Below are 111146 nucleotides of genomic sequence, written 5' to 3' on the forward strand. Positions count from 1 at the left end.
GCCCCACCGCGGCCATGCAGCGGTAGACGTCCTCGAAGAACGGGCGCAGGCCGTTGTTGGACGACACGCTGAACGCCGAGTGGCCCATCTCGCGGCGGCCGTCCAGGCCCAGCGGCGGCTGGAACGGCTGCTGCGGGTCCGGGTTGGGGGCGAAGACGAAGAATTCCAGCTCGGTGGCCACCACCGGTTGCCAGCCATATTCGGCATAGCGCGCCACCACCTGCTTGAGCAGGCCGCGGCTGGACAGGCCGGAGGGCTGGCCGTCCAACTCCACCGCGTCGCAGATGGCCAGGGCGCGCGGAGTGTCGCTCCAGGGCAGGCGGTGGACCTGGGTGGGCTCGGCGATCAGGGCCAGGTCGCCGTCGTCGCTGCCGTAGAAGCGCGCCGGCGGGTAGCCGCCCATGATGCACTGCAGCAGCACGCCGCGGGCCAGCTGCAGGCGCCGCCCGGAGAGGAAGCCCTCGCCGGTCATCACCTTGCCGCGCGGCACCCCGTTGAGGTCGGGGGTGACGCATTCGATCTCTTCGACTCCAGCCAGGCGCTCGGCGAGCGGGCTGCGTCCTTCGCTAGTCATGACTTCTTATCCTTGTAATACGGCCGCACACAGGCTGTGCGACCTGTACAAAATACGCACCGGTCGTTCGATATTTCAAGCAGGTGGATGAAGGGAATTTCCGTACGCCACCGTAGTGTGCCGACTGCGCCGAGGCGCTCTTCGTAGGATGGGTTGAGCTTGCGAAACCCATCGGGCCATGGTGATGGGTATCGCTTCGCTCAACCCATCCTACGGGGCTGCCCCGCCCGCTCCTGCGGGGTACGCCACACACCGCGCCCATGAACGAAAACGCCGCCCCGAGGGGCGGCGCTTCGAACCTGGCTATCCGTCAGAACAGCTTGGTGAACAGCCAGTACAGCGAGCCGGACAGCATGATGGCCGCCGGCAGCGTCAGCACCCAGGCCATCAGCAGGTTGCGGATGGTGCGCATCTGCAGGCCCGAGCCGTTGGCCGCCATGGTCCCGGCCACGCCGGAGGACAGCACGTGGGTGGTGGACACCGGCAGGCCGTACATGTCCGCCGCGCCTATGGTGAGCATCGCCACCACCTCGGCCGAGGCGCCCTGGGCGTAGGTCAGGTGGCTCTTGCCGATCTTCTCGCCGACGGTCACCACGATGCGCTTCCAGCCGACCATGGTGCCCAGGCCGAGGGCGATGGCCACGGCGATCTTCACCCACAGCGGGATGAAGCGGGTAGCGTCGTCGATCTTGCCCTTGAAGGCCATCAGCCGCGCCTGGGTATCGGCGTCGAAGTCGCCGGCCTTGTCCTTGTCCATCACGCGGATGGTCTCGGAAGCCAGGTACATGTCGTTGCGCACGTTGGCCATGGCCTCGGCGGGCACCTTGGCCAGGCTGCCGTAGCTCTTCACCTCGGCGCCGATGCTGCCGGTCAGCGCGGCCAGCGAGGGCACCACGGCCGGCTTCACTTCATGGGTGCGGATGTATTCCGAGAGCACCGGGCGCGGGTCGGCCGGCGCCGAGCCCTGGGCGCTGCGTTGCAGGCCCTGCTGGGTGGCCTCGGCGAGGACCACGAAGGCGGTGGTCTGGTCGGCCGGGATGGCGCGGTTCAGCGCGTAGGCCATGGGCACGGTGCCGATCAGGATCAGCATGATCAGGCCCATGCCCTTCTGCCCGTCGTTGGAGCCGTGGGCGAAGGACACCCCGGTGCAGGTCAGCACCAGCAGCCCGCGAATCCACCACGGCGGCGGCGCCTTGGCCTTGGGCGCCTTGTACAGCGCGCGGTTCTTCACCAGCAGGCGCAGGGCCAGCAGCAACAGCGCCGAGCAGGCGAAGCCGATCAGCGGCGAGAGCAGCAGCGAGTAGCCGACCTTGGTCGCCTGCGCCCAGTCCACGCCGTTGGTGCCGTCGCGGCCGTGCATCAGCGCATTGGCCACGCCGACGCCGATGATCGAGCCGATCAGAGTGTGCGAGGACGACGCCGGCAGGCCCAGCCACCAGGTGCCGAGGTTCCACAGGATGGCGGCGATCAGCAGGGCGAAGACCATGGCGAAGCCGGCCGAGGAGCCGACCTGCAGGATCAGCTCCACCGGCAGCAGGGCGATGATGCCGAAGGCCACCGCGCCGCTGGAGAGCAGCACGCCGAGGAAGTTGAAGCAGCCGGACCAGACCACCGCGAAGTGCGGCGGCAGCGAATGGGTATAGATGACGGTGGCCACGGCGTTGGCGGTGTCGTGGAAGCCGTTGACGAACTCGAACCCCAGGGCGATCAGCAGGGCCACACCGAGCAGCAGGAAAGGCGTCCAGGTGGTGACCGCGCTGGCCACCTCGTCGACGTCGTGGACCAGGCTCCAGGCAGAGAACAGCAGGCCGACGGCCAGCAATGCATAGAACGCCAGGGCGGTGAGACGGCCGGGCTTGCTGTCCAGGTGCGGGCGGCCTTCGAGAACGGCGGCGCCGTCCCTGGCCAGGGTTTCGCTAGTCATGCGGGAATCCGGTTGCGGGAGATGACCGCGCCAGCATGACGGGCAAGTGTGACAATTTATGTCTGGGAGGCCGAGAACATCCCTGGCGTAGGGCGGATAACCGTTCGCGGTTATACGCCGCCTCGCCTTCCTCATCGACCACGCCCTGGCCGCGCCGGTGTCAGCCGCGTGACAGTTCAGGCGTCGTTGCGCTTGCGGAAGGCCCAGCGCCAGGCCAGCAGGGTGAAGCTGGCCACCAGCATCACCAGCAGCCAGAAACCATGGGGGTTCTCCGCCAGGGGAATGCCGCCGACGTTCATGCCGAAGAAGCCGGCGACTATGTTGATCGGCAGCGCCAGCACCGTGACCACCGTCAGGGTGAACAGGGTGCGGTTGCTCTGTTCGTTGAGCTGCGCGGCGATCTCTTCCTGCAGCAGCTTGATGCGCTCGCCCAGGGAGGTGAGGTCGCTGATCACCAGGGAGAATTCCTCGGTGGCCTCGCGCAGGTCGCGCACGTCGGCCTCCTGCAGCCAGTCCGGCGGGCGGTTGAGCAGCCGCAGCAGCGAGCCCGGCTCCAGCGCCAGCAGGCGCTGCAGGCGCACCAGCACGCGGCGCATGGCGCCCAGGTCGGCGCGATTGTCGGAGAGGTTCTGCGACAGCAGGCGGTCCTCGATGCGGTCCACGCCCACGGTGGTCTCGCGGACGATCTGGGTGAGGATGTCGCCCTGGTCGCGCAGCAAATGCACCAGCAGCTCCAGCGGCGAGCGGAAGCACTCGCCGTGCTTGACCGAGGAGCGCAGGCGGTCCACCGAGCGCAGCGGCTGCATGCGCGCGGTCACCAGCAGGCGGCGGCGCGCGCAGACCCACAGGGTGGCCACGTCCGAGGAGACGCTGCCGAAGTTGAACACCACGTCGTTGACCACCGCCAGCAGCGCCGCGTCGACGTGCTCGATGCGCGTGGAGCGCGAGCCCTCGCGCAGGGTCTCGAAGAAGGTTTCGGGCAGCTCCAGGTGGCTCTTCATCCAGCGCTCGCAGGCGGCGTGGGCGAGGTTCAGGTGCAGCCAGACGAAGTCCTCGCCCTCCCCCGGCGCCTCCAGCCAGCGCAGCGCGGCGCTGGAATCCAGTTCCTGGCCGCGCTGCCCGGGATGGAAGCGGAAGCCGTAGAGCAACCCGAACAGGTCGGAATCCCAGGGGTCCTGGGTGAAACGTTGGTTCATGCGCGCTCGCTGAATGTGGCATCGCCCTGGGCCGGGCCGGCGACCTTCCTGCTTAGCAGGCCGGCATGACGATCCGGTGCCAGAACGATGACAGCGCGATGACGAATGCTTCAGCCGAACAGCCCGGCGATGGTCCGCTCGCCCAGCGCCGGCCCCACGCTCATGCCGACGCCGGTGTGCATCAGCACCGCGCTGATGCCCGCCTCCACCTGCAACACCGAGAACGGCGCCGGGCCGCGCGCGCCGTACACGCCCTGCCAGCGCTCGACCACCTCGACGCGCATGCCCAGGGTGTCCTCGGCCAGGTCGAGCATCAGGCGGTCCACCGCTTCGGCGTTGAAGGGCGCGGCATCGCTGCCGTAGTCGTGGGAATCGCCGATGATCAGTTCGCCGTAGGGCGTGGGGCTGATCAGCAGGTGAATGCCGTGGCGCTCCAGCGCCGGCGTCTCGCGGCGGATCTGCTCATGGATCGCCTGGGCCTGCGGCAGGTCGGCGAAGGCGCCGTAGTGCACGCAGCTCAGGCCGGTCAGCAGCGCGTGGCCCAGGTCCAGGTCGCGCTCGGGACGGGCGCGGAGCATCTGCAGGCGACATACCTGCGGCTTCAGCGCGGCCAGTTGCTCGGCCAGCAGGGTCTGGTAGTCGTGGCCGGAGCAGACCAGGATCTGCCCAGCCTGGAAGGTGCCGGCAGTGGTGCGCAGCAGGCCCGGCTCGATGTTGCGCACCAAGGTGGAGAAGTGGAATTCCACCTTCAGCTCCCGGCGCAGCCAGTCGATCAGCGCCGGCAGCGCTTCGCGAGAGTAGAGCTGCTGGTCGTCGAGGCTGTGCAGGGCCGCGCGGTGCTTGCTGAACGCGCCATCGTAGAGCGCGTCCAGGGCCTTGCCGCGAAGCAGTTCGGCGCGGTAGCCGTGCTCCCTGGCGCGGCCGGCGCAGAAGGCTTCCAGCAGGTTTTCCTCGGCCTCGCTGCGGGCGAACAGCAGCGAGCCGTTGCGGCGGATGGCGAAGCCGGCGCGCTCGGCCCATTCGGCCCACAGCGGGCGGCTGGCGCGGGCCAGGTCGAGCATGACGCCCGGCGGCTGGCCGCCGACCAGGGCCTGGCCGAAGTTGCGGATGGAGGCGCCGAGCGGCATGGCGCTGCGTTCGAAGACGCGCACGCGCAGGCCGCGGCGGGCGGCGGCGTAGGCGTGGGACAGGCCGAGGATGCCGGCGCCGATGATGGCGATGTCGGTGTTTTGTTGGGACATGGGGGTAGTCCTTGGGTGCGTGAAGAGCCCCTCTCCCCAACCCTCTCCCTGAAGGGAGAGGGAGCTGTTCGGCGCGTGGATCGATATCTGAGCCCGCCTGAAACCTCAGGAGGAACGCCATGACGATGACGCTGCAGAGGGAGTCCCCTCTCCCTTCAGGGCGGGGCGCGCAGTCGAGGGCTAGGGAGAGGGTGCTCTGCTCTGCTTCGCGCTTACTGCTGCGCCACCTTCTCCGACTTGCCGTCATAGCGCTTGCGCCATTCGGCCAGGATGGCGTCGCGGTTCTTCGAGGCCCAGGCGAAGTCGTTCTTGATCAGGCGCTGCTCGTAGTCCGCCGGCAGTTCGGTCTGCGGCTTGGCGATGCCCGGCTGGGCGAGCACGGCGAAGTTCTCCTTGTACAGCTCCATGGCCGCGGGGCTTGCGGAGAAGTCGGCAAGTTTCTTCGCCGCATCCAGGTGCTGGGTGCCTTTGACGATGCCGGTGGCTTCGATTTCCCAGCCCAGGCCTTCCTTGGGCAGCACTATGTCCAGCGGCGCACCCTGGCGCTTGAGCTGCACCGCCGGGTACTCGAAGGAGATGCCGATCGGGAACTCGCCAGCGGCGGCCAGCTTGCACGGCTTGGAGCCGGAGTGGACGTACTGGCCGATGTTCTCGTGCAGGGCGTCCATGTAGGCCCAGCCCTGTTTCTCGCCGAAGGTCTGCAGCCAGGCGGAGACGTCGAGGAAGCCGGTGCCGGAGGACGCCGGGTTGGGCATGACGATCTTGCCCTTGTACTCGGGCTTGGTCAGGTCCTGCCAGCTGATGGGCTTCGACAGGCCCTGTTTCTCGGCTTCCACGCTGTTGAAGCAGATGGTCGCGGCCCACACGTCCATGCCCACCCAGGCCGGCGGGTTGGCCGGGTCGCGGTAGTTCTTGCCAATGGCGGCCAGGTCCTGGGGCGCGTACTTCTCCAGCATGTCCTGCTGATCGAGAATGGCCAGGCTGGAGGCGGCCAGGCCCCAGACCACGTCGGCTTGCGGGCGGTCCTTCTCGGCCAGCAGCTTGGCGGTGACGATGCCGGTGGAGTCGCGCACCCACTTGATCTCGATGTCCGGGTTCTGCTTCTCGAAGGCTTCCTTGTAGGCCTTCAGCTGCTCCGGCTCCAGGGCGGTGTAGACGGTCAGTTCGGTGGCGGCGCTGGCGTGCAGGCTGAAACCGGCGAGCACAGCGGCGGCGAGGGCGAGGCGTTTGAACATGGTGCGCTCCTTCTGTTTATTGGGCCCCCGCGTTCGCGGGGGTGGCGGTCAGGTGCAACGTGGGTCGTGGGGAATCAGTGGCCGCTCCGGCGCCAGGCCTGGGACCGGCGCAGCAGGCCGCGCGAGGCCAGGGCCAGGACGAGCGAGGCGGCCGCCGAGGTGAGCAGGATCAAGGTGGACATGGCGGCGGCGCCGCCGACGTTGCCGGCGTCGTCCATGTTCAGCACGGCGACGGCGGCGAGGATGCTGTCCGGGCTGTAGAGGAAGATCGCCGCCGACACCGTGGTCATCGCCGAGACGAACAGGTAGCGGACGATGTCCAGCAGCGCCGGCAGGCAGATCGGCAGGGTTACCTTCAGGTAGTGACGCCACAGCGGCATCTTCAGCGACAGCGCGGCGGCCTCGAACTCGCCGTCGAGCTGGCGCAGCGCGGTGGTGGCGGTCATCTGCGCAGTGGTCAGGTAGTGGGCGATGGTGCACACCACCAGCAGGGTCATGCTGCCGTAGAACACGTGCAGCGGGTTGCCCGGCAGGTTGAAGAAGAACACGTAGCCCAGGCCCAGGACCAGGCCCGGCACCGCCATGGGCACGAAGCAGAACATGCGCAGCAGCTGGTTCAGCCAGGCCTGCTCGCGGGTCTTCTCGATCAGGTAGGCGCCGGTGAAGATCAGCGCACTGCCGAACAGCGCGGTGCAGCAGGCCAGGGTCAGGCTGTTGCGGTAGGCCAGCCAGCCGCCGCCGGCGGTTTCCTCGAAGGCGTAGTGGCGCAGCGACAACGACAGGTTGTACGGCCAGAACTTCACCAGCGAGGAATACACGGCCATGCCCAGCACGCCGAGGATCACCGCGCTGACCAGCAGCACCAGCGCCAGGTAGGCGCCATCGCGGCGGTGCGAGGGCTTGGGCTGGTAGACCTGGGCGCGGCCGCTCATGGAGTCGCCCTGGCGCCGGCGCAGCCAGGCGTCCACCGCGAAGCTCAACAGCGCCGGCAGCAGCAGGAGCATGCCGATCTGCGCGCCGCGGCCGAACTGCTGCTGGCCGACCACTGCCTTGTAGGCTTCCAGCGCCAGCACCTGGTAGTCGCCGCCGACCACCACGGGCACGCCGAAGTCGGTGATGGTCAGGGTGAACACCAGGCAGAAGGCGGCGAACACGCCCTGCCGCGAGGCCGGCCAGGTGATGCTGCGGAACGCCTTCCAGGGGCTGGCGCCCATGCTGGAGGCGGCGTCGAACAGCCGCGCGTCGGCCAGCGACAGCGCCGAAAGGAGGATCATCAGCGCATGGGGGAAGGTGTAGATGGCCTCGCCCAGGACGATGCCCCAGAAACCGTAGATGTTGTCCGGCACCCAGCTGCGCAGCAGGCCCTGGTTGCCGAACAGGTAGATCAGCGCGATGCCCGGCAGCATCGACGGCGCCAGCAGCGGCAGCAGGGAAATGCCGCGCCACAGGCCCTTGGCCGGGATCAGCGTGCGCTGCAGGGCGTAGGCGAAGCCATAGGCCAGCGGCACGACTATGGCCGCCACGCTCAGCGAGACCTTCAGGCTATTGCCCAGCAGCCAGTGGAAGTTGGCGCTGGCCAGCAGCTCGGCCATGGCTGCCAGGCCGCCGCCCTGCCCTTCGGCGCCGCTGAAGCCGCGCCAGAAGATGGCCAGCAGCGGCAGCAGCACGGCCAGGGCCAGCAGGGCGAGCAGCAACAGCTTGCCGCCGAGGATGAACAGGCGGTCGCCGAGGTCGCCGCGCAACTTGCCAGCGGCCAGGGCCGGGTCGAGTTTCACTGCGGCATCCATCTCAGGCGAACACCTGCAGGCTCTGCGGCGGCAGCGAGACCCAGATGTCCGCGCTGCCCAGGCGCGGCATCTGCTCCGGGGCCAGCTCGGCCAGCAGCGCGTGGCCGGGCAGCTCGTGCAGTTCGAAGCTCATGCGGCAGCGGTTGCCGAGGAAGGTGATCTCGCGGACCTGGGCGCGGAACAGGTTCTCCTGGTGCACCACCGGGTTGATGCCGATCGCCTCCGGGCGGCAGAACAGCCGCCCGCGCGTGGCGTTGGCGCGCTCGCCATGCAGGCGCAGGCTCAGGCCACCGACCCGCGCCAGGCCGTCGACGCCGCGCTCGAAGGGCAGCCAGTTGCCCTGGCCGACGAACTCGGCGACGAAGGGCGTGGCCGGGGCGCTGTAAATGTCCTGGGCGCTGCCGTACTGCTCGACCTTGCCGTGGTTCATCACGGCGATGCGGTCGGCCATCAGCATGGCCTCGTCCTGGTTGTGGGTGACCATCAGGGTGGTGATGCCCAGGCTCTTCTGCAACTGGCGCAGCTCGCCGCACAGGTGCTCGCGCACCCGGGCGTCCAGCGCCGACATGGGCTCGTCGAGCAGCAGCAGCGACGGCGCCGGGGCCAGCGCGCGGGCCATGGCCACGCGCTGCTGCTGGCCGCCGGAGAGCTGGCCGGGGTACTTCTTCTCGCTGCCGGCCAGGCCGACCAGTTCGAGCATCTCGCCCACGCGCTGGCGCGCTTCCTCGCGGCTGGCGCCGGTCAGGCCGTAGGCGACGTTCTGCTCGACGCTGAGATTGGGGAACAGCGCGTAGGACTGGAACAGGATGCCGTAGTCGCGGGCCTGGGGCGGCAGGCGCGAGACGTCGCGCTCGCCGATATGGATGATGCCGCCGTCCTGGCGCTCCAGCCCGGCGATGCAGCGCAGCAGCGTGGTCTTGCCGCAGCCGGAGGGGCCGAGCAGGCAGACCAGCTCGCCGCCCTCGATATCCAGCGAAACGCCGTCGAGGGCGGCGAAGTGGCCGAAGCGCTTGTGCATGTCGCGCACCCGCAGCGGGGTGCCGGTGGAGAGGGAATCGTGCATGGCGGAACCTCTTGCAGCTGGCCCGCGGCGACAGACCGCGGGGCTCGATGGAAGGCCATGCTAGGGAAGGAATGCGAAGGCTCTGTTGCGATGGGTGCAACTGCGCCGATAGAGGTATAGGCAGATTTGCGATGGCGAAAGGCTTTTTGCAGGAGCTGCCGGCTGCGCCGAGATGCTTTTCGTAGGATGGGTTGAGCTTGCGAAACCCATGCGGCCGCGCTGATGGGTATCGCTTCGCTCAACCCATCCTACGTCAGTGTTTCTCCTGCAGGAGGAACATCCGGCTATCGCGGACGGCTACGCGGCGGGCGCGGTTTCCCGTGCCAGGGCCAGGAAGGCGCTGGTCAGGCGCGCCTGGCGGCGTTCCTTCAGGCAGAACAGGTATTCGTCGATCAGCGGCGCGCCCTGCAGCTCCAGTACCCGCAGTTCGGGGTTATCCGGCACTTCCTGGCGCGAGATGATGCTCACCCCGAGGTTGCGGATCACCGCCTCGCGGATCGACTCGCGGCTGCCGATCTCCAGCATCGAGGCCGGCGTCACCGCGGACTCGCGCAGCAGCTTCTCGGTCAGTTCGCGGGTGGTCGAGCCGGCCTCGCGCATCAGCAGGCAATGGTTGCGCAGCTCGCCCAGGGCCACCGAGCGCTGCGCCGCCAGCGGGTGGCTGCGGTGCACCGCCAGCACCAGCGGGTCGCGGCCGAGCACCAGGTGGATCAGCCGCGCGTCCTCCACCGGCTGCGACGAGGCCGCCAGGTCGACCCGGCATTCGTAGAGGGCCTCCAGCACCTGCTGCGAGTTGCCGATCTCCACCGATACCTCGATCTGCGGGTAACGCTCGCGGAAGGCCTTGATCAGCCCCAGCACGTAGTAGGGCGAGGTGGCGCCGATGCGCAGGCTGCCCTGCATCTGCCCGCAGTTGCGCAGGAAGAACTCGATGTCCGACTCCTGCTGCAGCAGCGCCTGGACCATGGGCAGCAGGCGCGCGCCTTCGTCGGTGAGGGTCAGGCGGCGGCCGCCGCGGTAGAACAGCTCCACGGCGTACTGGCCTTCCAGGCTGCGGATCTGCGTGGTCACCGTCGGCTGGCTGAGGCCGAGCTTCTTCGCCGCCTGGGTGATGCTGCCCAGGCGGGCCACCATATAGAAGGCCTTGAGTTCGGCGCTCAGCATCGCTCGGACCGCTCCGGGAAATGGCTCATCGCTTCTCCGTCATCGCCAGACGTCTGGATTCGACTATCGGGTATCGGCGCCAGGCGCAGTGGCAAGAAACCGGGGGCAATGAGGAAACGGCGGGAAGAATGGCGTCCCCAACTGGATTCGAACCAGTATCTAGCCCTTAGGAGGGGCTTATTCTATCCCTTGAACTATGGGGACACGCCTGGGCCCGCGGCGGCTGCCGGGACCGGGTGGGCATGTTAACCAGCGTCGACGCATTTGTCATGCCGCGGCGCGGATTTCACACCTGCCGAGAAGGCCCGCCTGAACGAACAGCGGCCTCAGCCTGGCGTTGCCGCTGCGCTGAGCCCGGCATCCTCCAGCAGGGCCAGCAGGCCGCGCACGCTGGTCTCCAGGCTGGCGGAGTTGTCCAGCACCCGCAGCGGCGGCGCCAGACCCTCGGCGAAGGCGGCATTGCGCGCCAGGCGCGCCTCGATCTCCGCCAGGGTTTCCCGGCCGCGAGCGACCAGGCGCTGGCGCAGCACCTCGGGGGCGACCTGCAACAGCACCGCGAGCAGGCCGGGATAGCGCCGCCGCGCTTCCTCCAGGTAGCCGCGCGAACCGTTGACCAGCACGACGCGTCCCTGGGCCAGCCAGTGGTCGATCTGCCGCGGAATGCCGTAGCACAGGCCATTGGCCCGCCAGCTCATGGCGAAGGCGCCCTCGCGCTCCAGGCGCTCGAAGACCTCGGGGGTCACCGCTTCGGCGTCCTCGCCGCGAGCCTCGGCGGAGCGGGTGATGACCCGCCGCACGACCTGCCCGCCCCGCTCGGCCAGCGGCGCCGCCGCAGCCTGGAGCAGGCTGTCCTTGCCCGAGCCCGAAGGCCCCATCAGATAGATCAACTTGCCGCTCATGCTCATCTCTGCACCGCGCCTCCCGGGGCGCGGACGCCGCGTATGATACCCGCCCGCCGGCGCCGCGGAAGCGGGAAAATGGCCGGCCCGGCGCTGCATGGCGAGCCAGGTTGCGACATCATCCGCGCCCCTCGTGAACCATTGCCCGTGCGGGTGGTCGGATGATGGCGCAATGGCGGCCGGGACCTGGGACTTGAGCTAATCTGAGCGAATGGAGCCCATGGGCCGCGCCACCCATCGAAAGAAAGATATGCAGATAGCCTCGCATTTCGGACGATTGGTGCTGGCATTTAGCCTTCATACGACGCAAAATACGTCGCAGAATTGACGTCAAGTAATTGGCCGGCCACCTGATTACTGCCCTTGCGCTGAACGGCCAACGGATTTCGCTGTCATAGGGACTCGAACACAGACCCCCTGGCACCGTTTCCCTGACTTACAGGTTTAATGTATGCGCCCATTGAAACAGGCAACCCCAAGCTACTCCAGTCGCACCGCCGACAAGTTCGTCGTCCGTCTGCCCGAAGGCATGCGCGAGCGTATCGCCGAGGTCGCCCGCAATCACCATCGCAGCATGAACTCGGAAATCATCGCCCGCCTGGAGCAGAGCCTGCTGCAAGAGGGCGCCCTGCAGGACAATCTCGGCATCCGCCTGGACAGCCCCGAGCTGAGCCTGCACGAGCGTGAGCTGCTGCAGCGCTTCCGCCAGCTGACCCACCGCCAGCAGAATGCCCTGATCGCCCTGATCGCCCACGATGCGGAAATGGCCAGCAACGCCTGAGCCCAACTGCACCGAAGCGCTGTTCGCTTAAACGGAAATGCCGTTTCTCCCATGGGGGAAACGGCATTTTTCATTCCCGCGCCCCATGCCCCGTCCGGCGTGGCCGGTGAATCCGATCGCGGACAAGGTCCGCTCCTACGCCCGCGCCTCCCTGAACCTTAGGCTTGCGCCGAGGTCCTCTTCGTAGGATGGGTTGAGCTTGCGAAACCCATCGAACCCTGATGATGGGTATCGCTTCGCTCAACGCCATCCTACGAAAAGTCGTGCTTCCTGGACATGCGACACGGATGTCGCGAGAGCCCCGATTCCTGCCTGCAAAAAAACCTCCCCCGAAAACGCAAAAACCGCCCGAAGGCGGTTTTTCGCGGCCACTGCGGGCCTACATCAGGAACAGCGTGGCCAGACCCAGGAAGATGAAGAACCCACCGCTGTCGGTCATGGCGGTGATCATCACGCTGGAGCCCATCGCCGGATCGCGCCCCAGGCGCAGCAGCGTCATCGGGATCAGCACCCCCGCCAGCGCCGCCAGCAGCAGGTTGAGGGTCATGGCCGCGGTCATCACCACGCCCAGCTCCCAGTTGCCGTACAGGTAGAAGGCCACCACGCCTATCACCCCGCCCCACACCAGGCCGTTGACCAGCGCCACGCCCAGCTCCTTGCGCAGCAGGCGCGTGGCGTTGCTGGTCTGGATCTGGTCCAGGGCGATGGCGCGGACGATCATGGTGATGGTCTGGTTGCCCGAGTTGCCGCCGATGCCGGCGACGATGGGCATCAGCGCGGCCAGCGCCACCAGCTTCTCGATGGAGCCTTCGAACAGGCCGATCACCCGCGAGGCGACGAAGGCGGTGATCAGGTTGGTGGCCAGCCAGGTCCAGCGGTTGCGCACCGACTTCCACACCGAGGCGAAGATGTCTTCCTCCTCGCGCAGACCGGCCATGTTCAGCACTTCGGTCTCGCTCTCCTCGCGGATGAGGTCGACCATCTCGTCGATGGTCAGGCGGCCGATCAGCTTGCCGTTCTTGTCCACCACCGGGGCGGAGATCAGGTCGTAGCGCTCGAACGCCTGGGCGGCGTCGTAGCCGTCCTCGTCGGGCTGGAAGGTCACCGGGTCGGTGGCCATGACCTCGGCCACCTGCTTGTCCGGGTCGTTGACCAGCAGGCGCTTGATCGGCAGCACGCCCTTGAGCAGGCCGTCGTAGTCGACCACGAACAGCTTGTCGGTATGCCCCGGCAGCTCCTTCAGGCGGCGCAGGTAGCGCAGCACCACTTCCAGGCTGACGTCGTCGCGGATGGTGACCATCTCGAAGTCCATCAGCGCGCCGACTTCGTCTTCCTCGTAGGACAACGCCGAGCGCACGCGCTCGCGCTGCTGCGCATCGAGGGTTTCCATCAGCTCGTGGACGACGTCGCGCGGCAGTTCCGGCGCCAGGTCGGCGAGTTCGTCGGCGTCCATCTCCTTGGCCGCGGCGAGGATCTCGTGATCGTCCATGTCGGCGATCAGCGTCTCGCGGACGGCGTCGGATACTTCCAGGAGAATGTCGCCGTCGCGCTCGGCCTTGACCAGCTGCCAGACCGTCAGGCGGTCGCCCAGCGGCAGCGATTCGAGGATGTGGGCGATGTCGGCGGGGTGCAGGTCATCGAGCTTGCGCTGCAGCTCGGCGAGGTTCTGCCGGTGTACCAGGTTCTCGACGAGGTCCTGGTGCTGGCCCTCCTGGCGGTGCGCCAGGTCTTCGACCAGCTTGTGCTTGTTCAGCAGCTCGACCACCTGGTTCAGGCGGTCCTGCAGGCTTTCCTGCGGCTTCTTGGCTTCTACTTCGGTCATAGCACGCTCCACCCCCAGCGGCGGAGCGCGCACGGGGGCTTAAAACATCAGGTCGTGTTGAGGCAATCGGGGTTCTGGGTAACTACTGGGTAAGTCCATGGTGGTGTGCCCACGCGCCCATATCGGGCAGATAGGAGAAATGATAACACTCCGGAGCCTGTTCAGCGTTACAAAATAGCGGCTAGAACAATCGCTTGCGGCACAAAGTTGAGGGTTACTTCACTGGCTATCACAGACGCCGGAAAAACCTGTCGAGACACCCGGAAATTTCGCGGAGGCCAGGCGGGATAGGCTGCATGCAACCCTGTCACGGAGGATCGGAGATGCGCCTGTCGCCCCTGCACTGCCTGCTGCTCCCGCTGCTCGCCCTCATGCCAATGGACAATCCCGCCGCCACGCCGTTCCGCTGCGAGGCCGCAGATGGCCGTGTCAGCTTCCACCAGCATGGCTGCCCGCCGGGCCAGGCGCAAAGCCGGCAGCGCGCGCACAACCCGACGCCGGGCAGCGGCAGGCCGGTGCCCCTCGCCCGCCCCTCCCAGGAGAGCCGGCGCACGCCATCCGACACGCCGCTGGTGGTGGTCGGCGAACGCGAGGACGGCTGCGGCAACCGCCTCGACGAGCGGGAAAGACGCACCGCCATCCTGCAGAAGCGCATCCGCGCCGGCATGACCCGCGCGGACGTGGAAAGCGCCTTCGGCCGCCCGGACCGCATCAGCCAGTTGGATGACCGGCAGCGCTACCACTACGACGCCAGGCCCGGCCAGGGCCGGCGCACGGTGACCTTCGACGAGTTCGGCTGCGTGCAGGGCAAGGCCACACGCAAGCGGCGCTGAGCCTGGCCGACTTGGAAAAATGCGGACAAAGAAAAAGGGCCTGCATTGCTGCAGGCCCTTTCGGTAGATGGCGCACTCAGGAGGATTCGAACCTCCGACCGCTCGGTTCGTAGCCGAGTACTCTATCCAGCTGAGCTATGAGTGCGCTGGTTGGTGCAGTTTAGCCAGGTTCACCAACTGGTGCAGCTTCTCGGGCCGAGGCCTTTCGTCGCTGCTGGCGTCCGCTTTCGCGTACCGCCTGTGTAGTGGCGCACTCAGGAGGATTCGAACCTCCGACCGCTCGGTTCGTAGCCGAGTACTCTATCCAGCTGAGCTATGAGTGCGCTGATGGGGCGCAAATTCTAGTCCGAACATTCAGACGTGTCAAACAGATTTTTCAATCTTTTCAGTAGCTTAGCTACCTGACTCGTCATTCGCAGCAGAACGTGCAAATGGCGGAGAGGGGGGGATTCGAACCCCCGACACCCTTTTGAGGTGTACTCCCTTAGCAGGGGAGCGCCTTCGGCCACTCGGCCACCTCTCCGCAACACGGGGCGCATGATATCCATGTTTTCCCCGTTTGCAAAGAATTTTTTATAGAAAAATTAATGGTTTGGTTCTTGGTCTTTCTCTTTCTGGATGCGCTGGTAGATCTCTTCGCGGTGAACAGCGACTTCCTTCGGCGCGTTCACGCCAATGCGCACCTGATTTCCCTTGACGCCCAGCACAGTCACAGTGACGTCATCACCAACCATCAGGGTCTCTCCGACCCGGCGAGTCAGAATCAGCATTCCTTTCTCCTTTCGTGTTTCGGATAAGCAGTCTGCAAAAAAAGAAATGGCGGCAGAGCCACTGAATATCAAGTGTGTGCTCCTTCACCCAAGTATTGACCAGTCCGCGCGGAATGAAAGTTCCGGCGGCCCGGTCAAAAACGACAAAAGGCGCGGGATGAGCCGCGCCTTTTGCATGATGCCCTCTTACTCGCCCTGGCGGGCCGGGGCATCCAGCTCGAAGGCAGTGTGCAAGGCGCGCACCGCGAGCTCCAGGTATTTTTCCTCGATGACCACGGACACCTTGATTTCCGAGGTGGAGATCATCTGGATGTTGATGCTTTCCTTGGCCAGCGCCTCGAACATGCGGCTGGCGACGCCGGCGTGGGAACGCATGCCGACACCGACGATGGAGACCTTGGCGATGTTGGTGTCGCCGGTGGCTTCGCGCGCGCCGATGTTGGCGGCGGTCTGCTTGAGGATTTCCAGGGCGGCCAGGTAGTCGTTGCGGTGCACGGTGAAGGTGAAGTCGGTGGTGTTATCGTGCGAGACGTTCTGCACGATCATGTCGACTTCGATGTTCGCGGCACTGATCGGCCCGAGGATCTTGAAGGCCACCCCGGGGGTATCCGGTACGCCACGGATGGTCAGCTTGGCTTCGTCGCGGTTGAAGGCGATGCCGGAGATGATCGGCTGTTCCATGGATTCCTCTTCATCAAGGGTAATGAGGGTGCCCGGACCCTCCTGGAAGCTGTGCAGCACGCGCAGCGGAACATTGTACTTGCCGGCGAACTCCACCGAGCGGATCTGCAGCACCTTGGAGCCGAGGCTGGCCATTTCCAGCATTTCCTCGAAGGTGATCTTGTCCAGTCGGCGGGCCTGCGGCACTACGCGCGGGTCGGTGGTGTAGACGCCATCGACGTCGGTATAGATCTGGCACTCGTCGGCCTTCAGCGCCGCGGCCAGCGCCACGCCGGTGGTGTCGGAGCCGCCGCGGCCGAGGGTGGTGATGCTGCCGTGCTCGTCCACACCCTGGAAGCCGGCGACCACGACCACGCGGCCGGCCTTGAGGTCGGCGCGGATGTTGGCGTCGTCGATGCTCAGGATACGCGCCTTGGTGTGCGCGCTGTCGGTCAGGATGCGCACCTGGTTGCCGGTGTAGGAAACCGCCGGCACGCCGCGCTTGATCAGGGCCATGCTCAGCAGGGCGATGGTCACCTGCTCGCCGGTGGAGACCATGACGTCCAGTTCGCGCGGAACCGGTTGGTCCATGATCTGCTTGGCCAGGCCGATCAGGCGGTTGGTCTCGCCGCTCATGGCGGAAACCACCACCACGATATCGTCACCCGCCTCGCGGAATTTCTTCACCTTCTCGGCTACCTGCTCGATACGCTCGACGGTGCCGACGGAGGTCCCTCCAAACTTCTGTACGATCAAAGCCATTTCAAAAGCCGCCTGATTCCTGAAGGGCGCCCATTAGACAGACATCGCTGCCCCTTGCCAAGGCCCGCCGGGCGCGCCGCGGGCCTGGCCTTGCCGGTGCTTACCGGCCCTGTTCGACGAAGGCCTTGGCCAGGGCCAGGGCCTCGTCCAGCTTGCCGGCGTCGGTGCCGCCGCCCTGGGCCATGTCCGGGCGACCGCCGCCCTTGCCGCCCACGGCTGCCGCGGCCTGCTTCATCAGGTCGCCGGCCTTGAGTTTGGCGGCCAGGTCCTGGGTCACCCCGGCGACCAGCACCACTTTCTCCTCGAACACGCCGCCGAGCAGGATCACGCCGCTGCCCAGCTTGTTCTTCAACTGGTCGACCAGCGCCAGCAGCGCCTTGCCGTCCAGGCCGTCGAGACGCGCGGCCAGCACTTTCACGCCCGCCACGTCCACGGCCGAGCCGGCCAGGTCGTCGCCGGCGGCGCTGGCGGCCTTGGCCTTGAGCTGCTCCAGCTCCTTCTCCAGCTGGCGGTTGCGCTCCAGCAGGCCGGCGAGCTTGTCCAGCAGGTTGTCGCGGCTGCCCTTGACCAGGCCGGCCGCTTCCTTGAGCTGCTCTTCGGCGCCGTTGAGGTAGGCCAGCGCAGCCGCGCCGGTCACCGCCTCGATGCGGCGCACGCCGGCGGCCACGCCGCCTTCGCTGGTGATCTTGAACAGGCCGATGTCGCCGGTGCGGCCGACGTGGGTGCCGCCGCACAGTTCGACGGAGAAACCGCCGCCCATGGTCAGCACGCGCACCTGGTCGCCATACTTCTCGCCGAACAGCGCCATGGCGCCCTTGGCCTTGGCGGTGTCGATGTCGGTCTCTTCGGTTTCCACGACGCTGTTGGCGCGGATCTCGCGGTTGACGATGTCCTCCAGCTGCTTCAGTTGCTCGGGCTTGATGGCCTCGAAGTGGCTGAAGTCGAAGCGCAGGCGCTGGCTGTCCACCAGCGAGCCCTTCTGCTGCACGTGGTCGCCCAGCACCTGGCGCAGCGCGGCGTGCAGCAGGTGGGTGGCGGAGTGGTTCAGCGCGGTGGCCTGGCGCACGCTGGCATCGACCTCGGCCTTGACCGCGGCGCCGACGCTCAGGCTGCCCTGGGCGACGATGCCGTGGTGCAGGTGGGCGCCGCCGGCCTTGGTGGTGTCGCGCACGTCGAAGCGCACGCCAGCGCCGGAGAGGGTGCCGCAGTCGCCGACCTGGCCGCCGGATTCGGCGTAGAACGGCGTCTGGTCGAGGACGACCACGCCCTCCTCGCCTTCAGTGAGCTTCTCGACGGCCTTGCCGTCCTTGAACAGCGCGATGATCTGGCCGGCGCCGGACACGCCCTGGTAGCCCAGGAAGCGGGTGTCGCCGTCGACCTTGACCAGGGCGTTGTAGTCCATGCCGAAGGCGCTGGCGGAGCGGGCGCGCTCGCGCTGGGCCTCCATCTCGCGCTCGAAGCCTTCCTCGTCGAGGGTCAGGCTGCGCTCGCGGGCGATGTCGTTGGTCAGGTCCACCGGGAAGCCGTAGGTGTCGTACAGCTTGAACACCACGTTGCCGGGGATGACGCTGCCCTTCAGCTCGCTCAGGTCCTGCTCGAGGATCTTCAGGCCCTGCTCCAGGGTCTTGGCGAACTGCTCTTCCTCGGTCTTGAGCACGCGCTCGATGTGCGCCTGCTGCTGCTTCAGCTCGGGGAAAGCCTCGCCCATCTCGGCCACCAGGGCGGCGACGATCTTGTGGAAGAAGCTGCCCTTGGCGCCCAGCTTGTTGCCGTGGCGGCAGGCGCGGCGGATGATGCGGCGCAGCACGTAGCCGCGGCCCTCGTTGGACGGTAGCACGCCGTCGGCGATGAGGAAGCTGCAGGAACGGATGTGGTCGGCCACCACCTTCAGCGACGGCGCGTCGTCGTTGGCGCAGCCGATGGCTTCGGCGGAGGCTTTGAGCAGGCTCTGGAACAGGTCGATCTCGTAGTTCGAGTGGACGTGCTGCAGCACGGCGCTGATGCGCTCCAGGCCCATGCCGGTGTCCACGCTCGGCGCCGGCAGCGGGTGCATGACGCCGTCCGCGGTGCGGTTGAACTGCATGAACACGTTGTTCCAGATCTCGATGTAGCGGTCGCCGTCCTCTTCCGGGGAGCCGGGCGGGCCGCCCCAGATGTCGGCGCCGTGGTCGTAGAAGATCTCGGTGCAGGGGCCGCAGGGGCCGGTGTCGCCCATCGCCCAGAAGTTGTCGGAGGCGTAGGGGGCGCCCTTGTTGTCGCCGATGCGCACCATGCGCTCGGCGGGCACGCCGACTTCCTGGGTCCAGATGTCGTAGGCCTCGTCATCGCTGGCGTAGACGGTGACCCAGAGCTTGTCCTTGGGCAGGTTCAGCCACTTGTCCGAGGTGAGGAATTCCCAGGCGTAGTGGATGGCGTCGCGCTTGAAGTAGTCGCCGAAGCTGAAGTTGCCCAGCATTTCGAAGAAGGTGTGGTGGCGCGCGGTGTAGCCGACGTTTTCCAGGTCGTTGTGCTTGCCGCCGGCGCGGACGCACTTCTGGCTGGTGGTGGCGCGGGTGTAGGCGCGCTTTTCCAGGCCGAGGAAGCAGTCCTTGAACTGGTTCATGCCGGCGTTGGTGAACAGCAGGGTCGGGTCGTTCGCCGGAATCAGCGAACTGGACGCTACGCGGGTGTGCCCCTTCTCTTCGAAGAAGCGGAGGAAGGCTTCACGGATTTCAGCGCTTTTCATAGGTTCTTCCACGGAAAAATGCGGCCACGAATCGCCGGCAAAGGGCCGCATTATATCGGCCCTGCGCACCGGGTACAGTGTGTTTCTACGATAGATGGCAGCTATTGCGCCTCTATCCTAGTCAGTCGCGACGAAAGGCGGCGAAAGCCTCGACGATACGGGGAATGTCCGCGGTTTTCACGTCCAGGTGGGTAACCAGGCGCAGGCGCGGGGCGGCGCTGACGCGGATGCCGCGCCCGCCGAGGAAGTCGCGCAGGGCCGCGGCGCGCTCGCCGAGGTCGACGTAGACCATGTTGGTCTGCACCGGCTCGACGGCGTAGCCCAGGTCCGCCAGGCCGCGGCCGAGGGTTTCGGCGTTGGCGTGGTCCTCGGCCAGGCGCTGCACCTGGTGGTCCAGGGCATACAGCCCGGCCGCCGCGAGCCCGCCGGCCTGGCGCATGCCGCCGCCGACCATCTTGCGCAGGCGCCGGGCCTTGCCGATCAGCCCGGCGCTGCCGCACAGCACCGAGCCCACCGGCGCGCCCAGGCCCTTGGACAGGCACACCGAGACGGAATCGAAGTGGCGGGTGATCTCACTGGCATCCACGCCCAGCTTGACCGCGGCGTTGTACAGGCGCGCGCCGTCCAGGTGCAGGGCCAGGCCGCGGCGCAGCGTCAGCTCGCGGGCGGCGGCCAGGTAGGCCAGCGGCAGGACCTTGCCCTGCATGGTGTTTTCCAGCGCCAGCAGGCGGGTGCGGGCGAAGTGGAAGTCGTCCTGCTTGATGGCCGCCTCGACCTTGGCCAGGTCCAGCGAGCCGTCGGCCTCGCCCTCGATGGGCTGCGGCTGGATGGAGCCGAGCACCGCGGCGCCGCCGCCTTCGTATTTATAGGTGTGGGCCTGCTGGCCGACGATGTACTCGTCGCCGCGTTCGCAGTGGGCCATCAGCCCGAGCAGGTTGCTCATGGTGCCGCTGGGCACGAAGAGCCCGGCCTCGAAACCCAGGCGTTCGGCCAGGACGGCCTCCAGGCGGTTGACGGTGGGGTCCTCGCCATACACGTCGTCGCCCAGCTCGGCCCGGGCCATGGCCTCGCGCATCCCGGCGCTGGGCAGGGTGACGGTGTCGCTGCGAAGGTCGATGACGGACATGACGGGGCTCCTGGGACGCGGGGAAAGAGCCCGATGCTATGTGCTTGGCTGCCTGGGGACAAGGCTTGGAAGGCGGCTATTCGCGGCAGGGGAATGGCGTGGGTGGAACAGAGTAGGAGCGGATCTCATCCGCGATTCGCGCCGGAACGTTCGGCTATCGCGGACAAGGTCCGCTCCTACGATGGGAGGAATGCCGTGCCTCCCGCCAACCTGTAGGAGCGGGCCCTGCCCGCGATTTCGCGCGCAGGGCGCGCTCCTACAGGGGAATTGCACGGGTGGCGCAGCGTAGGGATCTCATCCGCGAATCGCGCCGGTGATTTCGGCTATCGCGGACAAGGTCCGCTACGATGGGAGGAATACCGTGCCTCCCGGCAACCTGTAGGAGCGGGCCCTGCCCGCGAAATCGCGCGCAGGGCGCGCTCCTACAGGGGAATGACCTGGGTGGGGCAGCCCCCGAGCGCCAGGCGCTCAGAGCTTGGTGGGCACCACGAGAATGCCGGCGCGCAGGCCGTTCCGCACCCGCGGGTTGGGGAAGATGATGCGCGCGCCTTTCTCTTCGACGATCCAGCGGGTACCGCCGATGTCCTCGGCTAGCAGGTAGCCGTGGTCCAGCTCGGTGAAGTTGTCCACGGCGTCGTCCAGGTGCAGGCGGAAGTGGTCGCTGTGCTTGATCACCTCGCGGGACACGGCGAACAGCTGCAGGCCGTCCAGCCCGCCCTCCTCCACCGGCGCCTCGCTGCCGTCGACCAGCACCTGCAGCAGCGCCTCCAGGCGGCCCAGGTTGACCACCTGGTTCTGCCCGAACGGCCGCGCCTTGCCCAGTTCCAGGGTGAAGGCCTCGGCGCCCAGGCGGCTGTAGGTGTAGGAGCTGAAGGTGATGCCGGTCTTGTTCTGCAGCAGCACCGCGTCTATCCCGGCGCTGCGCAGGCGCGCCAGCTCCGCGCGGGAATGCTCGCGGCCCTCGCTCCAGGGGTAGAGGGCGAACTGCTCGATCTTCGAGCCGCGGATCGCCGTGTGCAGGTCGTAGTGCAGGCGCTGGCGGCCGTCGCGGGCGAAGAAGGCCGCGGCCAGGCGTTCCAGCTCGGCGGCGCGCAGGGCCTCGCTGCCGCTGCCGTCCTCGTGGCGGCCGCAGAACAGGCGGTTGATGTCCTGTTCCAGGTAGCGCTCGCCACGGCGCATGGCCTCCGGGTTGCCGAGCAGGAACAGCAGGCGCGCCGCCGGCTTCAGCTCGCCGCGGGCGATGCGCTGGACCAGGCGGTCGAGCAGTTCGATGGGCGCCGTCTCGTTGCCGTGGATGCCGGCCGAGAGCAGCAGGTCCAGGCCGTTGTCGCGGCCGCTGGCGGGGGTCACCTCGAGGGCGCCTTCGGCCAGCCAGTGCAGGCGCGTGCCGTCGGCGGTGAGCTGGATCTTCTCGGTCGGCTCGCGACCGACGAGGGTCAGGTCGAGCAGCTTGCCCAGTGCTAGCATGCGCGGGTCTCCCGGTTGGCCGCCGGCACCTGCGGGCGGCGGCCCCTGCGATCAGTGATGGTCACATCCACAGTCTGGACCATGTTCGTGGACTTCGGCGGCCTCCAGCTCCAGGCTCAGGCTGAGCTGGTTGACCGCCTGCGGGCGGACCACCAGCAGCGGCACCTCGGTGTCCTCCTCGAAGGACTCGGCGTAGATCAGCAGGCCGCCCTTGCCGTCGGCCTCCAGCCACAGGTCGCGGCCCTCCAGGCGGATGGCCAGGCGGGCGCTGTGGGTCTCGCGACGGGCGCCGGTGGCGTCTTCGAGGATCAGCGGGAGGCTTTCGGTGGTCATGATGTTCAACTCATCTGGAAGGGATAGACGGAGCCCAGTTTAAGGATCCGGCTCAGTTCATCCAATGCCGTCCGGCACTCCACCAGCAACTGCGGGTCGGCCAGGTCGGCTTCGGACAGGCGGTCGCGGTAGTGCTTGTCGACCCAGGCCACCAGGGTGTCGTACAGCGCCGGGGTCATGACCACGCCCGGGTTCACCGCGGCCAGCTCGGCCTCGTTGAGCGCCACGCGCAGGCGCAGGCAGGCCGGGCCGCCGCCGTTCTGCATGCTCTGCTTGAGGTCGAAGACCTTCACTTCGCGGATCGGCCCGCCCTCGGCAGTCAGGCGCGACAGGTAGTTCCACACGCGCTCGTTCTGCCGGCACTCTTCCGGGACGATCAGCAGCATGCTGCCGTCGGCGCGGCTGAGCAGTTGGCTGTTGAACAGGTAGGACCTGACCGCGTCTTCCACGCTCACCTGGTCGCCCGGCACGCAGACCGGCTGGAAGCGTCCGCCGCGGCGGCCCAGCTTGGCGTCCAGCTCGGCCAGTACCTTGTCGGTGTCGAGGAAGGCGTCCTGGTGGTAGAACAGCACCTCGCCGTTGCCCACGGAAATCACGTCGTTGTGGAACACACCCTGGTCGATCACCGCCGGGTTCTGCTGGGCGTAGACCACGCCCTCCTCGCCCAGGCCGTGCAGGCGGGCCACCGCCTGGCAGGCTTCGAGGGTCTGCCGCGCCGGGTAGCGCTGCGGCGCCGGGAAGCGGCTGTCGAAGGCGCTGCGGCCGAACACGAAGAACTCCACGCCGGCCTCGCCGTAGCCCTTGCAGAAGCGCGTGTGGTTGGCCGCGCCCTCGTCGCCGAACTGCGCCACCGCCGGCAGCGCCGCGTGGTGGGCGAAGTGTTTCTCGTCGCGGAACATGGCGCCGAGGATGCGGCTGGTGACCGGGTGCTCGATGGAGCGGTGGAACTTGCAGTTCAGGTTCGCCGCGGTGAAGTGCACGCGGCCATCGGCGGTGTCCGCGCTGGGGCTGACGGTGGCGGCGTTGGCCGTCCACATGCAGGAGGCCGAGCTGACCGCGGCGAGCAGCGGCATGGCTTCCTTCGCCGCCTTGGCGATCACCTCGGCATCGCTGCCGCTGAAGCCGAGGGCTCGCAGCGAGGCCACGGCCGGGCGTTCCTGCGGGGCGAGCACACCCTGCTTGAAGCCCATTTCCATCAGCGCCTTCATCTTCGCCAGGCCCTGCTTGGCGGCTTCCTTCGGGTTGGACGCCACCTGGCTGTTGCTCTGCGAGGCGACGTTGCCGTAGGACAGGCCACCATAGTTGTGCGTCGGGCCGACAAGACCGTCGAAGTTCATTTCATGGGCGGTCATCACAGGCTCACTCCCGGAGTCAGGGTTGCAGGCAGGGCAAGGCTTTCGCTTTCCAGCGAGGCCACCGGATAGGCGCAGTAGTCGGCGGCGTAGTAAGCGCTCGGGCGGTGGTTGCCGGAGGCGCCGATACCGCCGAAGGGCGCGCTGCTGGCGGCGCCGGTCAGTTGCTTGTTCCAGTTGACGATGCCGGCGCGGCTGTCGAGCAGGAAGCCCTCGAAGCGCTCGCGGGAATCGGACAGCAGGCCGGCGGCCAGGCCGTACTGGGTGGCGTTGGCTTCGCGCACGGCTTCGTCGAAATCGCCGTAGCGGATGACCTGCAGCAGCGGGCCGAAGAATTCTTCGTCCGGGCGCTGCGCCACGCCGCTCACGTCGAGGATGCCGGGGGTCAGCAGGGCCGCGCCTTCCAGCGGCTGGGACATGGCCAGCAGGGCCACGGCGCCGTTGGCCAGCAGCTGTTCCTGGGCCTTGAGCAGGTGCTCGGCGGCGGCCAGGGAGATCACCGAGCCCATGAAGGGCGCCGGCTGTTCGTCGAAGCGGCCGACCTTGATGCTCGCGGTCACCGCCACCAGGCGCGCCAGCAGGGCGTCGCCCCACTCGCCCGCCGGCACCAGCAGGCGCCGCGCGCAGGTGCAGCGCTGGCCGGCGGAGATGAAGGCGGACTGGATGATGGTGTAGACGGCGGCGTCGATGTCCTTCACTTCATCGACGATCAGCGGGTTGTTGCCGCCCATCTCCAGCGCCAGGATCTTCTGCGGCTGGCCGCCGAACTGGCTGTGCAGCAGGTTGCCGGTGCGGCTGGAGCCGGTGAAGAACAGGCCGTCGATGTCCGCGTGCGCAGCCAGGGCCACGCCGGTGTCGCGGGCGCCCTGCACCAGGTTGAGCACGCCCGCCGGCAGGCCGGCGTCGATCCAGGCGCGGACGGTCAGCTCGGCGACCTTGGGCGTCAGTTCGCTGGGCTTGAAGATCACGCAGTTGCCGGCCAGCAGCGCCGGCACTATATGGCCGTTGGGCAGGTGGCCGGGGAAGTTGTAGGGGCCGAACACCGCGACCACTCCGTGCGGCTTGTGGCGCAGCACGGCAGTGGCGTCGGCCAGCGGGCCGCTCTTGATGCCGGTGCGCTCGCGGTAGGCCTGGACCGAGATGGCCACCTTGTTGACCATGCTGGTGACTTCGGTGCCGGCTTCCCACAGCGGCTTGCCGGTTTCCTCGCCGATCGCCCGGGCCAGCTCGTCGCTGCGCGCCTTGAGGGTGGCGGCGAAGGTTTCCAGCACGACGATGCGCTCTTCCAGCGGACGCCGCGCCCAGGCCGGGAAGGCGGCGCGGGCGGCGGCCACGGCGGCGTCGACCTGTGCAGCGCTGGCGGCGCGGCCGCTCCAGACCACGGCCTGGCTGACCGGGTCGAGGGATTCCAGGGTAGCGCCCTCGCCCGCCTGCCACTGGCCGGCGATGTAGTGGGTAGTCATCTCTTGTTCTCCTCCGATCCGCGCGGGATCAGCGTTTTCCGGCGGACAGCGGCACCGCGCGCACCGAGGCGCCGGCGGACAGGCGCAGGCGCTTGGCGGTCTGCGCGTCGACCACCAGGGAGCCGGCGGCGACCCGCGCCGGGGCCGCGGCGATGCGGCATTCCTCGCGCTTGCGGTTGTGGATCAGGTAAGGCTCGGCGTCGTCGCCGGGCGTGCCGATGGCCAGCACCAGTGCCTGGCTGTCGGCGATGGCGCGGATCTTCTCGGTCGGCGCCTCGATAGCCGGGCCTGCGTCGAAGATGTCGACGTAGCCCTGGTAGCTGAAGCCCTCGGCCTTGAGCATGGCCAGCGCCGGCTCGGTGTCCGGGTGCACGCGGCCGATCACGTTGCGCGCCTCTTCCGAGAGGAAGCAGGTGTACAGCGGGAATTTCGGCATCAGTTCGGCGATGAAGGCCTTGTTGCCGACGCCGGTCAGGTAGTCCGCCTGGCTGAATTCCATCTTGAAGAAGTGCCGGCCCAGGCTTTCCCAGAACGGCGAGCGGCCGTCGGCGTCGGACATGCCGCGCATCTCGGCGATCACCTTGTCGCCGAACAGCTCGCGGAACTCGGCGATGAACAGGAAGCGCGCCTTGGACAGCAAGCGGCCGTTGAGGCCCGTGCGGTGGTCGGCATGCAGGAACAGCGAGCACAGCTCGGACTGCCCGGTGAGGTCGTTGGCCAGGAACAGCGTGGGGATCTCGCGGTGGATGCCCAGTTCCTGGGAGGCGCTGACGGTGAGGCCGACGCGATAGTTGTACCAGGGCTCGCGCAGGCCGACGGCGCCGGCCACGGCGGAGATGCCGACGACCTTGCCGGCATCGTCCTCGAGGACGAACAGGTAGTCGGCGTCGGCGCGCTCGGCTTCGCCGCGGAAGGCCTTCTCGGCCCAGCCGACGCGGTGCGCCAGGCGCTGTTCGTTGGCCGGCAGCGTGGTCAGCCCGGTGCCGGTGCTGCGCGCCAGTTCGATGAGGGCCGGCAGGTCGGCGCTGGTGACAGGACGAACGATCATATTCACTCCGTTCAAGCTATGAGCCGGAAGCCGGAAGCTGGAAGTTGAAAGCGCTGAGCCTCCAGCTTCCGGCTTCTGGCTTCCAGCTCGTTAAACCGCTACCAGACGCACGCTGGCGCCTTCGCCGATGCCCAGGGCCTCGGCGGTTTCGGCGCTGAGGGTCACCGGCTTGCCGGGCACCCAGTCCAGCTCGGCGACCAGGGCGCGGTAGTCCTGCAGCAGGCCGTTGGTGACCAGGTAGCTGCGGGTGGCCTTGGGCACCTCGCCGATGCGCACCGGCACCAGGCGGCTCTGGGCGATGGAGCGGATGCCCGAGGTGCGCGCATGCAGGGTCGGGCCGCCATCGAAGATGTCGATGTAGTTGTCGGTCTCGAAGCCTTCGCGCATCAGGATGTCGAAGGTGATCTGCGCCCGCGGGTGCACCTGGCCCATGGCTTCCTGGGCCTCGTCCGGCAGCAGCGGCACGTAGATCGGGTAGTGCGGCATCAGCTCGGCGAGGAAGGTGCGGCTCTTCAGGCCCGAGAGCTTCTCGGCCTCGCTGTAGTTGAGGTCGAAGAAGTTGCGCCCCACGGCGTTCCAGAACGGCGATTCGCCCTGCTCGTCGCTGTAGCCGACGATCTCGGTGACCACGGCGTCGGCGAAGCGCTCCGGGTGGCTGGCCATGAACAGCAGGCGGCCGCGGGAGTTGAGCTCGGCGATGGGCGTGTTCACCAGCTCGCGCTGCACGTAGAAGCTGGTCAGCAGGCTGTTGCCGGTGAGGTCGTGGCACAGCGAGAGGACGTGGATCTTGTTGTGGATCTTCAGCTCGCGGGAGGCGTGCACGAAGGTCTCGTTGCGGAAGCTGTAGAAGGGCTCGGAGAAGCCGGCCGAGGCGACTATGGCCGAGCAGCCGACCAGTTGCCCGGTCTGCGTGTCCTCGAGGACGAAGAAGTAGCTTTCCTCGCCGTTGTAGCTGACTTCGGCGGCGAACGAGGCCTCCGAGGCCAGGATCTTTTCCTTCAGCCGTTCCGCGTCGTCCGGCAGCGACGTGACGCCGACCGGGCTGTCCGCGGCGAGACGCTGCACCTGCTGCAGGTCGGCCGCTTGGGCGGGGCGCATCACCAGCATGGCGTCACTCCTCTAACCAGACAAAACCATATGAACTTCCCCTTCGCGTCGCGGGCACGGCACAGCCTGCGCCAACGCATTCGGGGCCTGCGAAAAACGGCCGGGCAAGCCGGCCGCATCGAACCGGCGCCGGCGGGGTGCCCGGCGCCGTACTGCGGATCAGCCGCGGGTGAGCTTGGCCACCGCGCGCGCTAGGCGATCCAGGCCTTCGTCGATGTCGGCGTCGTCGATCACCAGGCTGGGCGCGAAGCGCACCACGTCCGGGCCGGCCTGGAGGATCATCAGGCCTTCCTTCTCGGCGGCGTTGAACACATCCTTGGCCTTGCCCTTCCAGGCATCGGCCAGCACCGCGCCGATCAGCAGGCCGAGGCCGCGGACCTGGGTGAAGATGCCGTATTCCCGGCCAAGCTTCTCCAGGCGCGCCTTGAAGCGCTCGTGCTTGGCGCGCACGCCTTCGAGCACCTCGGGCGTATTGATCACGTCGAAGGCCGCGCCGGCCACCGCGCAGGCCAGCGGGTTGCCGCCGTAGGTGGTGCCGTGGGTGCCGACGACCAGGTGTTCGGCGATCTTCGCGGTGGTCAGCATGGCGCCGATGGGGAAGCCGCCGCCCAGGCTCTTGGCGCTGGAAAGGATGTCCGGGACCACGCCGTAGTGCTGGTAGGCGTAAAGGTAGCCGGTACGGCCGAAACCGCTCTGCACTTCGTCGAAGATCAGCAGCGCGCCGTTGTCGTCGCACAGCTTGCGCACGCCTTCCAGGTAGGCCTTGTCGGCCGGCAGCACGCCGCTCTCGCCCTGCACCGGCTCGATGATGACCGCGCAGGTCTTGTCCGAGATGGCGGCCTTGAGCGCATCCAGGTCGTTGAACGGGATGTGGGTGATGCCTTCGACCTTCGGCCCGAAGCCGTCGGAATACTTGGCCTGGCCGCCGACGTTGACGGTGAACAGGGTGCGGCCGTGGAAGCTGTTGACCATCGAGATGATCTCGTACTTCTGCGGGCCGTAGACGTCGTGGGCGTAACGGCGCGCCAGCTTGAGCGCGGCCTCGTTGGCCTCGGCGCCGGAGTTGGCGAAGAACACCCGCTCGGCGAAGGTGGCGCCGATCAGCTTCTGCGCCAGGCGCAGGGCCGGCTCGTTGGTGAACACGTTGGATACGTGCCAGATCCTGTTGGCCTGCTCGGCCAGCGCGCCCACCAGCGCCGGGTGGCAGTGGCCCAGGGAGTTCACGGCGATGCCACCGGCGAAGTCCACCAGCTCGCGGCCGCTCTGGTCCCAGACTCGCGAACCCTGCCCACGCACCGGAATGAAAGCGGCCGGGGAGTAGTTGGGGACCATCAGCTGGTCGAAGTCGGAGCGTTGTACCTGAGCGTGCGGAGCGGACATCGGTGTTCTCCTGCCTGGTGAGGCGGCTATCGATGGAAGGATTGTAGGGACGAAAAACCGGTTGGCATTGCCGCCAAGCGACAACTTCTTATAGCGCCAACCCGTGGATTTCCGAGGCTTTCGGAAATGCGACAGAAAGCGTCGGTAAGGCGCAGTGTAAAGCCAGGGCGGGCCTGCGGGTACAAGGCGCGGGGGAATTTGTTCGATGGTCGGACGGGGGAAGGTTGGGTGGGGTTTTCGTGGGAGCGAGAGGACGCCTGGCCCTTCCCCTTCGGGGCGTTCGGCGGTGCCGGGAAATCCCGATTGTTCGCGAGCAAGCTCGCTCCTACGAAAAGCCCACGCAGCACCGCGCTTGCTCTTGTAGGTGCGAGCTTGCTCGCGAAGGGGATTCCCCGGTGGCTACGGTGCCTTGGCTCGGCTCCGCCCCTCTCCCTAACCCTCTCCCTGAAGGGAGAGGGGACCGTTGGGCAGGGCTGGATGTTCTGGCGTCAGCCGGCAACGCCAAATATCGCCGACTGAAACCTGGCCTCCTCTCGGCACGGACGGCTCCCTCTCCCTTCAGGGCGGGGCGCGCAGCCGAGGGCTAGGGAGAGGGAACGCGGCCACGCCCAACACCAGCGTAACCGGGAGCCTCCCCCACTCAGCTCACCCCCGCTCCCCAGGCCCCGGCGCACCATCGGCAGCCCCCTGCCCACGACGCTGGTTCCGGTCCTCACGAGGGGTAACGCCAAAGAAATTACGGTAAGCACTGGAGAAGTGCGGCCCACTGGAGAACCCGCAGGACAGGCCAATCTGGATGATCGACTTGCTGGTCTGCATGAGCATCTGCCGCGCGCGGTTCAGGCGCAGTTCCAGGTAGTACTGGCTGGGCACGCGGGTCAGGTACTGCTTGAAGATGCGCTCCAGCTGGCGACGCGACACGCAGACGTGCTGGGCGATCTCGTCGGTGGTCAGCGGCTCTTCGATGTTCGCTTCCATCAGCAGCACCGCCTGGGTGAGCTTCGGGTGGCTGGAGCCGAGGCGGTTCTTCAGCGGGATGCGCTGGCGCTCGCTGCCCTCGCGGATGCGCTCGACCACCAGCTCCTCGGACACCGCGCCGGCCAGTTCCGCGCCGTGGTCGCGGGACAGCACCGCCAGCAGCAGGTCGAGCACGGCCATGCCGCCGCAGGCGCTGAGGCGGTCGCGGTCCCACTCGAACAGGTGGTTGGTGGCGATGACCTTGGGGTAGCGCTCGGTGAAGTCGTCGTGCCAGCGCCAGTGCACCGCGGCGCGGTAGCCGTCGAGCAGGCCGAGCTGGGCCAGCGGGTAGATGCCGGCGGACAGCGCGCCGACGCTGGCGCCACCGCGGGCCAGTTGCTTGAGCGCGGCGGCCAGCGGCGCGGAAACCTGCTGCGGCGCCTCGTCGGCGACCAGGAAGACGCGCTGGCACTGCTCCAGCACGCCCTGCCAGGCCTGCCCCGGCAGGCGCCAGCCTTCGCCCTCGGCGGGTTGCTCGGCGTTCATGAACACCGGGTCGTAGAGCGCTTCGGGGTGCAGGCGCCGGGCGACCCGCAGGGCCTCCTCGGCGAGCGCCAGGGTCAGCGCGCGGGTCTGGGGCCAGAGCAGGAAACCGATGCGTTGGGCAGTCATGCGGAGGCTTCTGTCGACTTCGTCGGGGGACAGCTTACTTCAAGCTGCCGGAAAGGAACTGCTTGAGGCGGTCCGATTGAGGATTTGCCAGGACTTCCTTCGGGCAACCGCGCTCTTCCACCAGGCCCTTGTGCAGGAACACCAGCTGGTTGGAGACCTCGCGGGCGAAGCCCATCTCGTGGGTCACCACCACCATGGTGCGGCCTTCCTGGGCCAGGTCCTGCATGACCTTGAGCACTTCGCCGACCAGCTCCGGGTCCAGCGCCGAGGTCGGCTCGTCGAACAGCATCACCTCCGGTTCCATGGCCAGGGCGCGGGCGATGGCCACGCGCTGCTGCTCGCCGCCGCTCATGTGCGCCGGGTAGGCGTCCTTGCGGTGCGCCACGCCGACCTTGGCCAGGTAGTGCTCGGCCTTCTCCAGGGCTTCCTTCTTCGACACGCCGAGCACGTGCACGGGCGCCTCGATGACGTTGTCCAGGGCGCTCATGTGCGACCACAGGTTGAAGTGCTGGAACACCATCGACAGGCGCGAGCGCATGCGCTGCAGCTGACGGGTGTCGGCGGCCTTGAGCGCGCCGTCCTTGTTCGGCACCAGCTTCAGCTCCTCGCCGTTGAGCAGGATCTTGCCGGCGTGGGGCTGCTCCAGCAGGTTGATGCAGCGCAGGAAGGTGCTCTTGCCCGAGCCGGAGGAGCCGATGATGCTGATCACGTCGCCCGCTTTCGCCGCCAGGGAAACGCCCTTGAGCACTTCGTGGGTGCCGTAGCGCTTGTGCAGGTCTTGGATTTCCAGTTTGTACATGTCGGTTACTCGAATTCAGTCGTTGATCAGCCGGCCCGTACGGAACGGCTCGCGCCCGGCCACCTTGGCCATCCAGTGTCCCGCCAGCGCGTAGCGCCCCCGCTCCAGGGCGAAGAGCACGCCGGCGGTTCCGGCGCACACGGTGCTGACCTTGTCGTTCAACGGGTCCACCACCTCGAACAGCGCCTCGCCCTTCTCCACCCAGTCGCCGGCGCGGCGCAGGAAGCTGACCACCCCGGCATGGGGCGCGGCGAGGTATTCGGTGCCCTCGAAGGGCATGCCTTCGCAGCATTCGGCCGGCGCTTGCGGCCATTCGCCGGCGATCAGCCCCTGTTCGGCGAGGAAGGCCAGGATCGCCTCGGCGTTGTCGCGCGCCTGCTCGACGCGGGTATCGCCCATGCTGCCCAGCTCGACTGTGGTGGCCATGCATGCCGCAGGCACGGCGGCCTGTGGATAAGCACGGGCCAGGCGCAGCCAGGGCAGCGAGCAGGATTCGTCGAAGGAGTTGCCACCGGAGTCCTCGGCCAGCAGCGCCACGCCCGCCTTCAGCCGTGCAGCGAGGGAGCGCCATTGCGGCCAGTGCTGGGGAATGGCGTAGAGGTGGATGCAGGCCTCGAAGTCGCAGTGCAGGTCGAGCACCACGTCGGCGTCGCAGGCATGGCGCAGCAGCAGGCGCTGCATGGCTTGCAGCTCGGAGGTGGCCGGCGCCAGCGCGTCGAGGACTTCGCGCATGTGCTGGCGGATCAGTTGCACGTTGGCCTCGGCATCGGCGCCCAGTTGGCCGGCGATGCGTGGCTCGACCAGGGATGCCAGGTCGACGAAGCCGCGGTTGAAGTTCTGCCCGCTGTTCGCCTCGAAACGCCCGAGATGGCTGGCTTGCAGCCACTGGTCGAGGCCGATGGGGTTGGCCACCGGCACCAGCTCGACCGTGCCCAGCAGGCGGCCTTCGGCCTCCAGCGCGGCCAGGCGCAGCTTCAGCTCCCAGGCGGTGCGCATGCCCGGCAGCTCGTCGGCGTGCAGGCTGGCCTGGATGTAGGCCTTGCGCGGGCCGGCGCCGTAGCGGAACAGGCTCAGGCGGCGTTCGCTGCCGAGGCTGGCGCAGGGCAACAGGTGATCGATGCGTTGCATGTTCCCCTCCTCCGCCTCAGTGCTTGCGCGGCGCCAGGTAGGCCAGCCAGCGGCGTTCGGCGGCCTTGAACAGGCGCACCAGGATCAGCGTCAGGATCAGGTAGAAGACCCCGGCGGTGATGAAGGCCTCGAACGGCAGGTAGTACTGCGAGTTCACGGTACGCGCGGCGCCGGTGATGTCCACCAGGGTGACGATGGAAGCCAGGCTGGTGGTCTGCAGCATCATGATCACCTCGTTGCTGTACTGCGGCAGCGCGCGGCGCAGCGCCGAGGGCAGGAGGATGCGGCGGTACATTTTCAGGCGCGACATGCCCATGGCCTTGGCCGCCTCGATCTCGCCATGGGGCGTGGCCTTGAGGCTGCCGGCGAGGATTTCCGCGGTGTAGGCGCTGGTGTTGATGGCGAAGGCCAGGCAGGCGCAGAAGCTGGCATTGGACAGCCAGGGCCAGAACACGCTGTTGCGCACCGTCTCGAACTGGGCCAGGCCGTAGTAGATCAGGAACAGCTGCACCAGCATGGGCGTGCCGCGGATCACGTAGGTGTAGAGCCAGGCCGGCAGGTTCACCGCCGGGCGCTTGGACACCCGCATCAGCGCCAGCGGCACGGCCAGCAGCAGGCCCACGGCCAGGGAGATCAGCAGCAGCTTGAGGGTCACCAGCAGGCCGCTGAAGTACAGCGGCAGGTTTTCCCAGATGACGGTGTAGTCGAAGATCATCGCGTGGCTCCCCTTACAAATCCGCGACCTTGACGCCCACCGAGTAGCGGCGCTCGAGCAAGCGCAGCAACAGCAGCGAGACGCTGGTCACCACCAGGTAGAGGGCGGCGACGAACAGGTACCAGGTGAACGGCTCGCGGGTGGCGTCCGCGGCCTGCTTGGCCTTGAACATCATGTCCTGCAGGCTGACCACCGAGATCAGCGCTGTGGCCTTGACCAGCACCAGCCAGTTGTTGGTGAAGCCGGGGATGGCCAGGCGGATCATCTGCGGCACCTGCACGCGGAAGAACACCTGCAGGTGGCTCATGCCGTAGGCGAAACCGGCCTCGGCCTGACCCTTGGGGATGGCCATGAAGGCGCCGCGGAAGGTTTCCGAGAGGTAGGCGCCGAAGATGAAGCCGAGGGTGCCGACGCCGACGACGAAGGGGTTGAGGTCGATGTAGTCGTCGTGGCCCAGCAGCGGCGCGACGCGGTTCACTAGGTCCTGGCCGCCGTAGAAGATCAGCAGGATCAGCACCAGGTCGGGTACGCCGCGGATCACCGTGGAGTAGGCGTCGCCGCACCAGGCCAGCCACCTGACCGGCGACAGGCGGAAGGCCGCGCCGACCAGGCCGAGCACCGCCGCCAGGGCCATCGACAACAGGGCGAGCTGGAGGGTCAGCCAGGCACCATCGACGATGGTGGCCGCGTAACCGTTGAACATGGTCAGCACCTCATGCAACCGCTCGCCGCAGCGGCGAACGCAGAACGACGGGCCACGGAGCCCGGGAAAACCGGCCGCGGTCGCCCAGCGTCCGCCGCCCAATAAAAAAGTGGCACAAACAGCAGGGACCGTTACCGTTTCGTCACGGCCGCGACGGAACAATTTTTTGCGCGGGGCAAGGTGCACGCGTCACGGCTCGGTCATCCCAGATGAACAGCGAGCGAGGCCCCCGCACAAAAAATAGCCCGTCCCTTCGGGTTGCGCGGCAAATGACGCCATGCGTCGTTGCGGGATTTGGCAAGGGAACACCATTGCCTGCATCCCGCGCCTAGCCTGGCGTCATTTGTCGCAGCAACGCAACTCGCGCCGAAACGGCAACGGTCCCCGGGCCTCGGCCCGGGTTTGCGCCACTTTCCAGTCAGGGATCAGTTCGAGCCGTAGACGTCGAACTTGAAGTACTTGTCCTGGACCTGCTTGTACTTGCCGTTGGCGCGCAGCGCGGCGATGGCCGCGTTGAACTTGCCGGCCAGGGCGCTATCGCCCTTGCGCACGGCGATGCCCACGCCTTCGCCGAAGTACTTCTCGTCGGTCAGTTGCGGGCCGACGAAGGCGAAGCCCTTGCCGGCGTCGGTCTTGAGGAAGCCGTCGTCGAGGTTGACCGAGTCGGCGACCACCGCGTTCACGCGGCCGGCCACCAAGTCCATGTTGGCTTCCTGCTGGGAGTTGTAGCGCACCACTTCCACGCCGGCCGGGGTCAGCTCGCCGGAAGCGTAGCGATCCGCGGTGCTGCCGCGCAGCACGCCGACCTTCTTGCCCTTGAGGTCGGTCAGCGGGTCGTTCAGCGCCGAGCCTTCCTTCATCACGTAGCGGGCCGGGGTGTTGTAGTACTTGTTGGTGAAGTCCACGGACTTCTTGCGCTCGTCGGTGATGGTCATCGACGAGAGGATGGCGTCGATCTTGCGCACTTTCAGCGCCGGGATCAGGCCGTCGAATTCCTGCTCGACCCAGGTGCACTTGACCTTCATCTCTTCGCACAGGGCGTTACCGATGTCGACGTCGAAGCCGGCCAGCTGGCCATCGGGGGTCTTGAAGGAGAACGGCGGGTAGGCCGCTTCGATGCCGATACGCACGGGCTTGTCGTCGGCGTGGGCCATAGCGGTGATAGCGGAGAGCGCCAGCGCGCCGAGAAGTGCGAACTTCTTCATCAGTAACTCCTTCGAGGGTAGGACTTCGATTGGCAGGAGAAAGGGGTTGGCCCAGGCTGCCCGTGCAGAAGTGAAGGTTATTGTCGTCTGCGCGCATTGCCGTGGCGGGTTTCTCGTGGAAAACCACGCCATCCAGGGTGAGCGGCATTCTAGCGACAGCCCCTGGGCGGTTATTTCTTCAATGCGACAACTAATTATAGAAGCACCGGAGAGCGGGCTCCGACATCTTGACGGGGCGGATTTTAGGTGATCAAGGCGGGAAGAGTAAAACCAATTTTCATTGCAGGTATCGAGCCAATTAATGGACACCTCAATGAATACGCGGCCTCCAGCCTGGGGTAGTTTTCTGGAGTTCAGAAAAGGCGCATAGAAAGCGTGCGAAATGTTTCCAGGCGCCTCATTTTGTCGCAGCGTGGCGGGAGGTGTTACCGCATGCCATTCGGCGTCGGGCATCAACCTGTAGGAGCGGGCCCTGCCCGCGATTCGCGCGCAGGGCGCGCTCCTACATGGGAATGGCGTGGGTGGGGTGGCGTAGCGGATCTCATCCGCGAATCGCGCCGGGACGGTCGGCTATCGCGGACAAGGTCCGCTCCTACAGTTCCAGGGAAGCCCCGTAGGATGGGTTGAGCGAAGCGATACCCATCACCGCCACCGCATGGGTTTCGCAAGCTCAACCCATCCTACGAAGAGCACCTCGGCGCAGCCGGCAAGACAGTTGCTCCTACGTTACAGGCGAGCATGGCTCCTACGAAGAGCATTCTGGCTCGGTCTGTCCTACAGTGGAAGAAAGAAAAACGCCCCGGCAAGCCGGGGCGTTTTTCGTTGCGGAGGCGGATCAGGCGGCTTTCATCGCCCGGTGGGTGTCCACCAGGTGCTGCACCACGCCCGGGTCGGCCAGGGTGGAGATGTCGCCCAGGGCGTCGTACTCGGCGGTGGCGATCTTGCGCAGGATGCGGCGCATGATCTTGCCCGAGCGGGTCTTCGGCAGGCCCGGGGCCCACTGGATGACGTCCGGGGTGGCGATCGGGCCGATCTCCTTGCGCACCCAGGCCTTGAGTTCCTGGCGCAGTTGCTCGCTGGCTTCCTCGCCGGCGTTCAGCGTGACGTAGACGTAGATGCCCTGCCCCTTGATGTCGTGCGGCACGCCGACCACCGCGGCCTCGGCCACTTTCGGGTGGGCGACCATGGCGCTCTCGATCTCGGCGGTGCCCATGCGGTGCCCGGAGACGTTGAGTACGTCGTCGACGCGGCCGGTGATCCAGTAGTAGCCATCCTCGTCGCGGCGGGCGCCGTCGCCGGTGAAGTACATGCCCTTGAAGGTCTTGAAGTAGGTGTCGACGAAGCGGTCGTGATCGCCGTACAGGGTGCGCGCCTGGCCCGGCCAGGAGTCGAGGATCACCAGGTTGCCCTCGGCCGCGCCCTCGATGATGTTGCCCAGGTTGTCCACCAGCGCCGGCACCACGCCGAAGAACGGCTTGGCGGCGGAGCCCGGCTTCAGCGCGTGGGCGCCCGGCAGCGGGGTCATCAGGCAGGCGCCGGTCTCGGTCTGCCACCAGGTGTCGACGATCGGGCAGCGCGACTGGCCGACGGTCTCGTAGTACCACTGCCAGGCTTCCGGGTTGATCGGTTCGCCCACCGAGCCCAGCAGGCGCAGGCTGGAACCGTCGGCGCCTTCGACCGCGGCCTTGCCCTCGGCCATCATGGCGCGGATGGCGGTGGGCGCGGTGTAGAGGATATTGACCTTGTGCTTGTCGACGATTTTGGCGACGCGGGTGATGTCCGGGTAGTTCGGCACGCCTTCGAACAGCACGGTGGTGGCGCCGTTGGCCAGCGGGCCGTAGACCACGTAGCTGTGGCCGGTGACCCAGCCGATGTCGGCGGTGCACCAGAAGACCTCGCCAGGGCGGTAGTCGAATACCCGCTCATGGGTCAGCGAGGCGTACACCAGGTAGCCGCCGGTGGTGTGCAGCACACCCTTGGGCTTGCCGGTGGAGCCGGAGGTGTAGAGGATGAACAGCGGGTCCTCGGCGCCCATTTCCTTGGGTGCGCAGGTGGTGCCGGCGACCTTCATCAGGTCTTCGTACCAGACGTCGCGGTGCGCGTTCCACTTGATGTCCGAACCGGTGCGCTTGCAGACGATGATCTTCTGCACGCTGTTGGTTTCCGGGTTGGTCAGGGCGTCGTCGACGTTGGCCTTGAGCGGGGTCTTCTTGCCGCCGCGCACGCCTTCGTCGGCGGTGATCACGATCTTCGAGCGGCAGTCGATGATGCGCCCGGCCAGGGCTTCGGGGGAGAAGCCGCCGAACACCACGGAGTGGATGGCGCCGATGCGGGTGCAGGCGAGCATGGCCACCACGGCTTCCGGGATCATCGGCATGTAGATGGTCACCACGTCGCCGCGGTGCACGTCCTGGCCGCGCAGGGCGTTGGCGAACTTGCAGACCTGCTCGTGCAACTGGCGGTAGGTGATTTCCTGGTGCTCGGACGGGTCGTCGCCTTCCCAGATGATCGCCAACTGGTCGCCGCGCTCGGCGAGGTGCCGGTCCAGGCAGTTGTAGGAAACGTTGAGCGTGCCGTCGGCAAACCACTTGATGTCGACGTGGTGGTCGTCGAAGGAGGTCTGCTTGACCTTGGTGAAGGGCTTGATCCACTCCACCCGCTGGGCCTGCTCGCGCCAGAAGCCGTCGGGGTTGACCACCGACTGCTGGTACAGCTTCTTGTAGCTGGCTTCGTCGGTCAGGGTATTGGCGGCCACTTCGGGACGCACGGGATACACGGATGCCGCACTCATGACGCATTACCTCGGTTCGGAGTGTTGTTCTTGTTGGGACCAAGTTGTAACGGCCGGGGTGCGCAGGGACCATACGACCATGGTCTTACCAATCCTTAGTCGTAGTGATAGGCCCCATCAGCCCGGCCGACGGGGCCTGCGGCAATGCGTCACATGCCCAGCGCCTGCGGCAGCGCGAGGGAGATGAAGGGCACGTAGGTGACCAGGATCAGGAACAGCAGCAGGATCATCAGCCAGGGCGTCGCCGCGCGGACCACCCCGGTCAGCGGCATGCCGGTCACCGCCGAGGTGACGAACAGGTTGAGGCCGACCGGCGGGGTGATCAGGCCGATCTCCATGTTCACCACCATGATGATGCCCAGGTGGATCGGGTCGATGCCCAGCTGCATGGCGATCGGGAACAGGATCGGCGCCAGGATCAGGATGATCGCCGAGGGTTCCATGAAGGCCCCGGCCACCAGCAGCACCAGGTTCACCACCAGCAGGAACTGCCAGGGCCTGAAGCCCTGGTCCAGGACCCAGGCGGTGATCTGCTGGGGAATCTGCTCGGTGGTCAGCACGTGGGCGAAGAGCATGGCGTTGGCGATGATGAACATCAGCATGATCGACAGCTTGCCCGACTCCAGCAGCACCCGCGGCACTTCGCGGATGCGCAGGTCCCGGTACACGAAGATCGCCACCAGGCCGGCATAGACCGCCGCCACCGCGGCCGCCTCGGTCGGGGTGAACATCCCGGTGTAGATGCCGCCGAGGATGATCACGATCAGCAGCAGGCCCCAGAGCGCCTCGCGGGCCGAGCGCAGCCATTCGCCCAGGCTGGCCCGCGGCAGCGCCGGCAGCTTGCGGTAGCGCGCCACCAGGTAGATCGCCACCATCAGCACCACGCCCAGCAGTATCCCGGGGATCACGCCGGCCATGAACAGTTTGCCCACCGACTGCTCCGTGGCGGCGGCGTACACCACCATGACGATCGACGGCGGGATGAGGATGCCCAGGGTGCCGGCGTTGCAGATGATGCCGGCGCCGAACGCCTGCGGGTAGCCGGAGCGGACCATGCCGGCGATGGCGATGGAACCGACCGCGGCCACGGTGGCGGGGCTCGAGCCGGACAAGGCGGCGAACAGCATGCACGCCAGCACTGCGCCTATGGCCAGCCCGCCGCGGATGTGGCCGACGCAGGCATTGGCGAAGTCGATCAGCCGGCGGGCCACGCCGCCGGTGGTCATGAAGGCGCCGGACAGCAGGAAGAACGGGATCGCCAGCAGCGTGTAGTGCTCGCTGGTCTCGAACAGCTTGATCGCCAGCGAGCGCACCGAGTCGGGGCTGAACAGCATGATGGTGATCGAGCCGGCCAGGCCGAGCGAAGCGGCGATCGGCACGCCGATGAACATCAGTACGAAGAGCAGGAGGAACAGGAACAGAACGGTCATTGGCTGCGGCCCTCGTCTTCCTTGACCTTCAGTGCGTCGGCGGCTTCGTCGGCGAGCCCCAGGCCGGTCTGCTGGCCGCGCAGGATGCGCACGAGGATCTCGAGGAAGCGGATGAACACCAGGGCGTAGCCCAGCGGCACGATCAACGCGATGTGCCATTGGCGCACGCCATAGTGGCCCAGGTCCTCGGCGCCGATGCCGGCGATGAACAGGGTGCGCACCCAGTCGAAGCTGCCGACGGCGATCAGCCCGGCATACCCCAGGCAGCACAGGCAGGCGACCAGGCCGATGAGGCGTTGCAGCGGGCGCGGCGCGAGCCGGACCAGGGCGTCGACACCGATGTGGCCGGCGGTGCGCACGCCATAGGCCAGGCCGAAGAAGATCAGCCAGGCGAACAGCGCCTTGGTCAGGGCGACGCTCCAGGTCATGGACTGGGCCAGGCCGATGATGAAGTCGCCGATGGCGAACAGCGTTTCGCTGCCGGCCTCCCAGCGGTCGGCCAGGCTGTAGAACGGGGTGTAGAGGTTGTTGAGGATCACGTAGACGAAGGTGACCAGGGTCATGGCCGCCAGCAGGAAGGCGATGAAGCCCTCCTCGAAGTGATCCCAGGCGCGCCGAAGGGCCGTCATGGAAGTCTCCGTAGGCTGTGGTGGTGGGCTCGTGCGGGTGCTGCGGGCGCGGGCGGCGAACGCTGCCCCGCCCGCGCGTGGCTCAACCCTGGTTGGCGTCCTGGGCGGCCTTGATCAGGTCGGCGCCGATGTCGCCCTCGAACTTCTTCCACACCGGCTGCATCGCCTCGCGCCAGTCGGCGCGCTGCTGCGGGGTCAGTTCGATGATCTCGGAGGTGCCGGAGGCGGCGATCGCCTTCTTGGCGTCCTGGTTGAGCTTCTCGGCGTGCTGGTTCACCGACACCGTGACCTCGTCGAGGATCGCCTGCAACTGGGTGCGGATGTCCGCCGGCAAGCCGTTCCAGAACCTGGTGTTGGTGATGACCATGTAGTCGATCAGGCCGTGATCGGACTCGGTCATGTATTTCTGTACCTCGTTGACCTTCTGGCTCTCGTAGTTCGACCAGGTGTTCTCGGTGCCGTTGACCACGCCGGTCTGCAGGCCCTGGTAGACCTCGGCGAAGGACATCTTGCGCGGATTGGCGCGCACCGCCTTGAACTGCTCCTCCAGCACCGCGGAGGCCTGCACGCGGAACTTCAGGCCGCGGGCATCGCGGGGCTCGCGCAGCGGCTTGTTGGCCGACATGACCTTCAGGCCGTTGTGCCAGTAGGCCAGGCCGGTGATGCCCTTGTCCTCCATCGAGGTCAGCAGCTTGCGTCCGGCCGGGCCGGCCTGGAAGCGGTCGACGGCGGCCATGTCGTCGAATAGGAACGGCAGGTCGAAGATCTGCAACGGCTTGGCGTACTGCTCGAACTTGGCCAGCGACGGCGCCAGCATCTGCACGTCGCCCAGCAGCAGCGCCTCCATCTCCTTGCCGTCGCCGAACAGCGAGGAGTTCGGGTACACCTCCACCCGCACCTTGCCGGGCAGGCGCTCCTCGGCCAGCTTCTTGAACAGCAGCGCGCCCTGGCCCTTGGGCGTGTTGTCCGCGACCACGTGGGCGAACTTGATCACCACAGGGGCATCGGCAGCGTGCGCCATAGCGGCGCCAAGCACCATCAGGGCGCCCAGCAGCGCCCGCAGCTTCGAACCAAACATTGCTTCACCCTCGGTTTGTTCTTGTATCGGTGAGACCGGCCGCCGGGCGGCCTGGGCAACCCAGACTGACGCAGCGGCAGCGTTCGGTGAATTCACCTTTTCCCAAGGCAGCGTTCGGCAGATCGGAATGCGGCTACGAAAAGTCCCACAACCGGCCGTGGTGAGGCATTTGTGAAAAAGTACGCCGCCCGGGCGGGCGGCGCGATTCAGGCGGCCTGGCGCCTCAGTTGGGCAGGCGCGCGCTGTGTTCGAGCATCAGTTGCTCGTCCTCGGCGAGCATGCCGGGGATGCAGTCGCGGAGGAATTCGACCCAGGTGCGGATCTTCGCATCGAGGAACTGCCGCGACGGGTAGAGCGCGTAGATGTTCAGGTGGAACAGGCTGTAGCCGGGCATCACCCGCACCAGGCTGCCGTTGCGCAGGCCCTCCACCGCCGAGTACACCGGCAGCGCGCCTATGCCCATGCCGGCCACCACCGCCTCGGTCAGGGCATCGGCGGTGTTGACCTGGAAGTGGGTGTGGTCGATGTGCGCCAGCTCCTCGCCGTCCGGGCCGTGGAACAGCCACTTATCCAGCGACATCACGCTGTTCACCAGGCGCAGGCAGCGGTGCGCGGCCAGTTCCGCCGGCACCTTGGGCGAGCCATGTCGCGTCACGTAGGCGGGCGCCGCGCAGAGCACGCTGTGGGTCTGCCCCAGGCGCTTGGAGACGAAGCCGGAGTCGGGCAGCTCGGGGGCGATCACCACCGAGATGTCGTAGCCCTCGTCGAGGATGTCGGTGGTGCGGTTGGCCAAGGTCAGGTCGAAGCTGACTTCCGAGTACATCTCGCAGTACTGGGAGATCGCCTTGATCAGGTAGTGCTGGCCGATGCCGGTCATGGCATGCACCTTGAGCTTGCCGGCCGGGCGCGAGTGGGCGTCGCTGGCCTCGGCCTCGGCTTCCTCGATGTAGCCGAGGATCTGCTGGCAGCGCAGCAGGTAGCGCTGGCCGGCCTCGGTGAGGGCGATGCGGCGGGTGGTACGGTGCAGCAGGCGGGTACGCAGGTGGGCTTCGAGCTTGGCCACGGTACGCGAGACGTAGGCCGTGGTGAGGTCCATGCGCTGGGCGGCGGCGGTGAAGCTGCCGGTCTCGGCGACACAGACGAAGGCACGCATGTTGTGCAGCAGGTCCATCATTTCTCCTGAGAGCCTGTCCGCGCGCCGTGCCGGGCGATGCCGGCTACAGCAAAGTCTTGTTACAGATTCGCGACAGGCGGCGAATTGTCGCATAACTGCCCACGGCGAATTGTTGTTTTTCAGGCAACAATAATTCGCCCAACTGTCAGCTTATCCTGCCTCCGGCGGTTTTCTAGAATCGCCTCCCCACCGCGGCCCCTCCGCAGTTCCCAGGATTCACAGCTGTGTTCCGCCATACGCGCCAGGCTCGTTTCGCCCCTGCTCCGTCGCCCTTCCCGCAGCCCTGTGGTTGCACAGTTCCCGACTCGCCGCTGCCCCGATGAACAGCCTCACCCGCATCAGCGCGCGCCTGCCCGGCGCCGACGCGCTGCGCCAGGCGGCGTCCGCCTGGGCCCATAGCGACGGGGTGACCTGGGTGTTCATCGGCAAGACCCTGCTCACCGCCTTCCTCGCCCTGTGGCTGGCCTACCGCCTGGAGCTGCCGCAGCCGAACACCGTGCTGGTCAGCGCCTTCATCGTGCTGCAGCCGCAGAGCGGGCAGGTCCTGGCCAAGAGTTTCTACCGCATCCTCGGCACCCTGGCCGGGCTCACGGTGATGGTCACCTTCATCGCCCTGTTCGCCCAGGAACGCGTGCTGTTCCTGCTCTGCGTGTCGATCTGGGTCGGCCTGTGCACCGCCGGCGCCGCGCGCTACCGCGACTTCCGCGCCTACGCCTGCCTGCTGGCCGGCTACACCGCGGTGATGATCGGCATCCCCGCCACCCTGCACCCGGAAGGCGCCTTCATGTCGGCGCTGTGGCGGGTGCTGGAGATCACCCTGGGCATCTTTTGCACCGGCCTGGTCAGCGCCCTGGTGCTGCCGCAGACCAGCAGCGCCGTGCTGCGCAATGCCCTGGACACACGTTTCGGCGACTTCGCCGGGCTGGCCGCCGCCGGCCTGGAAGGCACCCTCGACCACGCCCGCTTCGAGCAGGCCGCCGCGCGCATCGCCGCCGAGGCCGTGGGCCTGGAGAACCTGCGCAACGTCACCGCCTTCGAAGACCCGCACATGCGCCTGCGCAGCGGCCGCCTGGCGCGTCTGAACAGCGAGTTCATGCAGCTGACCACGCGCTTCCACGCCCTGCAGCGCCTGCTCGACCGCCTGCGCGAACGCCAGGCCGGCGCCGTGCTGGAAGTGCTGATGCCGTGCCTGGTGGAGGTCGGCGGGCTGCTCGCCGGCTGGCATGGCCGGCCGCTGCGCGACGCCGACGCGGCCTTTCTCGCCGCCCAGCTGGAACACTGCCGCCAGCAGCTGATGCCGCAGATCCGCGAGGCCCGCGCCAGGCTCGCCCACGCCTGCCCGCGGGAAGCCGACCAGTTGGACTTCGAGACCGCCGCCGAGCTGCTGTTCCGCTTCGCCGGCGACCTCCACGACTACGCCCAGACCCACGCCTCCCTGGCCGCCCACCGGCACGCCCGCGAGCAGTGGAAGGAACGCTTCACGCCCAAGGCCAACGCCGTGGCCGCGGCCGTCGCCGGGCTGCGCTGCGCGCTGCTGGTGCTGGTCGGCGGGGTGTTCTGGATCGAGACTTCGTGGCTCAGCGGCGCCACCTTCGCCCTCACCTCGGTGCTGATCGCCGCGCTGTCCTCGGCCTCGCCCAACCCCAAGCGCCTGTCGCTGCAGCTGACCTTCGGCACCCTGCTGGGCGCCACGCTGGGCTTCATCCTCACCTTCCGCGTGCTGCCGCACCTGGATGGCTTCCCGCTGCTGTGCATGGCGCTGGCGCCGGTGTTCGCCCTCGGCGCCTTCCTCATCACCCGCCCGCAGTGGAGCGGCTACGGCGTGGGCCTGCTGGTGTGGTTCTGCATCGCCTCGCTGCCGGCCAACCTGGCGCGCTACGACGCCTACACCTTCATCAACGAATATCTGGCCATGCTGCTGTCCATGGGCATGGCTGTGGTGGCGGCGATGGTGATACTGCCGCCCAACCGCCCCTGGCTGTGGGAGCGCCTGGAGGCCGAACTGCGCATGCGCGTGGTGCACACCATCAGCGACCCGCTGAAGGGCCTGTCGGCCGGTTTCGAAAGCGGCACCCGCGACCTGCTCAACCAGGCCTACGGCCTGGCCAGCGGCCGCCCCGACGTGCAGCGCCGGCTGCTGCGCTGGATGTTCCAGGTGCAGGAGGTGGGCCTGGCGATCATCGAGCTGCGCCGCGAACAGGCGGTGCTGCCCGACGAGCCCTGGTACGCCGAGCACATGCCCTGGCGCCGCGCCATCCGCGCCATGGGCCGGGCGCTGATCCGCCTGTTCATCCAGCCCAGCGAGCACAACCGCCTGCGCGCCCTGGCGGCGGTGGAGCACGCCATCCACAGCACCCGCAGCACCCAGGAACCGCGCCCGCCGCACTTCGACACCTCGCCGCTGCGGCGCATGTGCAGCTACCTGCACTTCATCCGCACCTCGCTGCTCGACCCCAGCTCGCCGCTGCGGGAGAGCTCGCGGGGTTGAGAAAGCCGCGCGCCGTGCCCCACCTGTAGGAGCGCGCCCTGCGCGCGAATCGCGGACAGAGTCCGCTCCTACCGCATGAGCGAGCGTGGCTTTTCGTAGGATGGTGTTGAGCGAAGCGATACCCATCACCGCAACCGCATGGGTTTCGCAAGCTCAACCCATCCTACGAAGAGCGTCTCGGTGCGGCCCGCAAGACAGTTGCTCCCACGGTTCCAGGAAGCACGGTCGTAGCGGACCTTGTCCGCGATAGCCGGACCCACCGGCGCGACTCCATGTAGGAGCGCGCCCTGCGCGCGAAATCGCGGGCAGGGCCCGCTACACCAGCCCCTATCGCGCAACGGCTGCGACACGACCGCGCAGCGTCATTATGCCCGCGCGCTCCCCGCAAACCCGCGCCGCTGCTGGATTGTTGCCTATTAGTACGAGGTATTTCTGGCTTCCAGGCATATGAATATGCCCGCCGCGGACCTACCATTTGCTTGCTGTTGAAGCGCGCCGCAACACCCAAGAACCCGATCGCAACATCCCTAAAGACATCTTCCCGATGAAGCCGATGAACTTCGTCCTGGCCGCGTGCGCCCGGATGCGGCTCCCGCTCGGGAAAAAGGCAGGAAAATTCATGAAAGCCCTAGTCGTTCTGGCCCTGGCCGGCTTCTCCTCGCTCGCCCTCGCTGCGCAAGCGGACGAGGCTGCCCAACCTCAGAGTCCGGCAGTGGAGCAATACACCTACGGAATGAACCTGGACGTCGCCCACGTGGTTTCCACCACCGACGTCTCCAACCAGTGCGGGGTCGTGCCCGCGCAGATGACCTACGAAGACTCGAAGGGCGAGCGTCACACCATCGAGTACCAGGTCTGGGGCAACGGCTGCACTGGCGGCTAGGCCCATCCGGAACGCAACCGCGAAGGGTCCACGCCCCCTTCGCGGCGCGTTGCAGGTTCTCTCCCTTCCCCCTTCCCTAACGCTGCAGCACCGACCTCGCCAGGTTGCGGCTGTGCGCCCCGAACGCCCGGATCAACGCCAGTAACTGCTCGTCCAGCTGCGCATCGTGCTGCAGCGGCGCCAGTTCGTTGCCGGCGCTGAAACCGACGCCGGCATCTGCCGGGACCCTTGCCAGCCAATGACCGATCGCCGCATCGAAGGCCGCCGCATGGGCATGGGATTCGGCCGCCACCACCTCCCGCGGGTAATCGGCCGAATACGCCGGATAGCCGTCGTCGCCGGAGGTATCGGCATAGGCGGCGAGCAACGCCGACGCCTGCGGCTTGCGCAGCGACTCCAGCAGCCAGTCCAGCTGGTAGCGCTCCACGCCCAGGTGGCGGCTGGCCACGCGGCGGATGGCGGCCTTCTTGTCGGCGTCGAAGCCGGCCATGGCCTTGAGCGCGGTCCACAACATGCTGGCAGTGGTTTCGCCGGGCAATGGCGTGCTGTGGTAGGGCTGCGTCAGGTCCTGGATGTAGTGCATCGACCAGCCGAGGAAGCGGTAGCCCCAGTACGGGTGGCCATGCTCGAAGGCGTAGCGCGCCAGGCCGTGGAACTGGTAGGCGCGCCATTCCGGCCAGCTGCGCTGCAGGTAGGGCGCGCCGGCGAAGATGATCGGCGACTCGTGGTAGAAGCCCATGTGGAATGGCGCCTGGGAGCTGAACTCGTAGCCCGGGTCGCCGAACGGCTGCGGGCCGAAGCCATAGCGCTGGCCGGCCGCGCCGGGGCTGTCGCTGAACAGGTGGATGTCGTGGCCGAAGTCCGGCTCGTCCGTGGCGCTGGCCAGCACCGCCAGGGCCGAAACGGGCTCGCCCGGCTGCAGGGCGATGAAGCGCCAGCGCGCCCAGCCGGCGAGGTCGCGGAACACCAGCACGTCGGACGCCTTCAGGTGCGGCCGCCCGGGCTGGTCGTGCCCCGGCTCGGGCTGGATGGCGTTGGCCAGCTTGATCTCCGGGTTCAGCCGCAGGGCCGTGAGGAAGGCCAGGCGCAGGTCCTGCTCCGAGCCGGTGAAGCGCAGCGCGTCGGGCCGCGCCGGGTACTGGCGGAAGTGCTCGCGGGCGAAGCGCTCCTGCTCGTCGAGCAATGGCACCAGGCCCTCGCGCTCGGCGGCGAGGAAGGCTTCCAGCGACTCCATGGGCACCGCCGGCGCAGTGGCCACGGCAGGCAATTGCGCCAGGGCTAGGTAGCTGCCCAGGGCATGGTTGGACCAGGCCCAGAGGCAACGCGGCAGGATCAGCAGGGACAGCAGCAGACAAATGCGCAACCGGTGGCTCATGGGGTCTCCACTCTTCTCGGACGATGCCCCGCAGCCTAGCAACCCCGGCGCCGCGGGGCACTGTCGCAGAGGGCCAGGGCGATTCACCGATAAGGCCAGGCTGACCATCATCAATGGCGAGCGCGGGGCCAGCCACTACACTTGCCGGGCATGACCTGCCGGCAGGGCGCCGTCGTCGCCGGCCATCGCAAGAAGGCATTTCCCCCATGCTGCAATCCGTTTCACCGAAGAACGACCTGCCGCTGAAGAACGAGGCCGATCCCCAGCGCAGCGGTGTGCTCGCCCCGTTCGGCATCGCGGCCTTCCGCATCATCTGGATCTGCAACCTGTTCGCCAACCTGGGCACCTGGGCGCAGTCGGTGGCCGCCGCCTGGGTGGTCACCGAGGCCCACGCCAGCCCGCTGATGGTGGCGATGATCCAGGTCGCCTCGGCGCTGCCGCTGGTGCTGCTGTCGATCCTCTCCGGGGTGCTGGCGGACAACCACGACAGGCGCAAGATCATGCTCGTCGGCCTGTCCATCGAACTGTCCGGCGCCGCCCTGGTGACGTTGCTGGCATTCCTCGGCTACCTCGACCCGCTGCTGCTGATCGCTTCCATCCTCTGGCTGTCCCTGGGCAGCTCCATCACCATCCCGGCCTGGCAGGCGGCGGTGAACGAGCAGGTGCCGGCGCGCCTGGTGGGCGACGCGGTGCTGCTCAACAGCGTCAACTACAACGTCGCCCGCGCGGTCGGCCCGGCCATCGGCGGCCTGCTGCTGTCGGCCACCGGCGCGCCCTGGGTGTTCCTGTTCAACTGCCTGTGCTACGCCTCGCTGATCTGGGCCATCTGGCAATGGCGCCGCGAGGTACCCAAGCGCACCCTGCCGCCGGAACACATCGTCGAAGGGGTGGTGGCGGCGCTGCGCTTCACCCAGTACTCCAGCGTCACCCGCCTGGTGATGCTGCGCTCGGCGGTGTTCGGCCTGTCGGCCAGCGCGGTCTGGGCGCTGCTGCCGCTGCTGGCGCACCGCAACCCCGACGGCAACGCCTCGGTGTACGGCTACATGCTCGGCGCCCTGGGCCTGGGCGCCATCCTCGGCAGCACCCTGGTCGGCCGCCTGCGCAAGGTGATCGGCACCAGCCGGCTGATCAGCCTGGGCGGCGGCACCCTCGGCCTGGTGCTGCTCATCCTCGGCACGGTGGACAGCCTCTGGGTGCTGTTCCCCGCTCTCATCCTTGGCGGCAGCTGCTGGATAGCCGCGGTGGCCAGCTACAACTCGGCGGTGCAGATACTGGTGCCGGACTGGGTCAAGGCGCGCGCCCTGGCGCTGTACCAGACGGCCATCTACGGCGGCCTGGCGCTGGGCTCGTTCCTCTGGGGCCACTTCGCCGGCACCCTGGGCGTGCAGGGCGCGCTGCTGGCCGCCGGCTGCCTGCTGCTGGTGTCGGTGGCGCTGCTGTACAACTCGCGCCTGCCGGAACTCAACCCCGGCAGCATCGCCCGCGCGCCCAGCACCCTGCCGGGGGAGCCGACCTTCGTCTTCGACACCCAGCGCGGCTCGGTGCTGGTGACCATCGAATACCGCATCCCGGCCGAGCGCACCCGCGACTTCGTCCGCGCGGCCAAGGCGCTGCGCCGCCTGCGCCTGCGCAACGGCGCCGAACGCTGGGCGCTGTACCGCGACATCAGCGACAAGGAGGCCTGGCAGGAGGTGTTCCTGGTGGACAACTGGATCGCCCACCTGAGGATGCTCGACCGCATGACGCTGGAAGACAAGACCATCATCGACACGGTCACCAGCCTGCATGCGGGGGATGCGCCGCCGAAGATGAGGCATGGGGTGAGCTATGAGTCGGGGAGCTACGAGGCGCCGCCGGAGACGTTGGGGTGAGGGTGTTCGCCTTGGGGTGAGGTGCCCGGCGGGAAGTCCGCTCCCTCTCCCCAGCCCTCTCCCTGAAGGGAGAGGGGGCTTGTCCGTGCCGAGAGAAGGAATGGTTTCAACCGGAAACCCTCGGCATTGCCGGCTGACTCAGAAATATCCAAGCGCTCCGAACGGCCCCCTCTCCCTGAAGGGTGAGGGGGCTTGTCCGTGCCGAGAGAAGGAATGGTTTCAGCCGGAAACCCTCGGTGTTGCCGGCTGACTCAGGAATATCCAAGCGCTCCGAACGGTCCCCTCTCCCTTCAGGGAGAGGGTTAGGGAGAGGGGCGGCGCCAACCCAACACACCGGCCTGACCGACTGATTACCCTCGACCCTAAATCGCCAACCCCACCAACACCGCACACTCCACCAACTCCACCAAAGCCCCCGCCGTATCCCCGGTGGTGCCATCCAGCCGCGCCATCAGCCGGTTGCGCCACCAGAGGAACACCGCCAGCGCCACCACCAGCGCCACCAGGCCGCTCAGGCCGGTGAGCGGCATCAGCGCGGCGTTGAACGCCAGCATCCAGGGCAGCGCGCGGCGCGGCAGGTGGTCGGCCAGGGCCTGGCCGAGGCCGCCGGGGCGGGCGTAGGGGGTGGTGAGGAACAGCAGCGGCAGGGCCACCCGCGCGAGCCAGGGCGCCAGCAGCAGGGCCCAGAAGTGGTGGGCGTCGAGCAGCGCCGCGATGGCGCAGAACTTCACCAGCAACAGCACTACCAGCACCACCACCGCCACCGGGCCGCTGCGCGGGTCCTTCATGATCGCCAGGGTGCGCTCGCGGTCGCCCAGCCCGCCCACCCAGGCGTCGGCGGTGTCGGCCAGGCCGTCCAGGTGCAGGGCGCCGCTGAAGGCCACCCACACGGCCAGCAGCAACGCGGCGTGCAGCAGCAGGTAGGTCTCGCCGAAGAAGTAGCCCAGGGCGTAGAGCCCGCCGCCCATCAGCGCGCCTACCAGCGGGTAGAACAAGGTGGCGCGGCCGAACTGCTCGGGCGTGGGCACCTCGCCCAGGCGGATCGGGATGCGGCTGAGGAACTGCAGGGCGATCAACGGCAGGAACAGGTTGCTCATCGGGGCGCGCTCACGGCGGACTCGACCGGTTGGATGCTCCAGCCGCCGGCCTGCGGCTCGATGCGCAGCGCCAGTCGTTCGCCGTGGGCGACGCTCACCTGCAGCAACTGCTCGCGCGGCAGGCCCTGGGCGCGCGCGCCGAGCAGGCGCATCACGCCGCCATGGGTCACCAGCAGCAGGTGCTTTCCGGCATGCGTCGCGTACAGCCGCTGCAGGGCGGCGAACACCCGCGCCTCGAAGGCCGCGAGCGGTTCGCCGCCCGGCGGGGTGAAGGCGTAGGGGTCGTTCCAGAAGCGGGCTAGCGCATCGCTATCAGTCTCCATCAGCTTAGCTGCGGAAAGCCCTTCCCACTCGCCGAAATCCATCTCGCGCAGGTCCGGTTCCAGCTGCAGCGGCAGGCCGCTTGCGGCCGACAGGCGCTCGGCGAAGGCGGCGCAACGGCGCAACGGCGAGCTGACCAGGGCCTCCCAGGGCTGCTCCAGGCCCAGGCCGGCCTGCATCTGCGCCCAGCCGGCGGCGGTCAGGGCGTCGTCCAGGCGGCCGCGGAAGCCGCCGCCCAGTTCGGTTTCGCCGTGGCGCAGCAGGTCCAGGCGCAGGCTCATGCCGGGCGGTCCGACACCGCCGCCTCGGCGAAGGTGGCCATCCCGGCGTGCAGCCGGCAGGCCTGGCGCAGCAGCGGCACGGCCAGGGCGGCGCCGCTGCCCTCGCCCAGGCGCAGGCCCAGGTCCAGCAGCGGCTGCGCCTCCAGGGCCTGGAGCACGCGCTGGTGGCCGGGCTCGGCGCCGCTGTGGGCGAACAGCAGCCAGTCGCGGCACTGCGGGTTGAAGCGCACCGCGCAGAGCGCCGCGACGCTGCAGATGAAGCCGTCCACCAGGGCGACGATGCCCTTCTGCGCGCAGGCCAGGTAGGCGCCGGCCAGGGCCGCCACCTCGAAGCCGCCGAGGCGGCACAGGGCCTCGAAGGGCTCGGCGCAGTGCCCGCCATGCAAGGCCAGGGCGCGCTCGATGACCTCGGCCTTGTGTGCCACGCCTTGCGCATCCAGCCCGGTGCCGGGGCCGACCAGGGCAGCCGCGCGCTCGCCCAGCAGGCCGCAGGCCAGGGCTGCGGCGCAGGTGGTGTTGCCGATGCCCATCTCGCCGCCGATGAACAGCTCGCTGCCGGCCTGCTGCGCGCGGCGCACGGATTCGCGCCCGGCTTCCAGGGCGATCAGGCACTGCGCGGCGGTCATCGCCGGCTCGCGGGCGAAGTTCAGGGTGCCGGCGCCGACCATCAGGTGCAGCACGCCGGGCAGCGGTTCCAGGGGCACGGCGGTGCCCAGGTCGATCACTTCCAGGCGCGCGCCCAGGTCGCGGGCCAGCACACTGATGGCCGCGCCGCCGCGCACGAAGTTGCGTAGCATCTCGCCGGTCACCGCCTGCGGGTAGGCCGAGACGCCCTCCTCCACCACGCCGTGGTCGCCGGCGAACAGGGCGATCCACAGGTGCTCCAGGCTCGGCCGCTCGCGGCCCTGCAGGCTGGCCAGGTGCACGGCTACCTCTTCCAGGCGGCCCAGGGCGCCGCGCGGCTTGGTCAACTGGTCCTGGCGCGCGGCGGCCTTGTCGCGCGCCACGCGGTCCGTGGGTTGGCAGGCTTCGCGCCACCATTGCAGGCTCATACGGGGTCTCCCTTGAGGGTCATGGGCAGGCCGGCGACGGTGAACAGCACCCGCTCGCTGGCCTCGGCCAGGGCCTGGTGCAACCAGCCGGCCTCGTCGACGTAGCGCCGCGTCAGCTCGCCCAGGGGCACCACGCCCAGCCCGGTTTCGTTGCTGACCAGGAGGATGCGGCCCGGCAGGGCCGGCAGCGTGGCCAGCAGTTCGTTCACTTCGTGTTGCAGGTGCGCGCCGTCGTCGGCGAGCAGCAGGTTGGTCAGCCACAGCGTCAGGCAGTCCACCAGCAGGCAGCGGTCCGGCGCGGCGTGCTCGGCGAGGGCCCGAGCCAGGTGCAGCGGCTCCTCCACCAGGCCCCATTCGGCGGGACGGCGGTCGCGGTGCTGGCGGATGCGCTCGCCCATCTCGCCGTCGCCGGCCTGCGCGGTGGCGAAATAGGTGACCGGCAGGCCGCTGTCCCGGGCCAGGCGCTCGGCCAGACGGCTCTTGCCGGAGCGGGCGCCGCCGAGGATGAGTTCAAGCATGGGGTTTTCTCCGCACGGAACGCTTTTCGTCGGATGGGTGGAGCGAAGCGATACCCATCGATTGCCCCCGGCTCAAAGGCCACATAGGGATTTCAGCTTCTGCGTGTCCAGATACGCCTCCACCTGGTCCGCCAGGCGCTCGATGTCGCGCTCGCGCAGGGCGTGGTAGTCCAGCTGTTGCACTTCGCCCAGGCCGGCCCAGCGCAGCAGCGCGGCGCAGGCGGCGGGGGACTCGAACAGGCCGTGCAGGTAGGTGCCCATGACCTGGCCATCGGCGCTGAGCGCACCGTCGCAGCGGCCATCGTCCAGGCGCACCGCAGGGCTCTCCAATGCCGGCCCGCTGGTGACGCCGGCGTGGATTTCGTAGCCACCGACCTCGGCGTCTTCCAGGGCCAGTCGGCCACGGACGTTGCGCAGTTGCTTCTCCGGTTCCAGCACGGTGTCCAGCTCCAGCCAGCCGAGGCCGGCGCTGCCGCCGGCGGCGCCTTCCAGGCCGTGGGGGTCGGACAGCGTGCGGCCGAGCATCTGCAAGCCGCCGCAGATGCCCAGCAGCTTGCCGCCGTAGCGCAGGTGGCGCTCGATGGCGGCGTCCCAGCCCTGGGCGCGGAGGAAGGCCAGGTCGGCCCGCACGCTCTTGGAGCCGGGCAGGATGACCAGGTCCGCCGCCGGCAGCGGCTGGCCGGGGCCGACGAAGGTCAGTTGCACCTGCGGGTGCAGGCGCAGCGGGTCGAAGTCGGTGTGGTTGCTGATGCGCGGCAGCACCGGCACCGCCACCTTGAGGCTTTCCCCGGCCTTGGCGGCCTGGCGGGTGTCGATGGCGTCCTCGGCTTCCAGGTGGAAGTCCATCAGGTAGGGCAGCACGCCGAGCACCGGGATGCCGGTGCGTTCCTCCAGCCAGTCCAGGCCCGGCTGCAGCAGGGCGATGTCGCCGCGGAAGCGGTTGATGACGAAGCCCTTCACCCGCGCCCGCTCGCTTTCGGAAAGCAGCTCCAGGGTGCCGACCAGATGGGCGAAGACGCCGCCGCGGTCGATGTCGGCGATGAGGATCACCGGGCAATCCACCGCCTCGGCGAAGCCCATGTTGGCGATGTCGTTGGCGCGCAGGTTGATCTCCGCCGGGGAGCCGGCGCCTTCCACCATCACCACCTGGTAGGCATCGAGCAGGCGCTGGTGGGACTCCAGCACGGCCTGTTTGGCGACCCTCTTGTAGTCGTGGTAGGCGGCGGCGTTCATGCTGGTCACCGCGCGGCCGTGGATGATCACCTGGGCGCCCACGTCGCTGTTGGGCTTGAGCAGCACCGGGTTCATGTCGGTGTGCGGCGCCAGGTGGCAGGCCTGGGCCTGCACCGCCTGGGCGCGGCCGATCTCGCCGCCGTCGGCCGTCACCGCGCTGTTCAGCGCCATGTTCTGCGGCTTGAACGGCGCCACCGCCACGCCCTGGCGACGCAGCCAGCGGCACAGCGCGGTCACCAGGGTGCTTTTGCCGGCGTCGGAGGTGGTGCCCTGCACCATTAAAGTAGTGCCGGTGGTCATGTCGGGCTCCATTCGCCGAGGGCCTGGCCCAGGCGCTGCCAGCCGGCTTCGTCGGCGGGCAGGCCGAAGCGCAGGCTCGGCGGGGTGTCGAAGAGGCGCACGAGGATGCCGCGGCGGGCCAGGTGCTCGTGCAGTTCGCCGGCCCGAGGGTAGGCAAGCCACTGGAACAGCGCGGTGCCCTGGGTCAGCAACCGGTGCGTTTTCAGAAGCGCGGCCAGGCGTGCGCCGGCCTGTTCCAGCGCTGCGCGGCGTTCACCTTGCCGCGCATGGTCGGCCAGGGCGTGCCGGGCCACCCAGCGCGTCGGCCCGCTCACCGCCCAGGGCCCGAGCAGCTCGGCCAGGCCCCGCAGCAGCGATGGCTCGGCGAAGGCGAAGCCCAGGCGCGCGCCGGCCAGGCCGAAGAACTTGCCCAGAGAACGCAGCACCACCAGGCCCGGCTGGCCGCCGGCCAGAGGCAGCAGGCTGTGCCCGGGGGTGCAGTCCATGAAGGCCTCGTCCACCACCAGCCAGCCACCGCGGGCCCGCAGGCGCTCATGCCAGGCCAGCAGGCGTTGGCAGTCGAAGCGTCGGCCGGTGGGGTTGTTGGGGTTGACCAGCAGCAGCACGTCGAGCTGGTCGACCAGGCCGTCCACCTCATCGTCGGCCAGTTCCAGCAGTTCATGGCCATGCTGTTTCCAGGCTGCCGCATGTTCGGCGTAGCAAGGCGCGAGCACGCCGACCCGGCCCGGTGCGCGCAGGCGCGGCAAGGCCTGGATCGCCGCCTGGCTGCCGGGCAGCGGCAGCAATGAGCCACAGCCGTAGTAGTCGCGCGCGGCCTGCTCCAGGCCGTCGTCGTCTTCCGGCAGGCGCTGCCAGGCGCTGGCGGGGATGTCCGCCAGCGGCCAGGGCCAGGGCGCGATGCCGGTGGACAGGTCGAGCCAGTCCTCCAGCGCTATGCCGTAGCGCTGCGCGGCCGCGCGCAGCTTCCCGCCGTGCTCAAGCATGCAGCAGCGCCCCCAGGCCGAGGATCGCCAGCAGCCACAGCAGCACGCCCTGGCGCACCAGGGCCAGGGCCCGCCAGATGTCGCGGGCGCCTGGCGCCGGGCCTTCGCCCAGTTGCGGGCGTTCGTGCAGTTCGCCGTGGTAGACGGCGTTGCCGCCCAGGGCCACGCCGAGCGCACCGGCGCCGGCGGCCATCACCGGGCCGGCGTTGGGGCTGTCCCATTGCGGCGCCTGGCGGCGCCAGCTGCGCAGGGCCAGGCGGGTGTTGCCGAGCAGCGCGTAGGTCAGCGCGACCAGGCGCGCGGGGATGTAGTTGAGGGCGTCGTCGATCTTCGCCGCGGCCCAGCCGAAGCGTTCGAAGCGCGGGTTGCGGTAGCCCCACATGGCGTCCAGGGTGTTGCTCAGGCGGTACAGCACCACGCCCGGCGCGCCGGCCACGGCGAACCAGAAGAGCGCGGCGAACACCGCGTCGCTGCCGTTCTCCAGCACCGATTCGGTGGCGGCCTTGGCCACCGCGCTGTCGTCCAGTTCGGCGGTCTCGCGGCTGACCATATAGCCCACACGCTTGCGCGCCTCGGGCAGGTCGCCGTCGCGCAGGGCCAGGGCCACGGGTTCGGCGTGCTCGCCCAGGCTGCGCAGGCCGATGGCGGCGTAGAGGGCGATGGCGGAGACCAGCCAGCCGAGGTGCGGGACCAGGGTCAGCAGCCAGGTGAGGAAGGTCAGCGGCAGCACGGCCAGGGCCCAGGCGGTGACGCCGTGGCTGCGCCAGCCTAGGCCGGGGGTGTGGTTATCGGAGATTGGGGAAGTTGGAAGAAGAGCGCCCTCTCCCCGGCCCTCTCCGGAAGGCGGCCCCCCCTGAAGGGCGAGGGAGTCGACGCTGCCAACCGGCAGGTCCGGCGTACGCGAACGGTTGAAGCGGCGCTCCAGCCGGTCGGCCAGGCGACCGAAGGCTACCAGCGGGTGCCAGCGCTTCGGCTCGCCCAGCAGGCCGTCCAGGGCCACGCTGGCGACACTCAGCAGGGCCAGGCTCATGGGCGTTCTCCCCAGTGATTTTCATAAAGCAGTTCGTTCAGCGGACGTGGCTGGCGCCAGCCTTCCAGGGCCAGCATGGGCGCCGGGTAGAACTCCGCCACCGGGCCCAGGCAGAGCACCGCCACCGCCTCGCTGCCCGCCGGCAGGCCGAGCAGTTCGCCCAGGGCGGCGGGATCGAACAGCGACACCCAGCCCAACCCCAGGCCTTCGGCGCGGGCCGCCAGCCAGAGGTTCTGGATGGCGCAGGCCAGCGAGGCCAGGTCCATCTGCGGCAGGGTGCGGCGGCCGAAGACGTGGGCCTCGCGACCGTCCGCCAGGGCCGCCACCAGCAGCTCGGCGCAGTCGCGGATGCCTTCGACCTTCAGCCGCATGAATTCCTCGGCACGCTCGCCCAGAGCCTCGGCGGTCTTCACCCGCTCCGCCTCCACCAGGCCGTGGATGGCCTCGCGCAGTGCCGGGCGGGTGATGCGGATGAAGCGCCAGGGCTGCATCAGGCCGACGCTGGGGGCCTGGTGCGCCGCCTCCAGCAGCCGCGCCAGCAGCGCCGGGGCCACCTCGCCGCCGCTGAAGTGGCGCATGTCGCGGCGCTCGGCGATGGCGCGGTAGATGGCCGCGCGTTCCTCGGGGCTGTAGGCGTGCTCGTTCATGGGCGGAAGATCGCGGCGGCGGCCGCCGGGTTCGACGGCAGGTAGAAGTGGATATAGGACGCGGTCAGGCGGCCCAGGCGGAACACCGCCTCGGCCACCGGCTTGGCGTTCGGGCAGGTGCCGCGCAGGACCGGCTCCAGTTGGCTGTCCAGCAGTGAATGGTGGAAGGTGTGGCCGCGCAGCGGGCCTTCCGGCAGTTCCACTTCCTGCAGGGCCAGGGCGGCCAGGCGCTTCTGCAGGGTGGCGCGGCCGGGCAGCAGACCGAGCAGCCGACCGCTGCGGCCCTCGGCATCGGTCAGGCCATCGAGCAGGTAGAGCATGCCGCCGCACTCGGCCAGCAGCGGCTTGCCGGCGGCGTGGTGGGCGCGGATGGCCTCGGCCATGGCTCGGTTGTTCTCCAGCTGCACCAGGTGCAGTTCCGGATAGCCGCCGGGTAGATAGAGGCTATCCACCTCCGGCAAGTATTCGTCGGTGAGCGGCGAGAAGAACTTCAGCTCGGCGCCCAACTCGCGCAGTAGGTCGAGGTTGGCCTGGTAGAGGAAGGCGAAGGCGGCATCCCGCGCCACGCCGATGCGCACGCCGGCCAGGGACGCTTGCAGTTCGTGCTCGGTGGGCGCCGCGAAGCTCACCGGCGGCGGCAGGTCCACCGCGCTGCTGGCGGCCAGGGCGTCGGCGGCGGCGTCCAGGCGCGCGTCCAGGTCGGCCAGTTCCTCGGCCTGCACCAGGCCCAGGTGGCGGCTGGGCAGCTCCAGGTCGGCGCTGCGCGGCAGCGCGCCGTACCAGCGGATCCACTCCGGCAGGCTGTCGCGCAGCAGGTCGCTGTGGCGCTGGCTGCCGACGCGGTTGCCGAGCACGCCGGAGAACGGCAGGCCCGGCTGGTAGGTGGCCAGGCCCACGGCCAGGGCGCCGAAGGTCTGCGCCATGGCCTGGCCGTTGATCACGCCGAGCACCGGCACATCGAAGGTGCGCGCCAGGTCGGCCGCCGAGGGCGTGCCGTCGAACAGGCCCATCACCCCTTCGATGAGAATCAGCTCGGCCTCCCCCGCCGCTTCCCAGAGCAGCCGGCGGCTCTGCGCCTCGCCGACCATCCACAGGTCGAGCTGGTGCACGGGCGCGCCGCTGGCGCGGGCGAGGATCATCGGGTCGAGGAAGTCCGGGCCGACCTTGAACACCCGCACCCGGCGCCCCTGGCGCGCGTGCAGGCGGGCCAGGGCGGCGGTGACGGTAGTCTTGCCCTGCCCCGAGGCGGGAGCGGCGATCAGCAGCGCCGGGCACTGGCGCGCCCGGGTCATCAGAACTCCACCCCTTTCTGCGCCTTGATGCCGGCCTTGAAGGCGTGCTTGACCAGGCCCATCTCGGTGACGGTGTCGGCGGCGTCGATCATGCCCTGCTGGGCGGCGCGGCCGGTGACCACCACGTGCTGGTGCGCCGGGCGCGCGGCGATGTCGGCCAGCACGGCGTCCAGTTCCAGGTAGCCGTGCTTGAGGGCGATGTTCAGCTCGTCCAGCAGCACCAGGCCGACGGCCGGGTCGGCCAGCAGCTCGCGGGCCACGTCCCAGGCCTGCCGGGCTTTCTCGATGTCGCGCCGGCGGTCCTGGGTCTCCCAGGTGAAGCCCTCGCCCATCACGTGGTAGCGCACCTGCTCGGGGAAGCGGCGGAAGAAGGCTTCCTCGCCGGTGCTCGCGGCGCCCTTGATGAACTGCACCACGCCGGCCTGCATGCCGTGGCCGAGGGCGCGGGCGAGCATGCCGAAGGCCGAGCTGCTCTTGCCCTTGCCGTTGCCGGTGAGCACCAGCAGCACGCCGCGCTCGTCCCGGGCCTGGGCGATCTTCTCGTCGATCACGTCCTTCTTGCGCTGCATGCGCGCGCGGTGGCGCTCGTCCTTTTCCGGGGATTCGCTCATCGTTGGGTCTCCTGGCCGAAGGCGGCCGTGCTCGCGATGCCTGGGCACCGGGGCTGAAGGGGCGTGCGGGGGGGACGACGGAAAGCAGCCGCGCGGCGCGGGGCCGTGGCTGGAAGGAGAATGCTCATCTGCCTGATCGCTCCACCGCTCTCACCCGCGCGGCTAGTAAACCGGGATGACGCGGGGCGATCGGAGCGCGGCCTGGGCAGCGCCCGACGGCTTCCTGCGCGTCGTCGTCGCTACGGGCCGGTCTCCGGGCTCGCGAGTGAAGGTCACCGGACCTCTGCGGCTGCGCCTTCCCATGCCGTTGGCACAGTGGCTGTTGCGTCCGCGTGACTCGCCTACCGTTGCGGGGGCAGCGCCGGAATGACCGAATTGGCTCGGTTGCACCGGCTTCCCTGTTTCACCTTCGGCCATGGCCGAGGGCACCTGTAGCAGGCGCGCAGCTTAGAGGCAGGCGGGGTGGCCGGTCAATCGGAGGCGGCGATGGGTCGCGCCTGCTGCGCGGGCGCGGCGGCCGGGTCCTGGCGGCACCAGCGCAGCCAGATGAACTGCAGCTGGACCAGGGTGGCGCGAGCCAGTTCGCGGTCCTCGGCCGGCAGCCGGTGGTCGTTTTCCAGGGCCTTGAACAGCGCCACGCTGGCCGCCTCCAGGGCCTGCTCGCGGCCGGCGCGCGGGCCGCCGGCGAGCAACAGGTCGTGCAAACACAGCAGGTAGGCGTCGCGGGCCCGGCGCACGGGGCCGCGGGCAGCGGTCAGGCGCGCGCGCAGGAACAGCAGCTCGTCGCCCAGGTCCAGCGCCAGCAGGCCGCCGCGCCAGCGCGCGCGGCGCTCGGCCGGCAGGTTCTTGTAGAACTGCGCCAGGCGCAGCAGGCGGTCGGCGCTGCGGCCGTCGAACCAGACCTCCAGCGGCGGCAACGGACCGCGGGTGAGCCGCGCGAGGTCGGCGAGGATGGCCGCCAGCACGCGGCGGTAATGGCGCTGCCCGGGCGCCAGGCGCACCAGGTTGAACACCAGCACGGCGAAGGCCACGCCGATCACGGTGGCCAGCGCCGAATTGAGGAAGTGGCCGAGGTCGTAGCTCATCTCGTTGCTCGGCCCGATGTTCTTCACATAGAAGATGCAGAAGGACGAGGCGATGGCGGCGATCGGCGGCCGCGTCATGCACAGCGCGGCGATGAACAGCGGCACGCCCAGCACCAGCGCCAACGCCGGGAAGCCATCGCACAACGGCAGTATCACCAGGCCTGCGACGCCGGCAAAAGGTACCGACAGGACGATGCCGCGCAGGAAGTTCAGCCCGGCGCCGGCCGGGTTGTCGCGGCTGGCGAACAGGCTCAGCACCACGCCGGTGATGGACACCGCGCCCAGGCCGCTGGGCCAGGCCGTGGCCAGCCAGAAGGCCGACACGCAGAGGAACGCCAGGGCGCTGCGCAGACCGTAGAGCAGGCCACGCTCGATGTCGCGGTGCCAGACGATCACCCCCGGCGCGTTGCGCGGCGCCTCGCCGTAGACCAGCGCCTGCATGCTGCGCTGGGCCTCGCCGGCCATCTCCAGGGTGCGCGCCAGGCATTCCAGGCACAGGCGTTGCTGGGCGTTGTCGCGTTCCCGCGCGGCGGCACCGAGGCGTTCGCGGCAGTCGTCGAAGGCGCGGTACTCAGCCTTCTCCAGCAGCACCATGACCTCGCGCCGCCAGGGCTCCAACGCGGCCGCCGCGGCCTGGTCCAGCAGCCGCCATTCCCGCGCCACCTTGCGCGCCGCACGCAGCAGGCCCAGCAGGTCGGCGTTCAGCACCCGCAGCGCCTGGGCCCGGCGCCGGCCGCTCTCGCCCTCGAACCAGGCGTGTTCGCGCTGCGCGTCCACCGCCACGATGCGGCCCATGGCGCGGATCAACGGGCCGCGCTCGTCGGCGCCGGTCAGTTCGGCAGCGGCCGCTTGCAGGCCGGTCTCCCAGGCGCCCTTGCCCTGCTCCGCCAATTGCTGCTGCACGCGCCGCGGCCAGAGCACGATGCTCACCAGCGATGCGCAGAGGATGCCCAGGCCGATCTCCGAGCAGCGCGCCACGGCCTGGTCGAACACCGTCATGGGCGCGGCGCTGGAAGGCAGCGCGATGATCGCCGTGGTATAGCCGGCGAGCACGAAACCGTAGGAAGAGAAGTTCTGCAGCAGCGAGGCGCCGGCGGTGCAGAACGCCAGCCAGGCGGCCATGGCCAGCAGGAATGGCAGCGGCGCCTGGCCGAACTGGGCGATCAGCGCCACCGAAACCACGGCGCCAATGCAGGTGCCGAGCAGGCGGAACACGCTCTTGGCCAACACCATGCCGCTCAGCGGCTGGCTGACCACGAATACCGTGACCAGCGCCCATTGCGGTTGCTGCAACTCAAAGCGGAACGCCAGGTAGAGCGCGAGAATGCCGGCCAGCAGCGACTTGCTGGCGAACTGCAGGTCCGTGCGACGCGGGCGCAGCACGGCGCGAAAGAACTCGGTGAACAGCGAGAGGAAGGCAGGCATGCAGACATACCGGCAAAATCGTTGACCGAACTATTAAATAGCTTGCTAACAATGTCAAGAAACATCCTGTAACCGCCCTGAGTGGAAGGCGACGGATGGTCTCGTCACACAACTCCGCTAGACTCCGTGGGATGACCGAAACCGCTCAAGCCGGCCAGCTGCGCCTGGACACCTCCGCCTCCCCGCCCCTGCTGCAAGTCAGCGGCGACTGGACGCTCGCCCATTTCGCCGACCTGCAGCGCCAGGTCGGCGCCCTCGACGGCCAGCGGACCCACGCCGGGGGCTTCGACTTCAGCCGGCTCGGCGCCCTCGACACCGCCGGCGCCAGCCTGCTCGCCGACCTGATCGGCGCCAGCGGCCTGCAGCGCCTGGACGAGATCGCCGCCGAGGTGCCCAGGGAGCGCCGCGACCTGCTGCGCGCGGTGGGCAGCTCCATCACCCAGTGCCGCCTGCACGAGAAGAAGCCGCCGCCAGGCAACGCCCTGGTCGACCTGCTGGAACGCATCGGCCGCGCCATGGAGGTCTTCTGGAAGGACCTGGTGGGCGTGCTCGGCTTCATCGGCCTGACCCTCGAAAGCCTGGCGCGCTGCGCCCTGAACCCACGGCGCTGGCGGCCCACCTCGCTGGCCGCGCACATGGAGCAGACCGGCCTGGACGCCGTGCCCATCGTGGCCTTGCTGACCTTCATGGTCGGCGCCGTGGTGGCCTTCCTCGGCGCCACCGTGCTGAACAAGTTCGGCGCGGCCATCTACACCGTCGACCTGGTGGGCTTCTCGTTCCTGCGCGAGTTCGGCGTGCTGCTCACCGCCATCCTCCTCGCCGGGCGCACCGCCAGCGCCTTCACCGCGCAGATCGGCTCGATGAAGTCGAACCAGGAGATCGACGCCATCCGAGCCCTGGGCCTGGACCCGATGGAACTGCTGGTGCTGCCGCGGGTGCTGGCGTTGCTGCTGGTACTGCCGCTGCTGACCTTCCTGGCGATGCTCTCGGGCATCGTCGGCGGCGGCGTGGTCTGCGCGCTGTCGCTGGACATCTCGCCGCGCATGTTCATGGTCATGCTGCAGAACGACATCGCCGTGCAGCACTTCCTGGTGGGCCTGGTGAAGGCGCCGGTGTTCGCCTTCGTGATCGCCGTGATCGGCTGCCTGGAAGGCTTCCGCGTCAGCGGCAGCGCGCAGTCGGTGGGCGAGCACACCACCTCGGCGGTGGTCCAGTCGATCTTCGCGGTGATCCTCATCGACGCCATCGCCGCGCTGTTCTTCATGGAGATGGGCTGGTGAGCGAAGAAGCCATCATCCAGGTCCGCGACCTGTGCAACCGCTTCGGCGACCACGCGGTGCACGAGCACCTGGACCTGGACGTGCGCCGCGGCGAAATCCTCGGCGTGGTCGGCGGCTCCGGCACCGGCAAGTCGGTGCTGCTGCGCGCCATCATCGGCCTGCGCCGGCCCCAGGAGGGGCAGATCCACGTGTTCGGGCAGAACCTGCTGGAACTGCCGCCGGAGCAGCGCTCGAAGATCGAACGGCGCTTCGGCGTGCTGTTCCAGAACGGCGCGCTGTTCTCCTCGCTGACCGTCAGCGAGAACGTCTGCCTGCCGTTGATCGAGCACGCCGGGCTCACCCGCGACGACGCCGAGTACCTGGCCAAGGTGAAGATCTCCCTGGCCGGGCTGCCGCCGGAGGCCGGCGACAAGTATCCCGCGGAGCTGTCCGGCGGCATGGTCAAGCGCGCAGCCCTGGCCCGCGCCCTGGCCCTGGACCCGGACATCCTGTTCCTCGACGAGCCCACCGCCGGCCTCGACCCGATCGGCGCGGCGGCCTTCGACCAGTTGATCCTGACCCTGCGCGAGGCCTTCGGCCTCACCGTGTTCCTGGTCACCCACGACCTGGACACCCTCTACACCATCTGCGACCGCGTCGCCGTGCTGTCGCAGAAGCGCGTGCTGGTGGTCGGCAGCCTCGACGAGGTGGCGGCCAACCCCGACGCCTGGGTCCAGGACTATTTCCACGGCCCGCGCGGCCGTGCCGCGCAGCAGGCGGCGGACCGCCTGCGGGAGGAGAACTGAATGGAAACCCGCGCCCACCACGTGGTCATCGGCCTGTTCACCGTGCTGGTGGCGGCCGGCGGCCTGCTCTTCGGCCTGTGGCTGGCCAAGAACAGCAGCGACCAGCAGTACAACTACTACGACGTGATCTTCACCGAGGCGGTGACCGGCCTGTCCCAGGGCGGCACCGTGCAGTACAGCGGGATCAAGGTCGGCGACGTGGTCAGCCTGCGGCTGGACCCGCGCGACCCGCGCAAGGTGCTGGCGCGCATCCGCGTGTTCGACCAGACGCCGATCCGCCAGGACACCCGCGCCAAGCTGGCCATCACCGGGGTCACCGGCACCGCCATCATCCAGCTCAGCAACGGCTCGCCGGAAAGCCCGCCGCTGGTGGGCAAGGACGGCCAGGTGCCGGTGATCAAGACCATCCCCTCGCCGCTGAGCAAGCTGCTGGCCAACGGCGAGGACATCGCCACCAACGTCAGCAACCTGATCAACAACGTCAACCGCATGTTCTCCCAGGAAAACGTCGACCGCATCAGCCGCACCCTCGACCACATCGACCAGGCCACCGCGGTGATCGCCGAGCAGCGCGGCGACATCCGCCGCACCGTGCAGGAACTGGCCGCGGCCAGCGAACAGGCCAAGCTGACCCTGGCCAACGCCAGCCAGCTGCTGGGCAACGCCAACCAGTTGCTCGGCAGCCAGGGCAAGGATTCGCTGGTCAGTGCCCAGCAGACCCTCGCCGCGCTGCAACGCAGCAGCGAGAAGGTCGAGCGCCTGCTCGACAGCAACTACGACTCGGTCAACGGCGGGCTGAACGGCCTGGGCGAGATAGGCCCGGCGGTGCGCGAACTGCGCGCCACCCTGGAAAACCTGCAGCGGGTCACCCGGCGCCTGGAAGAGAACCCGACCAACTACCTGTTCGGCGGCAACCGCACCAAGGAGTTCCAACCATGAAGGCCCCCCTGCGCCTGCTCGGCTACAGCGCCCTCGCCGCCCTGCTCGGGGCCTGCTCGATCCTGCCCAAGGCGGAGACCCCGGACATCTACCTGCTGCCGGCGCAGCAGCAACCGCCGCGCGCCACGCCGGCGGTGGACTGGTCGCTGCGGGTGCTGGCGCCCAGGGCCAGCCAGGTGCTGGACAGCAACCGCATCGCCGTGCAGCCCAGGGGCGACCTGCTCAGCGTCTACAAGGGCGCGCGCTGGGCCGACGGCGCCCCGCCGCTGCTGCGCGACCGCCTGCTCGACGCCTTCCGCGCCGACGGCCGCATCCAGGCCCTGAGCAGCGACGAAGTCAGCCTGCAAGCCGACCTGGAACTGGGCGGCGACCTGCGCGCCTTCCAGGCCGAATACCGCGACAAGGGCGTGGAAGCGGTGGTCATCCTCGAAGCCCGCCTGGTGCGCAGCGCCACCCAGCGCATCGTCGCGACGCGACGCTTCGAGGTCCGCCAGCCGTCCGCAGGGGAAAAGGTGCCGGAAGTGGTCAGCGCCTTCGGCCAGGCCACCGACCGCCTGGCCGCCGAGGTGGTGGGCTGGACGTTGCAGCAGGGGCAGGCGCAGAAGTTCGAGCGGTGAAAGACCGCACCCCATGGCGCGTAGGGCGCATAACGCCTACGGCGTTATCCGCCGTTTGGCCTCGGTCCCCGGCGGCGCCAAGGCCAACCGTGGCGTTGGCTGTGGCCCCGGCGTATCGGCGTATAACCGCGAACGGTTATACGCCCTACGGAGCGCCTTTCGTAGGATGGGTTGAGCGAAGCGATACCCATCGCCACGGCTAGTCGGAAACTCGCCTGCGCCAACCCGGATCGGTCAAGCGATAACACTGCAGGGGACTGCGCGGAGAATCCGGTTGGGTCATTTCCAGCAATCCGGACGCTATCGCCGGCCCCAGGTAGTTCTTCCGGAAGGTTGGCCGGTGCGACAACCCCAACCTGCGCATGATTTCCGAGGACTTGAGGGCTTCTCCCTTGTTGAAAGCCTGCAACAGCTGTTGCACGCTCTCGTTTACTTGGTCGGTAACTTGATCGCTTACTTGTTCGGTCTGCGCGACTTCGTCCATGGCTGCCAGTAATGCCCGCAACATGTAGTCAACGAAGGGCGTCGCCTGTGCAACATGATCGGCCTCGGCCAAGGCCGCGTAGTAGGCCTCCTGCTGGGCATGGATGACCGTCTCCACGGGCAAGTAAGCCAACAGCGGATTCCAGCGACTGAGTATCAAGGTCTGCCAGAGTCGTCCCATGCGCCCGTTGCCATCGGCGAACGGGTGAATGAATTCGAACTCGTAATGAAAAACACAACTCGCCAGTAGCGGGTGCCAGTCCGTATGGCCCAGCCACTCCAGCAACTGCCCCACCAGCGTCGGGACACGGTTGGCCGGCGGCGCCATGTGTAGCAGTTGGTCACCCCGGTAGATGCCGACACCACCCTGTCGAAAATGCCCTGCGTCGTCGATGAGCCCTTCCATCAGGCTGGCGTGGGCTGCCAATAGATCGAGTTGAGAGGTCGGGTGCCAGGAAGGCAGGTATTCATAGGCGCGAAAGGCATTGCGCACTTCCTGGATTTCACGGGGCAATCCCAGCACCCGCTTCCCCTCCAGCACGGCAGTGACCTGCTCGACGCTGAGGGTGTTGTTTTCGATGGCCAGAGAGGCCTGGATGGTACGGATACGGTTGCCGCGCCGTAGTTGAGGCGTCAATGCCGAGTCGCCACCCACCGAAAGCCGGCCGACCCGCTCGCAGATTTCACCGACCAATCGCAGCAGTGAAGCGGAAAGGGCAAGCGGTGGTTCATAGGCCTTCATGGCGATATCGGGTCCGAGTCTGCGCAGGCATCCGAAGCGATAGTGCGTACATTGGCGGCACTGCCACCCGTGGCAAACACCGAGCGCACGTTATTGGTTCTCCACCCGCCGCAACAGATAGGTATCCATGATCCAGCCATTGGCCTCGCGGGCCTTCAGGCGCGTGTCGCGGATGCGTTCGGCGACTTCGTCCAGGCGGCCGGCGATCAGCAGTTCGTCCGGGGTGCCGACGTAGGCGCCCCAGAAGATTTCCAGGTCCTGGCCGCGCAGGCCGGTGTAGCTGTCCTGGGCGTCGAGCATCACCACCACGTCCTGCACGCCGGCGGGCAGGCCTTCGCGGGCCAGGCGGCGGCCGGTGGTGATCTGCAGCGCGCCGCCTATGTGGTTGAGCGGGATGCGGTGGCGCGCGGCCAGGGCCTGCACGCTGGTGATGCCGGGGATGACTTCGTAATCGAAGCGCAGCCGGCCGCTGGCGAGGATGGCGTCGAGGATGCGGATGCTGCTGTCATACAGCGCCGGGTCGCCCCAGACCAGGAAGGCGCCGCACCCGTCTTCGGCCACGTGCTCGTCGATCAGCCGCTCGAACAGCGCCTGCTTGGCCGCGTTGAGGTCCACCACGCTGCCGGCGTAGTCGGCCACGCCGCGCTCGCGCTCCGGCAGTTCGGCCTCCACCACGCGGTAATCGCTGCGCTCGACGTAGCGCTCGCAGATGTCGCGGCGCAGGTCGAGCAGCTTGCTCTTGCTGGCGCCCTTGTCGAGCAGGAAGAACACGTCGGCGCGGTTCAATGCCTTGACCGCCTGAATGGTCAGTTGCTCGGGGTCGCCGGCGCCCACGCCGATCAGCAGCAGTCGTTTCATGGTCATTTGCAGTGGTAGGGGCTTTCGCCTTCCAGTTCCTGGTCGGCGTCGATGTCACGGATGATCACCGTGGCCTTGGGATAGCTGGAGCAGAGCGCGTTGCGCACCGTGTAGATGCCGCTGCCCTGGGCCAGGAAGGATTTCTTGTTGAGCTTCTGCCCATTGGCGTCGACGGCGTCTATCTCGTAGTGGCCGCCGAAGGTCTTGCAGCCGCCCAGCACCAGCAGGCTGGCGCCGAGCAACAGGGGAATCGCTTTCATTGCCTCTCCTTGTCTGCGACCGGCAAAGGTGCGAGCCGGTCATTCTGAGGATGTCGGGCCTGTTTCGACAAGCCCGGCGGCCATTTGCTCCCCGCCGGAGCCGTCAGCGCTTGCCCATGGAGCGGCGCGAACCGCGGGGCGCCGGTGGACGGCGTACATCCTTGTCGTGGGCCTTGCGCGGCTGGTAGCCGGCGGCGGCGTCCTTCTGCGCGGCGAGGGCGGCGCGGGTCAGTTCGGCCAGGGACAGCGGGGCCTGGGCCGGGGTGTCCGCGCTGTCGTCGCGCGGCGGCTGTTGCGAGGAAGTCATGATAGAGACCGGGTGAAAGATGCGGAAACGGCGCCCATCATACCCGATAGGCACCGTGCCCGCTGCTCCTCAGGCGCCGACCGGCTCCCCGGTGGGCCCCGCCGGGCGCGCCTGGCCGAGGCTTTCGTCGAAGCGCAGCAGGCGCCCGGCGTTGCCCAGCACCAGCAGGGTGCTGAGGTTGTGCAGCACGGCGGCGATCATCGCCCCGGCGGCGCCGAGCAGGCCGAAGGCAGCCGCCGCGACTATCGCCAGGGTCCAGCCCAGGCCGATCGCCACGTTCACCTGCAGGGTGCGCCGGCACTGGCGGCTCAGCCGCACGCAGGTGCCCAGGCGGCGCAGGTCGCTGCCGATCAGCACCACGTCGGCCGAGGCCAGGGCGATGTCGGCGCCGCCGGCGCCCATGGCCACACCCACCACGCCGGCCTTGAGCGCCAGCGAGTCGTTGATGCCGTCGCCCACCACCAGCGGGCGGAAGCCCTTGTCGATTTCCTCGCCGACGCGGTGCAGCTTGTCTTCCGGCAGCGCCTGGGCGCTGACTTCGGCGATGCCCACCTCGCGCGCCACGCCTTCGGCGACGCTCTGGCGGTCGCCGGTGAGCAGCAGCTGGCGGCCCAGGCCCAGTTCGCGCAGCTCGGCCATGGCCTGCGGCGCTTCCGGGCGCAGGCTGTCGGCCAGCAGCAGCCAGGCGCGGAAGCGCCCGCCCAGGGCCAGGCCGGCGATGGGGCCGTCGTGCTCGGGCACCGGCGCGGTGGCGATGCCCAGTTGGGCGAACAGCTCGGGCCGGCCGAGGGCTGCCTCGCCCTGCGGGGTGTGGGCGATGACGCCCAGGCCCTGGCGTTCGCGGATGTCTTCCAGCGGGTGGTAGGCATCGTGGGGCACCAGCGCGGCCAGGGCGCGGCTGACCGGGTGGCTGCTGGCCGCGCCCAGGCTGGCGGCCAGTTGGCGCAGCTCCGCCGGGTCTTCCCCGGGCTCGCCGCGCAGGGCCTGCAGGCGCAGGCTGCCATGGGTCAGGGTGCCGGTCTTGTCGACCACCAGCGAGGTCAGGTCGGCCAGCTCTTCGAGGAAGGCCGAACTGCGGATCAGGATGCCATGGCGCGCCGCCACGGCGATGCCAGCGATGGCCGTGGCCGGCGCAGACAGCACCAGGGCGCAGGGGCAGGCGGCGACCAGCACGGCGAGCATGGCCTGGGGATCGTTGGTGACGAACCAGGTGACCGCGGCGATCAGCAGCACCAGCACCATGTAGCGCCCGGCATAACGCTCCAGCAGGCGGGTGATCGGCGGCTTGGCGCGCTCGGCGCGCTGCATCAGGGCGATCACCTTGCCCAGGGTGGACTCCTCGCCGGTGCGCGTCACCTCGATGCGCAGCAGGCCGTCGAGGTTGATGGCGCCGCCGTAGACTTCCATTCCGGCCTGCGCCTCCAGCGGCACCGATTCGCCGGTGATGGGCGCGGTGTCCAGGCTGGCCTGGCCGTCCAGCACCCGGCCGTCGGCCGGCACGCGGTCGCCGGCGCGCACTTCCACCTGGTCGCCGGCGCGCAGTTGGGCGTTGTCCACTTCCTCCACGGCGCCGTCGGCGCGGATGCGCCGGGCCTGGCTGCGGGTCAGGCGGCCGAGGGCCTCGATGGCTTCCTGGGAGCCGATCACGCTGCGCTCTTCCAGCACGTGGCCGAAGATCATGATGATCGGCAGCAGCGCGGCGGTCAGCAGGTCGCCGGTGGCCCAGGCGCCGAGCATGGCCAGGGCGATCAACTGGTCGGTGATGCCGTGCAGGCTGGGGTGGCGCAGGCTGGCGGCGGCCGAGCGCAGCACCGGCACCGCCACCAGCAGCGAGGCGACGCCCAGCAGCATCTGCGCCACGCCCTCCTGCTGCGGCGCCAGCCAGCGCCAGAGCAGGCCGAGCAGCAGCAGGCCGAGGGCGAGCATGGCCAGGCTCAGTTGGCGGGCGGCGGCGCGCTGCTCGTCGCGGCTGAGCATGGCCCCGGTGAGGTGGCCGTGGCTGTGGCCATGGTGATGGCCGTGGTGGTGGTGTGCGCTCATCTATCGCTCAGGTCATTGGCTCGACGCGGTCTCGTCGTCCTTGAGGAGGGTGGCCCGGGGCGGGAAGCGGGTGTCCGGGCGCTGTACGTATTCCTCGGCCTCGGCCTCGGTCAGCACCCAGATCTGGTTGACCTGGCCGCTGAGGCCGCTCTTCAGGGCGACGAACTTGTCCTTCAGCTGCGGCATCAGGCCGTTGACGATGAACAGGTTGTTCTCGTTGCGGATGCGCACCGAGACCGCCACCGGGTAGCTCACGGTCTTCTGGTACAGGCCCAGGCTGACCACCTGCTTGAGCAGGTTGGGCTTGGGCCGCTTGAGGGTGATGACCGGGAAGCTGGCGCTGTCCACCACGCCCACCAGCATGCCCGAGGGCAGTTCGCGGCCGGCCTCGGCGCTGCCGGCGCCGAGCAGCAGGCCCAGGGCCAGCAGCAGCGCGCCCAGGGGGCGCCAGCGGTTGCCCCGCGACGAAGTGGAAGAGTGCCGGTAAGCGACAGCGTTCATGGAGTGTCCCGCCCTAGGTGTTTTCTCGGAATGTGGGTGTCGGGCCTGCGGCCCTCGGCGAGCCTAGCGCGTCCGTGTGACATCTGTCCGCCCATTGCTTCACGGCTGCGGCCCCTGGAGGATCAGGCGGCCGGCATCGCGGGGGTCGACGGTGGTGACCGCGCCGGCCTTGCCGAGGATGCCCGGCACCCGCTCGCGGTACAGGCGCAGCAGCAGGCCGGGGTCCTGGCTGGCGGCCAGGCTGGTGATGGTCGCGGTGTCGGCATGGGCCTTGGCCAGGCGCTCGCCGGCCTGGGCGCGGGCCACCTGCAGGGTGCGGTCGGCGGCCTGGGTGGCCGCCTGGGTCTGCCGCGCGGCGTCGTTCTGCGCGCTGGCGACGTTCTGCTCGGCCAGCTGGCTGGCGGTGAGCACGGCGTTGAAGGCGCTCACCGCCTCGCGCGGCAGCGAGGACTGCACGTCCACCCGCTCGATCTCGATGCCCAGCCCGCTGCCGGCGGCGGCCAATGCCGCCAGGCTCTGGTTGATGCCCTGCTGCAGGTCGCCGCGCAGGCGCTCGCGGCGCTCGGCCACGGCGCTGTCGCTGCCGACCAGTTCGGGGCGGGCGACCAGGATGGTGTCCAGGTCGCGGGCCGCGCACACGCTCACGGAGTTGCGCGCCACCAGGCGGTCGAGCGCCGGCAGCACGTGCTCGCCCTGGAGCACGTAGGCGTAGGGGTCGACCACCTTGTAGAACACCCGCACGTCCAGTTGTACGACGCCGGCATCACCGGTCAGCAGGTAGCCGGAGCCGGCCGTGGCATCGTTGACCAGGCTGACGTCGAGGTCGGTCTTCTGCGCCTGGGCCGAGCGCAGCAGGGTTTCCACCCGGCGCTCGATGACGCGCTCGGCCGCCGGCAGCAGCACCACCTGCTCGAAGGGCCGCGGCCAGGCCAGCAGCAGGCCGGGGTTGGCGATGCGCTGCAGGGCGCCCATGCGCAGCACCACGGCGCGGCTGTCCGGGCCGATCTCGCGGACGTTGGACAACGCCCAGCCGAGCGCCGCCAGCAGCGTCACGCCATAGAGCGCGACGAACGCCAGGCGCCCGGCCTGCAGCCAGGGGCTGCCGCCCTGCTCGCGCTCACTCATGCTGCGCGCCCGCCTTGGGCGCCGGCAGTTGCGGCGGGCCGTCCACCAGCACGCGGAAGGGCGCGGCGTCGGTGCGCAGGACCAGGCGGGTGCCGGAGTTGACGATGGTGCCCAGGGTATCCAGCGAGCGCAGCAGGTTGTACAGCTCGGGCGAACCGGCGTAGGCCTTGGCGTAGATGTCCGCCGCCTCGACGCGGGACTGCGCCTCGATGTCGGCGGCCTTGACCGTGGCGTCGGCCTGCAGGATGCGCGCGTCGCGCTCGGCGGCGGAGCGGATCTCAGCGGCCTTGCGCTTGCCCTCGGCGGTGCGCTCGGTAGCGATGGTCTCGCGCTCGGCGCGCATGCGGTCGACGGTGGCGCCGAGGGTCACCGAGGGCAGCGTCAGGCGTTCGATGCCCACCTGCAGCACACGCACGCCGTAGGTGTCGCGCAGGGTCTTGTCGATCTGCCCGCGCAGGCGCTGCTCGAAGTCGGCGATGCGCACCTTGCTGCCGTCGGTGTTCACCAGGTCGGCCAGGTCGAAGCCGCTGGCGGTGGTTTCCAGGGCCGAGCCGACGAAGGTGCGGATCTGCCGCGCCGCCTCGTCGGGCTGGTTCTGCACCGCGCGCATGAAGCGCTGCACGTCGTCCGCGTCGGGCTGCACCTGCCAGGCCACGTAGGCCTGGACGATGATGCGCAGGCCATCGCGGGTGCCGACGTCCTGCAGGCCGCTGGAGGTGGTGCGCAGGCGCAGGTCCACCGGGATGGCCGCCTCGAACGGCACCGGCAGGCGCCAGGCCAGGCCCGGCTGCAGCAGCACCCGCACCGGGTTGCCGAAACGGGTGACCACGGTCGCCTCGCCGGAGCGCACCTGCACCAGGCAGGCGGTGGCTGCGGCGAACAGCACCAGCAGCGCGGCCAGGCCGATGCGCCGCCAGGGCAAGGGCCCGGCGCCGCCGTGCTCATGCTCGTGAGGGTGGTGGCCGTGCTCATGGTCGTGGTCGTGGTGCGCGTGGTCGTGGCTGTGCGACGAACTCAAGGGGCGAGCTCCTGTTTGGCCGGCTTGCGCGCCGGGTCGAAGGGCGCGGTGAAATAGCCGCGCAGGTCGAGGGTCGGCGCATCGCCGGCGCCCAGTCGATGGTCGATGACCAGGGCGTTGGCATTGCCCAGGCCCTGGCCCAGGCGGGCGAAATACTGTTCCAGCAGGAACGACTGGCCGGCGTCCTGCCAGGCCTTGCGCTCGGCGCCGAAGCGCAGGTCGGCGGCCCGCGCCGCGGCCAGCGTCTCGCGGGCGTCGGCATTGGCCTTGTCCACCGCCTGGCTGGCCGCCAGGCGGGCCTCGTTGCCCTGCTCGGCGGCCTTGCCGCGCTCACGGGCGATCAGGGCCTGGGCGGTGATCTGCGCCGCCTGCACACCATGGTAGGCGTTCGCCGCGCCGGCCGGCGGGTGGATGGCCTCGACCACGGTGGCGAGGATTTCCACGCCGCTGTGCAGCTCGTCGAGGTCGGCCTGCACGGCCTTGCCGATGTCCTGCGCCAGGGCCTCGCGCTCGCCGCCGAGGACGCCGTCCAGGGTGCGCGAGGCGAAGTCATGGACCAGCACGCGGCTGGCGGTACTGCGGATCAGCGCCGGCACGTCGGCGCTGTTGTAGGTCGCCGCCAGGGCCGCAGCGTCGTCCAGGCCGATGCGGTAGACGAAGCGAACGTCCATGTTGACCACCTGGAAGCTCTGCTTGCCTTCGGCGGCGCTGGCGATCACCTGGGATTTCTCGCTGCGGTGGGAGGCATCCCACAGGCGGTTGGCGCTGTCCGGCGCGGGGCCATCGGCCGGGCCCGGCGGGTCGGCGACGGCGGAATCGCCGGAGGTGGCCAGTTCGTGGATCACGCCGTTCTCCACCGCGAGCACCCGCCCGAACGGCCAGGGCAAGCCAACATGCAGGCCCGGCTGCAGCACCGCCTCGGGCTTGCCGAAGCGCTCGTAGACGCCACGGCCGTCCAGGGACACCTCGTGTATGCCGCTGAGCAACCAGCCGACCAGCGCCACCAGCGCGGCCACCGGCAGGAAGGCGCGGCGCATGAAGGCGAAGGCCCAGACCTGGCGCAGGTCGATACCGAAGCGCTGCTGCAGCTCGTCCTGCAGGAACTGCAGCGGCCGCGGCGGCCAGCGCAATTGCCCGGCCACCAGGCTGCGGGCGACCAGGCGCGGCTCCTCGCGCTCACGTTGCGGCAGGAAGGCGGAAAACACCGCGCGCGCCAGCAGCTCCACGGCCACCGCGGCGGGCAGCAGGCCGAGCAATACCAGCAGGCGCACCGGCCAGAGGTTGTCGGCACTGGCGAACAGCAGGCCGGGCAGCGACAGCAGCTGCACGGCGATGACCAGCCGCAGCAGCGGCGCCAGGGCGGCGGCTTCCGGCCACTGGGCCTCGGCGTTGGCGGCGAAGTGACGCTCCAGCACCAGCAGGCCGAAGGCGCCCAGCAGCAACAGCCCGGCGCCGACATAAGCCGCCTGGCCAAGGTCGGCGCCCGGCAGCGCCAGGCTCCAGCCGGCGCGGATCACCAGCAGCGCGGCGACGCAGAGCCCCGCCAGCCAGAGCGCGCCCGGGCCGATGCGCCGCAGCAGCGAACGGATGCCACGGCCGATGCTGTCGAGGAAGCGGTCATAGGCGCTCAGCGCCTCGGGGGCTAGCGGTTCGTCCGCCGTCTCACGCCCGCCGAACCAGCGCAGCGAAGGCTCCTGTCCCAGGGCGCGCGCCCGCCAGGCGTCGACGCGCCAGGCCGACTGCGCCGCCGCGGCCAGCAGCAGCAAGGCCGCGGCGTTGTTGCACAGCAGCGGCAGCCAGGGCGAACGGGCGGCGAACAGGCCGATGAGGATCGCCAGGAGGAACAACAGCGCGGCCAGCAAGCCGCTGCCCAGGGCCAGGGCGAACAGGCGCCGGGCATGCACCGCGGCCTGCTGGAAGCGCGGCAGCGCCTGCAGGTCCTCGCCCGCGGTGTCCAGGTCGACTCGCATTACAACTCCAGAGGCGGCCAGGGGGCCAGCCGGTACATCGGCGCGCAGGGAAACAAAATGTAACCTTATAACAATCGGCGTGAAATTCTCGTCGAGACGCGGCGCAAAGAAAAGCCCCGCCGGCGAATTGCCGCGCGCCCCTGCCCCGTTCTATCTTGGCGGATCGTTCAAGTACCGCCGAGGTCCCCATCCCGATGAGCTCCCTGCGCGACGCCCTCGCCCGCTTCCCCCGCCTCGACCTGATCGGCGCCCCGACCCCGCTGGACAAGCTGGAGCGCCTGTCGGCGCAGCTGGGCCGGGAACTCTTCGTCAAGCGCGACGACCTCACCCCGCTGGCCATGGGCGGCAACAAGGTGCGCAAGCTGGAGTACCTCGCCGCCGATGCCCTCGCCGCCGGCGCCGACGTGCTGGTGACCGCCGGCGCCATCCAGTCCAACCACGTGCGCCAGACCGCGGCGCTGGCCGCGCGCCTGGGCCTGGGCTGCCTGGCCCTGCTGGAAAACCCCATCGGCACCGAAGACGCCAACTACCTGGGCAACGGCAACCGCCTGCTGCTGGACCTGTTCGGCACCCAGGTGGAAACGGTCGCCAACCTCGACGACGCCGACGCCCTGCTGCAGGACGCCTGCGAGCGCCTGCGCGCCCAGGGGCGCAAGCCCTACCTGGTGCCCATCGGCGGCTCCAATGCCCTCGGCGCCCTGGGCTACGTGCGTGCCGGCCTGGAGCTGGCCGAGCAGGTGCGCGCCGGCGGCCGGCACTTCGCCGCCGTGGTGCTCGCTTCCGGCAGCGCCGGCACCCACGCCGGGCTGGCCCTGGCGCTGGCCGAAGCGCTGCCGGAAACCCCGGTGATCGGCGTTACCGTCTCGCGCCCCGACGCCACCCAGCGGCCCAAGGTGGAAGGCCTGGCGCAACGCACCGCGGACCTGCTCGGCCGGCCGCTGGCGGCGCACTTCGCCATGCACCTGTGGGACGCCTACTTCGGCCCGCGCTATGGCGAGCCCAACGCCGGCACCCTGGATGCGGTGCGCCTGCTCGCCGCGACCGAAGGCCTGCTGCTGGACCCCGTCTACACCGGCAAGGCCATGGCCGGCCTGCTCGATGGCGTGGCCCACGGCCGCTTCGCCGAAGGCCCGCTGCTGTTCCTGCACACCGGCGGCGCCCCGGCGCTGTTCGCCTACCCGTCGCGGCTGTGAATTCATTCAAGTTATATGAACAGGATATTTCATTATTTTATTGCATAACCATTGACCCCCTATAGTCGCGCAGCCTACTAACCTGCTTGAAACACCAAGAACGAGGGCAACCATGAACTTCTCCATCCTGCGACGCGGTTTCATCTTCGCCGGCCTGACCCTGGCCCTCGGCGCCAGCTTCCTCGGCCAGCAGGCCTCGGCCGACGAGGACCTGCTCAAACAGATCCAGGGCAACGGCGCGATCAAGGTCGGCCTGGAAGGCACCTACCCGCCCTTCAGCTTCGTCGACGAGAACGGCAAGCTGTCCGGCTTCGAAGTGGACTTCGCCGAGCTGCTGGCCAAGGAACTGGGGGTGAAGGCCAAGCTCCAGCCGACCAAGTGGGATGGCATCCTCGCCGCCCTGGAGTCCAAGCGCCTGGATGTGGTGATCAACCAGGTGACCATCTCCGAGGAGCGCAAGAAGAAGTACGACTTCTCCGAGCCCTACACCGTCTCCGGCATCCAGGCCCTGGTGCGCAAGGGCGACGAAAGCAAGTACGACACACCCGAGAAGCTCGCCGGGGTGAAGGTCGGCGTGGGCCTGGGCACCAACTACGAGCAGTGGCTGAAGCAGAACGTGCCGCAGGCCGACGTGCGCACCTACGAAGACGACCCGACCAAGTTCCAGGACCTGCGCAGCGGGCGCATCGACGTGATCCTGGTGGACCGCCTGGCCGCCTTCGACATGGTCAACAAGACCAAGGGCGCCATGGCCCTGACCGGCGCGCCCTTCGCCCGCCAGGAAGCCGGCATCGCCCTGCGCAAGGGCAACCCCGAGCTGCTCGGCGCGCTGAACAAGGCCATCGAGAAGTTCAAGGCCGATGGCTCGCTGAAAAAGCTCTCGGAGAAGTGGTTCCAGGCTGACGTCACCCAATGATCGACGAAAGCCTGCAGCTCGCTCTGGATTCCGCGCCCTTCCTGCTCAAGGGCGCGGTCTTTACCGTAGTCCTCAGCATCGGCGGGATGTTCTTCGGCCTGCTGCTGGGGTTCATCCTCGCCTTGGCGCGGCTGTATGGCCACGCCGTGTTCAGCTGGCTGGCGCGCATCTACGTATCGTTCTTCCGCGGCACGCCGCTGCTGGTGCAGCTGTTCATGATCTACTACGGCCTGCCGCAGCTGGGCCTGGAGCTTGACCCGCTGCCAGCGGCGCTGATCGGCTTCTCGCTGAACATGGCCGCCTACGTCTGCGAGATCCTCCGCGCCGCCATCGGCTCCATCGACCGCGGCCAGTGGGAGGCGGCCTCCAGCATCGGCATGACGCGCGCCCAGACGCTGCGCCGGGTGGTGCTGCCGCAGGCCGCGCGCACCGCCCTGCCGCCGCTGGGCAACAGCTTCATCTCGCTGGTCAAGGACACCGCCCTGGCCGCCACCATCCAGGTGCCGGAGCTGTTCCGCCAGGCGCAGTTGATCACCGCGCGGACCTTCGAGGTGTTCACCATGTACCTCACCGCCGCGCTCATCTACTGGGTGCTCGCCAGCGTCCTGGCGCACCTGCAGAACCGCCTGGAAGAGCGGGTCAACCGCCATGACCAGGAGCACGAGGCATGATCGAGGTACGCAAGCTCACCAAGCAGTTCCGCGGCCAGGAGGTGCTCAAGGGCATCGACCTCTCGGTCGCGGCCGGCGAGGTGGTGGCGATCATCGGCCCCAGCGGCTCGGGCAAGACCACCCTGCTGCGCTGCCTGAACCTGCTGGAAATCCCCAACGGCGGGACCATCCGCGTCGGCGACATCGAGATCGACGCCTCGCGCCCGCTCAAGCCGCAGCAGGGGCTGATCCGCAAGCTGCGCCAGCACGTCGGCTTCGTGTTCCAGAACTTCAACCTGTTCCCCCACCGCACCGCGCTGGAGAACGTCATCGAAGGCCCGGTGATCGTCAAGAAGGAGCCCCGCGACAGCGCCGTACAACGCGCCCGCCAATTGCTGGCGAAGGTCGGCCTGGCCGGCAAGGAAGACGCCTATCCCAAGCGCCTCTCCGGCGGCCAGCAGCAGCGCGTGGCCATCGCCCGGGCCCTGGCCATGCAGCCGGACGTGATCCTCTTCGACGAACCCACCTCGGCGCTCGACCCGGAGCTGGTCGGCGAAGTGCTGGCGACCATCCGCGGCCTGGCTCAGGAAAAGCGCACCATGGTCATCGTCACCCACGAGATGAGCTTCGCCCGCGACGTCGCCAACCGGGCGATCTTCATCGACAAGGGGGTGATCGTCGAACAGGGCGACGCCAAGACGCTGTTCGCCCAGCCCCGCGAGGAACGCACCCGGCAGTTCCTCAGCAAGTTCCTCAATCCTGATCAGGGGCGACCTGAATAAATCTGTAAATTCGATAAATTAGCCCGGATATTTGCGCTTTTATATCGACTCAAGCGGGATCAACATAGCCTCCATGAACTGCGCAGGCCGGCCAACTCGCCGGCCCAGCGCCCCAAGAGGACTGATCCCATGATCGAACGCAGACCCTTCACCCAACTCGGCGGCGCCCACCACGGCTGGCTCAACGCCAAGCACCACTTCTCCTTCGCCGAGTACTACGACCCCGAGCGCATGAGTTGGGGCAACCTGCGCGTCTGGAACGACGACGAGATCGACCCGGGCACCGGCTTCCCGCCACACCCGCACCGCGAGATGGAAATCATCACCTACGTGCGCCAGGGGGCGATCACCCACCAGGACAGCCTGGGCAACAAGGGCCGCACCGAGGCGGGCGACGTACAGGTGATGAGCGCCGGCAGCGGCATCGTCCACTCCGAATACAACCTGGAGCAGGACGTGACCAGGATCTTCCAGATCTGGATCCTGCCGACGCAACGCGGCGGCACGCCGTCCTGGGGCGCCAAGCCGTTCCCCAAAGGCGACCGCGCCGGTCGCTTCGTGATCCTCGCCAGCGGCGACGAAAACGACGAAGACACCCTGCGCATCCGCGCCGACGGCCGCCTGGCCGCCGCCACCCTGAAGGCCGGCCAGAGCGCCGAATACGCCCTGGGCAACGACCGCCGCGCCTACCTGGTGCCGGCGGCTGGCAAGGTGGAAGTCAACGGTGTGCTCCTGGAAGCCCGCGACGGCGCGGCCATCGCCGAGGAAGCGGTGGTGAAGGTGACAGCGCTGGAGGACAGCGAGGTGATTCTGGTGGATGTTGCCTGAGGGCCGCGGCGAAACGAAAAAGGGCACGCGTTTGCGTGCCCTTTTTCATTCGTCTGGTGGACCGAAGGAGGATCGAACTCCCGACCTCCGCATTGCGAACGCGGCGCTCTCCCAGCTGAGCTATCGGCCCGAGGTAGGCAGAATCTAGCCCAGCCGGCGACGCCAGGCAATGCCCCTTGCGCGGGTGCTCAGCGCTTGCGGCACAGCCCCATGCCATCGCCCAGCGGCAGCAGCGAATAGTCCACCCGCGCGTCGCTTTTCAGTGCCAGGTTCAGTTGCTGGATGGCGCGGGTGTCGGCGCTTTGCGGGTTGGCTTCGAGTACCCGGCCGCTCCACAGCACGTTGTCGAAGATCGCCAGGCCGCCTTGGCGCAGCAGGGTCAGGGCGTGTTCCAGGTAGCGTGGGTAGTTGGCCTTGTCGGCGTCGATGAAGGCGATGTCGAAGCTGCCCGCCTGCCCTTCCTTTTCCAGGCCGGCCAGGGTGTCCAGCGCGGGGCCCAGGCGTAGTTCGATGCGGCTTTCGACGCCGGCGTCGCGCCAGTAGGACTGAGCCGTGGCGTTGTAGTCGCCGGGCAGGTCGCAGCAGAGGATATGGCCGTCTTCGGGCAGCGCCTCGGCCATGCACAGGGCGCTGTAGCCGGTGAAGGTGCCCACTTCGAGGATGCGCCGGGCGCCGGTCAGCTTGACCAGCAGAGCGAGGAACTGGCCCTGTTCGGGGGCGATCTGCCAGCGCGCCGTGGGCAGGGCAGCGGTTTCCTCGCGCAGGCGCGCCTTCAACGGGGTGTCGCGCAGGGAGGTGTCGAGCAGGTATTGGTAGAGCGCGTCGTCGAGGTTGAGCGTACGGGTGGTCATGGCCCCTCCTGGAGATCAGGGGTGGAGGGCGAGGCTCTGTACCGCGAGGACGCGCTTGGCTTCCAGGAAGGCCCGCTGCCAGTAGGGGCTGTCGAGGCTGTCCAGGCGCACGGTCCCGCCCGTTCTGGGCGCATGCACGAAGCGCCCCTCGCCGACATAGATACCCGCATGGCTGACGTTGCGTCCACCGTTGGTAGCGAAGAACACCAGGTCGCCGCTCTGCAGGCCTTCGCGGCCGACCACGGGGGCGCGCATGCCGATCATCTCGCGGGTGGAGCGCGGCAGTTGCAGGCCGGTGGCGTCGCGGTAGACGTAGCCGATCAGGCCGCTGCAGTCGAAACCGCCATCCGGGGTATTGCCGCCCCAGCGATAGGGCGTACCCACCAGGCCGATGGCGCGGATCAGCACGTCGTCCGCAGCCTGGGAATCGCTGAAGTTGTTCGAGGGCGCGTAGACCACCGGCGGCGGCGCGGGCGGCGTATGGCTGGCGCAGGCGGCCAGCAGGGAAACGAGTGCGAGGGTGATGATGCGGAGGGAGGTATGCATGTGATGGCATCCCCTGTTCAGGAATGCCATCACTTTGCACCGTCAAACGCTTAAGCGCAATACTTAAAGTAAAACTTTAAGATTAGCGCGTTACCGTCTGTTGCGCCTGGTAACCCGGCTCCAGGACGCGCTTGGCTTCCATGTAGCTCAGGCGCCAGTAGCTGTCGTCCAGGTTGTCCACCCGTACACCACCGCCACGGCGGCTGGCGGAGTGGATGAACTGGCCATCGCCGATGTAGATGCCGGCGTGGCTCACACGTCCGCGACCACGGTTGTTGAAGAAGATCAGGTCGCCCGGTTGCAGGTCTTCCTTGGAGACCAGCGGGACGTCCATGGTGATCATCTCGCGCGTGGAACGCGGCAGCTTGATCCCAGCCTCTTCGCGGAACAGGTAGCCGACGAAGCCGCTGCAATCGAAACCGGTTTTTTCCGAACGGCCCCCGAAGCGATACGGCGTGCCGATCAGTTCGAATGCGCGATCCAGAATGCTGGAAACCCGCCCTGACGGGTTCCCGTTATCATTTCCTGCCCCCTCGTCTTCTACATCCGCCAGCGTTGCCTGATGGTGGTCAATCTGAGCCCAGCTGCGGGTGGCCTGCTCTACGGCGGCCTGCTGTTGACCCGGCTGGGACTCTGGCGAATGGCTGGCGCAAGCGGCCAGCAGCAAGACGAAACTCATGGGCACGAGGGGTGCGAAGCGTCTAAGCATGGGCACGACCGTGTCTCATTAGTTCCATTAGCGCGCTAATTTGCCCGCTCGATCGAGCCGATGCAAGTTTTTTATCGCGAAATGTGACCTATCAGTTGCGGCAGAATGTCTAAGGCTCGTCCTGCAATTTTTACATCGACCCTCGAACTGAGGTCGGTCGGCGCCGGATTCACCTCGGCGACGAAGCCGCCGGCGGCCCGGGTGCGCAGCACCGGCTCGACGATGTAGGGAAAGCTCGCCGTGGTCCCCACCAGCAGCACGACTTCGAAGCCTTTGCGCAATTCGCCGTAGAGGCTGTCGATCGCCGCCTCCGGCAACATCTCCTCGAACAGCACCACCGGCGGCCTCAGCACACCGCCACAGACCGCGCATCGCGGTGGCAGCGGACGCTGCAGGTGTTCCTCCAGTTCATCGCTCTCGGCCCCGCAAGACTGGCAGTACAGCGGCCGCAATTCGCCGTGGATCTCGATCAGCCGTTCCATCGGCGAACCGGCACGGCGGTGGAAGCCGTCGATGTTCTGCGTCAGCACCCAGCACTCCGGCTTGCGCCGCTGCAGTTCGGCGATGGCCTCGTGGCCGGCGTTGGGCGCTGCCGCGAGGCAGGCCCGGCCGAGTTGCGCCAGGTACTTCCAGCACAGCGCCGGGTCGCGCCGCAGCATGGGCCCGGAGATGGCCTGCTCGATGGCGATACCCTCCTCGGTCACGCCGTTGTACAGGCCGCCCAGGCCACGATAGGTGGGCATGCCGGAATCCGCCGAGAGGCCGGCGCCGGTGATCACCAGGATGCGTTCGGCGGCCTGCACGGCTTGGACGAGCGCGGCCATTGATGGGTCCATGGGCGGGTTCCTGTCAGGCCGGCGTGTCGCCAGCGGGTGGGTGCCGTATGGCCAGGCGCTGCAGGCGCCCCAGCAGCGTCGTCCGTGGGATGCGCAGGCTGGCGGCGGCCTGCGAGAGGTTGCCCCGCGCCCGGCGCAAGGCCTCTTCTATCAGCTTGCGCTCCTGTTCCGCCAGCCTCTCGCGCAGGCCCAGCGCCGGCGGCTCGTCTCCGGCCACCGCCATGCCCCGTGGCTCCTCGTCGGCGAAGACCACTTCGTCGAGCACCGGTCCGCCCTGGCCATGCAACAGCAGGCTGCGGCGGATCACGTTTTCCAGCTGGCGCACGTTGCCCGGCCAGGCGCAGGCCTGCAGGCGCGCCAGGGCCCGCGGCCCCAGGGCCGTCACCCGCGGGTTCAGGCTGCGCGCGTCGCGGCGCACGAAGGCCCGGGCCAGCAGCTCGACGTCAGCCGGGCGCTCGCGCAGCGGCGGAATGCTCAGGCAACCGACCTCCAGCCGGTAGTAGAGATCCTCGCGCAGGCGCCCCTCGGCGATCGCCTGGTGCGGCGCCTGGTTGCTCGCGGCGACCAGGCGCACGTCCGCGCGCAGCGGCCGCAGGCCGCCCAGCGGCAGATAACTGCCGTCCTGGAGCACGCGCAGCAGCTTGCTCTGCAGGGCCATGGGCATGGAGTTGATCTCGTCGAGGAACAGCGTGCCGCCTTCGGCCAGGGCGAACATGCCCTTGCGGTTCTCGGCGCCGGTGAAGGCGCCGCGGGTAGTGCCGAACAGGGTGCTCTCCAGCAGCGTCTCGGGGATGGCCGCGCAGTTCAGGCTGATCATCGGGCCGCTGCGCCGCGGGCTGAGGGCGTGGGCGCGGCGGGCGAAGAGTTCCTTGCCGGTGCCGGTCTCGCCATGGATCAGCAGCGGCAGGTCGGTCGCGGCGAAGATGTCCAGGCGCTGCAACTGCCGCTGCAGGCCGGGGGTGACGCTGAGGATCGGCGGGCAGTCCGGTTCGTCGTCCGTTGCAGCGCATTCCGCCACCACCTCGCCCACCTCCATCGCCCCGAGCAACTGGCCGCCGCGGCCGTGCAGCGGGATCGCCCGGTGCCGGTACTGCAACAGCTCGCCGCCGGCGCCGACATAGGCCTGCAACGTGTCGATGGACGGCCGCTCCTGGGCCAGGCAGCGCAGCAAGGTGCTCTGTTCCGCCTGCAGCCAGGGCGCGCTCTGCAGCACGTGCATGCCCAGCGCCTGCCGTGGGTCGAGGCCGTCGAGCAGGCCGCTGGCCTGGTTGTAGTAGACGAAGCGCCCCTGGGTGTCGACCACCGTGACCGGTTGCCGCAGCCCATCGAAGATCGGCGCCAGGCTGTCCACCAGCCAGCGTAATTCGTCCTTTTCCGTAGGAACCGTCGCATTCTCGACAACAGCCATGGCAGCCCAGCCTTTATATCCGTCCGGTTTTCGACAACTGTCCCAGTTTCGACGAAAGCGCGCGAGCCCGCCCCGCTGCGGGTCAACGCCAGGCCAGGAAAACCGTCTGCGGCGCGCCGGCCCGCCTGGCGCACGCCTTGCAACGCGGCAAGCATCCACCTGCAAGAGGAAACGCCATGTTCAAGCACATCATCGCCCGCACCCCGGCCAGCAGCCTGGTCGACGGCCTGACCTCCAACCACCTGGGCAAACCGGACTTCGCCAGGGCCCTGGAGCAGCACAACGCCTACATCCGCGCGCTGCAGACCTGCGACCTGGACATCACCCTGCTGCCGCCGGACGAGCGCTTCCCCGACTCGGTGTTCGTCGAGGACCCGGCGCTCTGCACCTCGCGCTGCGCCATCATCACCCGCCCCGGCGCCGAATCGCGGCGCGGCGAGACCGCGATCATCGAGGAGACCATCCAGCGCTTCTATCCGGGCAAGGTCGAGCGCATCGAGGCGCCCGGCACAGTGGAAGCCGGCGACATCATGATGGTCGGCGAGCACTTCTATATCGGCGAATCGGCGCGGACCAACGCCGAAGGCGCCCGGCAGATGATCGCCCTCCTCGCCAAGCACGGCTTCACCGGCTCGGTGGTGCGCCTGGAGAAGGTGCTGCACCTGAAGACCGGGCTGGCCTACCTGGAACACAGCAACCTGCTGGCTGCCGGCGAGTTCGTCGACAAGCCGGAGTTCCAGCACCTGAACATCGTCGAGATCCCCGAGGAGGAGGCCTACGCGGCCAACTGCATCTGGGTCAACGAACGGGTGATCATGCCCGCCGGCTACCCGCGCACGCGGCAGAAGATCGCCGACCTCGGCTACCGGGTGATCGAGGTCGACACCTCCGAGTACCGCAAGATCGACGGCGGCGTCAGCTGCATGTCCCTGCGCTTCTGAACGGCCGCTCCAGCGGCGGGCCTGCCGGCCCGTCGCGCCGGCGCGGGCCCCCTCCCCTTCGCCAGCGTCATGCGTGGCGGCAAGTGCCGCCACGCCACCGGTTGCCGTCTCGGAGGCGCAAGATGTCGATTTCGGATAAAGGAAAACTCGGCCTGCCGGCGCTGACCGCCCTGGTGGTGGGCGGCATCATCGGCAGCGGTATCTTCAGCCTGCCGCAGAACATGGCCGAAGGCGCCGGCGCCGGGGCCATTCTCATCGCCTGGGGCATCACCTTCGTCGGCATGCTGACGCTGACGCGGGTCTTCCAGTGGCTGTCGACCACCTGCCCGGAACTGGACGACGGCGTCTACGGCTACGCCCGCGAGGGCTTCGGCGAATACCTGGGCTTCAATGCCGCCTGGGGCTACTGGATTTCCGCCTGGGTCGGCAATGCCGGCTACCTCGTCGTGCTGTTCAGCGCCCTGGGTTCGTTCGGCGCGCTGGCCTTCTTCGGCGACGGCACCACCTGGCCGGCGCTGCTCGGCGAGCTGGCGGTGCTCTGGCTGATGCACGCCTTCGTCCTGCACGGGGTGCACAACGCGGCCATCACCAACGCCATCGTCACCCTGGCCAAGGTGGTGCCCATCGCCCTGTTCATCCTCTGCGTCGCCCTGGCCTTCCGCGTCGAGGTGTTCCGCCTGGACTTCTGGGGCAGCCCGGCGCTGGGCAGCGTCACCCGCCAGGTGGAAACCACCATGCTGTACACCGTGTGGGTCTTCCTCGGCATCGAAAGCGCCACCGTCTATGCCAGCCACGCGCGGCGCGCGGCCGACGTCAGCCGGGCCACCCTGCTCGGCTTCGTCATCACCCTGCTGTTGCTGGTCTGCGCCTCGGTGCTGTCGTTGGGGGTGGTGCCGCAGCACGAGCTGGCGCAGATGAAGAACCCGTCGATGGCCCAGGTGATGGCCGCGGCCGTGGGCCCCTGGGGCGCAACGCTGATCAACGCCGGCCTGATCGTTTCGGTGGGCGGCGCCCTGCTGGCCTGGACCATGCTGGCGGTGGAGATGCTCTACCTGGCCAGCCGCGGCGAAGGGCACACCGCGCCGGCGCTGTTCGGCAGGACCAACGACGTGGATACGCCGGCCCCGGCGCTGTGGCTGACCAACGCGCTGATCTCGGCGCTGCTGCTGGTCGCCTTCCTCAACGCCTCCGGCTACAACGCGCTGATCCAGCTGGCCACCTCGATGGCGCTGATCCCCTACCTGTTGTGCGCCGGCTTCTGCCTCAAGCGCGTGCTGCGGCAGCCGAGCCCGGCGCTGCTGGCGATGGCGACGCTGGGCACGCTCTACGGCGTCTGGCTGCTGTATGCCGCCGGCCTGAAGTACCTGCTGTTGTCGATGATTCTCTACGCCCCGGGGCTGGGCTTCTTCGTCCACGCCCGGCGCCAGCGCGGCCTGGCAGCCTTCGGCAACGCCGGGGAGCGGGCGCTGGGCGCGCTGGTGCTGGTCCTGGCGCTGGCCGCGCTGTGGATGGTCGGCAGCGGCCGCCTGGGGCTCTAGTGGTTGACGGTGTACGACAGCATCATCGAGAGCTGGCACAGCGGCCGGCCGCTCTGCTCGTGCCAGGCGTTGAAGGCGGCCTGCACGGCGGCGAGGTCCTTCTGGCTGGTGGGCGCCTTGTCGACGATTTCCTGGGCCTTGAGCGCGGCGACCACGTCGTCGCTGGGGATGAAGGTGTCCTTGCCGGCCATGCGCAGGAAGCGCGGCGCCGACAGGCCGCCGAGCTGGTTGCCGCGCTTGGCCAGCAGCTTCCACAGGCCGACGATGTCGGTCACCGGCCAGTCCGCCAGCAGCTTGCCGAAGCTGCCGTGCTCATGGGCGATGTCGAGGATCATCTGGGCGTTGCGCGGCACGCTCTTGAGCTTGCCCAGGTGGCGGATCAGGCGGGTGTCCTGCATCAGGTTCTCCAGGCGTTCGCCGCCCATGAGCACCACCTTCTGCGGGTCGAAGCCGAAGAACACTTCCTCGAAAGCCGGCCACTTGGCGTCCACCAGGCTGTGCTTGAGGCCGGCGCGGAAGATGCGCAGGCTGATCAGCGACAGGTAGCGATCATCGCTCACCGCGGCCAGTTCGGCCGGGCTCTTGGGCTGCGGCAGGCGCGCTTCCAGCGCCGCCGCCGAGCCGAAGCGGTTCAGGCAGTATTCGTGCAGCCATTGGTAGTCGCGCATCGCCCTTCCTTTATTACAGGTTCATCACGTCGACGAAGCGCGGCGTGGCGGTGTCGTCGATACGCAGGCTGGCGAAGTCGAACAGGTTGCGGTCGGCCAGTTGCGAGGGCACCACGTTCTGCAGGGCGCGGAACATGATCTCGGTGCGACCGGGGGTCTTGCGCTCCCATTCCAGCAGCATTTCCTTGACCACCTGGCGCTGCAGGTTCTCCTGAGAACCGCAGAGGTTGCAGGGGATGATCGGGAATTCCTTGAGCACCGAGTAGGCCTCGATGTCCTTCTCGTTGCAGTAGGCCAACGGGCGGATCACCACGTTGCGGCCGTCGTCGGACAGCAGCTTGGGCGGCATGGCCTTGAGGGTGCCGCCGTAGAACATGTTGAGGAAGAAGGTCTCGAGGATGTCGTCGCGGTGGTGCCCCAGCGCCATCTTGGTCGCGCCGATTTCGTCGGCGTAGGTGTAGAGGGTGCCGCGGCGCAGGCGCGAGCACAGCGAGCAGGTGGTCTTGCCCTCGGGGATCTTCTCCTTCACCACCGAGTAGGTGTCCTTCTTGATGATGTGGTACTGCACGCCGATGGACTCCAGGTAGGCCGGCAACACGTGCTCGGGGAAGCCGGGCTGCTTCTGGTCCATGTTGACCGCGACGATCTCGAACTGGATCGGCGCGACCTTCTGCAGGTACAGCAGGATGTCGAGCAGGGTGTAGCTGTCCTTGCCGCCGGACAGGCAGACCATGACCTTGTCGCCGTCCTCGATCATGTTGAAGTCGGCGATGGCCTCGCCGACCTGGCGGCGCAGGCGTTTCTGCAGTTTGTTCTGGTTGACCGAAAGGGTGCTGGCCATGGTGCTGTGGAATCCGGGGGGAAGACGAAAAGCTGGTTATTTTACGCGCACCCCGCCTTCATCGGTAGCCTGATGCTAGGCTCATGCCCATGACTCCCGACCTCGACGCCCGCCTCGACCTCGCCGGGCAGTTGCTCGAACTGCTGCGCGAGGCCCCTGAAGGCCTTTCCGAATATCAGTTGATCCAGCAGCTGAAGGCGCGGCATTCCACCCATGTCCCGCACCTGCCGCTGCTGGACAAGCTGGTGCTGTTCCGCACCCACTTCCTGGTGTTCAACGCCCTCTACCGCCTGCGCGATAAGCTTTGCGCCGACGAGGCCGGCTTCCTGCAGATCGGCCCGCTGCAGATCCGCCTGCTGCCCTGGCAACCCGGCGCGCCGGGCCTGGTGGAGAGCGACCCGCTGCGCGACTACTACCTGGACGAAAGCAACCTGCGCGACACCACCGAGCGCGACGTGGAGAAGCTGCTGGAAAGCTTCTGGACACGCATGCAGGGCGACGGCGAGAAGGCCGCCGCGCTGGCCCTGTTCGAACTGGAGGACGGCCCGGTGGACTACGCGCTGATCAAGCTGCGCTACCGCCAGCTGGTCAGCCAGCACCACCCGGACCGCGGCGGCAGCACCACGCGCCTGCAGTCGATCAACAAGGCGATGGAAATTCTCGAGCGCTATTACAGCCGCCCATGAAGCTCCGATTTGCTCTAACCCCAGGCAGGACGCGGCCTTCGGGGCTTTCCTATACTGCGACACAAGGTCGCACGAGTCTGACGGGCACCGGAAGGCGCTGGCCATGCGTCCCCGGCGCGGCGCTGGGAGGCGGCCTGCATAATAACGAGGAGGTTGCCGAGATGATCCATCATGTGTGGGGGCTCTTCACCCATCCCGATCAGGAATGGCAGGAAATCCGCGGCGAAGAAGAAAGCATCAGCCACATGTACCTGACCCATGTGCTGATATTGGCTGCCATCCCGGTCATCTGCGCCTACATTGGCACCACCCAGGTGGGTTGGGTGCTGGGCAGCGCAGGGCCGGTCAAGTTGACACCGGCGAGCGCGATCCAGCTCACCGTGCTCACCTACGTGGCGATGCTCGCCGGCGTCGCCGTCATGGGCGCCTTCATCCACTGGATGGCGCGCACCTACGACGCCACTCCGAGCATGACCCAGTGCATCGTGTTCGCCGCCTACACGGCGACCCCGCTGTTCATCGGCGGCGTGGCCGCGCTCTACCCGCACCTGTGGCTGGGCATGGTCATAGGCACCGCGGCGATCTGCTACACGGTCTACCTGCTGTACGTCGGCATCCCGACCTTCATGAACATTCCCAAGGACGAAGGCTTCCTGTTCTCCAGCTCGGTGCTGGCGGTGGGCCTGGTGGTGCTGGTGGCGATGATCGCGCTGTCGGTGATCCTCTGGGGGAGCGGGGTGGGGCCGGAATATACCTGAGGCTTGACTGGCGAATGCAGACCGGGCCCTGGGGGCCCGGTTTTCGTTTTTTGGGGTTTGGTTTCTGGCTTGGCCACAGAGCGTTGTCGAAGTCCGCAACCCTCTCCCCAGCCCTCTCCCTGAAGGGAGAGGGAGCTTGTCCGTACCGGCTGATGGGCATGGTTTCAACCTGAACCTTCGCCCCCAACTGACGCCGAAACACCCAACCTCACCGAACGGTCCCCTCTCCCTTCAGGGCGGGGCGCGCAGCCGAGGGTTAGGGAGAGGGAGCGGTGTGCCAAGCCAAACAGGAATAACAGGGAATCTCCCTTCGCGAGCAAGCTCGCTCCCACAAGATGCAGGAAGAGCACCGTCGTAGGATGGCGTTGAGCGAAGCGATACCCATCACCACCGCCGCATGGGTTTCGCAGGCTCAACCCATCCTACGAAGAGCACCTCGGCGCAGCCTGCAGCCAGCCTTGCCTGAAACTCCACCCCGCTTGCCCGAACCTGCACAGCAGACGAGCGGCCTGCACAACGCCGGCGCCTGCGGCATAATCGGCAGCCGTCGGAGAAAACACTGTATGCCCGAACAGCTCAACGCCCGTGTCGAAGCCTGCTACCAGTTGGCGGAAAGCTTCTTCCAGCGCCGCTTCCCGCGCCCGGAAGTGAGCTTCCGCCTGCGCGGGCAGAAGGCCGGGGTGGCGCACCTGGACGAGAACCTGCTGCGCTTCAACCCCCAGCTCTACCGCGAGAACCGCGAGCACTTCCTCAAGCAGACCGTGGCCCACGAGGTCGCCCACCTGATCGCGCACCAGATGTTCGGCCCGCGCATCCGCCCCCACGGCGAGGAGTGGCAACTGATCATGCGCGGCGTCTACGGCCTGCCGCCGGACCGCTGCCACACCTACGAGATCAAGCGGCGCCGCGCCACGCGCTACATCTACCGCTGCCGCTGCGACGAGAACCCCGACTTCCCCTTCTCCGCCCAGCGCCACAACCTGGTGGCCCAGGGCCGCCGCTACTACTGCCGGCGCTGCCGCACCACCCTGGTGTTCACCGGCGAAGTGCTCCGCGAGTAGCTTCAGCCCACCGCGCCCGCGGCCTTAAGCGCCGCCACCTGCTCATCGCTGTAGCCCAGTTCGGCCAGGACCTCGGCGCTGTGCGCCCCCGCCGCCACGCCTATGTGTTTCGGTGCCGGCAGGCCGGCGGAGAAGCGGATCGGACAGGCCATCTGCCGCTGGCTGCGGCCATCGCCGCGGGGCACTTCGGTGACCAGGCCGCGGGCCTGGATCTGCGGGTGCTCCACCGCTTCGGACAGCGGCAGCATGGGCTCCACGCAGGCATCCACCGCGGCGAAGCGTTCGCACCAGTCGGCGAAATCGCGCTTCTCGAACTCGATGGCGATCTCGCGCTTGAGCAGTCGCTGGTCCTCGGCCTTGGGCGACAGACCGCGGGCGGCCAGTTCCGGGCGGCCGATGGCGGCGCAGAACTGCTGCATGAACTGCGGCTCCAGGCTGCCGACCGAGAACCAGCGGCCATCGCGGGTGCGGTAATAGTCGTAGAAGCTGCCGCCGTTCAGCGCCTGGGCTTCCATGCCCGGCTCCACGCCGCAGGCCAGGTAGCCGGCGCCGGCCATGCCGTTCAGGCTGAAGGCGCAGTCGGTCATGCTGATGTCCACCTGCTGGCCTTCGCCGGTCTGCTGCCGGTGGATGACTGCCGCGAGCAAGCCCATCACTCCGTGCAGCGAGCCGCCGGCGATATCCGCCAGTTGCACGCCCAGGGGCAGCGGGCCGGTGTCGCGGCGCCCGGTGTAGCTGGCTACGCCGGCCAGGGCCAGGTAGTTGATGTCGTGCCCGGCGCGGTCGCGGTAGGGCCCGGTCTGGCCGTAGCCGGTGATGGAGACGTAGATCAGCTTCGGGTTGATCGCCTTGAGCGCCTCGTAGCCGACACCCAGCTTGTCCATGACGCCGGGGCGGAACTGTTCCAGGACGATGTCGTACTCGCGCACCAGTTGCTTCACCACCTCCACCGCCTCGGGCCGCTTCAGGTCCAGGGCGATGCTGCGCTTGTTGCGGTTGAGGTAGGCGTGGCTGGCCGAGACGCCGTCGTCATGGGGCGGCAGCACGCGCACCAGGTCCATGCGCGTGGGCGATTCCACCCGCAGCACCCGGGCGCCCATGTCGGCCAGCAGCAGCGAAGCGAAGGGCCCCGGCAGCAGGGTGGAGAAGTCGAGGACTTTCAGCGAGGCGAGCGGGCCTTTCATGGGAACTCCTGGGTCTGGTTTTCCGCGCCCCCGCGTTCGCGGGGGCCCAGTGAAGCAGCCGCGCCTCAGAGCTTCATGCCGCGGCTGATGATCTCCTTCATGATCTCCGAGGTGCCGGCGAAGATGCGCTGGATGCGCGCGTTGGCGTACATCCGGCAGATCGGGTATTCCCACATGTAACCCCAGCCGCCGTGCAGTTGCACGCCCTCGTCGACCACCTTGCCGAGCAGTTCGGTGGTGAACAGCTTGGCCTCGGCGGCCACCTCGGGGCTGAGCTTCTTCTGGTTGTGGTCCATCACGCAACGGTCGGTGAACACCTGGGCCACGTCCACCTGGGTGCGCATCTCGGCGAGCTTGAAACGGGTGTTCTGGAAGTGCGCGATGGGCCGGTCGAAGGCCTTGCGCTCCTTCACGTAGTCGAGGGTGGCCTGCAGCGCCGCCTCGGCCCCGGCCACCGCGCCGCAGGCGTTGGTCAGGCGTTCCTGGGCGAGCATGTTCATCAGGTAGTAGAAGCCGCCCTTGGCATCGCCCAGCAGGTTTTCCTTAGGCACCTTCACGTCGTTGAAGAACAGCTCGGCGGTGTCCTGGCTCTTCATGCCCAGCTTCTTCAGGTTGCGCCCGCGCTCGAAGCCGGGCATGCCGCGCTCGACCAGGAACAGGCCCATGGCGTGCTTGTTGTTCGGGTCGGTCTTGGCCGCGACTATCACCAGGTCGGCCAGCAGGCCGTTGGAGATGAACACCTTGGAGCCGTTGAGGACGTAGTGGTCGCCCTTGTCCACGGCGGTGGTGCGCATGCCGGCAAGGTCGGAACCGGCGGCAGGCTCGGTCATGGCCACGGCGAGGATGGTTTCGCCGCGGATGATCCCGGGCAGGAAGCGCGCCTTCTGCTCGGCGTTGCCGTATTCGGCGATGTAGGGCCCGCACAGCGCTGAGTGCAGCGGGATCATGAAGCCCGGCTCGTTGATGCGCGCCAGCTCCTCGCACATGATCTGCTCGTAGCGGAAGTCCTTCAGCCCGGAGCCGCCGTATTCCTCGTCGGCCCAGGGCAGCAGGAAGCCCTGCTCGCCGGCCTTCAGCCAGACGCTGCGGTCGACCACCCCGGCCTCTTCCCAGGCCTCCTGGTGCGGCACCACTTCCTTGGCGAGGAAGGCGGCGAAGGCGTCGCGGAACAGGTTGTGCTCGGTCTCGAAGTGTATGCGCTGCATGCTGGCGAATCCTGGTCGGTGGAAGTGCCGGCAGGTTAGGTGCCAGCCCCGCCACGCCTCAATGACGGCAGCGCTCAGCCTGGATTGACGCTTTCGGTCAGGCGCCATGCCTGGACGGCAGCCAGCATTGACGGTGCGCCGAGGCGCCCTTCGCAGGATGGGTTGAGCGTGCGAAACCCATCGGGCCCTGCTGATGGGTATCGCTTCGCTCAACGCCATCCTACGGGTCTTGTGTTTGCCGGAGGGCGTAGGAGCGGACCTTGTCCGCGATAGCCGGATGTATCGGCGCGGATCGCGGATGAGATCCGCTTACGCTGCCCCAGCCGCGCCGCTCCCCTGTAGGAGCGGGCCCTGCGCGCGAATCGCGGGCAGGGCCCGCAGCTGGGAAATCGCGGTGTTCCCCCTGTAGGAGGACTCCGTCCGCGATGGGCGGTTCGGCGGATAAAAAAGCCCCGCCAGGCGGCGGGGCTCAAACCATAGGAGTGACGTCTTGCTTCAGCCCGCCATTACCACAGCGGCATGGTGTAGCTGAGGATCAGGCGGTTCTCGTCGGCCTTGTTGGACGAGGCGCTGTTGCGGGCGAAGTCGCTGCGGGTGGTCGCGTTGCGCCACTTGATGCCGAAGCCCTTGAGCGCGCCTTCCTGGACGACGTAGGCGATGTCGGTGTCGCGTTCCCATTCCTTGCCGTCGTCGCCGCTGGCGTTCAGCAGGTCGATGTTGTCGCCCTTCACGTAGCGGGTCATGAAGGTCAGGCCGGGAATGCCGATGCCGGCGAAGTTGTAGTCGTAGCGGGCCTGCCAGGACTTCTCGTCCTTGTTGGCGAAGTCCAGGATCTGGATGTAGTTCACCAGGTAGGGGTCGGTACCGTTGATGTAGGCAAAGCCGGTGTCGCCGCTCATCTTCTGGTAGCCGACGCCGAAGGCGTGGTAGCCCAGGTTGTAGGTGACCATGGCGTTGAACGCCTTGTTGTCGACGTTGCTGCCGCCATCGTCGGTGGACTTGGCCCAGCGGACGTCGGATTTCAGCGACTGGCCTTCGGCGATCGGCAGGGTCCAGCCGAGGGTCAGGTAGTGCTGCTTGTAGAAGTCGTCCAGCTGGCCGTAGTGGTAGCCGGTGCTGAAGTTCTTGGTCCAGTTGTAGGTGGCGCCGGCGTAGTCGAACTCGTTGGTGGTGTTGCCGCTGCGCACGGTAATGTTCTTCTTGCCGCCGGTGGTGACGGTCATTTCCTCGTAGTTGGAGGAGTCGCGGCGGTTGGTCTGGTTCAGGCGGCCGGCGTCGAAGTTCAGGCCGTCGAGCTGGGTGGAGTTGATCGCGCTGCCCACGAAGAGCTGCGGCAGCAGGCGGCTGTCGTTGGTCACCACGACCGGCAGCTTGGGCGTCAGGGTGCCCATCTTCAGGGTGTTTTTCTCGTAGCGCAGCTTGAGGGTCGCGCCGCCCTTGCTGAAGTCGTCCGGCGCGTCGCCGTCGGCGGTCTTCGGCAGCAGGCCGGTGCCGGTGCGGTCGGCGCTGGAGTCCAGCTTCAGGCCCAGCGCGGCGATGCCGTCGACGCCCACGCCGATGGTGCCGTCGGTGTAGCCCGACTCGAATTTCAGGATGAAGCCCTGGCCCCACTCTTCCTGCTTGCTCTGCTGCGCCTGGGTGGAGCTGCGGAAATCGCGGTTGAAGTAGAAGTTGCGCAGTTCAACGTTGGCCTTGCTGTCCGAAATGAAGTCGGCGTGAGCGACTGCGGGTACGACAATGCTGGCGCCGAGCACGGCCTGCGCCAGGCCGCCCATGGCAAAACCGGCGTAGTTCTTACGGATCATCAGGATTCCCCTTATGGTGTTTTAAGCGTTGAACACGCTGAGCGCCTGGCATGCAGGGCGCGGCCCCCATGGTCTCGCGCAGCCGTTTGGCGGCTCTTCTGTGTTGCGGGGAATCTTGGCGGGGGGTTATTTCAGATCGACTGCATAGATATAAACTTTTTGTTACAGCTGAACTTTTCCGAAAAATTCGACTACGCGGTCATGGGCTGAAAGCAGCGGCTGTCAGCGGGGACTGACGCACCGGACGAGCGGCAGTATGCTGTCGCCTCCCCCTCCTCCGCCGCGCCCATTCCATGCAAGAACTGCAACCGCTGATCGAACGCTACGGCCCCGCCCTGCTCTTCCTCAATGTGCTGCTGGAGCAGCTGGGCCTGCCGATTCCGGCCTACCCGGCGCTGATCGTCGCCGGCGCCCTGGCGCTGCAGGGGCACGTGGTGTCCCTGGGCGAGGCGCTGGCGGTGGCCACCCTGGCGTGCCTGATCGCCGACACCGCCTGGTACTTCGCCGGCCGCCGCTACGGCGGCTTCCTGCTGCGCAGCATCTGCAGGGTGTCGCTGTCGCGCGACAGCTGCATCCGCCAGAGCCAGAGCCTGTATCTGCGCATCGGCCCGCGGGCGCTGCTGATCAGCAAGTTCCTGCCCGGCGCCGGCGCGCTGTCCACCAGCCTGGCCGGCATGACCGGCACGCCGCTGCGCCGCTTCCTCGGCTACGACTTCGCCGGCTCGGCGCTGTGGGTGGGCTCGGCGCTGCTGCTGGGCGCCATCTTCAGCGACACCGTCGACAGCCTGCTGGGCTGGCTGCACGACTACGCCACCCGCGGCCTGCTGTTGCTATTGGCGGCCTTCGCGCTGTTCATCGCCTGGCGCCTGTGGCAGCGCTACAGCCTGCTGCGGCGCACCGCGCGGATTCCCCGGATCAGCGTCGAGGAACTGCGCGAACGCCTGGACCAGGGCGACACCCCGCTAATCCTCGACGTGCGCGCCGAGGCCGGCGAGGACGGCATCCCCGGCGCCATCCCGATGACCCTGGACAGCCCGCTGGACGGGCTCGCCGACAGCCTCGGCCAGGCCGACGTGGTCATCTATTGCGCCTGCCCCAACGAACTCTCCGCGGCCATGCTCGCCGAGCGCCTGCGCAAGCACGGCTACCCGCGCGCCTGGGCGCTGTCCGGCGGGCTGGAGGCATGGCAGGCGAGCCAGGCCCAAGCTGGCGCCGATGGGCTTTCGTAGGATGTGGTGAGCACAGCAATACCCATCACCACAGCTATCACGGGCAGACATGGTTCCTACAAAAAGCGCGGCCCCCATCGATTGACGTTGCGCCGACCAGCCCTTACCGTTGCCCAGCCGCTCAACCGAGCGGTGCGGGATTGGCGTCCCGGTATCAGAACAGACGCGAGCCTCAGGGCGAGCGTCGGCATGGTCGTACCTGTGTCATGGGCAGGCCGTGCAGGGCATCTTCGGATGCGCCGGATGTTCTGACCGGTACGCCAACCTGTACGGTCTGCCCTCCCTGCTTGGCGTCAGGCGGGCAGTTCTAGGTACTTTTCGTCAGGACACAACCATGCATCCATTACGTATTTCCAAAGAAGCGACTTCCCTCGACCTCTTCGACGCCGCCCAGGCCCGTCACTCCGCCGCCTGCGACGCCCTGCGCCTGCTGGCCGGCGCGCCGGACCTGGGCTGCCCGGACGAGGGCACCCTCGCCGGCGCCCTGGGCAGCCTCGAACTGTTGCTGCGCGATGCCTCCCGGCTCTACGAGGCCGCTAGAGAACGGGCCTGAGCGCCGAGGCGCCTTGCGTAGGATGGGTTGAGCTTGCGACACCCATGCGGTCACGGTGATGGGTATCGCTTCGCTCAACCCATCCTACGGTGTGCTACCTGCGCCATTCCCATGTAGAGCGGACCTTGTCCGCGATAGCCGGAACCTCCGGCACGGTTCGCGGATGAGATCCGCGCCTACGCTGCCCCGCCCGCGCCATTCCCATTGTAGGAGCGCGCCCTGCGCGCGAATCGCGGGCAGGGCCCGCTCCTACAGGTTACCGGGAGGCACGGTATTCCCCCCGTAGGAGCGGACCTTGTCCGCGATAGCCGGACGTATCGGCGCGGTTCGCGGATGAGATCCGCTCCTACGCTGCCCCACCCACGCCATTCCCCTGTAGGAGCGCGCCCTGCGCGCGATTTCGCGGGCAGGGCCCGCTTACAGGGAGGCACGAATCTCATCCGCGACTGCGCTCAGCGCCGCGAATGGTCCCGGCGCAGTTCGGCCAGGCGGGCGGCCAGCAGGTCCAGGCCGGTGGCGCGGTCTTCCGGCAGGCGGCGCACGCTGGCCTGGGTCAGGCGCATCTGGCGGATGAAGCGCCGGCAGTGGCGGCACAGCAGCAGGTGGCGGCGCACCGCAAGTTTCTCGCGCAGGCCGAGCTGGCTGTCCAGCAGGTCGCTGGAGAGGGCCACCAGTTCCTTGCAGGTCAGCATTGGCCGGTCTCCTCGAAATGCTCCAGGGTGGCGAACAGCTTCAGCCGCCCGCGGTGCAGCAGCACCCGGACATTGGAGAGGGAAAGCGACAGAAGATTACAGATTTCCTGCAATTCCAGGCCCTGGCGCTCGCGCAGCAGGACCACGCTGCGCTGCAGGTCCGACAGGCTCAGCAGGGTCTTTTCCAGGCATTCGCGCAGTTCGTCCTCGGCCAGCAGGGCCTCGGGCGAGTCCGAATGCCAGGCCAGGGGCGCGGCGCTCCAGTGGCCGTCGGCGGCGAAGCGGCTGTCGTCGATGCTGCCATGGGGCGCCGGCAGGTCGTCCAGGGAGACTTCCCGGCGTACCTGGCGCAACTTGCTCTTGGCGGTGTTGGCGGTAACGGTCAGCAGCCAGGTCTTGAGGCTAGAGCGCCCCTGGAAGCCGTCCAGGTGGCGCACCACGGCGAGCCAGGCGTCCTGCACCACCTCGTCGGCGTGGGCGCTGCCGACGATGGCCAGGGCCACGGCGCGCATGGCGCCCTGGTAGGCCGCGACCATCTCGCGGAAGGCCGCGTCCTCGCCGGCGCGCAGGCGCGCCAGCAGTTCGCCGTCGGCTTCGCCCACCCGGTCAGCGCTTGCGCAGGATCACGCTGCCGATGGAGTAGCCGGCGCCGAAGGAGCTGAGCACGCCGATGGAACCGGCGGGCAGGTCCTCGTGGTACTTGTGCAGGGCGATCACCGAGCCGGCCGAGCTGGTGTTGGCGTAGGTGTCGAGGATCACCGGCGCCTCGTGGGCCTCGGCGTCGCGGCCGAGCAGCTTGCGGGTGATCAGCAGGTTCATGTTGAGGTTGGCCTGGTGCAGCCAGAAGCGCTTGACGTCGCCGACCGGGATGTCGTTCTGCGCCAGGTGCTCGCCGATCAGCTCGGCGACCATCGGGCAGACGTCCTTGAACACCTTGCGGCCTTCCTGGACGAACAGCTTGTCGCGCTGGCCGATGCCCTCTTCCGCGGCGCGGTTGAGGAAGCCGAAGTTGTTGCGGATGTTGTTGGAGAACTGCGTCAGCAGCTTGGTGCTGACGATGTCGAACTGCTGCTTGCCGATGGCCTGGTCGGCGCGCTCGACGATCACCGCGGTGGCCGCGTCGCCGAAGATGAAGTGGCTGTCGCGGTCGCGGAAGTTCAGGTGGCCGGTGCAGATTTCCGGGTTGACCATCAGGATGGCGCGGGCCTGGCCCAGCTGCACGGCGTTGGCCGCGGCCTGCAGGCCGAAGGTGGCCGAGGAGCAGGCGACGTTCATGTCGAAGCCGAAGCCCTGGATGCCGAGGGCGGCCTGGACCTCGATGGCCACCGCCGGGTAGGCACGCTGCAGGTTGGAGCAGGCGACGATGACGCCGTCGATGTCCGCCGCGCTGCGGCCGGCCCGGTGCAACGCCTCCTTGGCGGCGTGCACGGCCATCTCGCAGAGGATGCCCCAGTCGTCGTTGCTGCGCTCGGGGATGCGCGGGACCATGCGCTGCGGGTCGAGGATGCCTTGCTTGTCGACCACGAAGCGGCTCTTGATGCCGGAGGCCTTCTCGATGAACGCCGAGCTGGATTCGCTCAGCGCTTCCAGTTCGCCCTTGGCGATGGCTTCGGCGTGCTGGTCGTTGTACTGGCGGACGTAGGCATTGAAGGACTCCACCAGTTCATCGTTGGAAATGCTGAACGGCGGGGTATAGAGACCGGTTCCGCTGATCACGACTTTATGCACGGTCAATCCTCTTCTCAATCTGGCTGCCGGCCCCGGCAGCATGGTTAGGCATCGATGTGCCCGCCCGCGGGCCGGCACTGCAAAAGGGGTTCGGCCCGCATGGGCCTGAGGGCACGGCCTGATGACCAGGCAGTGTGCCATCGAAGGTGGCGCGCCGGCATCTTCCACCGCCCAACGGCGACGGCGCTGTGCGGCGCTCGAATAACCGCCGATTATGCGGCAAATCGTCGGCAAATGCCGCTACCGCGGCGCAGTTTTCCAGCATACAGACCTTGTACCGGCCGGTGATTGAAATTCCCGAAAGCCTCGATAGCCAGGCCATCCGGGCGAGTTGGCGGAAGCGCCCTGCGCTCTTGCGCAAATGCCCTTGGGGCGAATACCCGCATGCCACCGGGCAGCTGCGCTGAACCCCGGCGGGAAAACCGCTGTCGAGGAAAGGGGCGCCCGCCGGCGCCCCTTTTCATTGGCAAGCACAGAGGTAGCGATGCTGGTTTCCCTTCAGGCGCTGCGGGCCCTGGCCGCCTGGCTGGTGGTGTTCCATCACTTCATGCAGGTGTTCTTCGATTTTCGCGCCGACAGCCTCGGCGGGAGGCTGCTGTCCACCCGCGGTCAGGTCGGGGTGGACATTTTCTTCGTCCTCAGCGGCTTCGTCATCCAACTGTCCTGCGCCGGGCGCCAGGTGCCCGGCCTGACCTTCCTGGCTCAGCGGCTGGCGCGCATCGCCCCGGCCTACTGGCTGTACACCGCCATCACCGCGCTGATCCTCTACGCCTTCGGCAACCTGATGCCGGTCTACGGCGTGGCCCTGCCGCAGCTGCTGCTGTCGCTGCTCTTCCTGCCCAGCCAGAACCCCGGCGGCTTCGGCTTCTACCCGATACTGCCGGTGGGCTGGACGCTGAACTTCGAGATGCTCTTCTACCTGCTGTTCGCCCTCTCCTTCGCCGTGGGCGAACGCTGGCGCCCCTGGCTGGTGGGCGCGTTGCTGGCGCTGGTCAGCGGCGTGCTGGCGAAGGCGCCGTGGCTGAGCAATTTCTACCGCAACCCCATCGTCTGCGAATTTCTCTTCGGCCTGCTGCTGGCCGAGCTGTACCGCCGCGGCCTGCTGCGCCTGCGGGCATCGGTGGCACTGCCGCTGGCGCTGGGCGCGGTGCTGGTGCTGCTGCACTTCCCCGCCGACCATCCCTGGCGCCCGCTGACCTGGGGCCTGCCCAGCGCGGCGCTGGTGGCCGCCTGCGTGGCGCTGGAGCCATGGTTCGCCGGCTGCCGCCCGCTCAAGGCGCTGGGCGACTGGAGCTATTCGGTGTACCTGGTCCACGTGATAGTGCTGTGGCTGGCCAGCTACTGGCTGCACCAGCGCCTGGGCCTGGGCCCGTACCAGACGCTGGCGCTGTGCCTGCCGGCTATCCTGCTGCTGTCCTGGCTGAGCTACGAATGGGTGGAACTGCGCCTGGGCCGGCGCCTGAAGCAGGCCTGGGCGCCGCGCCCGGTGCCGGCCTAGCCGTCGCTGCAGACCAGGCGGTTGCGCCCCTGGGCCTTGCCGCGGTACAGGCGGTGGTCGCAGCAACGGTACAGGGCCTCGGCATCGTCGCCGTCCACCGGCCACTCGGCCAGGCCGAAGGTGGCCGACAGCGGGATGACATGGCCGCGGTACAGCAGCGGGTTGGCCGCCAGGTCCGTGCGCAGGCGCTCCACCAGCGGCGCGGCGTCGAAGCGGACGGTGTTGCGCAGCAGCAGGGCGAATTCCTCGCCGCCCAGGCGGCCGATCATGTCGCCGGCGCGCAGGTGCAGGCGCAGCCGGGCGCAGAGGTACTGCAGGGCCTTGTCGCCGGCGTCGTGGCCCCAGCGGTCGTTGACGTCCTTGAAGTGGTCCACGTCCAGCAGCACCAGCACCCAGCGCTGGCCGTTGCCGCGGGAATCCTCCAGGCAACGCAGCACAGCGCGCTGGAAGGCCTCGCGGCTGGCCACGCCGGTCAGCGCGTCGCTCAGCGCCAGGCGCCGCAGCAACTGCTGGGCCTGGGCGCGGCGGGTTTCGTAGATGTGCACGAAGGCCATGATCAGCAGGCCGCAGAGGATGGCGTTGCCCAGGTCGATCATCCCCGGGGCGTCCAGGCGCAGCGGGTGCTGGCGCAGGTAGAGCAGCGCGGCCACGCCGACGAAGGGCACCGAGAGCAGGAAGCCGCGCCACGCGCCCAGCAGCAGGTAGGCCATCACCGGCATCAGGTAGAGCCAGACGAAGGCCGTGGCCGAGGCCTGCGGCATGATGATGATGTAGACCAGGAAGCAGAAGGTGGGCAGCAGGTAGGCGTAGATCCACGGCGTCAGGTCGCGCACCCGCGCCAGGCGCGAGGTGGCCCACAGCAGCAGAGCGCAGACCAACGCCTCCAGGCCCGCCAGCAGGTAGTTGCCGTTGAGGCACTGGAGCACCGAGAAGATTCCCAGGGTCAGCCCGGTGCAGAAGAAGATCAGGCGCATCAGCAGGCGCTGGTCGGCCAGGTCCAGTCCGCTGGTGCTGGCCGCCGGCTCCCCCGGCGCATTGGCTTTGGCCTTGTCGTGCATGGCTACCTTTCCCTGGCCCCGCCAGGCATGGCGGAGCGCTGGACGAAACGACCGCCCATCCGCGTGGATGGAGTCTAGCCAGTCCGCACGCTCGGCAGCACAGCCGGTCGTCGCCCGCCGGACGGTGCAAGCAGGGCGACCAACGCCGTGAATTCACGGCAGCTTCATCGCCGCTGCGCTAGCCTTCGAGGAACCCCAACCACGGAGGGCGCCCATGCGCGCATTGATCGCTTCGCTGTCCCTGCTGGCCCTGGCCGGCTGCTCGTCCTACCAGGCCAGGGAAACCGGCCCGGTGCCCGCCGACCGTTTGCTGGGCTTCCAGCAGGAGGCCCAGGGCGGCGCCAGAGTCGAGGTCGAGCGCGACCTGGGCTTCCTCGGCGGCGGCTGCATGGTCGCCTTCAAGATCGACCGCCAGTTGGCCGCGCGCATCGCCGTGGGCGAGACCGCCAGCTTCCAGCTGCCGCCCGGCCAGCACATCGTCGGCATCGGCGCCGACGAACAGGGCGAGGGCCTGTGCAGCAAGGGCCTGCTGCGCCGCGAACTGCTGGTGGACCTCGCCGCCGGCGAGACCGCGCAGTTCCGCATCCTCAGCGACGCCAACAAAGGCTTCGACATCCTCCCGGCCCAGCGTTGACGCCCGGGCGGGGCCACGGCCCCGCCCTTCCCCGGCTTACCCGTTGATGCGTCGCACCAGGCGCGCCTGCAGCTGCTCCAGCTCGGCCGGGTCGGCCTTCTGCGCGGCGTGGATGCCCAGGCCCTGGCCGGCGTAGCGCGGCACTATGTGCACGTGGATATGGAACACCGTCTGCCCGGCGGGCGCGCCGTTGAACTGGGCCACCTGCACGCCGTCGGGATTCAGTTCCTCGACTATCGCGCGGGTCAGGCGCTGCACCACCCCCATCACCTTGCACAGCGCATCGGGGTCGACTTCGAGGATGTTGCGCGCGGCGCTGCGCTTGGGCACCACCAGCGCATGGCCGTGGGACTGCGGGAAGAGGTCGAGGAAGGCGAGCACGTCGTCGTCCTCGTACAGCTTGTAGCAGGGGGCGTCGCCGCGAATGATCTGGGCAAAGATGTTCTGCGGGTCATAGGTGCCTTGCAGGCTCATGGCGCTGTCCTTGAGCGGTGGATCGGAGACGGCACCATACCGGCTCGCGGCGCCGCTGGCACCTCCCCCCTGCGCGATCGGCGGCGTATGCTGGGCGTTCGACTTTCAGACCGGAGTTCCCATGCCTTCGCTCGCCGACTTCCCGATCACCCGCAAATGGCCCGCCACCCGCCCCGACGTCCTGCAGCTGTACTCGCTGCCCACGCCCAACGGCGTGAAGGTCTCGATCATGCTGGAGGAAACCGGCCTGGCCTACGAGCCGCACCTGGTCAGCTTCGAGCGCAACGACCAGTTCAGCCCGGAATTCCTCTCGCTGAACCCGAACAACAAGATTCCCGCCATCCTCGACCCCAACGGCCCCGGCGGCCAGCCGCTGGCGCTGTTCGAGTCCGGCGCCATCCTCATCTACCTGGCCGAGAAGACCGGCCAGTTGCTGCCCAAGGACCCGGCCCGGCGCTACGAGGCGATCCAGTGGCTAATGTTCCAGATGGGCGGCATCGGCCCGATGTTCGGCCAGTTGGGCTTCTTCAATAAATTCGCCGGCCGCGAGATCGAGGACAAGCGGCCGCTGAATCGCTATGTGGAGGAGTCCCGGCGGTTGCTCGGCGTGCTCGACCAGCGCCTGGAAGGGCGCGACTGGGTGATGGGGCAGGAGTACGGCATCGCCGACATCGCCATCTTCCCCTGGGTGCGCAACCTGGTGGGCTTCTACGAGGCGGGCGACCTGGTGCAGTTCGAGCGCTTCGGCAATGTGAAGCGGGTGCTGGAGGCGTTCCTGGCGCGGCCGGCGGTGCAGCGGGGGTTGGGGATTCCGCAGCGGGGTTGAGGTTGGGGTTGGGCTGCTCGCGAACGATGGTGTCCAGCTTGGCTACGGAGCGGCGTCGAAGTCCGCAGCCCTCTCCCCCCGCCCTCTCCCTGAAGGGAGAGGGGGCTTGTCCGTGCCGAGAGAGGGAATGGTTTCAGCCGGAAACCTTCGGTGCTGCCGGCTAACTCCAAAACATCCCGTTCGGCCCAACGCCCCCTCTTCCGGCTAACGCCGAAACACCCGAGCACGCCGAACGGTCCCCTCTCCCTTCAGGGAGAGGGTTAGGGAGAGGGAGCGGAGTCCCTCTCGAACACCGGAGCAGCCGGGAAACACTGTTCGCGAGCAAGAACTAGGCGTCCCCCTCGCTCCTACGAAAGACCTCGTCAGGCCTCCACCTGGCTCCACTGCTTGCTCAGCCGCTTGTCCGACACCGGCACCTTGGTCCCCAGTTGCTGGGCGAACAGCGATACGCGGTATTCCTCCAGCATCCAGCGGTACAGCACCAGTTCCGGATCGCGCTTGCCTTCCTGGGCGTGCTTGGCCTGGCGGGCCTTGTACTGGTCCCAGTAGCCGGCCATCTCGCCGCTCCACACGCGGTCGCGCTGGACCTGGCCGGCGACCTTGTCCAGGCGCTGTTCCACGGCCTTGAGGTAGCGCGGGTATTCCTTCAGCCATTCCAGCGGGGTGTCGCGGACGAAGCCGGGGTAGACCAGGTTGGCCAGTTGCCCCTTCACGTCGTTGAGCGGCACCGTCATGGCCAGGTCGACCTTGCCCTTGAAGCGCTTCTGCAGGCCGTGCCAGAGCTTGAGGATGTCCAGCACCAGGCGGGCGATGCGTTCGGCGTGTTCGGTCCAGGCGCCGCGTTTTTTCTCCGCCAGCGAAGCCAGGGCCGCGCCGTCGCGGGGCAGGCTGGCCTCGCCTTCGAGGATGCAGGCGTCCAGGCTGGCCAGGAGGATGTCTTCCACCAGCGCCTCGACGCGGCCCAGCTCGCGGTACAGCAGGCCCATCTCGGTCTGCCCCGGCAGCTTGCCGCGAAGGAACTTCGCCGGCTCGGCCAGTTGCTGCAGCAGCAGGCGCTGCAGGGCGCGGCGGTGCTGGTACTCGGCTTCGGCCTGGGTCGGGAAGCGGTTTTCCTTCACCACCCCACCCTCTTCCACCAGCGCCGGGTAGACCGTCATCGACAGCCCGGCGATCTTCTGCTGGGCCTTTTCCGCCACTTCGGCGAAGCCCTTGGCTTCCACCGACTTCTGCGGCTTGTCGGCCTGGGGGATGGCCAGGGCGGCCTGGCTGGCTTCGGCGAAGCGCGCGGTGAGTTCGGCGAGGTCGCGGCCTTCGCCGAGGAACTTGCCGCGGGCGTCCACCACCTCGATGTTCATGCGCAGGTGGCTTTCCACCTGGGTTTCGGCCTCGGCCCAGGCTTCCTCGGGCACGCGGCTGCCGGTCATGCGTTGCAGTTCGCGGCCCAGGGCCTCGGGCAGCGCGCCTTCGGCGAAGGTCATCTTGCCCAGCGCGGCGCGGACGAAGTCCGGCACCGGCACGAAGTTCTTGCGGATGGCCTTGGGCAGGTTGCGTACCAGGGCCACGCACTTGGCTTCCAGCAGGCCCGGCACCAGCCATTCCAGGCGCTCGGCGGGCAGTTGCGGCAGCAGCGGCGCCGGTACCCGCAGGGTCACGCCGTCGCGCGGGTGGCCCGGCTCGAAGTGGTAGCTCAGCGGCAGCTGCAGCTCGCCCAGGCGCAGGCGGTCCGGGTAGAGGCCGGCGGTGACTTCGCTGGCGTCGCGGGCCAGCACGTCTTCCTCGCGCATGATCAGCAGGTCGGGCTGCTGCTTGTGCTCGCGCTCGTACCACTTCTCGAAGCTGGCGGTCTGGTAGATGTCCGCCGGCAGGCGCACGTCGTAGTAGGCGAACAGGGTTTCCTCGTCGGCAAGGATGTCGCGGCGGCGCGCCTTGGCTTCCAGTTCGTCGAGCTTCTCCAGCAACTGGCGGTTGGCGGCAAGGCACCTGGCGCGGCTGTTGATCTCGCCGCGCACCAGGGCCTCGCGGATGAACAGCTCGCGGGCCACCGGCGGGTCGATGGGGCCGTAGTGCACGGCGCGGCGGCCGACGACGATCAGCCCGTAGAGGGTCACCTGCTCGTAGGCCACCACCTGGCCGCGCTTCTTCTCCCAGTGCGGTTCCAGGTGGTTCTTCTTCACCAGATGGCCGGCCAGGGGTTCCAGCCAATCCGGCTCGATCCTGGCGACCATGCGGGCGAACAGCTTGGTGGTCTCCACCAGTTCGGCGGCCATGATCCACTGCGGCTTCTTGCGCCCGATGACGCTGGAGGGGTGGACCCAGAAGCGCCTCTGGCGCGCGCCCAGGTAGTCGCCGTCCTCGGACTTCTGGCCGATCTGGCTGAGCAGGCCGGAGAGGATGGCCTTGTGCACGGCGGCGTAGTCGATGTCGCGCTTGGGCGGTTCAACTTCCTTGTAGGAGCGAGCTTGCTCGCGAACGCTCTTCGCGTCTTTGGTCGCCTGGGGTTTCGCAGCGTTGGGTTGTTCGCGAGCAATGGCTGAGGCGCCCCCCTCGCTCCTACGAGAGCCTTCCGGCTTGCCGAAGGGGAGTTTGAGTTCGCGGCAGATCAGGGTGAGCTGGCGGTGCGCGTCGCGCCATTCGCGCAGGCGCAGGTAATTCAGGAAGTTCTTCCGGCACCAGGCGCGCAGGGCGTTGGAGCCCAGGGCCTGGCGCTGTTCCTCGAAGCCGCGCCAGAGGTTGATCAGCGCGGCGAAGTCCGAATCCGGATCCTTCCATTGGGCATGGGCCTGGTCGGCGGCCTGCTGGCGTTCGATCGGGCGTTCGCGCGGGTCCTGCACGGAGAGCGCGCTGGCCACCGTCAGCACTTCGTTCAGGCTGCCCTGGTGGGCCGCTTCCAGCAGCATGCGGCCCAGCCGCGGGTCCACCGGCAGGCGCGCCAGCTGGCGGCCCAGCGGGGTCAGCTGGCCCTCGCGGTTCACCGCCGAGAGTTCCTGCAGCAGGGTGAAGCCGTCCTTGATCGCCTTGCCGTCCGGCGGCTCGATGAAGGGGAAGGCCTCGATGTCGCCCAGGCGCAGGTGGAGCATCTGCAGGATCACCGCCGCCAGGTTGGTACGCAGGATTTCCGGGTCGGTGAAGGCCGGCCGGCCGTTGAAATCCTCCTCGCTGTACAGGCGCACGCAGATGCCCGGTTCGACCCGCCCGCAGCGGCCCTTGCGCTGGTTGGCGCTGGCCTGGGACACGGCCTCGATGGGCAGCCGCTGGACCTTGGCGCGGTAGCTGTAGCGGCTGATGCGCGCGGTGCCGCTGTCGATCACGTAGCGGATGCCCGGCACCGTCAGCGAGGTCTCGGCGACGTTGGTGGCCAGCACTATCTTGCGCCCCGGCATGGGCGCGAAGATCTTCTGCTGCTCCGCCGGGGTCAGCCGCGCGTACAGCGGCAGCACTTCGGTGTGGCGCAGGTTGGCCTTGCGCAGCATGTCCGCGGCATCGCGGATTTCCCGTTCACCGGGGAGGAACACCAGCACGTCGCCGGGGCGCTTGCCGACTTCGCGCTCGTGGGCGGCGATTTCGTCCAGGGCACGGAGGATACCTTCGTCCACCGAAAGGTCGTCGAACAGCGCCTCGCCGTCCTCGTCCACTTCGGCGGCCAGCGGGCGGTACCAGGTTTCCACCGGGTAGGTGCGCCCGGAAACCTCGACGATAGGCGCGTCCCCGAAGTGCTTGGAGAAGCGCTCCAGGTCGATGGTCGCCGAGGTGATGATCAGCTTCAGGTCCGGCCGGCGCGGCAGCAGGGTCTTGAGGAAGCCGAGCAGGAAGTCGATGTTCAGGCTGCGCTCGTGGGCCTCGTCGACGATGATGGTGTCGTAGCGCTCCAGGTAGCGGTCGTGCTGGGTCTCGGCCAGCAGGATGCCGTCGGTCATCAGCTTGACCAGGGTGCTGTCGTCGCTCTGGTCCTCGAAGCGCACCTGGTAGCCCACCAGCGAACCCAGCGGCGTGCCGATCTCCTCGGCCACCCGCGTGGCGACGCTGCGCGCGGCCAGGCGGCGCGGCTGGGTGTGGCCGATCAGGCCGTGGCTGCCGCGGCCCAGTTCCAGGCAGATCTTCGGCAGCTGGGTGGTCTTGCCCGAGCCGGTCTCGCCGGCGATCACCACCACCTGGCTCTTCAGCAGCGCGGCCTTGATCTCGTCGCGCTTGGCGGCGATCGGCAGGCTGTCGTCGTAGCGGATCGCCGGGACGCTGGCGCGGCGCGCCTCGACCTTGGCGCAGGAGGCCTGGAAGCGCTCGACCCACTGCGCCAGCTTGCCGTCGTCGGGGTGCTTGCGCAGTTCGTGGAACTGCCGGCGCAGGCGGTGGCGGTCGCGGATCAACGCGTGGTCGAGGCGTTGCAGGAGCTGTTCGGGGCTGGGCGTTACGTCGGTCATCGGCTGCGCTGGCGTCTGTGCGAAAGGCGGCCACGCGCCTGGCGGCGGCCGCTTCCGGAAAGGGGCAAAGCCGCGATTGTCGCAGAGTAACGCCCCGCGTCGCCACGCCCAGTGCGTGGCGGCGGGGTTTCAGGCGCGAATCAGATGCGGAACTGGCCGACCAGCTGGCGCAGGCGCTCGCCCAGGCCGCTCAGCTCGCTGGCGGTGCGCGCGCCCTGCACGGCGTCCTCGGCCACCCGGTCCACGCCGTCGGCGATCTGGTGCACGCTGCGGTTGATCTCCTCGGCCACCGCGGTCTGTTCCTCGGCGGCGCTGGCGATCTGCGCGTTCATCGAGTTGATGGTGCCGATCAGGTTGGCCATGGCGTCCAGCGACTGCCCGGCCTGGTCGGCCTGGCTGCGGGTGCGCCCGGCCATCTCGCTGGCGCGCTGCATGGCCTGCACGGAACCGGCGGTGGTGGCCTGCAGGCGGTCGATCATCTGCTGGATCTCGCCGGTGCTCTGCTGGGTGCGGCTGGCCAGCGCGCGCACTTCGTCGGCGACCACCGCGAAGCCGCGCCCGGCCTCGCCGGCCCGCGCCGCCTCGATGGCGGCGTTGAGCGCCAGCAGGTTGGTCTGCTCGGCGATGGAGCGGATTACTTCCAGCACGCCGACGATGCCGCGCACGTCCTGGCTGAGGGTGTCCAGGGCCTCGCTGCTGCTGCTCACCTCGCCGGCCAGGTCGTTGATCTGCGCCACGCACAGGTCCACCTCGCGCTTGGCCGCCTGGCCCTCGCGGTCGGTGTCGCGGGCGGCGTCGGCGGCGCGCTGGGCGCTGCGCGCCACTTCCTGGGCGGCGGCGGTCATCTCGTTGATCGCCGTGGCCACCTGGTCGGTCTCGCTGCGCTGGCCGGCCATCGCCTGCTCCGAGCGCTGCGCCTGCTGGGCGACGTTGCCGACCAGCCCGGACAGTTGCCCGGTGGTGCCGGCCACCTGCTGTACCAGGGTGTGGATCTTCTCGACGAAGCGGTTGAACGACTGCGCCAGCTCGCCCAGTTCGTCGCGGCTTTCCACCGGCAGGCGGTGGGTCAGGTTGCCGTCGCCGGCGGCCATGTCGTCGAGGTTGGCCTTGACGCGCAGCAACGGGCGGACGATGGCGTTGCCGGTGGGCACCGCCACCAGGGCGATGATCACCAGCAGCGCCAGAGCCGAGCCAATCATCAGCGTCAGCAGGCTGTTGATCTGCCCGTGCAGTTGTTCGCGGGCCTTGGCCACGTCTTCCTCGATGTCGTCCAGGTTCAGCGAGGTGCCGAACACCAGGTTCCACTTCGGCAGGTACTGGGCGTAGCCGATCTTCGGCACGACGGCGCTGTTGCCCGGGCGGGTGAAGCTGTAGTGCACGTAGTGGCTGTCGTCCTGGCCGGCGCGCACCAGCTCGCGGATGGCGTAGACGCCGTTGGGGTCGCGGAAGCTGCTGAAGTCTTCGCCGATGCGCTCTTCGCTGGTGCCCTGGAAGACGCGCACCGAGCGGGTGTCGTAGCCCCAGAAGTAGCCGCCGTTGCCGTAGGCCAGGCGCTTGAGCAGCGCCACCCCGGCCTCGCGCGCCGCCGCATCGCCTTCGGCCGCGGCCTGGTACTGCGGGCCGACCGCCGCCAGGGCGACGTCGACGAACTGCTTGAGCTGGACCTGGCGGTCTTCGATCAGGCTCTGGCGGATCTGCTCTTCCTGTTGCGTGGACAGCCGCTGCAGCGCCACTAGGGTCACGGCGCAAAGCACCAGGGTAAGGAGCAGAATGGGAATCAGCGCCAGGCTCAGGACCTTGGCGCGCAGGCGCAGGGAGGGAATCACGGTGGCAGCCTCCAGAGGCAGGGGCGACGGCATCAAAAAACCCGCCGTGGGGCGGGTTTCTTGTTATCGGCTCAGGACTGGGCCTTCTTTAGCTCCTGGTCGCGCAATTCGCGACGGAGGATCTTGCCGACGTTGGTGGTCGGCAGGCTCTCGCGGAACTCCACGTACTTCGGACGCTTGTAGCCGGTCAGGTTGTCGTGCATGTGCTTGACCACCTGCTCCTTGGTCAGGGTCACGCCCGGGCGCGGCACCACGAACACCTTGATCACCTCGCCGGAGCGCTCGTCCGGCACGCCGATGGCGGCGCACTGCAGCACGCCCGGCAGGGTGGCGAGGACGTCTTCCAGCTCGTTGGGGTACACGTTGAAGCCGCTGACCAGGATCATGTCCTTCTTGCGGTCGACGATGCGCATGTAGCCGTCTTCCTGGATGATCGCCACGTCGCCGGTGCGCAGCCAGCCGTCCTTGTCGAGGATCTCGTCGGTGGCCTCCTGGCGCTGCCAGTAGCCCTTCATCACCTGCGGGCCCTTGACGCACAGCTCGCCGCGCTCGCCCAGGGGCAGCTCGTTGCCGGCGTCGTCGACGACCTTGCACACGGTCGACGGAACCGGAATGCCGATGGTGCCGATCTGGATGTTCTGGAACGGGTTCACCGACACCACCGGGCTGGTCTCGGTCATGCCGTAGCCTTCGCAGATGGAGCAGCCGGTGACTTCCTTCCAGCGCTCGGCCGCGGCCTGTTGCAGGGCCATGCCGCCGGAGAGCGTCAGCTTCAGGCTGGAGAAGTCCAGCTTGCGGAACGCCTCGTTGTTGCACAGGCCGACGAACAGGGTGTTCAGGCCGACGAAGCCGGTGAACTTCCACTGCGCCAGTTCCTTGGAGAAGGCGTTCAGGTCGCGCGGGTTGGTCACCAGGATGTTGTGGTTGCCGGTGAGCATCATCGCCATGCAATGGAAGGTGAAGGCGTAGATGTGGTACAGCGGCAGCGGCGCGATGAGGATCTCGCAGCCTTCGTTGAGGTTGGCGCCCATCAGTGCCTTGCACTGCAGCATGTTGGCCACCAGGTTGCGGTGCGTCAGCATGGCGCCCTTGGCCACACCGGTGGTGCCGCCGGTGTACTGCAGCACGGCGACGTCGTCGGCCTTCGGCGAGGACTCGCGCACGCTCTTGCCGCGGCCCTTGGCCAGGGCGTCGTTGAGCTTGACGGCGTTGCCGATGTGGTAGGCCGGGACCATCTTCTTGACGTACTTGACCACCGCGTTGATCAGCAGGCGCTTGAGCGGCGGCAGCAGGTCGGCTACCTCGGTGATGAGCACGTGGCGGATGCCGGTGCGCGGCAGCACTTCCTCGGCCAGGTGGGCCATGTTGGCCAGGCACACCAGCGCCTTGGCGCCGGAGTCGTTGAACTGATGCTCCATCTCCCGCGCGGTGTACAGCGGGTTGGTGTTGACCACGATAAGGCCGGCGCGCATGGCGCCGAACACCACGATGGGGTATTGCAGGACGTTGGGCAGCTGCACCGCGATGCGGTCGCCCGGCTGCAGGTCGGTGTCGTTCTGCAGGTAGGCGGCGAAATCACCGGAGAGGCGGTACAGCTCGCCGTAGGTCAGGGTCTTGCCAAGGTTGCTGAAGGCAGGCTTGTTGGCAAAGCGTTGGCAGGACTCCTTGAGCACCGCGAGGATGTTCGGGTACTGGTCGGCATTGATCTCGGCAGCGATACCTGCTGGGTATTTGTCCTTCCAGAAATTGTCGATCATGGAAGCCCACTCCTAAGCAACAGCTTATCTTTACCGCGTACGCGGTTCTTTGTTGTGTTTGTGCCGCTTTCCCCGGGTCGGGGAGCGAAAAGCGGGCCGAGATTAACAGCTTTGCCAAAACCCGACCAGCACCAAACACAGCCTACCCAGTCATAAAAATGACCAAGAGCAGGTAAATCGGTCACAACCCGCCCATCGGTCGGAAAAGCCCGTGCCAGAAGGGCTGCGGCCTTGTTGGATTGTCTGACAAAGACACTACCGGGGAAAGCGAGACGAAAAAAACGGAGGCGGGTCGGCGGACCAGCCTCCGTTCGGAGGGTTGCGAGGGCTGATGCGGTCAGGCGCTTTCGCGCAGCTCGCGGCGCAGGATCTTGCCCACCGGGGTCATCGGCAGGGCCTCCTTGAGGACGATCTGCTTGGGCACCTTGTAGCCGGTGAAGTTCTCCTTGCAGTAGGCCTTCAGCTCCTCCACCGTCAGACCCGGCTCACGGGCCACGACGAAGAGTTTGACGGCCTCGCCGGAACGTTCGTCCGGCACCCCGACCGCGGCGCAGTTGGCCACCTTCGGGTGGGCCATGACCACGTCCTCGATCTCGTTGGGGTAGACGTTGAAGCCGGAGACGATGATCAGGTCCTTCTTGCGGTCGACGATGCGCACGAAACCATCTTCGTCGATCACCGCGATGTCGCCGGTGCGCAGCCAGCCCTCGGCGTCCAGCACCTCCTCGGTGGCCTCCGGGCGCTGCCAGTAGCCCTTCATCACCTGCGGGCCCTTCACGCACAGCTCGCCGCGTTCGCCCAGGGGCTGCTCGTTGCCCTCGTCGTCGATCACCTTCAGCGCGGTGCCCGGCACCGGGATGCCCACGGTGCCCAGGCGCGCCAGCTCGCCGTAGGGGTTGGTGCTGACCACCGGCGAGGTCTCGGTGAGGCCGTAGCCCTCGACCACGGTGCAGCCGGTGGCGGCCTTCCAGCGCTCGGCGGTGGCCGAGACCAGCGCGGTGCCGCCGGAGTTGGTGACCTTGAGGTTGGAGAAGTCCAGGTCCTTGAACTCCGGGTGCTCCATCAGCGCCACGAACAGGGTGTTCAGCCCCAGCAGCGAGGAGAAGCGCCACTTCTTCAGCTCCTTGATGAAGCCGGGGATGTCCCGCGGGTTGCTGATCAGCACGTTGTGGTTGCCGTTGTGCATCATGCACATGCAATTCGCGGTGAAGGCATAGATGTGGTACAGCGGCAGCGGCGCGATCATCACCTCGCCGCCCTCGTTCATCAGCGGGCGGCCGTCGGGGCCGTGCTGCGACAGGCAGGCGTCCACCTGCAGCATGTTCGCCACCAGGTTGCCGTGGGTGAGCATGGCGCCCTTGGCCACGCCGGTGGTGCCGCCGGTGTACTGCAGCACGGCGAGGTCCTCCAGGCCGACCTTGACCGGCTGCAGCGCATGGCCGCGGCCCTGGCGCAGCACCTCCTTGAAGGGCACCGCCTGGGGCAGCCGGTAGTCCGGGACCATCTTCTTCACGTACTTGACCGCGGCGTTGACCAGCAGGCCCTTGAGCGCCGGCTGCAGGTCGCCCATCTGCGCCTCGATCAGGTATTCGATGCCGGTGTCCGGCAGCACTTCCTGCACCAGCTTGCCGAACAGGTTG

At 68.2% G+C, this 111146-nt stretch carries 96 protein-coding genes, 5 tRNA genes and 1 riboswitch (2 of these 102 cut by a window edge); of the genes, 24 read left to right on the top strand and 77 right to left on the bottom strand.

Annotated features, from left to right (window positions below):
* From QSJ95_RS11335 to phnN, 10 genes are all read right to left on the bottom strand, one after another.
* A protein-coding gene (locus QSJ95_RS11335) for a glutamine synthetase family protein (protein WP_285642629.1) crosses the window boundary here: on the bottom strand, positions 1-472 show its 5' portion. It extends 767 nt beyond the left edge of the window; 472 of the gene's 1239 nt are visible here — the first part of the coding sequence; the start codon lies at positions 470-472; its stop codon lies beyond the left edge, outside the window.
* 412 nt (positions 473-884) lie between these two features.
* On the bottom strand, positions 885-2498 hold the full coding sequence (locus QSJ95_RS11340) for an inorganic phosphate transporter (RefSeq protein ID WP_285642450.1): 1614 nt from the start codon (positions 2496-2498) through the stop codon (positions 885-887).
* Between the two features lie 176 nt (positions 2499-2674).
* Positions 2675-3694, bottom strand: coding sequence for a transporter (locus QSJ95_RS11345; RefSeq protein WP_043314322.1), 1020 nt, complete (start codon positions 3692-3694; stop codon positions 2675-2677).
* 110 nt (positions 3695-3804) lie between these two features.
* Entirely contained in the window at positions 3805-4935 is a 1131-nt protein-coding gene (locus QSJ95_RS11350; protein WP_285642453.1) for a TIGR03364 family FAD-dependent oxidoreductase, read from the bottom strand.
* Between the two features lie 212 nt (positions 4936-5147).
* Entirely contained in the window at positions 5148-6170 is a 1023-nt protein-coding gene (locus QSJ95_RS11355) for a putative 2-aminoethylphosphonate ABC transporter substrate-binding protein (RefSeq protein ID WP_285642454.1), read from the bottom strand.
* Positions 6171-6244: 74 nt separating this feature from the next.
* On the bottom strand, positions 6245-7957 hold the full coding sequence (locus QSJ95_RS11360) for a putative 2-aminoethylphosphonate ABC transporter permease subunit (protein ID WP_285642455.1): 1713 nt from the start codon (positions 7955-7957) through the stop codon (positions 6245-6247).
* A 1-nt stretch (position 7958) separates the two neighbouring features.
* Positions 7959-9020 (bottom strand): putative 2-aminoethylphosphonate ABC transporter ATP-binding protein, encoded by a 1062-nt coding sequence (locus QSJ95_RS11365; RefSeq protein WP_285642456.1) that lies wholly within the window; start codon positions 9018-9020, stop codon positions 7959-7961.
* A gap of 297 nt (positions 9021-9317) precedes the next feature.
* A complete protein-coding gene (locus tag QSJ95_RS11370) occupies positions 9318-10184 on the bottom strand; it encodes a LysR substrate-binding domain-containing protein (protein WP_009620785.1) in 867 nt (288 codons plus the stop codon).
* 129 nt (positions 10185-10313) lie between these two features.
* Positions 10314-10388, bottom strand: a tRNA-Arg gene (locus QSJ95_RS11375).
* A gap of 122 nt (positions 10389-10510) precedes the next feature.
* Positions 10511-11083, bottom strand: a complete 573-nt coding sequence (phnN, locus tag QSJ95_RS11380) for a phosphonate metabolism protein/1,5-bisphosphokinase (PRPP-forming) PhnN (RefSeq protein WP_285642457.1) — start codon at positions 11081-11083, stop codon at positions 10511-10513.
* A 451-nt stretch (positions 11084-11534) separates the two neighbouring features.
* On the opposite strand from phnN, the gene amrZ reads away from it, so the two are divergent.
* A complete protein-coding gene (gene amrZ / locus QSJ95_RS11385; RefSeq protein ID WP_009620783.1) occupies positions 11535-11864 on the top strand; it encodes a transcriptional regulator AmrZ in 330 nt (109 codons plus the stop codon).
* A 379-nt stretch (positions 11865-12243) separates the two neighbouring features.
* Here amrZ and mgtE read toward each other — a convergent pair whose 3' ends face one another.
* Positions 12244-13686, bottom strand: a complete 1443-nt coding sequence (gene mgtE / locus QSJ95_RS11390; protein ID WP_009620782.1) for a magnesium transporter — start codon at positions 13684-13686, stop codon at positions 12244-12246.
* 323 nt (positions 13687-14009) lie between these two features.
* Here mgtE and bamE point away from each other — a divergent pair, with 323 nt between their 5' ends.
* A complete protein-coding gene (bamE, locus tag QSJ95_RS11395) occupies positions 14010-14519 on the top strand; it encodes an outer membrane protein assembly factor BamE domain-containing protein (RefSeq protein ID WP_285642462.1) in 510 nt (169 codons plus the stop codon).
* Between the two features lie 68 nt (positions 14520-14587).
* On the opposite strand, the gene QSJ95_RS11400 is transcribed toward bamE, so the two are convergent.
* The 25 genes from QSJ95_RS11400 to QSJ95_RS11520 form a co-directional block, all read right to left on the bottom strand.
* Positions 14588-14664: transfer RNA gene (locus QSJ95_RS11400), tRNA-Arg, on the bottom strand.
* A 101-nt stretch (positions 14665-14765) separates the two neighbouring features.
* Positions 14766-14842, bottom strand: a tRNA-Arg gene (locus QSJ95_RS11405).
* A gap of 109 nt (positions 14843-14951) precedes the next feature.
* Positions 14952-15042 (bottom strand) — tRNA-Ser (locus QSJ95_RS11410).
* Between the two features lie 61 nt (positions 15043-15103).
* Positions 15104-15289 carry a carbon storage regulator CsrA gene (csrA, locus tag QSJ95_RS11415; RefSeq protein WP_003085981.1) on the bottom strand — a complete coding sequence of 62 codons (186 nt, stop codon included), beginning with the start codon at positions 15287-15289 and terminating at the stop codon, positions 15104-15106.
* A 186-nt stretch (positions 15290-15475) separates the two neighbouring features.
* Complete coding sequence (locus QSJ95_RS11420; RefSeq protein WP_009620772.1) at positions 15476-16711, bottom strand: aspartate kinase; 1236 nt, start codon at positions 16709-16711, stop codon at positions 15476-15478.
* A 100-nt stretch (positions 16712-16811) separates the two neighbouring features.
* Positions 16812-19436 carry an alanine--tRNA ligase gene (gene alaS / locus QSJ95_RS11425; RefSeq protein ID WP_285642463.1) on the bottom strand — a complete coding sequence of 875 codons (2625 nt, stop codon included), beginning with the start codon at positions 19434-19436 and terminating at the stop codon, positions 16812-16814.
* 121 nt (positions 19437-19557) lie between these two features.
* On the bottom strand, positions 19558-20562 hold the full coding sequence (gene ltaE, locus QSJ95_RS11430; protein ID WP_285642464.1) for a low-specificity L-threonine aldolase: 1005 nt from the start codon (positions 20560-20562) through the stop codon (positions 19558-19560).
* Between the two features lie 468 nt (positions 20563-21030).
* Positions 21031-22029 (bottom strand): succinylglutamate desuccinylase, encoded by a 999-nt coding sequence (gene astE, locus QSJ95_RS11435; protein WP_043314241.1) that lies wholly within the window; start codon positions 22027-22029, stop codon positions 21031-21033.
* A gap of 51 nt (positions 22030-22080) precedes the next feature.
* Entirely contained in the window at positions 22081-22362 is a 282-nt protein-coding gene (locus tag QSJ95_RS11440; protein ID WP_009620763.1) for a hypothetical protein, read from the bottom strand.
* Positions 22363-22367: 5 nt separating this feature from the next.
* Positions 22368-23714 (bottom strand): N-succinylarginine dihydrolase, encoded by a 1347-nt coding sequence (gene astB, locus QSJ95_RS11445; RefSeq protein ID WP_285642465.1) that lies wholly within the window; start codon positions 23712-23714, stop codon positions 22368-22370.
* Positions 23714-25177 (bottom strand): succinylglutamate-semialdehyde dehydrogenase, encoded by a 1464-nt coding sequence (gene astD / locus QSJ95_RS11450; protein ID WP_285642466.1) that lies wholly within the window; start codon positions 25175-25177, stop codon positions 23714-23716. The genes astB and astD overlap by 1 nt, the downstream gene beginning before the upstream one ends.
* Before the next feature lie 28 nt (positions 25178-25205).
* Complete coding sequence (gene astA / locus QSJ95_RS11455; RefSeq protein ID WP_043267706.1) at positions 25206-26225, bottom strand: arginine N-succinyltransferase; 1020 nt, start codon at positions 26223-26225, stop codon at positions 25206-25208.
* Between the two features lie 90 nt (positions 26226-26315).
* The gene (gene aruF / locus QSJ95_RS11460) at positions 26316-27332 is read right to left on the bottom strand and encodes an arginine/ornithine succinyltransferase subunit alpha (protein ID WP_043267708.1); all 1017 of its coding nucleotides are present in this window, start codon (positions 27330-27332) and stop codon (positions 26316-26318) included.
* A gap of 159 nt (positions 27333-27491) precedes the next feature.
* On the bottom strand, positions 27492-28712 hold the full coding sequence (locus QSJ95_RS11465; protein WP_285642469.1) for an aspartate aminotransferase family protein: 1221 nt from the start codon (positions 28710-28712) through the stop codon (positions 27492-27494).
* Positions 28713-29357: 645 nt separating this feature from the next.
* The gene (gene argR, locus QSJ95_RS11470; RefSeq protein WP_089391831.1) at positions 29358-30341 is read right to left on the bottom strand and encodes a transcriptional regulator ArgR; all 984 of its coding nucleotides are present in this window, start codon (positions 30339-30341) and stop codon (positions 29358-29360) included.
* Between the two features lie 34 nt (positions 30342-30375).
* Complete coding sequence (aotP, locus tag QSJ95_RS11475; RefSeq protein ID WP_009620746.1) at positions 30376-31140, bottom strand: arginine/ornithine transport ATP-binding protein AotP; 765 nt, start codon at positions 31138-31140, stop codon at positions 30376-30378.
* A 15-nt stretch (positions 31141-31155) separates the two neighbouring features.
* Positions 31156-32268, bottom strand: coding sequence for a succinylglutamate desuccinylase/aspartoacylase family protein (locus QSJ95_RS11480; protein WP_285642473.1), 1113 nt, complete (start codon positions 32266-32268; stop codon positions 31156-31158).
* Positions 32269-32284: 16 nt separating this feature from the next.
* A complete protein-coding gene (locus QSJ95_RS11485) occupies positions 32285-32983 on the bottom strand; it encodes an ABC transporter permease (RefSeq protein WP_285642474.1) in 699 nt (232 codons plus the stop codon).
* A 13-nt stretch (positions 32984-32996) separates the two neighbouring features.
* Positions 32997-33686, bottom strand: coding sequence for an ABC transporter permease (locus tag QSJ95_RS11490; protein WP_009620741.1), 690 nt, complete (start codon positions 33684-33686; stop codon positions 32997-32999).
* A 425-nt stretch (positions 33687-34111) separates the two neighbouring features.
* Complete coding sequence (gene aotJ, locus QSJ95_RS11495) at positions 34112-34891, bottom strand: L-arginine-binding protein AotJ (RefSeq protein WP_009620740.1); 780 nt, start codon at positions 34889-34891, stop codon at positions 34112-34114.
* 835 nt (positions 34892-35726) lie between these two features.
* Positions 35727-37682, bottom strand: a complete 1956-nt coding sequence (acs, locus tag QSJ95_RS11500; RefSeq protein WP_058070230.1) for an acetate--CoA ligase — start codon at positions 37680-37682, stop codon at positions 35727-35729.
* Positions 37683-37831: 149 nt separating this feature from the next.
* Positions 37832-39112 (bottom strand): C4-dicarboxylate TRAP transporter large permease protein DctM, encoded by a 1281-nt coding sequence (dctM, locus tag QSJ95_RS11505; RefSeq protein WP_043267724.1) that lies wholly within the window; start codon positions 39110-39112, stop codon positions 37832-37834.
* Complete coding sequence (locus QSJ95_RS11510) at positions 39109-39741, bottom strand: TRAP transporter small permease (protein WP_285642477.1); 633 nt, start codon at positions 39739-39741, stop codon at positions 39109-39111. Before QSJ95_RS11510 ends, dctM begins: the two co-directional genes overlap by 4 nt.
* A gap of 82 nt (positions 39742-39823) precedes the next feature.
* Entirely contained in the window at positions 39824-40819 is a 996-nt protein-coding gene (locus tag QSJ95_RS11515; protein WP_285642479.1) for a TRAP transporter substrate-binding protein, read from the bottom strand.
* Between the two features lie 223 nt (positions 40820-41042).
* A complete protein-coding gene (locus tag QSJ95_RS11520) occupies positions 41043-41990 on the bottom strand; it encodes a LysR family transcriptional regulator (RefSeq protein WP_043267728.1) in 948 nt (315 codons plus the stop codon).
* Positions 41991-42312: 322 nt separating this feature from the next.
* Between QSJ95_RS11520 and QSJ95_RS11525 the strand changes: the two genes are divergently transcribed.
* Both QSJ95_RS11525 and QSJ95_RS11530 read left to right on the top strand, forming a co-directional pair.
* Complete coding sequence (locus QSJ95_RS11525; protein WP_285642480.1) at positions 42313-44481, top strand: FUSC family protein; 2169 nt, start codon at positions 42313-42315, stop codon at positions 44479-44481.
* Positions 44482-45100: 619 nt separating this feature from the next.
* Positions 45101-45364 (top strand): DUF2790 domain-containing protein, encoded by a 264-nt coding sequence (locus QSJ95_RS11530; RefSeq protein ID WP_009618416.1) that lies wholly within the window; start codon positions 45101-45103, stop codon positions 45362-45364.
* Positions 45365-45440: 76 nt separating this feature from the next.
* Here QSJ95_RS11530 and QSJ95_RS11535 read toward each other — a convergent pair whose 3' ends face one another.
* Positions 45441-46739: a phospholipase C/P1 nuclease family protein gene (locus QSJ95_RS11535; protein ID WP_285642481.1), complete on the bottom strand. Its 1299-nt coding sequence runs from the start codon at positions 46737-46739 to the stop codon at positions 45441-45443.
* Positions 46740-46945: 206 nt separating this feature from the next.
* Between QSJ95_RS11535 and QSJ95_RS11540 the strand changes: the two genes are divergently transcribed.
* Positions 46946-48610: an MFS transporter gene (locus QSJ95_RS11540; RefSeq protein ID WP_009618420.1), complete on the top strand. Its 1665-nt coding sequence runs from the start codon at positions 46946-46948 to the stop codon at positions 48608-48610.
* A 362-nt stretch (positions 48611-48972) separates the two neighbouring features.
* On the opposite strand, the gene QSJ95_RS11545 is transcribed toward QSJ95_RS11540, so the two are convergent.
* The 11 genes from QSJ95_RS11545 to QSJ95_RS11595 all read right to left on the bottom strand — a co-directional run bounded on the left by QSJ95_RS11545 (position 48973) and on the right by QSJ95_RS11595 (position 60485).
* On the bottom strand, positions 48973-49707 hold the full coding sequence (locus tag QSJ95_RS11545; RefSeq protein WP_285642482.1) for an adenosylcobinamide-GDP ribazoletransferase: 735 nt from the start codon (positions 49705-49707) through the stop codon (positions 48973-48975).
* A complete protein-coding gene (gene cobC, locus QSJ95_RS11550) occupies positions 49704-50309 on the bottom strand; it encodes an alpha-ribazole phosphatase family protein (protein WP_043314229.1) in 606 nt (201 codons plus the stop codon). Before cobC ends, QSJ95_RS11545 begins: the two co-directional genes overlap by 4 nt.
* Positions 50306-51361 carry a nicotinate-nucleotide--dimethylbenzimidazole phosphoribosyltransferase gene (gene cobT / locus QSJ95_RS11555; protein ID WP_043267736.1) on the bottom strand — a complete coding sequence of 352 codons (1056 nt, stop codon included), beginning with the start codon at positions 51359-51361 and terminating at the stop codon, positions 50306-50308. The genes cobC and cobT overlap by 4 nt, the downstream gene beginning before the upstream one ends.
* Entirely contained in the window at positions 51358-51879 is a 522-nt protein-coding gene (cobU, locus tag QSJ95_RS11560) for a bifunctional adenosylcobinamide kinase/adenosylcobinamide-phosphate guanylyltransferase (protein WP_064582299.1), read from the bottom strand. The genes cobT and cobU overlap by 4 nt, the downstream gene beginning before the upstream one ends.
* A 72-nt stretch (positions 51880-51951) precedes the next feature.
* Complete coding sequence (locus QSJ95_RS11565; RefSeq protein WP_285642483.1) at positions 51952-53412, bottom strand: cobyric acid synthase; 1461 nt, start codon at positions 53410-53412, stop codon at positions 51952-51954.
* Positions 53409-54395, bottom strand: a complete 987-nt coding sequence (gene cobD / locus QSJ95_RS11570; RefSeq protein WP_285642484.1) for a threonine-phosphate decarboxylase CobD — start codon at positions 54393-54395, stop codon at positions 53409-53411. Before cobD ends, QSJ95_RS11565 begins: the two co-directional genes overlap by 4 nt.
* Positions 54388-55425: an adenosylcobinamide-phosphate synthase CbiB gene (gene cbiB, locus QSJ95_RS11575; protein WP_285642485.1), complete on the bottom strand. Its 1038-nt coding sequence runs from the start codon at positions 55423-55425 to the stop codon at positions 54388-54390. The genes cobD and cbiB overlap by 8 nt, the downstream gene beginning before the upstream one ends.
* The gene (bluB, locus tag QSJ95_RS11580) at positions 55422-56072 is read right to left on the bottom strand and encodes a 5,6-dimethylbenzimidazole synthase (RefSeq protein WP_285642486.1); all 651 of its coding nucleotides are present in this window, start codon (positions 56070-56072) and stop codon (positions 55422-55424) included. The genes cbiB and bluB overlap by 4 nt, the downstream gene beginning before the upstream one ends.
* Positions 56069-57364, bottom strand: a complete 1296-nt coding sequence (locus QSJ95_RS11585) for a cobyrinic acid a,c-diamide synthase CobB (RefSeq protein ID WP_285642487.1) — start codon at positions 57362-57364, stop codon at positions 56069-56071. Before QSJ95_RS11585 ends, bluB begins: the two co-directional genes overlap by 4 nt.
* Positions 57364-57975, bottom strand: a complete 612-nt coding sequence (gene cobO, locus QSJ95_RS11590) for a cob(I)yrinic acid a,c-diamide adenosyltransferase (protein ID WP_009618438.1) — start codon at positions 57973-57975, stop codon at positions 57364-57366. Before cobO ends, QSJ95_RS11585 begins: the two co-directional genes overlap by 1 nt.
* Before the next feature lie 227 nt (positions 57976-58202).
* Positions 58203-58423: riboswitch (cobalamin riboswitch) on the bottom strand.
* Positions 58424-58445: 22 nt separating this feature from the next.
* On the bottom strand, positions 58446-60485 hold the full coding sequence (locus tag QSJ95_RS11595) for an FUSC family protein (protein ID WP_285642488.1): 2040 nt from the start codon (positions 60483-60485) through the stop codon (positions 58446-58448).
* Positions 60486-60616: 131 nt separating this feature from the next.
* Between QSJ95_RS11595 and QSJ95_RS11600 the strand changes: the two genes are divergently transcribed.
* From QSJ95_RS11600 to QSJ95_RS11615, 4 genes are read left to right on the top strand one after another with little or no spacing between them, the layout of a single operon-like run.
* Positions 60617-61765, top strand: a complete 1149-nt coding sequence (locus QSJ95_RS11600) for an MlaE family ABC transporter permease (protein WP_024128234.1) — start codon at positions 60617-60619, stop codon at positions 61763-61765.
* The gene (locus QSJ95_RS11605) at positions 61759-62550 is read left to right on the top strand and encodes an ABC transporter ATP-binding protein (RefSeq protein ID WP_178132241.1); all 792 of its coding nucleotides are present in this window, start codon (positions 61759-61761) and stop codon (positions 62548-62550) included. Before QSJ95_RS11600 ends, QSJ95_RS11605 begins: the two co-directional genes overlap by 7 nt.
* Complete coding sequence (locus tag QSJ95_RS11610; RefSeq protein ID WP_009618444.1) at positions 62551-63489, top strand: MlaD family protein; 939 nt, start codon at positions 62551-62553, stop codon at positions 63487-63489.
* Positions 63486-64106: an ABC-type transport auxiliary lipoprotein family protein gene (locus tag QSJ95_RS11615; protein WP_285642489.1), complete on the top strand. Its 621-nt coding sequence runs from the start codon at positions 63486-63488 to the stop codon at positions 64104-64106. The genes QSJ95_RS11610 and QSJ95_RS11615 overlap by 4 nt, the downstream gene beginning before the upstream one ends.
* Before the next feature lie 199 nt (positions 64107-64305).
* On the opposite strand, the gene QSJ95_RS11620 is transcribed toward QSJ95_RS11615, so the two are convergent.
* The 9 genes from QSJ95_RS11620 to hflK (QSJ95_RS11660) all read right to left on the bottom strand — a co-directional run bounded on the left by QSJ95_RS11620 (position 64306) and on the right by hflK (QSJ95_RS11660) (position 73410).
* Positions 64306-65331, bottom strand: coding sequence for a Fic family protein (locus QSJ95_RS11620; protein ID WP_285642490.1), 1026 nt, complete (start codon positions 65329-65331; stop codon positions 64306-64308).
* 90 nt (positions 65332-65421) lie between these two features.
* Entirely contained in the window at positions 65422-66189 is a 768-nt protein-coding gene (cobF, locus tag QSJ95_RS11625; protein WP_285642491.1) for a precorrin-6A synthase (deacetylating), read from the bottom strand.
* Positions 66190-66191: 2 nt separating this feature from the next.
* Positions 66192-66449: a hypothetical protein gene (locus tag QSJ95_RS11630; protein ID WP_009618451.1), complete on the bottom strand. Its 258-nt coding sequence runs from the start codon at positions 66447-66449 to the stop codon at positions 66192-66194.
* Positions 66450-66552: 103 nt separating this feature from the next.
* The gene (locus QSJ95_RS11635) at positions 66553-66756 is read right to left on the bottom strand and encodes a hypothetical protein (protein ID WP_009618454.1); all 204 of its coding nucleotides are present in this window, start codon (positions 66754-66756) and stop codon (positions 66553-66555) included.
* Between the two features lie 69 nt (positions 66757-66825).
* Positions 66826-68796 (bottom strand): cation-translocating P-type ATPase, encoded by a 1971-nt coding sequence (locus QSJ95_RS11640; protein WP_285642494.1) that lies wholly within the window; start codon positions 68794-68796, stop codon positions 66826-66828.
* Between the two features lie 12 nt (positions 68797-68808).
* On the bottom strand, positions 68809-69297 hold the full coding sequence (locus tag QSJ95_RS11645) for a hypothetical protein (protein ID WP_009618457.1): 489 nt from the start codon (positions 69295-69297) through the stop codon (positions 68809-68811).
* 99 nt (positions 69298-69396) lie between these two features.
* Positions 69397-70422 carry a protease modulator HflK gene (hflK, locus tag QSJ95_RS11650; protein ID WP_285642499.1) on the bottom strand — a complete coding sequence of 342 codons (1026 nt, stop codon included), beginning with the start codon at positions 70420-70422 and terminating at the stop codon, positions 69397-69399.
* Positions 70415-71440, bottom strand: a complete 1026-nt coding sequence (hflC, locus tag QSJ95_RS11655) for a protease modulator HflC (protein WP_285642500.1) — start codon at positions 71438-71440, stop codon at positions 70415-70417. Before hflC ends, hflK (QSJ95_RS11650) begins: the two co-directional genes overlap by 8 nt.
* Entirely contained in the window at positions 71437-73410 is a 1974-nt protein-coding gene (gene hflK, locus QSJ95_RS11660) for a protease modulator HflK (RefSeq protein ID WP_285642503.1), read from the bottom strand. The genes hflC and hflK (QSJ95_RS11660) overlap by 4 nt, the downstream gene beginning before the upstream one ends.
* A 194-nt stretch (positions 73411-73604) precedes the next feature.
* On the opposite strand from hflK (QSJ95_RS11660), the gene QSJ95_RS11665 reads away from it, so the two are divergent.
* The 5 genes from QSJ95_RS11665 to QSJ95_RS11685 all read left to right on the top strand — a co-directional run bounded on the left by QSJ95_RS11665 (position 73605) and on the right by QSJ95_RS11685 (position 77779).
* On the top strand, positions 73605-74603 hold the full coding sequence (locus QSJ95_RS11665) for a D-cysteine desulfhydrase (protein WP_285642504.1): 999 nt from the start codon (positions 73605-73607) through the stop codon (positions 74601-74603).
* 112 nt (positions 74604-74715) lie between these two features.
* Entirely contained in the window at positions 74716-75519 is an 804-nt protein-coding gene (gene tcyJ / locus QSJ95_RS11670) for a cystine ABC transporter substrate-binding protein (protein WP_009618462.1), read from the top strand.
* Positions 75519-76190 carry a cystine ABC transporter permease gene (tcyL, locus tag QSJ95_RS11675; RefSeq protein ID WP_249920214.1) on the top strand — a complete coding sequence of 224 codons (672 nt, stop codon included), beginning with the start codon at positions 75519-75521 and terminating at the stop codon, positions 76188-76190. The genes tcyJ and tcyL overlap by 1 nt, the downstream gene beginning before the upstream one ends.
* A complete protein-coding gene (tcyN, locus tag QSJ95_RS11680) occupies positions 76187-76951 on the top strand; it encodes an L-cystine ABC transporter ATP-binding protein TcyN (RefSeq protein WP_009618464.1) in 765 nt (254 codons plus the stop codon). The genes tcyL and tcyN overlap by 4 nt, the downstream gene beginning before the upstream one ends.
* A gap of 129 nt (positions 76952-77080) precedes the next feature.
* Positions 77081-77779 carry a pirin family protein gene (locus tag QSJ95_RS11685; RefSeq protein ID WP_285642507.1) on the top strand — a complete coding sequence of 233 codons (699 nt, stop codon included), beginning with the start codon at positions 77081-77083 and terminating at the stop codon, positions 77777-77779.
* A 54-nt stretch (positions 77780-77833) separates the two neighbouring features.
* Here the strand turns inward: QSJ95_RS11685 and QSJ95_RS11690 are convergent.
* The 6 genes from QSJ95_RS11690 to QSJ95_RS11715 form a co-directional block, all read right to left on the bottom strand.
* Positions 77834-77909 (bottom strand) — tRNA-Ala (locus QSJ95_RS11690).
* A gap of 58 nt (positions 77910-77967) precedes the next feature.
* Positions 77968-78630 carry a class I SAM-dependent methyltransferase gene (locus QSJ95_RS11695; RefSeq protein WP_285642509.1) on the bottom strand — a complete coding sequence of 221 codons (663 nt, stop codon included), beginning with the start codon at positions 78628-78630 and terminating at the stop codon, positions 77968-77970.
* Positions 78631-78645: 15 nt separating this feature from the next.
* The gene (locus QSJ95_RS11700; protein ID WP_043314203.1) at positions 78646-79176 is read right to left on the bottom strand and encodes a C40 family peptidase; all 531 of its coding nucleotides are present in this window, start codon (positions 79174-79176) and stop codon (positions 78646-78648) included.
* Positions 79177-79258: 82 nt separating this feature from the next.
* On the bottom strand, positions 79259-79891 hold the full coding sequence (locus tag QSJ95_RS11705; RefSeq protein ID WP_285642511.1) for a C40 family peptidase: 633 nt from the start codon (positions 79889-79891) through the stop codon (positions 79259-79261).
* Between the two features lie 65 nt (positions 79892-79956).
* On the bottom strand, positions 79957-80721 hold the full coding sequence (locus QSJ95_RS11710) for an NAD-dependent deacylase (protein ID WP_058070210.1): 765 nt from the start codon (positions 80719-80721) through the stop codon (positions 79957-79959).
* A gap of 13 nt (positions 80722-80734) precedes the next feature.
* Positions 80735-82129 (bottom strand): sigma-54 interaction domain-containing protein, encoded by a 1395-nt coding sequence (locus tag QSJ95_RS11715; RefSeq protein WP_285642512.1) that lies wholly within the window; start codon positions 82127-82129, stop codon positions 80735-80737.
* A 176-nt stretch (positions 82130-82305) separates the two neighbouring features.
* Between QSJ95_RS11715 and ddaH the strand changes: the two genes are divergently transcribed.
* Together ddaH and QSJ95_RS11725 are read left to right on the top strand one after the other, a co-directional pair.
* The gene (ddaH, locus tag QSJ95_RS11720; RefSeq protein ID WP_285642513.1) at positions 82306-83070 is read left to right on the top strand and encodes a dimethylargininase; all 765 of its coding nucleotides are present in this window, start codon (positions 82306-82308) and stop codon (positions 83068-83070) included.
* Positions 83071-83192: 122 nt separating this feature from the next.
* Complete coding sequence (locus QSJ95_RS11725) at positions 83193-84608, top strand: basic amino acid/polyamine antiporter (RefSeq protein ID WP_285642514.1); 1416 nt, start codon at positions 83193-83195, stop codon at positions 84606-84608.
* On the opposite strand, the gene QSJ95_RS11730 is transcribed toward QSJ95_RS11725, so the two are convergent.
* Both QSJ95_RS11730 and ttcA read right to left on the bottom strand, forming a co-directional pair.
* Positions 84605-85276 carry a DNA-3-methyladenine glycosylase I gene (locus QSJ95_RS11730; RefSeq protein WP_043314198.1) on the bottom strand — a complete coding sequence of 224 codons (672 nt, stop codon included), beginning with the start codon at positions 85274-85276 and terminating at the stop codon, positions 84605-84607. The two genes, QSJ95_RS11725 and QSJ95_RS11730, sit on opposite strands and share 4 nt — an antisense overlap.
* 13 nt (positions 85277-85289) lie before the next feature.
* Positions 85290-86117 carry a tRNA 2-thiocytidine(32) synthetase TtcA gene (gene ttcA / locus QSJ95_RS11735; RefSeq protein ID WP_285642517.1) on the bottom strand — a complete coding sequence of 276 codons (828 nt, stop codon included), beginning with the start codon at positions 86115-86117 and terminating at the stop codon, positions 85290-85292.
* An 89-nt stretch (positions 86118-86206) separates the two neighbouring features.
* Between ttcA and QSJ95_RS11740 the strand changes: the two genes are divergently transcribed.
* The 3 genes from QSJ95_RS11740 (at position 86207) to QSJ95_RS11750 (ending at position 88622) form a co-directional block, all read left to right on the top strand.
* Entirely contained in the window at positions 86207-86803 is a 597-nt protein-coding gene (locus QSJ95_RS11740; RefSeq protein ID WP_009618486.1) for a DNA-J related domain-containing protein, read from the top strand.
* A gap of 161 nt (positions 86804-86964) precedes the next feature.
* Complete coding sequence (locus QSJ95_RS11745) at positions 86965-87561, top strand: Yip1 family protein (protein WP_009618488.1); 597 nt, start codon at positions 86965-86967, stop codon at positions 87559-87561.
* Positions 87562-88124: 563 nt separating this feature from the next.
* Entirely contained in the window at positions 88125-88622 is a 498-nt protein-coding gene (locus QSJ95_RS11750; protein WP_069861541.1) for a SprT family zinc-dependent metalloprotease, read from the top strand.
* A 2-nt stretch (positions 88623-88624) separates the two neighbouring features.
* On the opposite strand, the gene QSJ95_RS11755 is transcribed toward QSJ95_RS11750, so the two are convergent.
* The 3 genes from QSJ95_RS11755 to QSJ95_RS11765 form a co-directional block, all read right to left on the bottom strand.
* Positions 88625-89806: a CaiB/BaiF CoA transferase family protein gene (locus QSJ95_RS11755; protein ID WP_285642521.1), complete on the bottom strand. Its 1182-nt coding sequence runs from the start codon at positions 89804-89806 to the stop codon at positions 88625-88627.
* 65 nt (positions 89807-89871) lie between these two features.
* Positions 89872-91011, bottom strand: coding sequence for an acyl-CoA dehydrogenase family protein (locus QSJ95_RS11760; RefSeq protein ID WP_285642522.1), 1140 nt, complete (start codon positions 91009-91011; stop codon positions 89872-89874).
* A 506-nt stretch (positions 91012-91517) separates the two neighbouring features.
* Positions 91518-92816, bottom strand: a complete 1299-nt coding sequence (locus tag QSJ95_RS11765) for an OprD family porin (protein ID WP_285642523.1) — start codon at positions 92814-92816, stop codon at positions 91518-91520.
* Positions 92817-93109: 293 nt separating this feature from the next.
* Between QSJ95_RS11765 and QSJ95_RS11770 the strand changes: the two genes are divergently transcribed.
* Both QSJ95_RS11770 and QSJ95_RS11775 read left to right on the top strand, forming a co-directional pair.
* Positions 93110-94045, top strand: a complete 936-nt coding sequence (locus QSJ95_RS11770) for a DedA family protein/thiosulfate sulfurtransferase GlpE (protein ID WP_285642524.1) — start codon at positions 93110-93112, stop codon at positions 94043-94045.
* A 334-nt stretch (positions 94046-94379) separates the two neighbouring features.
* Positions 94380-94598, top strand: a complete 219-nt coding sequence (locus tag QSJ95_RS11775; RefSeq protein WP_043314195.1) for a hypothetical protein — start codon at positions 94380-94382, stop codon at positions 94596-94598.
* A 452-nt stretch (positions 94599-95050) separates the two neighbouring features.
* On the opposite strand, the gene QSJ95_RS11780 is transcribed toward QSJ95_RS11775, so the two are convergent.
* The 3 genes from QSJ95_RS11780 to QSJ95_RS11790 all read right to left on the bottom strand — a co-directional run bounded on the left by QSJ95_RS11780 (position 95051) and on the right by QSJ95_RS11790 (position 97018).
* The gene (locus QSJ95_RS11780; RefSeq protein WP_009618502.1) at positions 95051-95290 is read right to left on the bottom strand and encodes an anti-sigma factor family protein; all 240 of its coding nucleotides are present in this window, start codon (positions 95288-95290) and stop codon (positions 95051-95053) included.
* A complete protein-coding gene (locus QSJ95_RS11785; RefSeq protein WP_236695171.1) occupies positions 95284-95826 on the bottom strand; it encodes an RNA polymerase sigma factor in 543 nt (180 codons plus the stop codon). The genes QSJ95_RS11780 and QSJ95_RS11785 overlap by 7 nt, the downstream gene beginning before the upstream one ends.
* Positions 95827-95896: 70 nt before the next feature.
* Positions 95897-97018: a beta-ketoacyl-ACP synthase III gene (locus QSJ95_RS11790; RefSeq protein WP_009618505.1), complete on the bottom strand. Its 1122-nt coding sequence runs from the start codon at positions 97016-97018 to the stop codon at positions 95897-95899.
* A 484-nt stretch (positions 97019-97502) separates the two neighbouring features.
* On the opposite strand from QSJ95_RS11790, the gene QSJ95_RS11795 reads away from it, so the two are divergent.
* Positions 97503-98516, top strand: a complete 1014-nt coding sequence (locus tag QSJ95_RS11795; protein ID WP_285642528.1) for an acyltransferase family protein — start codon at positions 97503-97505, stop codon at positions 98514-98516.
* Here the strand turns inward: QSJ95_RS11795 and QSJ95_RS11800 are convergent.
* The gene (locus QSJ95_RS11800) at positions 98513-99574 is read right to left on the bottom strand and encodes a GGDEF domain-containing protein (RefSeq protein WP_285642530.1); all 1062 of its coding nucleotides are present in this window, start codon (positions 99572-99574) and stop codon (positions 98513-98515) included. The genes QSJ95_RS11795 and QSJ95_RS11800 overlap by 4 nt on opposite strands.
* A gap of 214 nt (positions 99575-99788) precedes the next feature.
* On the opposite strand from QSJ95_RS11800, the gene QSJ95_RS11805 reads away from it, so the two are divergent.
* The gene (locus tag QSJ95_RS11805; RefSeq protein WP_009618508.1) at positions 99789-100208 is read left to right on the top strand and encodes a 3-isopropylmalate dehydratase large subunit; all 420 of its coding nucleotides are present in this window, start codon (positions 99789-99791) and stop codon (positions 100206-100208) included.
* Between the two features lie 36 nt (positions 100209-100244).
* Here the strand turns inward: QSJ95_RS11805 and QSJ95_RS11810 are convergent, their stop codons facing one another.
* Complete coding sequence (locus QSJ95_RS11810) at positions 100245-100682, bottom strand: HIT family protein (RefSeq protein WP_267853831.1); 438 nt, start codon at positions 100680-100682, stop codon at positions 100245-100247.
* Between the two features lie 121 nt (positions 100683-100803).
* Here QSJ95_RS11810 and QSJ95_RS11815 point away from each other — a divergent pair, with 121 nt between their 5' ends.
* A complete protein-coding gene (locus tag QSJ95_RS11815) occupies positions 100804-101508 on the top strand; it encodes a glutathione S-transferase N-terminal domain-containing protein (protein WP_285642534.1) in 705 nt (234 codons plus the stop codon).
* Between the two features lie 362 nt (positions 101509-101870).
* Here the strand turns inward: QSJ95_RS11815 and hrpA are convergent, their stop codons facing one another.
* The 4 genes from hrpA to fadD2 all read right to left on the bottom strand — a co-directional run.
* Entirely contained in the window at positions 101871-105923 is a 4053-nt protein-coding gene (gene hrpA / locus QSJ95_RS11820) for an ATP-dependent RNA helicase HrpA (protein WP_285642536.1), read from the bottom strand.
* 140 nt (positions 105924-106063) lie between these two features.
* The gene (ctpM, locus tag QSJ95_RS11825; RefSeq protein ID WP_285642538.1) at positions 106064-107749 is read right to left on the bottom strand and encodes a methyl-accepting chemotaxis protein CtpM; all 1686 of its coding nucleotides are present in this window, start codon (positions 107747-107749) and stop codon (positions 106064-106066) included.
* A 71-nt stretch (positions 107750-107820) separates the two neighbouring features.
* On the bottom strand, positions 107821-109506 hold the full coding sequence (fadD1, locus tag QSJ95_RS11830) for a long-chain-fatty-acid--CoA ligase FadD1 (RefSeq protein ID WP_285642540.1): 1686 nt from the start codon (positions 109504-109506) through the stop codon (positions 107821-107823).
* 337 nt (positions 109507-109843) lie between these two features.
* Positions 109844-111146 carry the 3' portion of a long-chain-fatty-acid--CoA ligase FadD2 gene (gene fadD2, locus QSJ95_RS11835; RefSeq protein WP_043267841.1) on the bottom strand. The gene runs 386 nt beyond the window's last position, so 1303 of the gene's 1689 nt are visible here — the last part of the coding sequence; its start codon lies off the right edge, out of view; the stop codon is at positions 109844-109846.

The sequence above is a fragment of the Pseudomonas sp. NBRC 100443 genome (genome assembly GCF_030268185.1).
GTDB classification, from domain to species: Bacteria; Pseudomonadota; Gammaproteobacteria; order Pseudomonadales; family Pseudomonadaceae; genus Pseudomonas; species Pseudomonas citronellolis.

What these genes read in the sequence shown, in the direction of transcription:
- QSJ95_RS11340 (WP_285642450.1), bottom strand. Translation starts at nt 2,498, where the DNA reads ATGACTAGCGAAACCCTGGCCAGGGACGGCGCCGCCGTTCTCGAAGGC.
- QSJ95_RS11345 (WP_043314322.1), bottom strand. Translation starts at nt 3,694, where the DNA reads ATGAACCAACGTTTCACCCAGGACCCCTGGGATTCCGACCTGTTCGGG.
- QSJ95_RS11350 (WP_285642453.1), bottom strand. Translation starts at nt 4,935, where the DNA reads ATGTCCCAACAAAACACCGACATCGCCATCATCGGCGCCGGCATCCTC.
- QSJ95_RS11355 (WP_285642454.1), bottom strand. Translation starts at nt 6,170, where the DNA reads ATGTTCAAACGCCTCGCCCTCGCCGCCGCTGTGCTCGCCGGTTTCAGC.
- QSJ95_RS11360 (WP_285642455.1), bottom strand. Translation starts at nt 7,957, where the DNA reads ATGGATGCCGCAGTGAAACTCGACCCGGCCCTGGCCGCTGGCAAGTTG.
- QSJ95_RS11365 (WP_285642456.1), bottom strand. Translation starts at nt 9,020, where the DNA reads ATGCACGATTCCCTCTCCACCGGCACCCCGCTGCGGGTGCGCGACATG.
- QSJ95_RS11370 (WP_009620785.1), bottom strand. Translation starts at nt 10,184, where the DNA reads ATGCTGAGCGCCGAACTCAAGGCCTTCTATATGGTGGCCCGCCTGGGC.
- phnN (WP_285642457.1), bottom strand. Translation starts at nt 11,083, where the DNA reads ATGAGCGGCAAGTTGATCTATCTGATGGGGCCTTCGGGCTCGGGCAAG.
- amrZ (WP_009620783.1), top strand. Translation starts at nt 11,535, where the DNA reads ATGCGCCCATTGAAACAGGCAACCCCAAGCTACTCCAGTCGCACCGCC.
- mgtE (WP_009620782.1), bottom strand. Translation starts at nt 13,686, where the DNA reads ATGACCGAAGTAGAAGCCAAGAAGCCGCAGGAAAGCCTGCAGGACCGC.
- bamE (WP_285642462.1), top strand. Translation starts at nt 14,010, where the DNA reads ATGCGCCTGTCGCCCCTGCACTGCCTGCTGCTCCCGCTGCTCGCCCTC.
- csrA (WP_003085981.1), bottom strand. Translation starts at nt 15,289, where the DNA reads ATGCTGATTCTGACTCGCCGGGTCGGAGAGACCCTGATGGTTGGTGAT.
- QSJ95_RS11420 (WP_009620772.1), bottom strand. Translation starts at nt 16,711, where the DNA reads ATGGCTTTGATCGTACAGAAGTTTGGAGGGACCTCCGTCGGCACCGTC.
- alaS (WP_285642463.1), bottom strand. Translation starts at nt 19,436, where the DNA reads ATGAAAAGCGCTGAAATCCGTGAAGCCTTCCTCCGCTTCTTCGAAGAG.
- ltaE (WP_285642464.1), bottom strand. Translation starts at nt 20,562, where the DNA reads ATGTCCGTCATCGACCTTCGCAGCGACACCGTCACCCTGCCCAGCGCC.
- astE (WP_043314241.1), bottom strand. Translation starts at nt 22,029, where the DNA reads ATGCTAGCACTGGGCAAGCTGCTCGACCTGACCCTCGTCGGTCGCGAG.
- QSJ95_RS11440 (WP_009620763.1), bottom strand. Translation starts at nt 22,362, where the DNA reads ATGACCACCGAAAGCCTCCCGCTGATCCTCGAAGACGCCACCGGCGCC.
- astB (WP_285642465.1), bottom strand. Translation starts at nt 23,714, where the DNA reads ATGACCGCCCATGAAATGAACTTCGACGGTCTTGTCGGCCCGACGCAC.
- astD (WP_285642466.1), bottom strand. Translation starts at nt 25,177, where the DNA reads ATGACTACCCACTACATCGCCGGCCAGTGGCAGGCGGGCGAGGGCGCT.
- astA (WP_043267706.1), bottom strand. Translation starts at nt 26,225, where the DNA reads ATGATCGTTCGTCCTGTCACCAGCGCCGACCTGCCGGCCCTCATCGAA.
- aruF (WP_043267708.1), bottom strand. Translation starts at nt 27,332, where the DNA reads ATGCTGGTGATGCGCCCCGCCCAAGCGGCCGACCTGCAGCAGGTGCAG.
- QSJ95_RS11465 (WP_285642469.1), bottom strand. Translation starts at nt 28,712, where the DNA reads ATGTCCGCTCCGCACGCTCAGGTACAACGCTCCGACTTCGACCAGCTG.
- argR (WP_089391831.1), bottom strand. Translation starts at nt 30,341, where the DNA reads ATGACTGCCCAACGCATCGGTTTCCTGCTCTGGCCCCAGACCCGCGCG.
- aotP (WP_009620746.1), bottom strand. Translation starts at nt 31,140, where the DNA reads ATGTACAAACTGGAAATCCAAGACCTGCACAAGCGCTACGGCACCCAC.
- QSJ95_RS11480 (WP_285642473.1), bottom strand. Translation starts at nt 32,268, where the DNA reads ATGCAACGCATCGATCACCTGTTGCCCTGCGCCAGCCTCGGCAGCGAA.
- QSJ95_RS11485 (WP_285642474.1), bottom strand. Translation starts at nt 32,983, where the DNA reads ATGATCTTCGACTACACCGTCATCTGGGAAAACCTGCCGCTGTACTTC.
- QSJ95_RS11490 (WP_009620741.1), bottom strand. Translation starts at nt 33,686, where the DNA reads ATGTTCAACGGTTACGCGGCCACCATCGTCGATGGTGCCTGGCTGACC.
- aotJ (WP_009620740.1), bottom strand. Translation starts at nt 34,891, where the DNA reads ATGAAGAAGTTCGCACTTCTCGGCGCGCTGGCGCTCTCCGCTATCACC.
- acs (WP_058070230.1), bottom strand. Translation starts at nt 37,682, where the DNA reads ATGAGTGCGGCATCCGTGTATCCCGTGCGTCCCGAAGTGGCCGCCAAT.
- dctM (WP_043267724.1), bottom strand. Translation starts at nt 39,112, where the DNA reads ATGACCGTTCTGTTCCTGTTCCTCCTGCTCTTCGTACTGATGTTCATC.
- QSJ95_RS11510 (WP_285642477.1), bottom strand. Translation starts at nt 39,741, where the DNA reads ATGACGGCCCTTCGGCGCGCCTGGGATCACTTCGAGGAGGGCTTCATC.
- QSJ95_RS11515 (WP_285642479.1), bottom strand. Translation starts at nt 40,819, where the DNA reads ATGTTTGGTTCGAAGCTGCGGGCGCTGCTGGGCGCCCTGATGGTGCTT.
- QSJ95_RS11520 (WP_043267728.1), bottom strand. Translation starts at nt 41,990, where the DNA reads ATGGACCTGCTGCACAACATGCGTGCCTTCGTCTGTGTCGCCGAGACC.
- QSJ95_RS11525 (WP_285642480.1), top strand. Translation starts at nt 42,313, where the DNA reads ATGAACAGCCTCACCCGCATCAGCGCGCGCCTGCCCGGCGCCGACGCG.
- QSJ95_RS11530 (WP_009618416.1), top strand. Translation starts at nt 45,101, where the DNA reads ATGAAAGCCCTAGTCGTTCTGGCCCTGGCCGGCTTCTCCTCGCTCGCC.
- QSJ95_RS11535 (WP_285642481.1), bottom strand. Translation starts at nt 46,739, where the DNA reads ATGAGCCACCGGTTGCGCATTTGTCTGCTGCTGTCCCTGCTGATCCTG.
- QSJ95_RS11540 (WP_009618420.1), top strand. Translation starts at nt 46,946, where the DNA reads ATGCTGCAATCCGTTTCACCGAAGAACGACCTGCCGCTGAAGAACGAG.
- QSJ95_RS11545 (WP_285642482.1), bottom strand. Translation starts at nt 49,707, where the DNA reads ATGAGCAACCTGTTCCTGCCGTTGATCGCCCTGCAGTTCCTCAGCCGC.
- cobC (WP_043314229.1), bottom strand. Translation starts at nt 50,309, where the DNA reads ATGAGCCTGCGCCTGGACCTGCTGCGCCACGGCGAAACCGAACTGGGC.
- cobT (WP_043267736.1), bottom strand. Translation starts at nt 51,361, where the DNA reads ATGAGCCTGCAATGGTGGCGCGAAGCCTGCCAACCCACGGACCGCGTG.
- cobU (WP_064582299.1), bottom strand. Translation starts at nt 51,879, where the DNA reads ATGCTTGAACTCATCCTCGGCGGCGCCCGCTCCGGCAAGAGCCGTCTG.
- QSJ95_RS11565 (WP_285642483.1), bottom strand. Translation starts at nt 53,412, where the DNA reads ATGACCACCGGCACTACTTTAATGGTGCAGGGCACCACCTCCGACGCC.
- cobD (WP_285642484.1), bottom strand. Translation starts at nt 54,395, where the DNA reads ATGCTTGAGCACGGCGGGAAGCTGCGCGCGGCCGCGCAGCGCTACGGC.
- cbiB (WP_285642485.1), bottom strand. Translation starts at nt 55,425, where the DNA reads ATGAGCCTGGCCCTGCTGAGTGTCGCCAGCGTGGCCCTGGACGGCCTG.
- bluB (WP_285642486.1), bottom strand. Translation starts at nt 56,072, where the DNA reads ATGAACGAGCACGCCTACAGCCCCGAGGAACGCGCGGCCATCTACCGC.
- QSJ95_RS11585 (WP_285642487.1), bottom strand. Translation starts at nt 57,364, where the DNA reads ATGACCCGGGCGCGCCAGTGCCCGGCGCTGCTGATCGCCGCTCCCGCC.
- cobO (WP_009618438.1), bottom strand. Translation starts at nt 57,975, where the DNA reads ATGAGCGAATCCCCGGAAAAGGACGAGCGCCACCGCGCGCGCATGCAG.
- QSJ95_RS11595 (WP_285642488.1), bottom strand. Translation starts at nt 60,485, where the DNA reads ATGCCTGCCTTCCTCTCGCTGTTCACCGAGTTCTTTCGCGCCGTGCTG.
- QSJ95_RS11600 (WP_024128234.1), top strand. Translation starts at nt 60,617, where the DNA reads ATGACCGAAACCGCTCAAGCCGGCCAGCTGCGCCTGGACACCTCCGCC.
- QSJ95_RS11610 (WP_009618444.1), top strand. Translation starts at nt 62,551, where the DNA reads ATGGAAACCCGCGCCCACCACGTGGTCATCGGCCTGTTCACCGTGCTG.
- QSJ95_RS11615 (WP_285642489.1), top strand. Translation starts at nt 63,486, where the DNA reads ATGAAGGCCCCCCTGCGCCTGCTCGGCTACAGCGCCCTCGCCGCCCTG.
- QSJ95_RS11620 (WP_285642490.1), bottom strand. Translation starts at nt 65,331, where the DNA reads ATGAAGGCCTATGAACCACCGCTTGCCCTTTCCGCTTCACTGCTGCGA.
- cobF (WP_285642491.1), bottom strand. Translation starts at nt 66,189, where the DNA reads ATGAAACGACTGCTGCTGATCGGCGTGGGCGCCGGCGACCCCGAGCAA.
- QSJ95_RS11630 (WP_009618451.1), bottom strand. Translation starts at nt 66,449, where the DNA reads ATGAAAGCGATTCCCCTGTTGCTCGGCGCCAGCCTGCTGGTGCTGGGC.
- QSJ95_RS11635 (WP_009618454.1), bottom strand. Translation starts at nt 66,756, where the DNA reads ATGACTTCCTCGCAACAGCCGCCGCGCGACGACAGCGCGGACACCCCG.
- QSJ95_RS11640 (WP_285642494.1), bottom strand. Translation starts at nt 68,796, where the DNA reads ATGAGCGCACACCACCACCACGGCCATCACCATGGCCACAGCCACGGC.
- QSJ95_RS11645 (WP_009618457.1), bottom strand. Translation starts at nt 69,297, where the DNA reads ATGAACGCTGTCGCTTACCGGCACTCTTCCACTTCGTCGCGGGGCAAC.
- hflK (WP_285642499.1), bottom strand. Translation starts at nt 70,422, where the DNA reads ATGAGTGAGCGCGAGCAGGGCGGCAGCCCCTGGCTGCAGGCCGGGCGC.
- hflK (WP_285642503.1), bottom strand. Translation starts at nt 73,410, where the DNA reads ATGCGAGTCGACCTGGACACCGCGGGCGAGGACCTGCAGGCGCTGCCG.
- QSJ95_RS11665 (WP_285642504.1), top strand. Translation starts at nt 73,605, where the DNA reads ATGAGCTCCCTGCGCGACGCCCTCGCCCGCTTCCCCCGCCTCGACCTG.
- tcyJ (WP_009618462.1), top strand. Translation starts at nt 74,716, where the DNA reads ATGAACTTCTCCATCCTGCGACGCGGTTTCATCTTCGCCGGCCTGACC.
- tcyN (WP_009618464.1), top strand. Translation starts at nt 76,187, where the DNA reads ATGATCGAGGTACGCAAGCTCACCAAGCAGTTCCGCGGCCAGGAGGTG.
- QSJ95_RS11685 (WP_285642507.1), top strand. Translation starts at nt 77,081, where the DNA reads ATGATCGAACGCAGACCCTTCACCCAACTCGGCGGCGCCCACCACGGC.
- QSJ95_RS11695 (WP_285642509.1), bottom strand. Translation starts at nt 78,630, where the DNA reads ATGACCACCCGTACGCTCAACCTCGACGACGCGCTCTACCAATACCTG.
- QSJ95_RS11700 (WP_043314203.1), bottom strand. Translation starts at nt 79,176, where the DNA reads ATGCATACCTCCCTCCGCATCATCACCCTCGCACTCGTTTCCCTGCTG.
- QSJ95_RS11710 (WP_058070210.1), bottom strand. Translation starts at nt 80,721, where the DNA reads ATGGACCCATCAATGGCCGCGCTCGTCCAAGCCGTGCAGGCCGCCGAA.
- QSJ95_RS11715 (WP_285642512.1), bottom strand. Translation starts at nt 82,129, where the DNA reads ATGGCTGTTGTCGAGAATGCGACGGTTCCTACGGAAAAGGACGAATTA.
- ddaH (WP_285642513.1), top strand. Translation starts at nt 82,306, where the DNA reads ATGTTCAAGCACATCATCGCCCGCACCCCGGCCAGCAGCCTGGTCGAC.
- QSJ95_RS11725 (WP_285642514.1), top strand. Translation starts at nt 83,193, where the DNA reads ATGTCGATTTCGGATAAAGGAAAACTCGGCCTGCCGGCGCTGACCGCC.
- QSJ95_RS11730 (WP_043314198.1), bottom strand. Translation starts at nt 85,276, where the DNA reads ATGCGCGACTACCAATGGCTGCACGAATACTGCCTGAACCGCTTCGGC.
- ttcA (WP_285642517.1), bottom strand. Translation starts at nt 86,117, where the DNA reads ATGGCCAGCACCCTTTCGGTCAACCAGAACAAACTGCAGAAACGCCTG.
- QSJ95_RS11740 (WP_009618486.1), top strand. Translation starts at nt 86,207, where the DNA reads ATGACTCCCGACCTCGACGCCCGCCTCGACCTCGCCGGGCAGTTGCTC.
- QSJ95_RS11745 (WP_009618488.1), top strand. Translation starts at nt 86,965, where the DNA reads ATGATCCATCATGTGTGGGGGCTCTTCACCCATCCCGATCAGGAATGG.
- QSJ95_RS11750 (WP_069861541.1), top strand. Translation starts at nt 88,125, where the DNA reads ATGCCCGAACAGCTCAACGCCCGTGTCGAAGCCTGCTACCAGTTGGCG.
- QSJ95_RS11755 (WP_285642521.1), bottom strand. Translation starts at nt 89,806, where the DNA reads ATGAAAGGCCCGCTCGCCTCGCTGAAAGTCCTCGACTTCTCCACCCTG.
- QSJ95_RS11760 (WP_285642522.1), bottom strand. Translation starts at nt 91,011, where the DNA reads ATGCAGCGCATACACTTCGAGACCGAGCACAACCTGTTCCGCGACGCC.
- QSJ95_RS11765 (WP_285642523.1), bottom strand. Translation starts at nt 92,816, where the DNA reads ATGATCCGTAAGAACTACGCCGGTTTTGCCATGGGCGGCCTGGCGCAG.
- QSJ95_RS11770 (WP_285642524.1), top strand. Translation starts at nt 93,110, where the DNA reads ATGCAAGAACTGCAACCGCTGATCGAACGCTACGGCCCCGCCCTGCTC.
- QSJ95_RS11775 (WP_043314195.1), top strand. Translation starts at nt 94,380, where the DNA reads ATGCATCCATTACGTATTTCCAAAGAAGCGACTTCCCTCGACCTCTTC.
- QSJ95_RS11780 (WP_009618502.1), bottom strand. Translation starts at nt 95,290, where the DNA reads ATGCTGACCTGCAAGGAACTGGTGGCCCTCTCCAGCGACCTGCTGGAC.
- QSJ95_RS11785 (WP_236695171.1), bottom strand. Translation starts at nt 95,826, where the DNA reads ATGGTCGCGGCCTACCAGGGCGCCATGCGCGCCGTGGCCCTGGCCATC.
- QSJ95_RS11795 (WP_285642528.1), top strand. Translation starts at nt 97,503, where the DNA reads ATGCTGGTTTCCCTTCAGGCGCTGCGGGCCCTGGCCGCCTGGCTGGTG.
- QSJ95_RS11800 (WP_285642530.1), bottom strand. Translation starts at nt 99,574, where the DNA reads ATGCACGACAAGGCCAAAGCCAATGCGCCGGGGGAGCCGGCGGCCAGC.
- QSJ95_RS11805 (WP_009618508.1), top strand. Translation starts at nt 99,789, where the DNA reads ATGCGCGCATTGATCGCTTCGCTGTCCCTGCTGGCCCTGGCCGGCTGC.
- QSJ95_RS11810 (WP_267853831.1), bottom strand. Translation starts at nt 100,682, where the DNA reads ATGAGCCTGCAAGGCACCTATGACCCGCAGAACATCTTTGCCCAGATC.
- QSJ95_RS11815 (WP_285642534.1), top strand. Translation starts at nt 100,804, where the DNA reads ATGCCTTCGCTCGCCGACTTCCCGATCACCCGCAAATGGCCCGCCACC.
- hrpA (WP_285642536.1), bottom strand. Translation starts at nt 105,923, where the DNA reads ATGACCGACGTAACGCCCAGCCCCGAACAGCTCCTGCAACGCCTCGAC.
- fadD1 (WP_285642540.1), bottom strand. Translation starts at nt 109,506, where the DNA reads ATGATCGACAATTTCTGGAAGGACAAATACCCAGCAGGTATCGCTGCC.